105 protein-coding genes and 3 pseudogenes (2 of these 108 running past the window's edge) are annotated in these 112,386 nt (G+C 66.8%); 49 read left to right on the top strand and 59 right to left on the bottom strand.

Features of this window, described 5'->3' with window-relative positions; all coding sequences use genetic code 11:
• The 17 genes in view from fliD to ACFSCW_RS16455 are tightly spaced (at most 50 nt apart) and all read right to left on the bottom strand, a layout consistent with a single transcriptional unit that may run on beyond the window.
• A protein-coding gene (fliD, locus tag ACFSCW_RS16535) for a flagellar filament capping protein FliD (RefSeq protein WP_380891493.1) crosses the window boundary here: on the bottom strand, positions 1-1,221 show its 5' portion. 198 nt of this gene lie to the left of the window's left edge; only the first 1,221 of its 1,419 coding nucleotides appear in the window; it begins with the start codon at positions 1,219-1,221; its stop codon lies off the left edge, out of view.
• A gap of 50 nt (positions 1,222-1,271) precedes the next feature.
• Positions 1,272-2,399 carry a flagellar type III secretion system protein FlhB gene (gene flhB / locus ACFSCW_RS16530; RefSeq protein WP_380891490.1) on the bottom strand — a complete coding sequence of 376 codons (1,128 nt, stop codon included), beginning with the start codon at positions 2,397-2,399 and terminating at the stop codon, positions 1,272-1,274.
• Positions 2,399-3,175, bottom strand: a complete 777-nt coding sequence (gene fliR, locus ACFSCW_RS16525; RefSeq protein ID WP_380891487.1) for a flagellar biosynthetic protein FliR — start codon at positions 3,173-3,175, stop codon at positions 2,399-2,401. Before fliR ends, flhB begins: the two co-directional genes overlap by 1 nt.
• 2 nt (positions 3,176-3,177) lie before the next feature.
• Complete coding sequence (locus ACFSCW_RS16520) at positions 3,178-3,447, bottom strand: flagellar biosynthetic protein FliQ (protein ID WP_380891485.1); 270 nt, start codon at positions 3,445-3,447, stop codon at positions 3,178-3,180.
• A 7-nt stretch (positions 3,448-3,454) separates the two neighbouring features.
• On the bottom strand, positions 3,455-4,393 hold the full coding sequence (fliP, locus tag ACFSCW_RS16515; RefSeq protein ID WP_380891482.1) for a flagellar type III secretion system pore protein FliP: 939 nt from the start codon (positions 4,391-4,393) through the stop codon (positions 3,455-3,457).
• Positions 4,386-4,649, bottom strand: coding sequence for a flagellar biosynthetic protein FliO (locus ACFSCW_RS16510; protein ID WP_380891480.1), 264 nt, complete (start codon positions 4,647-4,649; stop codon positions 4,386-4,388). Before ACFSCW_RS16510 ends, fliP begins: the two co-directional genes overlap by 8 nt.
• Positions 4,646-4,951, bottom strand: a complete 306-nt coding sequence (fliN, locus tag ACFSCW_RS16505) for a flagellar motor switch protein FliN (RefSeq protein WP_380891479.1) — start codon at positions 4,949-4,951, stop codon at positions 4,646-4,648. Before fliN ends, ACFSCW_RS16510 begins: the two co-directional genes overlap by 4 nt.
• Positions 4,952-5,896: a flagellar motor switch protein FliM gene (locus ACFSCW_RS16500; RefSeq protein WP_380891477.1), complete on the bottom strand. Its 945-nt coding sequence runs from the start codon at positions 5,894-5,896 to the stop codon at positions 4,952-4,954.
• A gap of 6 nt (positions 5,897-5,902) precedes the next feature.
• On the bottom strand, positions 5,903-6,487 hold the full coding sequence (locus tag ACFSCW_RS16495) for a flagellar basal body-associated FliL family protein (protein WP_380891474.1): 585 nt from the start codon (positions 6,485-6,487) through the stop codon (positions 5,903-5,905).
• A gap of 31 nt (positions 6,488-6,518) precedes the next feature.
• Positions 6,519-7,928 (bottom strand): flagellar hook-length control protein FliK, encoded by a 1,410-nt coding sequence (locus tag ACFSCW_RS16490; protein ID WP_380891472.1) that lies wholly within the window; start codon positions 7,926-7,928, stop codon positions 6,519-6,521.
• A complete protein-coding gene (locus ACFSCW_RS16485; protein ID WP_380891470.1) occupies positions 7,928-8,368 on the bottom strand; it encodes a hypothetical protein in 441 nt (146 codons plus the stop codon). Before ACFSCW_RS16485 ends, ACFSCW_RS16490 begins: the two co-directional genes overlap by 1 nt.
• A complete protein-coding gene (locus ACFSCW_RS16480; protein WP_380891469.1) occupies positions 8,368-9,693 on the bottom strand; it encodes a FliI/YscN family ATPase in 1,326 nt (441 codons plus the stop codon). The genes ACFSCW_RS16485 and ACFSCW_RS16480 overlap by 1 nt, the downstream gene beginning before the upstream one ends.
• The gene (locus ACFSCW_RS16475; RefSeq protein WP_380891466.1) at positions 9,693-10,391 is read right to left on the bottom strand and encodes a FliH/SctL family protein; all 699 of its coding nucleotides are present in this window, start codon (positions 10,389-10,391) and stop codon (positions 9,693-9,695) included. The genes ACFSCW_RS16480 and ACFSCW_RS16475 overlap by 1 nt, the downstream gene beginning before the upstream one ends.
• Complete coding sequence (gene fliG / locus ACFSCW_RS16470) at positions 10,384-11,391, bottom strand: flagellar motor switch protein FliG (RefSeq protein ID WP_465270207.1); 1,008 nt, start codon at positions 11,389-11,391, stop codon at positions 10,384-10,386. Before fliG ends, ACFSCW_RS16475 begins: the two co-directional genes overlap by 8 nt.
• Positions 11,391-13,064, bottom strand: a complete 1,674-nt coding sequence (gene fliF, locus ACFSCW_RS16465; RefSeq protein WP_380891462.1) for a flagellar basal-body MS-ring/collar protein FliF — start codon at positions 13,062-13,064, stop codon at positions 11,391-11,393. The genes fliG and fliF overlap by 1 nt, the downstream gene beginning before the upstream one ends.
• Before the next feature lie 6 nt (positions 13,065-13,070).
• Complete coding sequence (gene fliE / locus ACFSCW_RS16460; RefSeq protein ID WP_380891460.1) at positions 13,071-13,427, bottom strand: flagellar hook-basal body complex protein FliE; 357 nt, start codon at positions 13,425-13,427, stop codon at positions 13,071-13,073.
• Entirely contained in the window at positions 13,424-14,683 is a 1,260-nt protein-coding gene (locus ACFSCW_RS16455; RefSeq protein WP_380891457.1) for a sigma-54 interaction domain-containing protein, read from the bottom strand. The genes fliE and ACFSCW_RS16455 overlap by 4 nt, the downstream gene beginning before the upstream one ends.
• Positions 14,684-14,930: 247 nt before the next feature.
• Between ACFSCW_RS16455 and ACFSCW_RS16450 the strand changes: the two genes are divergently transcribed.
• Both ACFSCW_RS16450 and ACFSCW_RS16445 read left to right on the top strand, forming a co-directional pair.
• The gene (locus ACFSCW_RS16450; RefSeq protein WP_380891456.1) at positions 14,931-15,764 is read left to right on the top strand and encodes a flagellin N-terminal helical domain-containing protein; all 834 of its coding nucleotides are present in this window, start codon (positions 14,931-14,933) and stop codon (positions 15,762-15,764) included.
• A gap of 217 nt (positions 15,765-15,981) precedes the next feature.
• The gene (locus ACFSCW_RS16445; protein WP_380891453.1) at positions 15,982-16,863 is read left to right on the top strand and encodes an OmpA family protein; all 882 of its coding nucleotides are present in this window, start codon (positions 15,982-15,984) and stop codon (positions 16,861-16,863) included.
• A 37-nt stretch (positions 16,864-16,900) separates the two neighbouring features.
• On the opposite strand, the gene ACFSCW_RS16440 is transcribed toward ACFSCW_RS16445, so the two are convergent.
• Genes ACFSCW_RS16440 through ACFSCW_RS16430 form a run of 3 tightly spaced genes read right to left on the bottom strand, consistent with a single transcriptional unit; the run spans position 16,901 to position 22,153 of the window.
• Positions 16,901-19,255 (bottom strand): hydrolase, encoded by a 2,355-nt coding sequence (locus ACFSCW_RS16440; RefSeq protein ID WP_380891451.1) that lies wholly within the window; start codon positions 19,253-19,255, stop codon positions 16,901-16,903.
• 55 nt (positions 19,256-19,310) lie between these two features.
• A complete protein-coding gene (locus ACFSCW_RS16435; protein ID WP_380891449.1) occupies positions 19,311-20,348 on the bottom strand; it encodes a DUF2332 domain-containing protein in 1,038 nt (345 codons plus the stop codon).
• Positions 20,345-22,153 carry an ABCB family ABC transporter ATP-binding protein/permease gene (locus ACFSCW_RS16430; protein WP_380891446.1) on the bottom strand — a complete coding sequence of 603 codons (1,809 nt, stop codon included), beginning with the start codon at positions 22,151-22,153 and terminating at the stop codon, positions 20,345-20,347. Before ACFSCW_RS16430 ends, ACFSCW_RS16435 begins: the two co-directional genes overlap by 4 nt.
• Positions 22,154-22,239: 86 nt before the next feature.
• Between ACFSCW_RS16430 and ACFSCW_RS16425 the strand changes: the two genes are divergently transcribed.
• Genes ACFSCW_RS16425 through nusB form a run of 4 tightly spaced genes read left to right on the top strand, consistent with a single transcriptional unit; the run spans position 22,240 to position 24,894 of the window.
• Positions 22,240-22,470 (top strand): hypothetical protein, encoded by a 231-nt coding sequence (locus ACFSCW_RS16425; protein WP_380891445.1) that lies wholly within the window; start codon positions 22,240-22,242, stop codon positions 22,468-22,470.
• 38 nt (positions 22,471-22,508) lie between these two features.
• On the top strand, positions 22,509-23,159 hold the full coding sequence (hisG, locus tag ACFSCW_RS16420; RefSeq protein ID WP_380891443.1) for an ATP phosphoribosyltransferase: 651 nt from the start codon (positions 22,509-22,511) through the stop codon (positions 23,157-23,159).
• Positions 23,156-24,445, top strand: coding sequence for a histidinol dehydrogenase (gene hisD, locus ACFSCW_RS16415; protein ID WP_380891440.1), 1,290 nt, complete (start codon positions 23,156-23,158; stop codon positions 24,443-24,445). The genes hisG and hisD overlap by 4 nt, the downstream gene beginning before the upstream one ends.
• Positions 24,442-24,894 (top strand): transcription antitermination factor NusB, encoded by a 453-nt coding sequence (nusB, locus tag ACFSCW_RS16410; protein ID WP_380891437.1) that lies wholly within the window; start codon positions 24,442-24,444, stop codon positions 24,892-24,894. Before hisD ends, nusB begins: the two co-directional genes overlap by 4 nt.
• Positions 24,895-24,927: 33 nt before the next feature.
• Here nusB and pgmG read toward each other — a convergent pair whose 3' ends face one another.
• The 3 genes from pgmG to ACFSCW_RS16395 form a co-directional block, all read right to left on the bottom strand.
• Positions 24,928-26,316: a phosphoglucomutase/phosphomannomutase PgmG gene (pgmG, locus tag ACFSCW_RS16405; protein ID WP_380891435.1), complete on the bottom strand. Its 1,389-nt coding sequence runs from the start codon at positions 26,314-26,316 to the stop codon at positions 24,928-24,930.
• Positions 26,317-26,443: 127 nt separating this feature from the next.
• The gene (locus ACFSCW_RS16400) at positions 26,444-26,719 is read right to left on the bottom strand and encodes a J domain-containing protein (RefSeq protein WP_380891432.1); all 276 of its coding nucleotides are present in this window, start codon (positions 26,717-26,719) and stop codon (positions 26,444-26,446) included.
• Positions 26,719-27,507: a division plane positioning ATPase MipZ gene (locus tag ACFSCW_RS16395; protein ID WP_380891430.1), complete on the bottom strand. Its 789-nt coding sequence runs from the start codon at positions 27,505-27,507 to the stop codon at positions 26,719-26,721. Before ACFSCW_RS16395 ends, ACFSCW_RS16400 begins: the two co-directional genes overlap by 1 nt.
• An 84-nt stretch (positions 27,508-27,591) precedes the next feature.
• Between ACFSCW_RS16395 and panC the strand changes: the two genes are divergently transcribed.
• Together panC and ACFSCW_RS16385 are read left to right on the top strand one after the other, a co-directional pair.
• On the top strand, positions 27,592-28,437 hold the full coding sequence (gene panC, locus ACFSCW_RS16390; RefSeq protein ID WP_380891428.1) for a pantoate--beta-alanine ligase: 846 nt from the start codon (positions 27,592-27,594) through the stop codon (positions 28,435-28,437).
• Between the two features lie 79 nt (positions 28,438-28,516).
• Positions 28,517-28,813 carry a hypothetical protein gene (locus ACFSCW_RS16385; protein ID WP_380891425.1) on the top strand — a complete coding sequence of 99 codons (297 nt, stop codon included), beginning with the start codon at positions 28,517-28,519 and terminating at the stop codon, positions 28,811-28,813.
• 94 nt (positions 28,814-28,907) lie between these two features.
• Here ACFSCW_RS16385 and ACFSCW_RS16380 read toward each other — a convergent pair whose 3' ends face one another.
• The 3 genes from ACFSCW_RS16380 to ACFSCW_RS16370 all read right to left on the bottom strand — a co-directional run bounded on the left by ACFSCW_RS16380 (position 28,908) and on the right by ACFSCW_RS16370 (position 30,409).
• Entirely contained in the window at positions 28,908-29,777 is an 870-nt protein-coding gene (locus tag ACFSCW_RS16380; protein ID WP_380891423.1) for a hypothetical protein, read from the bottom strand.
• 188 nt (positions 29,778-29,965) lie between these two features.
• A complete protein-coding gene (locus tag ACFSCW_RS16375; protein WP_380891420.1) occupies positions 29,966-30,268 on the bottom strand; it encodes a hypothetical protein in 303 nt (100 codons plus the stop codon).
• A 15-nt stretch (positions 30,269-30,283) separates the two neighbouring features.
• Entirely contained in the window at positions 30,284-30,409 is a 126-nt protein-coding gene (locus ACFSCW_RS16370) for a hypothetical protein (protein WP_380891418.1), read from the bottom strand.
• A 142-nt stretch (positions 30,410-30,551) separates the two neighbouring features.
• Here ACFSCW_RS16370 and ACFSCW_RS16365 point away from each other — a divergent pair, with 142 nt between their 5' ends.
• A complete protein-coding gene (locus ACFSCW_RS16365) occupies positions 30,552-31,418 on the top strand; it encodes a LysR family transcriptional regulator (protein WP_380891416.1) in 867 nt (288 codons plus the stop codon).
• A 218-nt stretch (positions 31,419-31,636) separates the two neighbouring features.
• Here the strand turns inward: ACFSCW_RS16365 and ligD are convergent, their stop codons facing one another.
• Positions 31,637-34,174, bottom strand: a complete 2,538-nt coding sequence (gene ligD / locus ACFSCW_RS16360) for a DNA ligase D (RefSeq protein ID WP_380891414.1) — start codon at positions 34,172-34,174, stop codon at positions 31,637-31,639.
• 9 nt (positions 34,175-34,183) lie between these two features.
• Positions 34,184-35,080 (bottom strand): non-homologous end joining protein Ku, encoded by an 897-nt coding sequence (ku, locus tag ACFSCW_RS16355; RefSeq protein WP_380891412.1) that lies wholly within the window; start codon positions 35,078-35,080, stop codon positions 34,184-34,186.
• Positions 35,081-35,164: 84 nt separating this feature from the next.
• Here ku and pdxH point away from each other — a divergent pair, with 84 nt between their 5' ends.
• From pdxH to ACFSCW_RS16340, 3 genes are read left to right on the top strand one after another with little or no spacing between them, the layout of a single operon-like run.
• Entirely contained in the window at positions 35,165-35,740 is a 576-nt protein-coding gene (gene pdxH / locus ACFSCW_RS16350) for a pyridoxamine 5'-phosphate oxidase (protein WP_380891410.1), read from the top strand.
• Positions 35,713-36,672: a cation diffusion facilitator family transporter gene (locus ACFSCW_RS16345; RefSeq protein WP_380891409.1), complete on the top strand. Its 960-nt coding sequence runs from the start codon at positions 35,713-35,715 to the stop codon at positions 36,670-36,672. Before pdxH ends, ACFSCW_RS16345 begins: the two co-directional genes overlap by 28 nt.
• A gap of 12 nt (positions 36,673-36,684) precedes the next feature.
• Complete coding sequence (locus ACFSCW_RS16340; protein WP_380891407.1) at positions 36,685-37,071, top strand: VOC family protein; 387 nt, start codon at positions 36,685-36,687, stop codon at positions 37,069-37,071.
• Positions 37,072-37,179: 108 nt separating this feature from the next.
• Here the strand turns inward: ACFSCW_RS16340 and rpoZ are convergent, their stop codons facing one another.
• The gene (rpoZ, locus tag ACFSCW_RS16335; RefSeq protein ID WP_380891405.1) at positions 37,180-37,521 is read right to left on the bottom strand and encodes a DNA-directed RNA polymerase subunit omega; all 342 of its coding nucleotides are present in this window, start codon (positions 37,519-37,521) and stop codon (positions 37,180-37,182) included.
• 103 nt (positions 37,522-37,624) lie between these two features.
• Between rpoZ and ACFSCW_RS16330 the strand changes: the two genes are divergently transcribed.
• On the top strand, positions 37,625-38,770 hold the full coding sequence (locus ACFSCW_RS16330; protein ID WP_380891403.1) for a phospholipase D-like domain-containing protein: 1,146 nt from the start codon (positions 37,625-37,627) through the stop codon (positions 38,768-38,770).
• Positions 38,771-38,823: 53 nt separating this feature from the next.
• Complete coding sequence (locus tag ACFSCW_RS16325; RefSeq protein WP_380891584.1) at positions 38,824-39,297, top strand: GNAT family N-acetyltransferase; 474 nt, start codon at positions 38,824-38,826, stop codon at positions 39,295-39,297.
• 10 nt (positions 39,298-39,307) lie between these two features.
• Here ACFSCW_RS16325 and ACFSCW_RS16320 read toward each other — a convergent pair whose 3' ends face one another.
• A complete protein-coding gene (locus ACFSCW_RS16320; RefSeq protein ID WP_380891401.1) occupies positions 39,308-39,922 on the bottom strand; it encodes a class I SAM-dependent methyltransferase in 615 nt (204 codons plus the stop codon).
• A 116-nt stretch (positions 39,923-40,038) separates the two neighbouring features.
• On the opposite strand from ACFSCW_RS16320, the gene ACFSCW_RS16315 reads away from it, so the two are divergent.
• The 4 genes from ACFSCW_RS16315 (at position 40,039) to ACFSCW_RS16300 (ending at position 43,427) form a co-directional block, all read left to right on the top strand.
• Complete coding sequence (locus ACFSCW_RS16315) at positions 40,039-41,334, top strand: MFS transporter (protein WP_380891581.1); 1,296 nt, start codon at positions 40,039-40,041, stop codon at positions 41,332-41,334.
• Positions 41,335-41,425: 91 nt separating this feature from the next.
• Entirely contained in the window at positions 41,426-43,039 is a 1,614-nt protein-coding gene (locus ACFSCW_RS16310; protein ID WP_380891399.1) for a S10 family peptidase, read from the top strand.
• On the top strand, positions 43,039-43,203 hold the full coding sequence (locus tag ACFSCW_RS16305; protein WP_380891397.1) for a type II toxin-antitoxin system CcdA family antitoxin: 165 nt from the start codon (positions 43,039-43,041) through the stop codon (positions 43,201-43,203). Before ACFSCW_RS16310 ends, ACFSCW_RS16305 begins: the two co-directional genes overlap by 1 nt.
• 77 nt (positions 43,204-43,280) lie before the next feature.
• The gene (locus ACFSCW_RS16300) at positions 43,281-43,427 is read left to right on the top strand and encodes a lmo0937 family membrane protein (protein ID WP_380891395.1); all 147 of its coding nucleotides are present in this window, start codon (positions 43,281-43,283) and stop codon (positions 43,425-43,427) included.
• Positions 43,428-43,449: 22 nt separating this feature from the next.
• On the opposite strand, the gene ACFSCW_RS16295 is transcribed toward ACFSCW_RS16300, so the two are convergent.
• The gene (locus ACFSCW_RS16295) at positions 43,450-45,747 is read right to left on the bottom strand and encodes a CDC48 family AAA ATPase (RefSeq protein ID WP_380891393.1); all 2,298 of its coding nucleotides are present in this window, start codon (positions 45,745-45,747) and stop codon (positions 43,450-43,452) included.
• A 283-nt stretch (positions 45,748-46,030) separates the two neighbouring features.
• Here ACFSCW_RS16295 and ACFSCW_RS16290 point away from each other — a divergent pair, with 283 nt between their 5' ends.
• The 4 genes and pseudogenes from ACFSCW_RS16290 to ACFSCW_RS16275 all read left to right on the top strand — a co-directional run.
• Complete coding sequence (locus tag ACFSCW_RS16290) at positions 46,031-46,933, top strand: LysR substrate-binding domain-containing protein (protein ID WP_380891391.1); 903 nt, start codon at positions 46,031-46,033, stop codon at positions 46,931-46,933.
• A gap of 1,785 nt (positions 46,934-48,718) precedes the next feature.
• Positions 48,719-48,826: pseudogene (locus ACFSCW_RS16285) on the top strand (PEPxxWA-CTERM sorting domain-containing protein); the annotation flags it as partial.
• Positions 48,827-50,638: 1,812 nt separating this feature from the next.
• Positions 50,639-50,746 (top strand): annotated as a pseudogene (locus ACFSCW_RS16280) (PEPxxWA-CTERM sorting domain-containing protein); the annotation flags it as partial.
• 1,814 nt (positions 50,747-52,560) lie between these two features.
• Positions 52,561-52,677, top strand: a pseudogene (locus tag ACFSCW_RS16275) (PEPxxWA-CTERM sorting domain-containing protein); the annotation flags it as partial.
• Between the two features lie 51 nt (positions 52,678-52,728).
• Here the strand turns inward: ACFSCW_RS16275 and ACFSCW_RS16270 are convergent.
• On the bottom strand, positions 52,729-53,121 hold the full coding sequence (locus ACFSCW_RS16270; RefSeq protein ID WP_380891389.1) for a hypothetical protein: 393 nt from the start codon (positions 53,119-53,121) through the stop codon (positions 52,729-52,731).
• Positions 53,122-53,265: 144 nt separating this feature from the next.
• Between ACFSCW_RS16270 and ACFSCW_RS16265 the strand changes: the two genes are divergently transcribed.
• Genes ACFSCW_RS16265 through ACFSCW_RS16245 form a run of 5 tightly spaced genes read left to right on the top strand, consistent with a single transcriptional unit; the run spans position 53,266 to position 57,363 of the window.
• Positions 53,266-54,198: a DnaJ C-terminal domain-containing protein gene (locus ACFSCW_RS16265; RefSeq protein WP_380891387.1), complete on the top strand. Its 933-nt coding sequence runs from the start codon at positions 53,266-53,268 to the stop codon at positions 54,196-54,198.
• A 5-nt stretch (positions 54,199-54,203) separates the two neighbouring features.
• Positions 54,204-55,196, top strand: a complete 993-nt coding sequence (locus ACFSCW_RS16260) for a YihY/virulence factor BrkB family protein (RefSeq protein WP_380891385.1) — start codon at positions 54,204-54,206, stop codon at positions 55,194-55,196.
• Positions 55,193-55,996 carry an enoyl-ACP reductase FabI gene (fabI, locus tag ACFSCW_RS16255; protein WP_380891382.1) on the top strand — a complete coding sequence of 268 codons (804 nt, stop codon included), beginning with the start codon at positions 55,193-55,195 and terminating at the stop codon, positions 55,994-55,996. Before ACFSCW_RS16260 ends, fabI begins: the two co-directional genes overlap by 4 nt.
• Complete coding sequence (gene aroC, locus ACFSCW_RS16250) at positions 55,996-57,057, top strand: chorismate synthase (RefSeq protein ID WP_380891380.1); 1,062 nt, start codon at positions 55,996-55,998, stop codon at positions 57,055-57,057. The genes fabI and aroC overlap by 1 nt, the downstream gene beginning before the upstream one ends.
• A 51-nt stretch (positions 57,058-57,108) precedes the next feature.
• Positions 57,109-57,363, top strand: a complete 255-nt coding sequence (locus ACFSCW_RS16245) for a hypothetical protein (protein WP_380891377.1) — start codon at positions 57,109-57,111, stop codon at positions 57,361-57,363.
• Between the two features lie 116 nt (positions 57,364-57,479).
• Here the strand turns inward: ACFSCW_RS16245 and ACFSCW_RS16240 are convergent, their stop codons facing one another.
• From ACFSCW_RS16240 to ACFSCW_RS16225, 4 genes are all read right to left on the bottom strand, one after another.
• Positions 57,480-58,352, bottom strand: a complete 873-nt coding sequence (locus tag ACFSCW_RS16240; RefSeq protein ID WP_380891374.1) for an LOG family protein — start codon at positions 58,350-58,352, stop codon at positions 57,480-57,482.
• A 38-nt stretch (positions 58,353-58,390) separates the two neighbouring features.
• Entirely contained in the window at positions 58,391-59,041 is a 651-nt protein-coding gene (locus ACFSCW_RS16235) for an extensin-like domain-containing protein (RefSeq protein ID WP_380891371.1), read from the bottom strand.
• 131 nt (positions 59,042-59,172) lie between these two features.
• Positions 59,173-59,877, bottom strand: coding sequence for a cistern family PEP-CTERM protein (locus ACFSCW_RS16230; protein WP_380891370.1), 705 nt, complete (start codon positions 59,875-59,877; stop codon positions 59,173-59,175).
• 212 nt (positions 59,878-60,089) lie between these two features.
• Positions 60,090-60,749 (bottom strand): PEPxxWA-CTERM sorting domain-containing protein, encoded by a 660-nt coding sequence (locus ACFSCW_RS16225; RefSeq protein ID WP_380891367.1) that lies wholly within the window; start codon positions 60,747-60,749, stop codon positions 60,090-60,092.
• 243 nt (positions 60,750-60,992) lie between these two features.
• On the opposite strand from ACFSCW_RS16225, the gene ACFSCW_RS16220 reads away from it, so the two are divergent.
• From ACFSCW_RS16220 to ACFSCW_RS16210, 3 genes are all read left to right on the top strand, one after another.
• The gene (locus ACFSCW_RS16220) at positions 60,993-62,177 is read left to right on the top strand and encodes a phosphoserine transaminase (RefSeq protein WP_380891365.1); all 1,185 of its coding nucleotides are present in this window, start codon (positions 60,993-60,995) and stop codon (positions 62,175-62,177) included.
• Between the two features lie 149 nt (positions 62,178-62,326).
• Positions 62,327-63,907: a phosphoglycerate dehydrogenase gene (gene serA / locus ACFSCW_RS16215; protein ID WP_380891363.1), complete on the top strand. Its 1,581-nt coding sequence runs from the start codon at positions 62,327-62,329 to the stop codon at positions 63,905-63,907.
• 111 nt (positions 63,908-64,018) lie between these two features.
• Positions 64,019-65,122 (top strand): ATP phosphoribosyltransferase regulatory subunit, encoded by a 1,104-nt coding sequence (locus tag ACFSCW_RS16210; RefSeq protein WP_380891361.1) that lies wholly within the window; start codon positions 64,019-64,021, stop codon positions 65,120-65,122.
• A 1-nt stretch (position 65,123) separates the two neighbouring features.
• Here the strand turns inward: ACFSCW_RS16210 and ACFSCW_RS16205 are convergent, their stop codons facing one another.
• The 3 genes from ACFSCW_RS16205 to ACFSCW_RS16195 form a co-directional block, all read right to left on the bottom strand.
• Positions 65,124-66,008 (bottom strand): alpha/beta hydrolase, encoded by an 885-nt coding sequence (locus tag ACFSCW_RS16205; protein ID WP_380891359.1) that lies wholly within the window; start codon positions 66,006-66,008, stop codon positions 65,124-65,126.
• Positions 66,009-66,047: 39 nt separating this feature from the next.
• Positions 66,048-68,048 (bottom strand): threonine--tRNA ligase, encoded by a 2,001-nt coding sequence (gene thrS, locus ACFSCW_RS16200; RefSeq protein WP_380891358.1) that lies wholly within the window; start codon positions 68,046-68,048, stop codon positions 66,048-66,050.
• A gap of 105 nt (positions 68,049-68,153) precedes the next feature.
• A complete protein-coding gene (locus ACFSCW_RS16195) occupies positions 68,154-68,678 on the bottom strand; it encodes a hypothetical protein (RefSeq protein ID WP_380891357.1) in 525 nt (174 codons plus the stop codon).
• A gap of 196 nt (positions 68,679-68,874) precedes the next feature.
• On the opposite strand from ACFSCW_RS16195, the gene ACFSCW_RS16190 reads away from it, so the two are divergent.
• The gene (locus tag ACFSCW_RS16190; RefSeq protein ID WP_380891355.1) at positions 68,875-69,129 is read left to right on the top strand and encodes a DUF6356 family protein; all 255 of its coding nucleotides are present in this window, start codon (positions 68,875-68,877) and stop codon (positions 69,127-69,129) included.
• Positions 69,130-69,147: 18 nt separating this feature from the next.
• Here ACFSCW_RS16190 and ACFSCW_RS16185 read toward each other — a convergent pair whose 3' ends face one another.
• The 3 genes from ACFSCW_RS16185 to ACFSCW_RS16175 are packed head-to-tail and all read right to left on the bottom strand — an operon-like array spanning position 69,148 to position 70,947.
• The gene (locus tag ACFSCW_RS16185; protein ID WP_380891354.1) at positions 69,148-69,693 is read right to left on the bottom strand and encodes an LptA/OstA family protein; all 546 of its coding nucleotides are present in this window, start codon (positions 69,691-69,693) and stop codon (positions 69,148-69,150) included.
• Positions 69,690-70,337 carry an LPS export ABC transporter periplasmic protein LptC gene (gene lptC, locus ACFSCW_RS16180; RefSeq protein ID WP_380891353.1) on the bottom strand — a complete coding sequence of 216 codons (648 nt, stop codon included), beginning with the start codon at positions 70,335-70,337 and terminating at the stop codon, positions 69,690-69,692. Before lptC ends, ACFSCW_RS16185 begins: the two co-directional genes overlap by 4 nt.
• The gene (locus ACFSCW_RS16175; protein WP_380891352.1) at positions 70,330-70,947 is read right to left on the bottom strand and encodes a ribonuclease D; all 618 of its coding nucleotides are present in this window, start codon (positions 70,945-70,947) and stop codon (positions 70,330-70,332) included. Before ACFSCW_RS16175 ends, lptC begins: the two co-directional genes overlap by 8 nt.
• Positions 70,948-71,157: 210 nt before the next feature.
• Here ACFSCW_RS16175 and ACFSCW_RS16170 point away from each other — a divergent pair, with 210 nt between their 5' ends.
• The gene (locus tag ACFSCW_RS16170) at positions 71,158-71,919 is read left to right on the top strand and encodes a cold-shock protein (RefSeq protein ID WP_380891351.1); all 762 of its coding nucleotides are present in this window, start codon (positions 71,158-71,160) and stop codon (positions 71,917-71,919) included.
• Positions 71,920-71,936: 17 nt separating this feature from the next.
• Here ACFSCW_RS16170 and ACFSCW_RS16165 read toward each other — a convergent pair whose 3' ends face one another.
• The 5 genes from ACFSCW_RS16165 to ACFSCW_RS16145 all read right to left on the bottom strand — a co-directional run bounded on the left by ACFSCW_RS16165 (position 71,937) and on the right by ACFSCW_RS16145 (position 78,313).
• Positions 71,937-72,629 carry a DJ-1/PfpI family protein gene (locus tag ACFSCW_RS16165; RefSeq protein WP_380891349.1) on the bottom strand — a complete coding sequence of 231 codons (693 nt, stop codon included), beginning with the start codon at positions 72,627-72,629 and terminating at the stop codon, positions 71,937-71,939.
• A gap of 114 nt (positions 72,630-72,743) precedes the next feature.
• Positions 72,744-76,121: a chromosome segregation SMC family protein gene (locus ACFSCW_RS16160; RefSeq protein ID WP_380891348.1), complete on the bottom strand. Its 3,378-nt coding sequence runs from the start codon at positions 76,119-76,121 to the stop codon at positions 72,744-72,746.
• 264 nt (positions 76,122-76,385) lie between these two features.
• The gene (locus tag ACFSCW_RS16155; protein WP_380891346.1) at positions 76,386-77,129 is read right to left on the bottom strand and encodes a thioredoxin domain-containing protein; all 744 of its coding nucleotides are present in this window, start codon (positions 77,127-77,129) and stop codon (positions 76,386-76,388) included.
• 12 nt (positions 77,130-77,141) lie between these two features.
• Positions 77,142-77,795 (bottom strand): thioredoxin domain-containing protein, encoded by a 654-nt coding sequence (locus ACFSCW_RS16150; RefSeq protein ID WP_380891344.1) that lies wholly within the window; start codon positions 77,793-77,795, stop codon positions 77,142-77,144.
• Positions 77,795-78,313 carry a DUF721 domain-containing protein gene (locus ACFSCW_RS16145; RefSeq protein WP_380891342.1) on the bottom strand — a complete coding sequence of 173 codons (519 nt, stop codon included), beginning with the start codon at positions 78,311-78,313 and terminating at the stop codon, positions 77,795-77,797. Before ACFSCW_RS16145 ends, ACFSCW_RS16150 begins: the two co-directional genes overlap by 1 nt.
• A gap of 49 nt (positions 78,314-78,362) precedes the next feature.
• Between ACFSCW_RS16145 and mutY the strand changes: the two genes are divergently transcribed.
• Both mutY and nudC read left to right on the top strand, forming a co-directional pair.
• Positions 78,363-79,385, top strand: coding sequence for an A/G-specific adenine glycosylase (mutY, locus tag ACFSCW_RS16140; protein WP_380891340.1), 1,023 nt, complete (start codon positions 78,363-78,365; stop codon positions 79,383-79,385).
• Positions 79,379-80,254: an NAD(+) diphosphatase gene (gene nudC / locus ACFSCW_RS16135; protein WP_380891338.1), complete on the top strand. Its 876-nt coding sequence runs from the start codon at positions 79,379-79,381 to the stop codon at positions 80,252-80,254. The genes mutY and nudC overlap by 7 nt, the downstream gene beginning before the upstream one ends.
• A 122-nt stretch (positions 80,255-80,376) precedes the next feature.
• On the opposite strand, the gene ACFSCW_RS16130 is transcribed toward nudC, so the two are convergent.
• A complete protein-coding gene (locus ACFSCW_RS16130) occupies positions 80,377-81,261 on the bottom strand; it encodes a prephenate dehydratase (RefSeq protein WP_380891336.1) in 885 nt (294 codons plus the stop codon).
• A gap of 135 nt (positions 81,262-81,396) precedes the next feature.
• Here ACFSCW_RS16130 and ACFSCW_RS16125 point away from each other — a divergent pair, with 135 nt between their 5' ends.
• Positions 81,397-82,077: a c-type cytochrome gene (locus tag ACFSCW_RS16125; protein ID WP_380891334.1), complete on the top strand. Its 681-nt coding sequence runs from the start codon at positions 81,397-81,399 to the stop codon at positions 82,075-82,077.
• Positions 82,078-82,190: 113 nt separating this feature from the next.
• Here ACFSCW_RS16125 and ACFSCW_RS16120 read toward each other — a convergent pair whose 3' ends face one another.
• Positions 82,191-83,480, bottom strand: coding sequence for an adenylosuccinate synthase (locus ACFSCW_RS16120; protein WP_380891332.1), 1,290 nt, complete (start codon positions 83,478-83,480; stop codon positions 82,191-82,193).
• A gap of 205 nt (positions 83,481-83,685) precedes the next feature.
• Between ACFSCW_RS16120 and infC the strand changes: the two genes are divergently transcribed.
• From infC to ACFSCW_RS16105, 3 genes are all read left to right on the top strand, one after another.
• Positions 83,686-84,219 (top strand): translation initiation factor IF-3, encoded by a 534-nt coding sequence (gene infC / locus ACFSCW_RS16115; RefSeq protein ID WP_380891329.1) that lies wholly within the window; start codon positions 83,686-83,688, stop codon positions 84,217-84,219.
• 188 nt (positions 84,220-84,407) lie between these two features.
• A complete protein-coding gene (locus tag ACFSCW_RS16110) occupies positions 84,408-87,176 on the top strand; it encodes a TonB-dependent receptor (RefSeq protein ID WP_380891328.1) in 2,769 nt (922 codons plus the stop codon).
• Positions 87,177-87,282: 106 nt separating this feature from the next.
• Positions 87,283-87,756 (top strand): hypothetical protein, encoded by a 474-nt coding sequence (locus ACFSCW_RS16105; RefSeq protein WP_380891326.1) that lies wholly within the window; start codon positions 87,283-87,285, stop codon positions 87,754-87,756.
• On the opposite strand, the gene ACFSCW_RS16100 is transcribed toward ACFSCW_RS16105, so the two are convergent.
• Positions 87,707-88,543: an SMP-30/gluconolactonase/LRE family protein gene (locus tag ACFSCW_RS16100; RefSeq protein ID WP_380891325.1), complete on the bottom strand. Its 837-nt coding sequence runs from the start codon at positions 88,541-88,543 to the stop codon at positions 87,707-87,709. The two genes, ACFSCW_RS16105 and ACFSCW_RS16100, sit on opposite strands and share 50 nt — an antisense overlap.
• A gap of 173 nt (positions 88,544-88,716) precedes the next feature.
• Here ACFSCW_RS16100 and ACFSCW_RS16095 point away from each other — a divergent pair, with 173 nt between their 5' ends.
• A complete protein-coding gene (locus ACFSCW_RS16095) occupies positions 88,717-89,865 on the top strand; it encodes an acyl-CoA dehydrogenase family protein (protein ID WP_380891322.1) in 1,149 nt (382 codons plus the stop codon).
• 109 nt (positions 89,866-89,974) lie between these two features.
• On the opposite strand, the gene ACFSCW_RS16090 is transcribed toward ACFSCW_RS16095, so the two are convergent.
• From ACFSCW_RS16090 to ACFSCW_RS16070, 5 genes are all read right to left on the bottom strand, one after another.
• Positions 89,975-90,523, bottom strand: a complete 549-nt coding sequence (locus ACFSCW_RS16090) for a GNAT family N-acetyltransferase (RefSeq protein WP_380891321.1) — start codon at positions 90,521-90,523, stop codon at positions 89,975-89,977.
• Complete coding sequence (locus ACFSCW_RS16085) at positions 90,520-91,944, bottom strand: DNA-packaging protein (protein WP_380891320.1); 1,425 nt, start codon at positions 91,942-91,944, stop codon at positions 90,520-90,522. Before ACFSCW_RS16085 ends, ACFSCW_RS16090 begins: the two co-directional genes overlap by 4 nt.
• Positions 91,941-92,480 carry a hypothetical protein gene (locus ACFSCW_RS16080; protein ID WP_380891319.1) on the bottom strand — a complete coding sequence of 180 codons (540 nt, stop codon included), beginning with the start codon at positions 92,478-92,480 and terminating at the stop codon, positions 91,941-91,943. Before ACFSCW_RS16080 ends, ACFSCW_RS16085 begins: the two co-directional genes overlap by 4 nt.
• A gap of 112 nt (positions 92,481-92,592) precedes the next feature.
• Entirely contained in the window at positions 92,593-92,775 is a 183-nt protein-coding gene (locus tag ACFSCW_RS16075; protein ID WP_380891317.1) for a hypothetical protein, read from the bottom strand.
• 127 nt (positions 92,776-92,902) lie between these two features.
• Positions 92,903-93,571: a nitroreductase gene (locus tag ACFSCW_RS16070; protein ID WP_380891579.1), complete on the bottom strand. Its 669-nt coding sequence runs from the start codon at positions 93,569-93,571 to the stop codon at positions 92,903-92,905.
• A gap of 223 nt (positions 93,572-93,794) precedes the next feature.
• On the opposite strand from ACFSCW_RS16070, the gene ACFSCW_RS16065 reads away from it, so the two are divergent.
• Both ACFSCW_RS16065 and ACFSCW_RS16060 read left to right on the top strand, forming a co-directional pair.
• On the top strand, positions 93,795-97,316 hold the full coding sequence (locus ACFSCW_RS16065) for an HsdM family class I SAM-dependent methyltransferase (protein WP_380891315.1): 3,522 nt from the start codon (positions 93,795-93,797) through the stop codon (positions 97,314-97,316).
• Between the two features lie 177 nt (positions 97,317-97,493).
• Complete coding sequence (locus tag ACFSCW_RS16060) at positions 97,494-100,439, top strand: TonB-dependent receptor (RefSeq protein WP_380891313.1); 2,946 nt, start codon at positions 97,494-97,496, stop codon at positions 100,437-100,439.
• 39 nt (positions 100,440-100,478) lie between these two features.
• Here ACFSCW_RS16060 and ACFSCW_RS16055 read toward each other — a convergent pair whose 3' ends face one another.
• Positions 100,479-101,372: a LysR family transcriptional regulator gene (locus ACFSCW_RS16055; protein ID WP_380891312.1), complete on the bottom strand. Its 894-nt coding sequence runs from the start codon at positions 101,370-101,372 to the stop codon at positions 100,479-100,481.
• A gap of 98 nt (positions 101,373-101,470) precedes the next feature.
• Here ACFSCW_RS16055 and ACFSCW_RS16050 point away from each other — a divergent pair, with 98 nt between their 5' ends.
• From ACFSCW_RS16050 to ACFSCW_RS16035, 4 genes are all read left to right on the top strand, one after another.
• A complete protein-coding gene (locus ACFSCW_RS16050; RefSeq protein ID WP_380891310.1) occupies positions 101,471-102,460 on the top strand; it encodes an aldo/keto reductase in 990 nt (329 codons plus the stop codon).
• Positions 102,461-102,508: 48 nt separating this feature from the next.
• Positions 102,509-103,561, top strand: coding sequence for an NAD(P)-dependent alcohol dehydrogenase (locus ACFSCW_RS16045; RefSeq protein ID WP_380891307.1), 1,053 nt, complete (start codon positions 102,509-102,511; stop codon positions 103,559-103,561).
• A 98-nt stretch (positions 103,562-103,659) separates the two neighbouring features.
• Positions 103,660-104,832, top strand: coding sequence for an acetyl-CoA C-acetyltransferase (locus tag ACFSCW_RS16040; protein ID WP_380891304.1), 1,173 nt, complete (start codon positions 103,660-103,662; stop codon positions 104,830-104,832).
• Positions 104,829-105,611: an SDR family NAD(P)-dependent oxidoreductase gene (locus tag ACFSCW_RS16035; protein WP_380891303.1), complete on the top strand. Its 783-nt coding sequence runs from the start codon at positions 104,829-104,831 to the stop codon at positions 105,609-105,611. Before ACFSCW_RS16040 ends, ACFSCW_RS16035 begins: the two co-directional genes overlap by 4 nt.
• Before the next feature lie 4 nt (positions 105,612-105,615).
• Here the strand turns inward: ACFSCW_RS16035 and ppa are convergent, their stop codons facing one another.
• Genes ppa through ACFSCW_RS16020 form a run of 3 tightly spaced genes read right to left on the bottom strand, consistent with a single transcriptional unit; the run spans position 105,616 to position 108,737 of the window.
• Complete coding sequence (gene ppa / locus ACFSCW_RS16030) at positions 105,616-106,158, bottom strand: inorganic diphosphatase (protein ID WP_380891300.1); 543 nt, start codon at positions 106,156-106,158, stop codon at positions 105,616-105,618.
• A gap of 27 nt (positions 106,159-106,185) precedes the next feature.
• On the bottom strand, positions 106,186-108,057 hold the full coding sequence (locus ACFSCW_RS16025) for a M61 family metallopeptidase (RefSeq protein WP_380891299.1): 1,872 nt from the start codon (positions 108,055-108,057) through the stop codon (positions 106,186-106,188).
• Positions 108,058-108,089: 32 nt separating this feature from the next.
• Entirely contained in the window at positions 108,090-108,737 is a 648-nt protein-coding gene (locus tag ACFSCW_RS16020) for a DUF1345 domain-containing protein (protein ID WP_380891298.1), read from the bottom strand.
• A 52-nt stretch (positions 108,738-108,789) separates the two neighbouring features.
• On the opposite strand from ACFSCW_RS16020, the gene hisS reads away from it, so the two are divergent.
• The 4 genes from hisS to ACFSCW_RS16000 form a co-directional block, all read left to right on the top strand.
• Positions 108,790-110,049 (top strand): histidine--tRNA ligase, encoded by a 1,260-nt coding sequence (gene hisS, locus ACFSCW_RS16015; RefSeq protein WP_380891296.1) that lies wholly within the window; start codon positions 108,790-108,792, stop codon positions 110,047-110,049.
• Entirely contained in the window at positions 110,046-111,119 is a 1,074-nt protein-coding gene (gene prfA / locus ACFSCW_RS16010) for a peptide chain release factor 1 (protein ID WP_380891293.1), read from the top strand. Before hisS ends, prfA begins: the two co-directional genes overlap by 4 nt.
• 1 nt (position 111,120) lies before the next feature.
• Positions 111,121-111,933 carry a peptide chain release factor N(5)-glutamine methyltransferase gene (gene prmC, locus ACFSCW_RS16005; protein ID WP_380891292.1) on the top strand — a complete coding sequence of 271 codons (813 nt, stop codon included), beginning with the start codon at positions 111,121-111,123 and terminating at the stop codon, positions 111,931-111,933.
• Positions 111,934-112,198: 265 nt separating this feature from the next.
• Positions 112,199-112,386 carry the beginning of a DUF4167 domain-containing protein gene (locus ACFSCW_RS16000; RefSeq protein ID WP_380891290.1) on the top strand. 493 nt of this gene lie beyond the right edge of the window, so only the first 188 of its 681 coding nucleotides appear in the window; its start codon is at positions 112,199-112,201; the stop codon falls past the right edge of the window.

Below are 112,386 nucleotides of genomic sequence, written 5' to 3'. Positions count from 1 at the left end.
CGATCCGCCCGGCCCGGTCAGGTTCAGCGAAATCTGGCGGAGCGCAGTGCCGAGGCCGACATTGATCATCTTCTCGACCGCGGCGCCGGACTTGGAGAGCGCATTCTGCAACGTAGTGGTATCGAGCGTCAGCGTGCCGTCGCGATTGGTTTTCACGCCCAACTCGGCGAGCGTGTGCGGCTCCGTCGTGCCGGCGCCCGGGTTGAGGTCGGCGCCCGTCAGCTCGCGGAGCATCCGCATCATGTCCTTCACGCCGCTATCCGCGCGCAGCACGCCGGACTTTGCATCGGTGTCGGTCTGCGCCACGGCGATAAGCTGATTGTAGGTGTCGACGATGTCGGTCACGGCCTGGCTGAGCGCCGCGGTGGGCGGCGTCGTGTTGATCGCGATCGTCTGGCCCGGCGCTTCCTTGGCGAGATCGAGTTTCACGCCGGGGATCAGGTCGCTGATGCTGTTGTTCGGCCGTTTCACGTCGACGCCGTCGAGCGCGACCAGCGCGTCATTGGCCTTGCGCGTCAGCCCCAGCGTCTGCGCGCCGACATTATAGGCAAGCGAGGATAAGCCGGGCGCGGTGGGGTCTTCCGCCACGTCGATCGTGAAGGCTTGGTCGGCGCCGGTCGCGCCCTTGATCGAGAGACGCGAGCCGGTCGAATCGGTGATGACGGTCGCAGTGACTCCCGCTTTCGCCGCGTTGATCGCGGCGGCAATGCCGGCGAGGCTGTTCTGGCCGTCCCCGATCGTCACCTGAATGCCCGCCGGTGCGCTGGCCTTGGCCGTGAAGCCGGTCATGACATTGTTCGCGTCGTAGGTCGCGGTGCCGAGCTTGATCGTCAGCGTGCCCTTGCCCACCGCTGCCGTCTTGTCGACCGGAGTGCCGGTGGTGACCACTTGCGCCTGGGCGAGCGACTTGACCTCCACATTCGCGGACAGGCCGGAAATGCTGGCGCCCGGAAGCAGGCTGACGCCCAGCACGGAGCTGTCCGACGTCGTCGGCTGCGTCGAGGTGGTGCCGCCCGAAACCAGGCTGGTCAGCGCGCTCGAAAAGCCGGTCAGGCTGGAGCGCAGCTGCGACAACGCGGAAATCTGGGCGGTGAGATTGTCCTTCTTCGCCGTCAGCGCCTGCGTCTTGGGCCCGAACTGCGCGTTGACGAGCGAGGAGACCAAGGATTTGGTGTCGATGCCGGAGCCAGCGCCCAGCGTTACTGCAATCGAGTCGGCCATCACTGTCTCCTCAATGCATAATCGGCCGAAACCCGCCGATCTTTAGGGGCTTATGCCGTGCGGATGCCGTTCTCGTCGAAGCGGGCGGTGTCCGGCACGATCACGTTCGGCTGCTGGCCGCCTGCGCGCTGGTTCACGCCGAAGACGAAGGCGAGCACGGTCGCGATCGCGACGTACAGGTCGTCGCGGATCTGCTGGCCTTCCTTGCTGGTGTAATAGACGGCGCGGGCGAGCGACGGATATTCGAGCACCGGCTTTTCGAGTTCGCCCGCGAGCTCGCGGATCGCCAGCGCCTTGGCGCCGCGGCCCTTGGCGACGACCACCGGCACTTCGTCCTTGCCCCGTTCGTAGCGGAGCGCGACCGCGAAATGGGTCGGGTTGGTGAGCACGACATGGGCTTCCAGCACCGACTTTTTCACGCTGCGCTTGAACACCTCGTGCATGCGGCGGCGCTGCGCCGACTTGGATTCGGGCGAGCCCTCGGCTTCCTTGTGCTCGTCCTTGATTTCCTGCTTCGACATTTTCAGCCGGTTGAGCAGGCGGATGAGCTGGATCGGCACGTCGATGCCGGCGATCAGCAGCAGGCCGCCCGACATCACCAGCATCAGCAGGATCAGCTTCCAGCCGAGCGCCGCGACGCTGCCTTCCAGATCGCCGGCGACAAGGCCGATCGCGTCGCGCCGCATCGACCACAGCATCCAGGCACCGATCGCGCCGAGCAGCGCGACTTTGGTCAGCCCCTTGCCCAGCTCGATCCAGCCTCCGAAGCCGAAGATGCGCTTCAGGCCTGCGCCCGGGTTGATGCGCGAGGCCTTGAACCCGATCAGCTTCGATTGGAAGCTGACGCCGCCCAGCCCTGCCTGGCTCAGTACCGACACGCCGATCGAAACAGCGAACAGCATCGCCATCGACGGCGCGAGGGTGAGGCCGACCGAGAGGATCGGGCGCAGCGGCTGGAAATCCTCGACATCGGCGCGGCCGAACTGGAGGCTTTCGCGCATCACCGTCTTCAGCGCGCCCATCAGCGCCGGGCCGGACAGCGCCAGCCAGAGCACGCCGGCGAGCACGACGGCGGCGGCGGTCAATTCCTTCGAGCGAAGGACCTGGCCTTCTTCCGCGGCCTTTTGCCTGCGCTTTGGCGTTGGCGCTTCTGTCTTTTCGGCGAACTCCTCAGCCATCAGCCGAGCACCAGATTGGACGTGGCGGCCAAGGCTTCACGAATGATCGCGCCCATTGCGTCGCCCATCGCCGGGAAAGCGATCGCCAGCGCGACAAGGCCGGTAGCAAGGCTCGCCGGCAGGCCGACCGCGAACAGGTTGAGCGCGGGCGCCGAGCGCGACAGCATGCCGACGATCAGGTTCAGGCAAAGAATGATGAAGCCGACCGGCAGCGCGAGCAGCAGGCCGGAGGCAAAGGCATAGCCGCCGAAGAAGACTATGGCTTTCAGCTTCTCGGTGGAGAGCCACGCGTCGCCCGGCGGCAGCACCTTGTAGCTGCGCACCAGCAGGTCGACGAGGATCAAATGGCCGTCGAGCGCCAGGAACAGCAAGGTCATCACTATCGACAGGAACTGGCCGAGCGCCGGAGTGGGCGCGCCGCGCTGCGGATCGACAGTCGAGGCGAAGCCCAGGCCCATCGTGTTGCCGATCGCTTCGCTGGCGACCAGCGGCCCGGCGAACGCGATCTGCAGGATGAAGCCGAGCGCGAGGCCGACCAGAGCTTCCTGCGCGACCTGCAGAAACGTCACGAACGAGAACACGGCGGTCGGCGTCGCGACCGGCGCGTTGTTGACGACGAGAATGCCGATCGCCGCGGCCAGCACGATGCGGATCTGCACCGGCACCGACACCGCGCCGAACACCGGCGCCGCGACGAAAGCCGCGCCGATCCGGACCATCACGAAAATGAGCCCGAACAGCGCCGGTTCGACCGACGGCAGGCCGAGGCCGAGCATCGCTATTTCACCAGATCCGGAATGCGCTCGAAGATCGAGATGGTGAAGTCGCTGAGCAGGCCCAGAATCATGCTGCCGAAGATCACCAGCGAAACGCCGACCACGGCGAGCTTGGGCACGAAGGTCAGCGTCGCCTCGTTGATCGAGGTTGCCGCCTGCACCATGCCGAGCAGCAGGCCCGCGAGCAAAGCCGGGATCAGCACCGGCAAAGTCGCCAGCGCCAGCACCCAGAGCGCCTCGCGCCCGACGCCGATGAAATAGGTCGCGTCCATTTGGCGATCAGCTTACGAAGGAGTTGGCGAGCGAGCCCATCGTCAGCGCCCAGCCGTCGACAAGGACGAACAGCAGCAGCTTGAAGGGCAAGGAGATGATCGTCGGCGACAGCATCATCATGCCGAGCGCCATCAGCACGCTGGCCACGACAAGATCGATGACGAGGAACGGCAGGAAGATCAGGAAGCCGATCTGAAACGCGGTCTTCAGCTCCGACGTCACGAAAGCCGGCAGGGCGATCGAGAACGGCACGTCGTTGGGGCTCGCGAACGGACCCTGCTTGGCGATGCCGGCAAACATCTGCACGTCCTTCACCCGCGTCTGCTTCATCATGAAGCCATGCAGCGCATTGCCGCTGCGCGTGATCAGCTCGCCCGCCTGAATCTGGCCGGCGGCATAGGGCTTGATCGCGTCGGTGTTCACCTTGTTCAGCACCGGCGCCATCACAAACAAGGTGAGGAAGAGCGACAGGCCGACCAGCACCTGGTTGGGCGGCGTCTGGTTGAGGCCGAGCGCCTGACGGAGGATCGACATCACGATGATAATGCGCGTGAAGCTGGTCATCATTAGCAGCAGCGACGGCAGCACCGTCAGCAGCGACATGATGATGAGCACTTGCAGGCTGAGCGACAGTGGCGCCCCGCCGGCCGACGTAGCGCCGACCTGGCTCAGCGCGCGATCGAGCGCTTCGGGCGCGCCGGGCGTGGCCGGAGCGGCAGGCGCGGCTTGGGCGAATGCGGGGACGGCGAAGAACAAAGCGGCGAGAATGACAGCCAGAACGGCGGCCCAAACCCATTTGCGTCGCGCGATCTTCTGAATCGTCCATCCCGAGCGAAGTCGAGGGACGCACTGACCCTGCGCCACGTCCAGAAAAGTGCGTGCCTCGACTTCGCTCGGCATGGACGGGTCGGAGGTAACCGGATAGGTGAGGAAGGCGTTAGACACGCGGCGCGTCTCCACGATCGACGAGGGACACGCCGCCGCGGCCGACCGAAACCAGCAGCTTGCGGCCTTCGAATTCGATCACCGCCAAGCGCAGGCCCGGCGAGATCATCATGCTTTCCTTGATCGCGATCATGCGCGTACCCTGGTTGCCGGGCAGCTTTTGCTCCAGCTTGCGCCAGAGCCAGAGGCAGCCGACCAGCAGGCCGCAGACGAGCGGCAGCAGCAGCGCGAGCTTCAGAAGATAGGTTCCGATCACAGCGGCGTCGCACCCGGCGGGGTCTGGTCGGCCAGTTCCGTGATGCGGATGCCGAAGCGTTCGCCCACGGTCACGACTTCGCCGCGGCCGATCAGCGTGCCGTTGACCAGCACGTCGAGCAGCTCGTTGGCGTAGCGGTCGAGCTCGATGACGCTCGATTCGCCGAGCGCCAGCAGCTCGCGCAGCTTCATGTTGGTGCCGCCCACTTCGACCGACAGGCGGACATCGACGTCCTGCAGCAGGCGGAAGTTGGCGGCGACGCCCACATCCTTGGGCAGGCCGGCATGGCTCATGTCACTCATTCAGGCGTCCTCGTCTTCGAGCGGTTCGATGCTGTGCACGCGGATGGCGGCCCGGCCGTTGGAGGCCCCCACCGCGCCGCGCGCGAAGCGGTTGTTGGCGACCAGCAGCGGGATTTCAGGGCCGAAGCTGATCGGAATGATGTCGCCGGGCTTGAGCTGCATGAGCTGGCGGAGCGGGATCACCGGCTCGGCGAGCACCGAGCGGACCGGCAGCTTCACGTTCATCACCGTGCGGGCGAGATTGTTCATCCAGGTCGGGTCCTCCGCCTGGCGGCGCGACTGAACCTTGGACGAAAGGATGCCGGCGATCGGCTTCAGCGCCGCCGCGGGATAAAGCAGGTCGATTTCGATCGGCCGCGCTTCGCCGACAGTCAGCACGAAGCGGCTGCGGACCACCCGGTCCTCGCCGTCGATGTGCGACAGCATCGCCGGATTGGCCTCGGTTCGGCCAATCTGGAACGCGATCTCGGCGAGGTCGGCCCAGGCGCCGGACAGGCGCTCGGCAAAGCCAGCGGCGATGCGGCCGATCATGGCGTCGGCAGTGGGCGTGAACTCGGTGGGCACCGGATTGGGCGCCAGGCCGGGGCCGCCGAAATAGATATCGACCAGCCGGAAGGTCAGCGCGCCGTCCAGCACCAGCATCGCCTGGCCCGAAAGCGGCGCCATCGACATCAGCGTCGCGCTGGCGAGTGCGGCCCCGCGCGATTCGACATAGGCGTCCCAGCGCTCCACCACGACCGCTTCCGCCGAGACCTTCACGGCCCGGCGGAGCATCGGCTCGAACAAGGTGCGCAGCGTGCGCGCGAGATTCTGGTTTACGGCGCCGAGCGCTTGCAGGTCGCCCAGAGGATTGGCCGACGCGCTTCCCAGCACCGGCGCGTGCTGCGCCGTCGCTCGCCCGGAGGCGGCGCCCTGAACGGGTGCGGTGGAAGCGGCCTTAACCATCTCCGTTCACTGAACAATGAAATTGGTAAAGTAGACGTTAGCGACGCCGCCAAAACCTTCCTTTTCTTTCAGCACGCCGTTGATCGCGTTCACCAGGCGGCGCTGCAGATCCTTCTTGCCGTCGGCCGTGAAGATCTGTTCCTCGTCGGTATCCGACAGCGTCATCAGCACGGCGGAGCGCACCGCGAGCTCATGCGCCTTCAGGTGGTCGATGACCTTTTCGTCATAGGGCGTCGAGACGGCGAGGCCGACCTGGATCAGGTGCACGCTGTCCTTCAGGTTCGAGGTGAAGTCCTTCTCGATCTGGAAATAGCTCGATTCGTACTTCGGCCCCTCCGCCGAGCTGCCGCCGCCATGGCCGCCCTCGCCTTCGGCCGCCTTGGGCTTGGAGCCCTTGGGCAGAAGCTTGGGCAGATCCTTGTGCGGCTCCTCGGCCTTCTTGCCGCCGAGCATGCCCGACGAGGCAATGAAGATGCCGCCGCCCACGCCGGCGCCGGCGAGGATCAGGGCTAGGAGAATCATGACGAGCCCGCGCTTGCCCTTTTTTTTCTTCGGGGCGCCTTCGGCGGCGGGAACGGCTGCAGTGGCCATGAGGATCGGCTTTCTTTCTGGCTGGAATGGATCAGGCGATCAGGTCGCCATCGGTTTCTGATTCGGGCTCCGTTTCGGCCGAGACCGGACGCGGGCGGAGCGGGGTTGCGGATTGCTGCTGGTCGGCTTGCTGACGGCGGTCCTGCGCGTCGGCGCCGCCGAACGCGGCCTGGGCGAAGCGGATGCCCCGCGCCTCGGCGAGTTCCTGGAGCTTGGGCGCGGCGTCGCTCAGCAACTGGCGCGCTTCCGGCGTCTGGGCGTTCATCGTGACATGCAGGCGCTGGTCGCGCTGCTCGATTTTCACATCGACCGGGCCAAGCGCGTCGGGGACGAGGCGAATCTGCGCCTCGCGCTTGTTGTCGACGCTCGGCATCTCGGCGATGCGCTCGATCATATTCTGCATCCACTCGGCGCGGCCGGTGTCGATGACGGGCCGGTGCGCGGGGACGAAGGAGGTGTGCAGCGAACTCGAAGGCTGGGCGATCGACTGGGGCAGCGGCGGCAGGCTGAGCGGATCGAGCGCGGCGCCCGGTTCCGGCGCGCGCTCGTCCGAATCGGCGGTTGCGGCATGCACGAACTGCGCGATGTCGCGTGCGATTTCGGGCGGCAGAGTGAAGCCGTGCGGGGGCATGGCGGTCTGTTGCTGCGCGACTGGTTGCGCGGCGGCCTGAACGATGGGCGCTTGCGGCTGCGCGGGCTGGCTGGCGATCGGCGCGGGAGCCGGTTGCGCGCCGGCTGGGGCGTTATCCGAGTCCGCTTCCGCTTTCGGAGCGGGCGCAGGCACGGGCGGCGGAGCCCAGACGATCGGTGCGAAAGGCGGCGGCGCCTGAGGCGCGGCGGCGACAGGCTGCGCAGGCTCGGCCTTCGGTGTCTCGGCCTTGTCTGCGGGTAGCGCCACGACCTCGGCCGGAGCATCCTCTTCCACCTGCTGGGGCGGCAAGGGCGGCGTGACGGGAAGCGGCTTTGCGAGCGCACGGGCAAGCGTCAGCCTGGACGCACTCCCCAGCCGCCAATCCTGCAAGCCACAGGCGACGAGGCCGGGAGTGGGTGCCGGAGCGGCATCGGCCTGCGCCGTTTCCGTCGTCTCGTCATCCGGAACGGGCGCTGGCGGCGTCGAGCCGATCATCACGTCCTCGACCGCGACCGGCGGCAGAGGATCGGGCGATCCGGCAAGATCCGGCCGCTCAGGCGGCAAATCGCTGCCGGCCACAGGGGGCATGGGCGGGGTGACGAAGCCATCGGGCTCGACCTGCGCTGCGGGCAGCGGCACGGCGAACGATGGCTTGATCGTCGGGGCGGCGGAGGTCGCATCGCCTCCGATTGCCGAGATCATCGCGGCAAAGCCGGGATCGCCGAGCGCAGGCGCAGCAGGGCCGATCGCCGGCGTAGCGCCGGGCGGCAGCGTAGGCCCATTGGGCAGCGAGAGAGAGATCGACGGCATCAGCCGTCCTTCAGCAAGGACCGTGCCAGCGTTCGTGCGGTCTGCGGCGCATCCTCGAGCGCCTTCAGCGCGGCGCGGGCCTTGGCCTGCAATTCGCGCTCGATCAGTTTTTCGACGACTCCATGATCGCGCTTGGCGGCGGTAGCGGCGTCGCGCGCCTGATCGAGCTGCTGGTGCGTGAGCTGGACGCGGCGCTGTGCCTCGAGCCCGCTTCGCGCGAGCCGGTCGCGATAGTGCGCGGCGGCGAACAGGCTCAGGCCCTGGTCCGATCCTTCGCGCGGTGCGACGTCCTGCCTGAGCGCCTCGATGCGCGCGGCAAGCGCCGTCGCGCTGGATGCGCGATCCGCCGCGGCGGCCTGCTCGGCGCGGGCCAGATCGAGCTGGAGCGACCGGACGCGCAGCATCCGCCCCAGCCGCTGCGTATCTCTGCGCGCGGACATCAGCCGTCGCCGAAGATGCCGACCAGCTCGGTCACGGCATCGTCGATCGAAACGGCGCTGTCGGCGTCCTGCCGGATATAGTCGAGGATCGCGGGATGATAGGCGAGCGCCGCGTCGATCTGCGGGTCGGCGCCGCCGCGGTACGCGCCCATCAGGATCAGGTCGCGATTTTCCTCATAGGTGGCGAGGTGGCGGCGCAGCACGCGCGCGGCGGCGACATGCTCCTTGGACGCGATGTCGGTCATCACGCGGCTGACCGAGGGGCCGAGGTCGATCGCCGGATAGACGGCGCGCTCGGCCAGGCTGCGCGACAGCACGATGTGACCGTCAAGGATCGAGCGGGCGCTATCCACGACCGGATCGCTGCCGTCATCGCCATCGGCGAGCACGGTGTAGATGGCGGTGATCGAACCGCCGCCCTTCGCGTCTGCGCCGGCGCGCTCGATCAGGTTCGGCAGCATCGCGATCGCGGACGGCGGATAGCCGCGCGCCGACGCCGGCTCGCCCAATGCCAGGCCGATCTCGCGGCCGGCATGGGCGACGCGGGTGAGCGAATCCATGATGAGCAGCACGCGCTTGCCTTCGGCGCGGAACGCCTCGGCGATCGCGGTCGCGCGCATGGCGCCGCGGATGCGCAGCACCGGCGAATGGTTGGCGGGCACGGCGACGATCACCGAGCGCTTGCGGGCGTCGCCGGCGACCTTGGTTTCAAGGAAGTCGGTGACTTCGCGGCTGCGCTCGCCGATCAGGCCGACCACGACGACGTCCGCCTTCACCTGGCGCACGATCATGCCGAGCAGCACCGATTTGCCGACGCCAGAGCCCGCCATGATGCCGACGCGCTGGCCCTGGCCAATTGTCAGCAAGCCATTGATCGCGCGCACGCCGACATCGAGCGGCTGCGTGACGCGCGCTCGGTCGAGCGGATTCTGCGGCTTGCCGGCGAGCGGCCAGCTCTTGGCGCCACGGATCGGACCGAGACCATCGATCGGATTGCCGGCGCCGTCGACGACGCGGCCGAGCAGGGCCGAGCCGACCTGTGCTTCGCCGGGTTTCCCGATCGGCCGCACCGGCGAGTCCGGCAGCAAGGCGGCGGGGCCGCCCAGGTTCATCAGCAAGGTCTTGCCCGCGCGAAAGCCGATCACTTCGGCCTCGACGGCATGGCCGCCGCTGCCGATCCGGCACACGGTGCCAACCGGCACGGTGATGCCGACAGCCTCCATCAGCAGCCCGTCGAACGACGCCAGCCGTCCGATCACTTCCGGCTGCGCGACAAAATCGAGCTGGAGGCGCGAGAGATAGTCTTCGGCAAACCGCTTCAGCATCAATGCGCGTCCGGCAAAGCGGCGCGGTCGAGCGCGGCGGCAAGCTGGTCGAGCCAGGCGGCGGGGCCGTCCTCGATCGCAGTCGTCCGCGTCTCGATGCGGAAGCCGCCGCGGCCGATCGTATCGTCGGGGACCAACGACAAATGCGCAGGCGCATGCCCTTCCACGAGCGCAAGATCGGCCGGGTTCAGGCGCAACTGGGCAGCTTCCGAAACATCCGCCAACAGAGCCACGGCGGCGTCGATGCGCTGGTTGAGCAGGTCGGCCGATACGCCGGTCTCGCCGACCAAGCGGGTCACGAGAAACAAGACCGTCTGCCTTAGACGCGTCGCCAGCACGTCGCGATCGAACGCGCTCATCATTTCGAGCAGCCCGGCCAATTGGGCCAACGCCTGCGCATCGGCCTCGCCGCGCTCTGCCGCCATCCGTTCGGCCGCGGCCATGCCTTCGGCAAAACCTTCGGCACGCGCAGCCTCCGCCGCATCTTGCGACGCCTGGGGCTGGGCGCCGGCCTTGCCCTTGTCGCCCATCGGGTCGAACGGGTCCCAGCCGGCGGTCGGGTTGGCGCCTGGCGTCGCCGGACGGAAATGCTGCGGCTGCGGCGAGAAGCCGACCGGCCCGCGCTCGGCGAAACCGCCGCGCATGCCGGACATCGCGGCGCCCAGCGCGCCGAAATCGATCGTCCGCGGCTCAGACATAGTCGTCGTCTCCGCCGGCAAGCCGGATCGTGCCATCCTTCGCCATCTGGCGCGCGATGCCGAGGATCGTCTTCTGCGCTTCCAGCACTTCGGCCAGCTTGACCGGGCCGCGCGCTTCCATCTCGTCGCGGATGCCGTCCGCCGCACGGCTGGACATGCAGCCCAGGAACTTGCCCCGCGCCGCTTCGTCGACGCCCTTGAGCGCCAGCACCAGCACGTCCGATTCGACGCCGCGCAGCAGCGTGCCCATGCTCTTTTCGTCGAGCGCGAGCAGATGGTCGAAGACGAACATCTCCTCCTCGATCGCCTTGGCGGTTTCCTTGCTGATCTTGGCGACCTTCGGCATCACCCGCTGCTCGGTGGCCTTGCGGGCGTTGTTCATGATCGCCGCCGCTTCCTTCGCGCCGCCCAGAGGCACCGACGCGGCAGCCTGCGAGGTGGTCGCGCGCCGCGACAGCACGTCGCGCAGCATGTCGAGCGCATCGGGCGGAATCGGGCCGAGCGTCGCGATCCGGTGCAGCACGTCGGGCTGAACGGCGTCCGGAAGCTGCTCGATCACCTGCGCGGCGACGGCGGGTTCCAGGTTCACGAGCAGCACCGCGATGATCTGCGGATGCTCGTCCTTCACCAGTCCCGCGATCTCGTTCGGGTCGAGCCAGTCGAGCAGCGGGATCGCGCAGGCCTCTTCGCGCGGCAGGATGCGGGCAAGCACGTTCTCCGCCTTGTCCGCGCCCAGCGCCTTGGTCATCATCGTCTCGATCTGCGGGCGGCGATCGAAGCCGATCGTGTTCTTGTCGCGCGCCTTGGCGACGAACTCGTCCAGTGCTTCGGCGACCTGCGGCTCGGCGACGTCGGCAACCGCGAACATCGCCTTGCCCAGCATCCGCACTTCTTCCGGATCGAGATTCTGGAGGATGGCGGCGGCTTCGTCGTCGCCGACCAGCATCATCAGCACGGCGGCCTTTTCGACCCCGGTGAACGCCCGGGCGGGTTCCTGCATCATGCCGCGGCCTTCCCGTCCGAACGGATCATGTCCTTGACGGCGAGTGCCGCGCGGGCGGGATTGTCGCGTGTGAAATCACGCACCAGTTTCACCTTGTCCTCATAGCCTTGCGCGTTTTCGAGCGCCTCGACGCTGACCGGCGGGCGGGCGATCACCTGCTCGCCCTCCGCGCTCGCCTCGCGCCTTTTGCCGAGCATCTTCAGCACCGGCTTCAGCCCGACGAAGATCACCAGCAGCGCGATCACCAGCGCGGTCAGATTGCGGGCGAGCACCGGGAACCAGCCGGCATCGTACCAGGGCGACTTGGCCTCGTCGGCCGAGGCGCCGGCGAACTTGCGCGAGATCACCGTCACCTGATCGTTGCGCGACGCGTCATAGCCGACCGCGGCGCGGACCAGATCGTTGAGCTGCGCGATTTCCTGCGGATTGCGCGGCTTGCCGCCTTCGGGCTCACGCAGCACCACCGCGACCGACAGCCGCTTGAGGCTGCCCGGCACCGCACGGGTGACGGAGACTTCCTTGTCGAGCTCATAAGCGCGCGAGAACTGGTCGGACTGCTTGGCCGGGTCCGCCTTGCCGCCCGGCACCGGCGTCGGCGGCCCAGCAGGGGCGGCAGCCGTCCCCGCCTTCACCTGCGCGGCGGGCGGCGGCGTGTTGGAGAGCGTGCCCGGAATACCGCCGGCGGGCGCATCGCCGTTCTTGTCGGCGACCCAATTGCCCTGCTCGGCGCGGAGCGCGCCTTCCTTGCCATAGGCTTCGCGCGTCGCCTGGGTCTCGTCGAGATTGACCTCGGCCTGCACCTCGGCGCTGAAATTCCCCGCGCCGACCAAAGGCGTCAGCAACTGCGTGAGCTGCTCGCGATACTTGGCCTCGACGCGGCGCTGGAAATCGATGCGCTCGTCGCCCGCGCCCGCCGCACCGGCGGAGCCGCCCGGCTTGGTGAGCAGCGATCCCGCGCCGTCGACGATCGTCACCGCGTCGGGCTTCATTCCCGGCACCGACGAAGCGACCAGATTGATGATCGAGCGCACCTGCGCGTCGGAAAGCGACTGGTTGGCGGCAAGCCGCACGATCACGGACGCGGACGGCGCGGCATTGTCGCGCACGAACACGGTGTTCTCGGGCATCGCGAGGTGCACGCGCGCTTCGATCACGCCTTCGATTTCCTGGATCGACTTGGCGAGCTCGGTCTCGCGCGCCTGGCGGAGCCGCTCGCCCTCGACGGCGCGGCTGACGCCCATCGGAAGCTGGTCGAGGATCGCATAGCCGCCCGGCGTCGCCTTGGGCAGGTTCTGCGCGGCGAGCAGCATGCGCGCCTTGTAATAATCGTCCTCGGCCACGGTCAGCGTGCCGGTCGCATTGTCGATATGGCTGTCGATCTTGGCCTGGGAGAGCGCTTCGGTCGCAGCGGCCTTGTCGGCATCGGACATCGCCGAGAACAGGATCTTCTGCGACGGCGTCGCGACCATCGTCCAGGCAAGCGCGGCCGCGCCGAGCAAGCCCATCAGCCCGATCAGCGGCGCGCTTTTCTTGACCGCGGGCTGCGACCAGAGACGCGTCAACGCGCCCCTGGGATCGCGGCCGATATCGGCGAAGGGCGATGCCGGCGAGCCGGAGGCGGGAGCGGCGGGCAGAACCTCGCCTTGGGTGGGGGTGAGAGCGTTGGCCATTTGCGATTACACCGGCATGCTCATGATGTCCTTGTAGGCGGACAGGAGTTTGTTGCGGGCCTGCAGCGTCGCTTCGAAGGCAAGCGAAGCCTTCTGGCGGGCAAGCATGACCTGGGCGACGTCGACGGTCTCGCCGCGCTCATAGGCCTCGCTGGCCTTGTTTGCGGCGTTCTGGCTGTCGTTGACCGACTTGAGCGCGGCTTCCATCGTTGCGCCGAAGCTGTTCCCGGCGCCCGACGTCTGTGTGGGCGTCGCGCCGGCATTGCCGACCTGCGACGCTTTCTGCAGCGCGGCGTTGCGCTCGAGGATCTGGGCGCGGATCGCCATCACACGATCGGCCCCCGAAATGCTGTTGATGCTCATGCCCAGGCACTCCGGCTAGGGGCGATGCTGCCGCCGGCCTCGCGGATGCGGGCAAGGCGATAGCGCAAGGTGCGCTCTGAAATGCCGAGGCGCTTCGCGGTTTCGGTGCGGTTGCCGCCGCACGCCGCCAGCGCGTCCTGGATCGCCTGCACTTCGTGAAGGCGGACGATGTTGCCGAGCGTCGGTTCCGGCGCCGGCTGGTTCGCAGCGATCGGCCGCGAGGTCGCGTCGAATACGATATTGCTCGCGTCGATACGGTCGCCCGGCGCCAGCAGCAGCGCGCGCTGGATCACGTTTTCCAGTTCGCGGACATTGCCCGGCCAGTCATGGGTTTGCAGCGCATCCAGCGCATCCTGGGTCGGCCAGGGAATGGACGGGCGATTGCCGGCGTGACGCAGGATCATCGTCGCGGCGAGCGCGGCGACATCCTGGCGGCGGTGCGCCAACGGTGTCGTCGAAAGCGGGAAGACGCTCAGCCGATAGTAAAGGTCGGCGCGGAACCGGCCGGCTTCGACTTCGGCAGGCAGATCGCGGTTTGCACAAGCGATGACGCGAACGTCGATCGGCTCCGGCGTGGTCGCGCCCAGCGGCACGACTTCCTTTTCCTGCAGCGCGCGCAGCAGCTTGGCCTGCAGACCGATCGGCATCTCGGCGATTTCGTCGAGCAGCAGCGTGCCGCCGTTCGCGGCGCGGAAGAAACCCTCGGCCGCGGCCGCCGCGCCGGTGAAGGCGCCCTTGGTGTGGCCGAACAGCAGCGCTTCCAGCATCGTTTCGGGGAGCGCGGCGCAGTTGACCGCGATGAACGGGCCATTCGCACGCGGCGAATTCTGGTGGATGTGACGGGCAAGCACTTCCTTGCCGGTGCCGGTCGGGCCGTTCACCAGCACGGTGATGTCGCTTTGCGCAACCCGCTCCGACAGCGCGAAGAGGGCAAGCGCGGTGGGATCGGCAGCGGCGGGCGCCGCGCCGCGCAGCAGGGCCGCGGCAAAGGCGTGGCCGAAAACGAGATCGGAGGCGTCGTAGCTCAGCCGCGCCGGGCTCGCGTCGCCGGCCGGAACCAGCTTGCGCTCGCCGGTGCCCAGCACCAGCGTGGAGCGCGGCGCCGGCAGTGGCTCGCCTTCGGTCACGATGAAAATGTCGCCCGGGCGGACCTTGCCGTGCGCGAACGGCCGGACGTCCCAGCCGAGCCCGCGCAACCAGGACAGCAGCACGGCCTGCGTCTGTCCCGCGGCGTCGCTGTAGAAAATGGACTGCATGTTCTGTTCTGTCCCCCGAAGCATTCCGGCCAAGCGGCCTTCGGCGGCAGATATCGGCGAACAGGGTAAAGTGCTGGTTAACGCTGCTTCCTTTGCCGCACGCACGCGCGAGGGGGGGGCAAAAAATCATTCGTTTCGTCCCTAAAGTCCCGCAACCGGATGCCGTTCTGTGCAGTGGCGGCTCTGGCTTCGATCCGGCTTTTCCGGGGGCAAAGGAGCGGCAGCCGGACTGAAACGGAGACTGAACATGACTGTTATTTCCACCAACTCCGCCGCCCTGCGTGCTCAGAATGGTTCGCGCATGGCTCAGGCTGATCTGCAGACCGCGATGGAGCGTCTGTCGACCGGCAAGCGCATCAACAGCGCGAAGGACGACGCCGCCGGCCTCGCCATCGCGTCGACCATGACGGCCACGATCCGCGGCATGGGCCAGGCGATCCGCAATGCGAACGACGGCATTTCGTTCGCGCAGACCGCTGAAGGCGCGCTCGGCGAAGTGTCGAACATGCTGCAGCGTATCCGCGAACTGGCGGTCCAGTCGGCGTCGGGCACCTATTCGGATACCGACCGCACGAACCTGAACACCGAAGTCACGCAGCTCAAGTCGCAGATCACCTCGATCCTCGCGACGACCGAGTTCAACGGCACGCGCATCTTCAACTCGGGCTCGACCGGCACGACCTACACCGCCCAGGCGGGCTCGGTCTCGGTCCAGATCGGCGCCAACAACGGCGACTCGATCAGCCTGACCTTCACCTCGCTGTCGGACCTGGCGTCGGGCACGGCGGTGGACACCGCGACCAACGCCAACACGGCGCTGGACAATGTCGACACGACCCTGAAGGCCGTGAACACGACCCGCGCGTCGCTCGGCGCCGGCCAGAGCCGTCTGCAGTCGGTGGTCAACAACCTGACCCAGAACGTCGCCAACCTGTCGGATGCGCGCAGCCGCATCGAGGACGCGGACTTCTCGGCGGAAACGACCAACCTCGCCAAGGCTCAGATCCTGTCGCAGGCCGCGACCGCGATGCTCGCCCAGGCGAACCAGAGCCAGCAGAACGTGCTGAGCCTGCTGCGCTAAGAAACCAGACGCGTAACAGTAGCGTAAGCTTCCTCACCCCCGGCGGGAAACCGCCGGGGGTTTTTGTTTGCTTGGTGGACGCCGCCGAATCCGTTCGTCGCACCGCCCGCTCGGATTGCCCGCTCTCCTGAGGCTCTCGCCGAGCACGTTCATCTGGCGGACAGGTTGATCTGAACACGCCCCGGGAAAGGGGGACCAGATTCAGAGGAGTCGCTCCATGCGCGTCATTTTCAAAAGGTCAGAAGCTCATTTCCTGCTCGCCATGCTGGCCCTGCCTGCTTCGGCCAGCTTCGCTGCTCAGCAGCAGAATGCTCCCGATCCCAATATCGTCGTGAATGGCGTGGTGCCCGCCGCGCCCGCGGCGGCTGCGATGACGGCGGGGCCGGAGATCAAGGGCGTGATCACCGCGCGCAGCGGCGACAAGATGAAAGTCACGGCTGCCGACGGAACGAGCACCGTTGTCGCCATCAACGATGCGACGCGGATCAAGGCGGCAAGCGGCCTGTTCGGCGGCAACCGTGGCAAGCTTGGCGCGGAGTCGCTGCTCAACGGGCTGCCGGTGACCGTGAAGACGCTGCAAGGCGGCGGCGAACTGGTCGCCAGCCAGATCGCTTTCCGGAACACCGACCTCAAGACCGCGACGATGATCCGCAACGGAACGTCGCAGCGCTTCGAGGAGCAGACGGCGGCCACCGAGGCGCTGCGCGGCCGTATGGGCGACATCGACAAGTATAATGTGAAGGCCACGACGAACGTGCACTTCGATACGGGCCGGACCGAGTTGTCGGAGCAAGACAAGGCTGCCTTGTGTTCGACGGCCACGACGGCCCAGGCGACGGACAACGCGCTGCTGCTGGTCGTCGGCTATACCGATTCGGTCGGAAGCGACGATTTCAACCAGACGCTCAGCGAAAAGCGCGCCAATCGCGTCATCAATTACCTTCAGCAGGTTTGCGGCTGGAAGCCCTATCGCATGCTGACGCCCACCGGCATGGCCAAGGCCGATCCCGCTGCGCCCAACGACACCGAAGAAGGCAAGGCGCAGAACCGCCGCGTCGCCGTGAACGTGCTGGTCAGCAAGGCCGTCGACGGCATGTGAGTCCCTCGGGGCGTCTTTTGGACGCCCCGGGAACCCCTCAAGCCGCGGCTTTCACCTCGTTAGCAACCGCGCGGCGCACGACCGGGCGGAAGACGATGTGCAGCAGGATGTCGGCCTCGCGCTGGAGCTGCGGGGCCGGCGCCATCGTCAGCGCGGCGGGACCGGTGCAGCGGAACAGGCCGTCGGCGATCGTCTCCATGCCGTCATGGATCACCGGCGCCGCGACCGACTGTGCGTCGTTCACCATGCCGAAGCTCTCGGCGACGAAGAAGCGCGCGGATTCGATCTGCACGCATTCGAACGCCGCGCCCCATTGCACGCCGGCAGTGAAGCGCCCGGCGCCGATCGGCACCGCCACTGCGTAGAAGCCGTCGTGCGTCGGGTGCGCGTCGATGTCGACGACCGTCTGCCCTTCGGCATCGACCAGGACCACCGGCACCTGCAGCGGCGTGCCGGTCATGTCGCCGGTGGTGACTTCCAGGCCGAAACGGCGCCAGGCCAGCATCGACAGGTTGAGCGCCAGCCCCTGCTCGCGGATTTCGCCGGGGATATAGAGGCGGTTGGCGTGCATCAGATAGGGCAGGCCGCGCGACTTGAGGCCAGCCAGCGCCGCCTCAGCATCGAGCAGCGGCACCACGTCCTCGGTGCCCAGATTCACGTCGTGGTCGAAGCAGCGGAGCACTTCCAGCTCCTCGGGCATCGGCATGAACAGCAGCCGCGCGAGCGCCGCCGTCGCCGCCTGCCGCCAGGCATCGGCGTCACCGGGGAGCGCAAAACGGGCGCTCTCGGCCGCGAAGGCGATGGCACCAGCCTGGGCGCGGTCGCGCGTCGCGCTCTGCTGTGACTTGATGCCGGCGGCCTTGCGGACCGGCGAGCCGTCCCATTTGTAATCGATCACCGACCCTTGCGCGATCGTGCAGAGCTGCTCGACGACCGCGATCGGGTCGCACAGCATGTCGATGGTGCGGAAATCATAGCTGCGGGCGTCGATCAGGCCCTGCTTGTCGAGGCCGGTCGGCTGCTCTTCACGCAGCAGCAGATAGCGGCCGGCGACGTGCAGCCCCATCCGCGCCTCCAGCATCGGCGCGACCTTGTCCTGCACCGATCCGTGATAGCCGAGATCGGCAAGGATCACCGCGTCGCCCGGATTGACGCCGGCGCGCTTCAGATGCGCGATCAGCCGGTCGGCGAACTGGCCCGAGCGATAGACGATCTGCCCGATCGTTTTCGCGTCGAGCACCGTCTCGACGAAATCGGCATCGTCGGCCCGCGCATCGAGCTTCAACTTGGAAAGCTCGCCCTGCTTGAACAGGAATTGCCGCGCAAGCACTTCGACCGTGCTGCGCTTGCCTTCCTGGAGCAGGCGGGCGCGGACGGCGGCCTCATCGATCAGGCCCGATCGCGCCGCGGTCTGACGGCTGATCTCGACCCGCTGCTTGGTTTCGCCGGGGAACACCGCCTCGAACACTTCCGCCGGCAGGAAGCCGTCGCGGAGCAGGAACAGCAAATGCGTCTTGCGGCCGGTCCTCTCGGCGATCGCGACCTGCTCGGCGCGCAGCCATTCGGCGTAGGAACGGAGTAGCGGCCCCAGCACGTCATGGCCCAGCGCATAGGCCGGCTCTTCGTCAGCGCGCAGCGACACGAGCGGGCGGTGCGGCTGGAAGGCCGGGCGTGTGACGCGCACATCCGGATGCACCAGCGCGCTCGCCGCTGCCTCGAGCCGCAGCCGCGCCTTGGCCTGCTCGTCGAACTGGACGAGATGGCAGGTATTGATGCCGAGTTCGGCCGGCGCGACCTGGTCGGCAATGCGGTTGTCGCCCAGGTGGAGGATGGCGTCGGGCTTGCAGCCGAGCGCTTCGAGGACGGGCCCGAACAGGCCGTCGGCCTTGTTCATGCCATAGGCGCTCGACGGGAAAATGCGGCCGATCAGCGACGCGATGTCCTCGCCCGCCGCGCTCGCGATCAGCGCGCGGAGCTGGGTTTCGCTCAGATAGGTGTCGGACACGATGATGACGCCGAGGCCCTTGGCCTTGGCGGCGCGGATCAGGTCCTGAACGGGCGCGAACCCGTAGCAATGGCGCGCTTCGGCGGCCAGCTCCTCCGCGACCGACGCGGCAACGTCGCCGCCGGGGCGGAGCCGGTCATGGATTTCCTCGATGCCCACTTCGAAACTGTCGCGGAACAGTTTGGCCGCATGGCGCGCCGCGCCTTCCGCCCGCCGCCGCGGCTCGATCGCGCCGCCGGTGAAGCCCAGGTCCGCAAACACGTCCGACGGCGTCGCGGTGTCGCGCCACACGAGCGTGTCGAAACAGTCGAGCGAAAGCCAGCGGACGCTGTCCGGCGCCTGATCGAGCAGGCCGGTCAGTTCATGCGAGCGAAGCTGGATTTTCATGAGCACCCTTCGAAAGTTCGGGCGCCCTTGTTGGCGAAAGATGGTTGAGAAGTTTTTAACCGTGCCAGACGACCTTGCTGCCGTGCGGATGGCCCGTCGCGAGATGGCGCTCGCTGCCGCCCGGCCATTGCTGCAGCCGCAGCTCGGCGACGCCGCCCTGCCCGTTCAGCTCGTAGCGCAACCAGGCGAGCGGGCGCTCCCGCGTCGCCCGTTCGCCAGCCCGCACAAGCGCGTCGCGAATGCGGGCCTGCTTGTCCGGCGCCAGATAGGTCCAGAAGATTGTGTGGAAGACGACGCGGCAGGCGCCTTCCGCCTGCGGCTCAGTGAGCACGCGATCGACGAAATCCGCGGCGTCGGCCTTCTCGATCTGCGGCAGATGCTCGGCGGCAATCGCGAGCGCCGCCTCCAGCCGCTGCATCCGCTCCGCCTGATCGGCCCAGCAATAGGCGACCAGCCGCTCGCGCTGGGCGGGATCGGAGACCGGCACCGGAGCCTGGTCGGCCGCGCGTCGCGCCACGATCCGGACCTCGGCAGCAGGCGGCGACACTCCGTCCCAGGCCGGCGCGATCTGCAGCGGCGAGGCCGGATCGCCGGCTGTCGTCTCACCCAGCCGATAGCCGAACCGATCGAGATTCTGGTTGAGCCCGGCGCTTGCCCCAAGCTCGATCAGCTCGAACGGCAGGCCATAATCCGCGGCAAGCACGAGCACGCCCGCCATGATCGGCCCGGCGCGCCCTGTCTCATTTGTCTGCGGCGGCGAACCGAGCCACGGAGAAAGCTGCGCGTCGAACCGCTGCAGCACATCGCGCACCACTGCATCGGCATCGTCGAGCTGCCCGGCATACAGCGCAGTCAGCCGCTCATCGACATCCGCGCGTGCCAGCGCATGGAAGCCCCCGGCCAGCCGCAACGGCACCGAATCACCGCTCCCGCGCGGGTCGCCGGCCCAATCGAGCGCTCGCCGGCCCGTCTCGGTCGAGCGATCCAGCGCCGCCTCGATCCCCCGGATCACCGCCGCCGTGACCGGCGTCCCCGACCGCTCGCAATAGATCGCCTGATTGCGAAACGCCTCGCGGACATCGGCTTCACTCACGCTTCCTCCATCTCCGCTTCGGCTGCCTGGCGCGCCCACATTTCGGCATAGAGGCCGTTCTGGCGGAGCAGGCTGGCGTGATTGCCGCGCTCCGCCACCCGGCCGTCGTTCAGCACCACGATCTCGTCCGCATCAACGATCGTCGACAGACGGTGCGCGATCACGATCACGGTGCGCTGGGCCGAGACGTCGCGGAGCGTGCGCTGGATTTCGGCCTCGGTGCGGCTGTCCAATGCGCTGGTCGCTTCGTCGAGGATCAGGATCGGCGGGTCCTTGAGCAAGGTCCGCGCGATCGCGACGCGCTGCTTCTCGCCGCCCGAAAGCTTCAGCCCGCGCTCGCCGACCTGCGTCTTGTAGTCGTCCGGCTGGGCCGCGACGAAATCGTGGATCGCTGCGCCGCGCGCAGCCGCCTCGACCTCCTCCGGCGTCGCGCCTTCGCGGCCATAGGCGATGTTGTAGCCGATAGTGTCGTTGAACAGCACCGTGTCCTGGGGCACGATGCCGATATTCTCGCGCAGAGTCCGCTGCTGGACGCGGCCGATATCCTGCCCGTCGATCGAAATGCTGCCGCCGGTCACGTCGTAGAAGCGGAACAGCAGCCGCGCTATCGTCGACTTGCCCGCGCCCGACGGGCCCACGATCGCCAGCGTCTTGCCGCCCGGCACAAGGAAGCTCACGCCCTTCAGGATCGGCCGGTTCGCTTCATAGCCGAAACGCACATTGTCGAACTTCACCCGGCCTTCGCTGACGATCAGCGGCTGGGCGCTCGGCACGTCCACCACTTCGGCTTTCTGGTCGACCAGCTCGAACATCGCGGCCATGTCGATCAGGCCCTGGCGGATCGTGCGATAGACCATGCCGAGCATGTCGAGCGGCCGGAAAAGCTGGGCGAGCAAGGTGTTCACCAGCACCACGTCGCCTGGCGTGAAGCGGCCTTTCGACCAGCCCCAGACGGTATAGCCCATCGCCCCCGCCATCATCAGATTAGTGATGAAGGACTGGCCGATGTTCAGCCAGGCGAGCGAGTTCTCCGACCGCACCGCGGCATCGGCATAGGCGCGCGCCGCCTTTTCGTAGCGCGCCGCTTCGCGGTCCTCGGCGCTGAAATATTTGACGGTCTCGTAGTTCAGCAGCGAATCGACCGCTTTCGCGACCGCGCCGGTGTCGAGGTCGTTCATCCGCTCGCGCAGATGGTTGCGCCAGTCGGTCACCTTGCGTGTGAAGACGATATAGGTCGCGACCATCAGGAAAGTCGCCGCGACCATGCCGAAGCCGAATTTCACCCAGAAGATCACCGCGACGGCGGTCAGCTCGATCACCGTCGGGCCGATGTTGAACAGCAGGAAATAGAGCATCACGTCGATGCTCTTGGTGCCGCGCTCGATCACCTTGGTGACCGCGCCCGTCCGCCGCTCGAGATGGAAGCGCAGCGATAAGTCGTGGAGGTGGCGAAAGACGTGCGTCGCCAGACGCTGCGTGGCGTCCTGCCCGACGCGCTCGAACACGGTGTTGCGCACATTGTCGAACAGCACGCCGCCGAACCGCGCCGCCGCATAGGCAACGACGAGCGCGACGGCGAGCGACACGCCCGGCTGCAGGCCCGGGGCCATCCGGTCGATCGCGGCCTTGTAGGCGAACGGCATCAGCAGCGTGGTCGCCTTGGCGACCAGCACCAGCGCCAGCGCCAGCACGACGCGCCGGCGGATTGCCGGCTCATGCTCCGGCCACAGATAGGGAACGAAGCGCCGGAACACGCCCCAGCTTAGGGACTGTTCCTTAGTGCCCCCGGTCACAGATTTCGCCATCTTCGTCGATGTAGGGAGGAACGCGCGCGAAACCAATGCAACCTATGCTAGGGTGCGATGGTTGAGTCGCTCCGAGGAGAGTGGCGATGGGCCCGTTCATTTACGTAATGGCGATCATGGGTTGCGGCGACGGCGGCTATCAATGCACCGAAGCGCGGCTCGTGCAGACCCGATACGAGACGCTTGGCGCCTGCCAGCAAGCGGCCCAGGCCCAGCTCATCGCGAACGGCGACCTCGATTATCCTGAAATCATGGCCAATTGCCGCTCCATCACCAGCCAGATGGCGATGGCAGATACGAAGCCCGCCAAGCGGTAGTTGCTCCTCTCGGGCGGCGACACTAAAGCCGCCCGGCCATGGCCGATCCCGTTATCATCGCGGTGCCGAAGGGGCGCATCCTCGAGGAAGCGCTGCCCTTGCTCGCGCGCGCCGGAATCGAGCCGGAGCCGGCCTTTGCCGACGAGGGCAGCCGGGCGCTCCGCTTTGCGACCAATCGCCCCGACATTTCGCTGATCCGCGTGCGCGCGTTCGACGTCGCGACCTTCGTCGCCCACGGCGCCGCCCAGCTCGGCATCGTCGGCTCCGACGTGCTGGAAGAGTTCGACTATTCGGAGCTGTACGCGCCGGTCGATCTCGGCATCGGCCATTGCCGGATTTCGGTTGCCGAGCCGGCCGAGCTCGCCGCCTCGGATGATCCGCGCGAATGGAGCCATGTCCGCGTCGCAACTAAATATCCCGGCCTGACCCGGCGGCACTTCGAAGCGCGCGGCGTGCAGGCCGAATGCGTGAAGCTCAATGGCGCGATGGAGCTGGCGCCGACGCTGGGCCTTGCCAGCCGCATCGTCGATCTCGTGTCGTCGGGGCGCACGCTCAAGGAAAACGGGCTGGTCGAGGTCGAGGTGATCGCCGAGGTCAGCGCGCGCCTGATCGTCAACCGCGCCGCCTTCAAGATGCGCTCCGCCCAGATCGCGCCTTTGGTCGAGGCGTTCCGCGAGGCGGTACGGTGATTCGCCTTTCCGCTTCGGATGCCGATTTTGCCGCCCGTTTCGAAGCGCTGGTCAATGCGCGGCGCGAGGCCCACGCGGATGTGTCGCGCGACGTGACCGCGATCCTTGCCCGGGTGCGTACCGAAGGCGACGCGGCGCTCGCCGACTATACGCGCCGCTTCGACTGCCACGATCTCGATACGAATGGCTGGCGGATCGATCCGGCCGAGTGCCGTACCGCGCTGGATGCCCTTGATCCGGAGCTGCGCAAGGCGCTGCAACTCGCCGCCGACCGGATCACCGCCTATCACGAGAAACAGCGGCCCGAGGATCGCGACGAAACGGACGCCGTCGGCGTCCGCGGCGGCGCGCGCTGGAGCGCGGTCGAAGCGGCGGGCTTGTACGTGCCCGGCGGACGCGCCGCCTACCCCAGTTCCCTCCTGATGAACGCGATCCCCGCCAAGGTCGCCGGAGTCGGACGGCTGGCAATGGTGACGCCCACGCCTGACGGCGCGGTCAACCCACTGGTGCTGGCGGCGGCGGCGCTGGCCGGCGTCGACGAAATCTGGCGCGTCGGCGGCGCGCAGGCGATCGCGGCTTTGGCCTATGGCACCGATCGCATCGCGCCGGTCGACGTGATCGTCGGCCCCGGCAATGCCTGGGTGGCGGAGGCGAAGCGCCAGCTCTACGGCGTGGTCGGCATCGACATGGTGGCGGGCCCCTCCGAAATCCTGGTCGTCGCCGACGCGCAGAACGACCCGGAATGGATCGCCGCCGACCTGCTCAGCCAGGCCGAGCACGATCCGACCAGCCAGTCGATCCTGTTCACCGACGATGGCGGTTTCGCCGACGCGGTCGCCGCTGCCGTCGACCGACAGATCGCCACGCTCGCAACCGGGGCGACGGCGCGCACGAGCTGGGATGCGAACGGCGCGATCATCCTCGTGCCGCACCTGATCGACGCCGCGCCCTTGATCGACAGGCTCGCCCCCGAGCATCTCGAACTGGCAGTCGAAGACCCCGAGCCGCTGTTTCGCGCCGTGCGCCACGCCGGCTCGATCTTCCTCGGCCGCCACACGCCCGAAGCGATCGGCGATTATTTGGGGGGCCCGAACCATGTGCTGCCCACCGGCCGCCGCGCGCGCTTCTCCTCGGGCCTTTCGGTGCTCGATTTCATGAAGCGGACGAGCTTTCTGGGTTGCAACGCGGCTTCGCTCGCCACACTTGGGCCGGCAGCCATCGCCCTTGCCGATGCGGAAGGGCTCCCCGCCCACGCCCGATCGGTTGCGCTCAGACTAGGACAATGACCCAGACCGCCCGCTCAAAATCCCGCTCCGCCGCCCGCCTCGCGGCCGTGCAGGCGCTGTACCAGCAAGAGATGGAGAAGACCTCCGTCCCCGTGCTACTGCACGAATTCCACCATCACCGGCTCGGCGCCACGATTGAGGACGTCGAATATGCCGATGCCGAGGTCGAGTTCTTCGACGATCTCGTGAAGGGCGTCGACGCGCGACGCGTGGAAATCGACCGGCTGATTGCCGCCAAGCTCGCCCAGGGCTGGAGCCTCGAACGGCTCGACCGCCCAATGCGCCAGATCCTGCGCGCCGGCACCTACGAATTGCTCGCCCGCGTCGATGTGTCGGTCGCGAGCGTGATCAGCGAATATGTCGACGTCGCCCACGCCTTCTACGACAAACGCGAGACATCGTTCGTGAACGGCTTGCTGGACGCGGTCGCGAAGGAAGCGCGGAGCTAGGCTCCAGCCCTCCGCAAAGGGGAGAGGGTTAGTTCAATGCCCCGCCTGCGGCCCGCGCTCGATCCCTGCAAGCGCAAGCTGCTCGTCGATCTGCGCGACCAGGCGGTCCAACCCGGCCTGATCCTTTGCCTCGGCGCGCGCCACGAGCACGTCCTGCGTGTTCGACGCGCGCAGCAGCCACCAGCCGTCCGGCGTGTTCACCCGCGCCCCGTCGGTGCGGTTCACGTCCGCGCCCGCGGTCTCCAGCCGGTCGAGCACTTCCTCCACCACGGCGAACTTCCGGCTCTCGTCGACCTGAAAGCGCATCTCCGGCGTGTTGACGACCAGCGGCATCTCGGACTTCAGCTCGGTCAGCGATTTGCCCGACAGCCGCACCGCGCCCATCAGGCGCACCGCTGCATAGAGCGCGTCGTCGAAGCCGTAATAATCCTGCTTGAAGAAGATGTGGCCGCTCATCTCGCCGGCGAGCGGCGCGTGCACGTCCTTCATCTTGGATTTGATGTGGCTGTGGCCGGTCTTCCACATCAGCGGCTTGCCGCCCAGCTCCGCGATCCGGTCGTAGAGCGCCTGCGACGCCTTGACGTCACCGATGATCGTCGCGCCCGGCTCGACCTTCAGCACCGGCTCGGCGAGAATGCCGAGCAATTGGTCGCCCCAGATGATCCGGCCCTGCCCGTCGATCGCGCCGATACGGTCGCCGTCGCCGTCGAAGGCGATGCCGAAATCGAGCCCCTTTTCACGCACCACGGTGCGCAGGTCCTCAAGGTTCTTTTCCTCGGTCGGGTCCGGGTGGTGGTTGGGGAAGCGCGGGTCGACGTCCGTGAACAGCAGATGATGCTCGCCGGGCAGCAGCTTGACGAGCTTTTCCAGCGCCGGGCCGGCCGCGCCGTTGCCGGCGTCCCAGGCGATGCGGAACTCGCCGCCCTGATAGCCGGCGGTCAGCCGCTGCACATACTGGTCGAGAATGTCGAAATCGGTGACTTGCCCACGCTCTTCGGCTTCCTCCCAATCGCCTTCGGCGGCCAACTTCCCGATCTGCTGGATGTCGGGCCCGAAAAACGGCCGGTGCTGAAACACCATCTTGAAGCCGTTATAGCTCGGCGGATTGTGGCTGCCGGTGATCTGGATGCCGCCGTCCACTTCGAGCACGGCTTCGGCATAATAGAGCATCGGCGTTGGCCCGAGCCCCACACGCACCACGTCGCAGCCGCTCTGCGTCAGGCCCTCGACCAGCGCCTCGGCCAGCATCGGCGAGCTTTCGCGGCCGTCCCAGCCCACCGCCACCCGCGTGCCGCCGGCCCGGCGCAGCAAGGTGGCAAAACCACGGCCGATCGCGCGGGCGTCATCGGCACCGAGTGTTTCGCCGATCACGCCGCGAATGTCATACTCGCGCAGGGACGTGGGGTGGAAATTGTAGGTCATTTGTTCTCCGATGTTCGATCCCAAGCTCCGTTCGGGCTGAGCCTGTCGAAGCCCATTCCTTCTTCTTTCGGAGCCAGACAAGAAGGGAAGGGCTTCGACAAGCTCAGCCCGAACGGCGTTTCAGCGCTTAATGTTGTCGGTTTGCGTTCAGTTCCCTGAGCAGCACATCCCGCGCCAGGTTGGTGCGGCGGGCGAGCTCGGGCGTGCCGCCGGCATCGGGATGAACGCGTGCGATGATGCGGCGATGCGCGGCGCGAATCTCGTCGGCATCCGCACCGCTTCTGAGACCCAGCAGCGAGCGTGCCTCACCTAGCGGCATGGTCAGCGCGCGGCGCTGGCGATTGCCGCTCCACCAGGCGAAGGCGAAGCCGGCCAGCACGAGCAGCGCAAGCAGCTTGCCCATCAGGCGGCGGCCGCGTCGATCCGTTCAGGAAGCGCGAGGCCGGAGACCAGCTCGCGCAGCTCCTGCCGCGCCGCGACATGGCTGATGCCGATGTCCTGGATCTGGCCGATGTCCAGCATGGTCAGGCCGCTCGGGAACAGCTCGCGATAGATGACGCGCTCGCCAAGGCCCGGGATGAGGCGAAAGCCGACGCGCTTCGAAAGCTGCACCAGCGCCTCGCCGACGCGGCGCATGTTGCGCGCCTCAATATGCTGCATGCGGTTGCGGAGCACGACCCAGTCGATCGTCGCGCCGTCGGTCTTCGCCCGCGCCTTGCGCGCGTCCCAGATCAGCTCCGAATAAAAGCTCGGCCGGCTGACCTTGTAGTTTTCCGGGTCGACCTGCCCGATCAGGTCGAAGTCGACGAAGCTGTCGTTCATCGGCGTGACCAGCGTGTTGGCGCGGGTCGCGGCGCGCCGTGCGATCGGATCGTCGCGGCCCGGCGTGTCGATCACGACGAACTCGGCGCCTGCGGCTGCTTCCGCCAGCGCCGCGTCGAACCCTTCCTCGCTCGTTCCGTCGACGACGGAAAAGGCCGGCTGCGGCAGCTCGATGCCCCGTCGCTTCATCGTCGCCGCGCGGTTCTCGAGATAGCGCGCGAGCGTCTTCTGCCGGTGGTCGAGGTCCAGCGCAGCGACCGATCGCCCCTGCGCGGCAAGCGCGACCGCGACATGCACTGCCGTCGTCGACTTTCCCGTCCCGCCCTTTTCGTTTGCGAAAACAATGATGTGCGCGCCGTGAACGGCCATGCCGCTGCTGTCCTTACTCAGATTACTTGATCGGGGACGTTGGCTCCCCCTATTGGGCTCCGCTCATACCAGCCCAGAGTCACCGTGCAAACCATCCGTCAGCTCAAACCGCTTCGGAAAGCGATCGCCGCGCTCAAGGCGCAGGGCGGGAAGGTCGCGTTCGTGCCGACGATGGGCGCGCTTCACGCCGGTCACATGGCGCTGGTCGAGGAAGCAAAGCGGCGCGCCGAGCATGTCGTTGCCTCGATTTTCGTGAACCCGAAGCAATTCGGGCCGAACGAAGACCTGTCCGCCTATCCGCGCCGCGCTGCCAAGGATTCGGCGATGCTGAGCGAAGCCGGCGTGGCGGTGCTCTGGATGCCCGAGGTCGAGGTCATGTACCCGGCGGGCCACGCGACCAACGTCTCCGTTATCGGCGTCAGCGACGGCCTCGACGGCGCCGCGCGTCCGGGCCATTTCGACGGCGTCGCGACCGTGGTCGCCAAGCTGTTCAACCAGGTGCGCCCCGATATCGCGCTTTTCGGCGAAAAGGATTTCCAGCAACTCGCCGTCATCCGCCGCATGGTCGCCGATCTGGATTTCGGCATCGAGATCGTCGGCGTGCCGACCGAGCGCGAGGAAGACGGCCTCGCCCTCTCCTCCCGCAATGTCTATCTGACCGAAGAGGAACGGCTGCAGGCTCGCGCCCTGCCCCGCGCACTTGGCGCAGCCGCAACGGCGATCGAGGGAGGCGGCGATGTCGCCGACGCGCTCGCCAAGGCCGAAGCCTCGCTGCTCGAAAGCGGCTTCCAGTCGGTCGACTATGTCGCGCTCTGCGACGCGGCGACGCTGCAGCCGGTGACGGCGCTGACGCAGCCTTCTCGTTTGCTCGCCGCCGCCCGCATCGGCGCGGCGCGGCTGATCGACAATGTGCCGGTCATGCCTAAATAACGATTCTCAATTCGCGTTAACCATTCTTCAAAACCCTGGGCTCCAGTCTGCACCACGCAGCAGCAGGGGATTTGCTGATATGGGAAGCAGTTACAAAAGCGCCGCGTTCCTGATCGAGAGCCGATTGGCCGATGCCGCGCGCGGCGATGCGGACGCATGTTTCGATCTGGGCATCGCCTATTCGTCGGGCGCCGGCGGCCTCGAGATCGACATGATCGAGGCGCACAAATGGTTCAACCTGTCGGCCCTGTCGGGATCGTCGCGTGCAGCCGAGTGCCGCGCCGAGATCGCCGAAGACATGACAGCGCGCGAAATCGCCGAAGCGCAGCGCCAGGCGCGCGCGTGGCTGAACGCGACGCAGCGCCGCGCGGCTTAACCCACAAAAGAAAGGCGCGGCGGGGACGGACCTTTCCCCACCGCGCCAGCCTTGCTCCCCTCCCAGGACGTGTTCGGGATGACGCGTTAGCGCGTCACTTCACCCCTTCCCCTTCTTCAGTCTCCAGCGCGGCGAGCGCTTCGCGCAGCGCCTTGGCAGCGTCACGGACCGCCTTGACCCGATCGGGCGCTTGCGGCGCGGCCACGACCGGCTTGGGCACATCGGCAACGGCGAGCTGCACCGGCGCCGGCGCGGGTTCGTTCGCTTTTTCCGGCATCGCAACCGGCGGCGGCGGAGCCGCTTCAGTTAAACGACCCTGATTCGGATCGATCGCGCGGGCCGGACCTTCGGGCTCGATCGCGGCGAGATCCGACGATTCGTCGTCCGGACCCTGCGTCTCCACCTGCATTTGCGGGGGCACCGGCGCCGGCTGAACCACCGGCGGAGGCGGCGCAAACTCGGCGCGCCGCTCGGCATAGCGCGGCTCCGCGCCGCAGATCGCGACGTCGTTCTCGTCCGGCACCGACTGGATCATGTCCATCAGCCCGCGCTCGGAGACATAGCCCGCTTCGCGCAGCTCGGCCGCCGCATCGGCGCAGCGGTCGGGGGAATAATCGGCGTTCGAGAATTGATTGCCCAGCGCCGTTTCATAGTCCGTGTAGGCGGTGAGACCGCCCGACGGCCCATGCGTGCGGATGAAATGCTGACGCACGACGCTCTGGTTCTGCGCGATCAGGTCGCGATTGGCGCGGATGAATCGGTTGTAATCCTCGCCGATGCCGGGCTCCTGGTCCCGGCAGTTGAGCATCGAGACCAGCAACATGGTCTTGAAGCGCTGAACCTTCAGCGCATCCAGCTCGCTGCCCTGCCAGCAGTCTCCGTTGAACGACGACACGTTCGCGTGCAGCGGCGCTGACGCGCACGACAATAGGAGCGCTAACGCGCTGATATGGCGGCCAAACATGTGATATTCCCCTTCGCGACGGCGCTCGCCTACCGCTCTTACGGTCGAGGAGAGTCGCCGAAGGAGAAGGTATCACATGACCTTCAACCGGCAACGGTAAGCCGTTCAGAAAAGGGGGCAAAATGGGTTAGTTTCCGTTCAGGAACGACGAGTCGAGTTCCCAACGCGATATTATGACGTCGTAACGATCAGGCGGCGAGCGGCCAGTCGGGTTCCGCGTCCCGCGCTTCGAGCGTGAACAGCTCGAACGCCGCGCCTTCGTCGATCCAGAACTCGACGATTCCCCGGCGGATTTCCTCGGCATGGAAGCCGAGTTCGCAGGCCGTCTCGACGATCGCCTCGACCGACAGCGCGGTCGTGACCGGCAGCATCTGGACGCCGGCGAGGCGCGTCTTGAACGCCGCCGGCGTGAAGCTCACGCGCTCCAGCGTCAGCGCAGCCAGCGCGGTCTTGGCGCGCTCCGGATTATCGACGGCGATGCTCCGCACCATGATCCTGTTCCTTCGTCACGCGAGCTGCGCCAGCGCCACCCAGATAAAAGGCAGCGCCGCGAAGCTCAGGAATAGCCCGGTCAGCACGGCCAGGCTGTCGTCGCGGCGGCGAAGGGCCGGAGAAACAATCATCGTGTTCATGCTCCTCTCAAAGCCCGCCGCAGCCGAAACGGCTATGCTGTCCGGCACAGTCGCGGCCGGACGAGAGAGAAATACCGCCCGCGCCGCTGGACAGTCTATCGACGATGCTGCAGACCCGTTCTGCAGAATTGCAGAGGCGGCGATGCAGTGGGAATGGACCGATGCGCGCTACTTCCTCGCCGTGGCGCGGGACGGAGCAACGCTGCGCGCGGCCAACCGGCTCGGCGTCAACCAGACGACCTGCGCAAGGCGCATCGCCGCGCTTGAGGAGGCGCTGCAGCTCAAGCTCTTCACCCGCTCCGGCAGCGGCTATGAGCTGACCGACGCCGGCCGCGCGCTCGTCCCCGCGGCCGAAGCGCTGGAAGCGGCGGCCGACGGCTTCGCCGCGACGGCCGGCGCGACGTCGCGCGGCCTCAACCGCGCGCTGCGCCTCACCACCGCCGAAGCGTTCGAACGGCGGATCGCCGCGCCAGCGCTGGCCGCCGCACGCCGCCGCCTGCCGGGCCTGCGCTGCGAACTCGAAGTCACCACCGACAAGCGCGACTTGGTGCGCGGCGACGCCGACATTGCGATCCGCGGCGGGCCGCCCCCACAGGACGGCGGGCTCATCTGCCGCCGGCTCGGCGACATCGTCTGGGGCGTCTATCGCCATGTCAGCTACCCGCACCCGGTCTCGATGGACGCGATCGGCGACCATGCGTTCGCGAGCGTCGAGGGGCAGGCGCTGGCCGGGCTCAAGGCGCTGGTGCCGGAGGCGCGCGTGGTCCAGATCACCTCGACCCTGCAGGCCGTGATCGAAACGCTGCGCGCCGGCGACTGCATCGCGGGGCTGCCCACTTTCGTCGGCGACCACGAGGCCGATCTGGTCCGCTGCGGACTGGTCGACGAAGGCGAGACCGACTGGGCAATCTGGCTGCTTTATCCCGAACGGCTGCGCGGATCGCCGGAAGTGCGCGTCATGGCGGACTGCATCGTCGAGCAGATGGCCGCGACCAGGCAGGCGGCCTGAGCCTCCGTCCATCCCGAGCGAAGTCGAGGGACCCAGGCCGCGACCAGGCAGGCGGCCTGAGCCCTCGAATCGTCCATCCCGAGCGAAGTCGAGGGACCCACTGGACTTATCGAAGTGCGTGCCTCGACTTCCTTGCGGAGCAAGGAAGTTCATCCTGAGCGCCTGCCTTGGCAGGCAGTCGAAGGGCTCGGCATGGACGGCTTTGGGCCAGGCCCTACCTAAAAATCCGGCAGCACCTGTTCGGCGATCCCCCAGCCTTTCAGCGCGCGGGCGTTGGCGCGCTCGACCATCTCGGCACCGTCCAGCACCGTCCAGCGCGCGGCCGAATCTAGGTCATTCAGTTCGTCCCAGCTCACCGGCGCCGCGACCGGACCGTGCGGGCGGGCGCGCGCGGCGTAGGGCAGGATCGCCGTCGCGCCGCGCTGGTTGCGCAGATAGTCGACGAAGATGCGGCCGACGCGCTTCGCCTTCGACATGTTGGAGACGAACCGCTCCGGCTCCGACTGTTCCAGGGCGAGGGCGAAGCGGTGGGTGAAGTCCTTCACCTGCGGCCATTCCGCGCGGGGCGTGAGCGGCGCGATCACATGGACGCCCTTGCCGCCGGACAGCATCGCGAAGGTGACGAGCCCCAAGTCCCCCAGATAGCGCTTCAGGTCGAGCGCTGCCTTCTTGACCTGCTCGAAGTCGAGGCCTTCATCCGGATCGAGGTCGAACACCATCCGGTCGGGCTTTTCGACGTCGGGCACGCGGCTGCCCCAGCCGTGCACTTCGATCGTGCCCATCTGCACGCAGGTCAGCAGTCCTTCGGCGCTGTCGACGTACAGATAGTCCTCGGTCGATCCGTTCTTTTCACGGACAGGGACGTGGTGAACATGGGTGCCGAACGTGCCGGCGTCGTGCTTCTGGAAGAAGCATTTCTTGGCGCGCCCCTGCGGGCAGCGGACCAGGCTGATCGGGCGGTTGGCCAGCCACGGCATCATGATCCCCGCCACCTCGGCATAATAGGAAGCGAGCTGGCCCTTGGTGATGCCTGAATCGGGATAGATGACCCGGTCCGGATTGCTGATCTTGATGCCATAGTCGGGGGCGGCGGAGACCTTGGCGGGCTTTTCCGGCTTCACCTCCGCCGGCTTCTTGTCCTCGCGCAAGCCGATGAAGCTGCCGTGGCGGACGACATTGTCGGCCGTGAACTCGGTGAAGGCGATCTCCGCCACCAGCTCCGGCTTGACCCAGCGCGCGCCGCGCGTGGCCGCCCGCGGCGCCGCGACCGGCGGCTTGTCGGTGGCGAGCTTTTCGAGCTTCGCGCTGATCTCCTCGATCAGCCGGGCGTCGAAACCGGTGCCGACCTTGCCGGCATAGCGAAGCGTATCCCCTTCGTTCAGCCCGAGCAGCAGCGAGCGGAAGCCGCGGCCCCGCGCTTCGCTCGGCGTCCAGCCGACGATCACGAATTCCTGCCGGTGCAGGCATTTGATCTTCAGCCAGCTCTGCGTGCGCTTGTGCAGATAGGGGGCGTCGGCGCGCTTCGAGACGATGCCCTCGAAGCCTTCGCGGCACATCGCCTGGAACAGCTTCTCGCCCTGGCCGATCACATGCTCCGCGAAATGGATCGGCCCTTCGTCCGGCATGATCGTGCGCAGCAGCTCCTTGCGCTCCAGATTGGGAAGGCGCGTCAGATCCTCGCCGTCGAGCGAGAGCAGGTCGAAGGCGAAGAAGCTCAAATCCTTGCCGCCGCGCTTCAGCGCATCCTGCAGCGCGGAGAAATTGGGCTTGCCCGCCTGGTCGAGCGCCACCGCCTCGCCGTCGATGAGCGCGGAGCCCAAATCCAGCTTCGCCGCCGCCGCCACGATGCCCGGAAACTTGTCGGACCAGTCGAGCCCGGTGCGGGTGTAGGCCTTCGCCTGCCCGCCGCCGACCGCGAGCAGCAGCCGGTAGCCGTCATATTTCGCCTCGTGCAGCCAGGCGGAGCCGGTGGGGACGGTGTCGACGAGAGTCGCGAGTTGGGGCGCGACGAAGGCGGGCAATTCCAATCCTCCCCGAGCTTTGCTCGGGGAGGGGGACCGCGCGGAGCGCGGTGGAGGGGCGGAGCGGAGCGACGAAGCAGCCCTCCGCTTCGCTCCGGCCCCTCCACCATGCTGCGCATGGTCCCCCTCCCCTGACTGCGTCAGGGGAGGATCTTTTCCGGCCGCAATCTCTTCCATCGTGCGGCCGGTCGATACGCTGGTCAGGCATCGGTCGACCAGATCGCCCGCGCCGCCCGCAAACTCGTCGTCGAGCTTGCGGAGCAGCCAATTCTCCGCCCGATCCTTCGGCCGCGGTTTCAGCCGGATCAGCAGCCACTCGCCTTTCATCCGCTCGCCGAACAGCCGGAAATGGAGATGGCCTTTTTCCAGGTCCTTCTCGCTCTTGCCCTCGACCGGCTCCCAAGTGCCGCGGTCCCACAGCATCACCGTGCCGCCGCCATATTCGCCTTTCGGGATCGTGCCTTCGAAGGTGGCATAGGACAGCGGGTGATCCTCGGTCCTGACCGCCAGGCGCTTGTCCTCGGGATCGAGGCTCGGCCCCCGCGTCACCGCCCAGGATTTGAGCGTGCCGCCCATTTCCAACCGCAAGTCCCAGTGCAGCCGCGTCGCATCGTGCTTCTGCACCATGAATGTATGGCTTCCGGCCTTCGCAGCGGTCCCGGGCGGCTCGGCGGTCTTCGCGAAATCGCGCTTGGCGTTGTAGCGGGCGAGCGGGTCGGCGGTCCTGGTGGCCATGATCGCGCGTCAGCCCGCCGCCCGTTTCTTCGCTGGCGCCGCTTTCTTGGCTGGAGCGGCCTTGGCCACAGGCTTGCGCGCCGGTTTCTTCGGCTCCGCCTCCCCGCTCTGCGCGCCCGGCCGTTCCAGCGATTTTTTCAGCGCGGCCATCAGGTCGACGACATTGCCGCCGCGCTTCGGGCCTTCCTCTTCCGGCTCCGGCGCGACCTTGCCGCCCTTGGCCTTGCGCTTGCGCTCGATCAGACCCTTCAGCGCATCGACATAGCGGTCGTGGAATTGGTCGGGCTTGAACGGCGCCGCCTTCTTCTCGATCAGCGTCTCGGCGAGGTCGAGCAATTCCGCGTCGGGCTCGACATCGGGAATGTCGCGGAAATAGCTCTGCGCGCGGTTCACTTCGTCGGCGTACCGCAGGGTCTCCAGCACGATGCCGCGCCCGCACGGCTTCAGGCTGACGATATATTCGCGGCCGCGCAGCGCGAGCTGGCCGATCGCGACTTTCTTGGTTCGCCTGAGCGCCTCGCGCAGCACCACGAACGCTTCTTCCGCCAGGTCATCGGCCGGCACGACATAATAGGGCTTCTCGAAATACAGCACGTCGATCTCGTGCGCATCGACGAACTGGGTCAGCTCCAGCGTCTTCTTCGATTCGAGCTTCACCGACTCGATCTCATTATCCTCGAGCAGGACGTAATGTCCCTTCTCATACTCGAAGCCGCGCACGATCTCCTCGGGATCGACCGGGCCGATGCCGGGCGCGACCTTTTCGTACTTGATCCGCTTGCCGCTGGGCTCGTGGATCTGGTGGAACTGGATCTGCGGGCCGCTCTTCGTCGCGGAATAAATCTCCACCGGAATCGAGACGAGCGCGAGCCGGATTTGTCCCTGCCAATAGGCGCGTGCGGCCATGAGTCACCTTCGTTGCGAGGCCGATTCAAAGCGCCAGCACAAGAGTCGTTCCCTTGAAGCCTCCTGCCTTCTAAAGCCGGTGCGATGACCGACCCGTTCGAGCTGTTCCGCAACTGGTACGACGAAGCGCGCACGACCGAGCCCAATGATTCGAACGCAATGGCATTGGCGACGGCAGATGCCGAGGCGCGTCCCTCCGTCCGCATGGTGCTGCTGAAGGGTTTCGACCCGCGCGGTTTCGTTTTCTACACCAATCGCGGCAGCCGCAAGGCGGGCGACCTCGCCGCCAACTCCCATGCCGCACTGCTCTTCCACTGGAAATCGCTGCGCCGGCAGATCCGCATCGAAGGGCCGGTGAGCCTCGCTTCGGACGAAGAGTCGGACGCCTATTTCGCCACCCGCAGCCGCGATTCGCAGCTCGGCGCCTGGGCCTCGGACCAGTCGCGCCCGCTCGACGCCCGCTCGACCTTCGAGCGCCGGTTCGAAGAGGTGCAGCAGCGCTTCGACGGGCAGCCGGTCCCCCGCCCGCCTTTCTGGGGCGGCTATCGCGTCGCGCCCGAGCGGATGGAGTTCTGGCAGGACCGCGCGCACCGCCTGCATGAGCGTCGCCTGTTCGTGCGCGACGGCGGCGCATGGCGCGAAGGCCTGCTCTACCCGTGACCGACGCGCGGCTGGAGCAGCATGGATCACTCACCGCGCGCGCGGCGCTTGCCAGCGTGTCGATGGCGCTCTTCCTGCTCGCGCTGAAAAGTTATGCCGCCTGGGCGACCGGATCGGTGGCGATGCTCGGCTCGCTTGCCGACACCGCCTTCGACGTCTGCGCGTCGCTGATCACGCTCTACGGCGTCCGGCTCGCCGCCCAACCCGCCGATCGCGACCATCGCTTCGGCCACGGCAAGGCCGAGGCGCTCGCGGCGCTGGTGCAGGTCGCGCTGATTGCCGTATCCGCAACCGGCATCCTCTGGCGCGCGATCGACCGGCTGCGCCACGGCGGCCAGACCCAGGGCGCCGAGTTCGGCATCGGCGTCTCGATCATTGCGATCCTCTGCACCTTCCTGCTGCTCGCCTATCAGCGCCGCGTGATCGCACGCACCGGCTCGGTCGCGATCCAGGCCGACAACGTCCATTATCAGTCCGACCTGCTGCTGAACGGCAGCGTCATCGTCGCGCTGCTGCTCGACCAGTTCACCGGTTTGCGCGGCGCGGACCCGATCTTCGGCATCGGCATCGCGCTCTGGCTCGCCTGGGGCGCGTGGACGGCCTCGTCGCACGCGATCGACCAATTGATGGACCGCGAATGGCCCGAGGAAAAGCGCCAGCGCTTCGTCGACCTCGCCAACGCCCAGCCGGGATTCCGCGGCATCCATGATCTGCGCACCCGCACCAGCGGCGCCCATGATTTCGCCCAGTTCCACGCCTGGGTCGACCCGCGCATGACGATCGCCGAGGCGCATGAAATGGTGGAAGCGGCCGAGCTGGCGCTCGAAACCGCCTTTCCCGGCACCGAAGTGCTGATCCATCTCGATCCCGAAGGCCAGATCGACCGCGCCGGAGAGGCCGACGAAGTGCTAAGGGAAACGCCGGAAACATAAGGGGAGGACAGCATGATCGGCTATACGCTCGTCGGGACCAACGATCTCGATCGCGCCAAGAGCTTCTACGACGCCCTTTTCGGGGAAATCGGCGTCGGGCGCATGATGGAAATGGAGCAGATGTGCGCCTGGGGCGGCTCATGGGATCGCCCGATGTTCGGCGTCACCCGACCCTATGACGGCCAAGCGGCAACGTCGGGCAACGGCACGATGATGGCGGTCGTCGTCGACACGCGCGACAAGGTCGACCGTCTCCACGGCAAGGCGCTCGCCCTGGGCGGCAAGGACGAGGGAGGGCCGGGCGTCCGTGGAGAAGAAGGCGAGCAGGCCTTCTACGCCGGCTATTTTCGCGATCTGGACGGGAACAAGCTCTGCGCGTTTCGGATCGGGCCGGCCTAGGGCTCAAACAACAACGGCGCGGGAGCCAGTCCCGCGCCGTCAGTCGTGCTGGGCACGCCGGCCGGAGTTCGCCGGCTCTTCGCCTAAGCTGCGCTTAGGCTCGGCGGCTCACTCGTAATCCCCACCCATGTTCTGGTTGCGCGGCGGCGCGGCGGCGGTGAGGCGGAGCGCCTCGGCCTGCTGCGCCAGCGAGCCCAGCTCGTCGACGGCGTCGTCGTCGTCCATCTGCACGCGCTGCAGGCTGGTGACGAGCGTGTCGTGCAGATCGTCCGGGCGGACCGTCTCTTCGGCGATCTCGCGCAGCGCCACGACCGGGTTCTTGTCGCGGTCGCGATCGATGGTCAGCTCGGCGCCGCCCGACACTTGCCGGGCGCGCTGGGCCGCCAGCAGCACCAGATCGAACCGGTTCGGGATCTTGTCGACGCAATCCTCGACGGTAACGCGCGCCATCAAACGCTCCAGTTTAGACGGAATTCGGGAAGGCGCGGCACATAGGAAGACCAAGCCTCAGAGTCAACTTGCACACATCGCCGGGGCCCTTCATGGGAGGCGCGTGACAGGGGACAGCGACAGCTTCGACGTCGACGGCAATCGCCTGACCCTGCTGATCGAGCCGCAGGACCGGCTGACCGGCCTGCTCGCGCTCATCGAAGGAGCGCGGGAAAGCTTGCGCCTCCTCTATTATATTTTCGCCGACGACAGGGCCGGCGCGCAGGTGCGCGACGCGCTCGTCGCGGCCTGCGAGCGCGGCGTCCATGTCAGCCTGATCATCGACGGCTTCGGTAGCGCGCCCGAAAACGCGTTTCTGGCCCCCTTGCGCGAAGCCTGCGTCGACATCTGCCGTTTCCTGCCGCGCTATGGCCGCCGCTACTTGCTCCGCAACCACCAGAAGCTCGCCATCGCCGACGAGCGGGTTGCGATCGTCGGCGGCTTCAACATCGAGGATGCCTATTTCGCCGGGCCGGACGCCGACGGCTGGCGCGATCTCGGCCTGATCGTCGAGGGGCCGGCGGCAGGGCGGCTGGTCGGCTATTTCGACGCGCTCTCCGCCTGGACCAAGCGGCCCAAGGCGCGGATGCGCGACCTGCGCCGCGCGCTCCGCCGGTGGAGCGAGCCGAACGGCAAGGTCCGCTGGCTGCTGGGCGGCCCGGCACGGCGGTTGAGCCCCTGGGCGCGCACCATCCGGCGCGACATGATCGCGGCCCGGTCGGTGGCGCTGATCGCCGCTTATTTCGCGCCCAACCCGGCCATGCTGCGCCGCCTCGACCGGATTGGCCGGCGCGGCGACGCCCGTGTCGTCACGGCCGCCAAGTCCGACAACACCACCACCATCGCCGCCGCGCGCTTCACTTATCCGGGCCTGCTCCGCAAAGGGGTGCGCATTTTCGAATATCAGCGATCGAAGCTGCACACGAAGCTCTACATCATCGACGACGCCGTCCATATCGGCTCGGCCAATTTCGACATGCGCAGCCTGTTCCTGAACATGGAGCTGATGCTCAGGATCGAGGACCGCGCTTTCACCGCCCGGATGCGCGCCTATTTCGACCGGGATCTGCGGGACAGCACCGAAATTCGCCTTGCCGATCTGGGCGGCTGGGGCAGTAGCCTCGCCCGCGCCCGCCACGCCGTCGCCTATTTCCTCGTCTCCGTGCTCGATTACGGCGTCACGCGCCGCCTCAACATCGACGCCGAGTGACTTTCGATCTCCGCCTCGCCGTCGAGGATGACCTGCCCGCATTGAAGGCACTGATGGACCGCGCCATCGACACGCTCATGTCGCCCTGGCTGAATCCCGATCAGGTCCGCGCAAGCCATGCGATCATGGGGCTGGACACCCAGTTGATCGCCGACCGCACCTATTTCGCCGTCACGTCGGATGGCGCATTTGCCGGCTGCGGCGGCTGGAGCCGGCGGGCGACGCTCTATGGCGGCGACCACAGCACCGATCTGCGCGAGCCGCGGCTACTCGATCCCGCGACCGAGCCGGCGCGCATCCGCGCGATGTACACCGATCCGGCTTTCGTGCGGCGCGGCGTCGGCCGCATGATCCTCGAAGCGTGCGAGGCGGCAGCGCGTGCGGAAGGCTTTCGTGCCGCCGAAATGATGGCGACGCTGGCCGGCGAGCCGCTCTATGCCGCCGCGGGCTATCAGGCGGTCGAACGAGTCACCGACGCGTCGGGCGGCGTTCCGGTCCCACTCGTCAGGATGCGAAAGCCGCTTTAGGGTTTAGACCCTAGCCCTTGCGCGCCCAGAACAAGCGCATCGGCGGGATGTTCAGCCATTCGAAGCCGCGCTCGACGTGAGCGAAGTGCGGGCCGATATAGTCGGTGACCTTGGCCGAGAGCTGGTAGACGAGGAATGCGCCGTCGGTCTTCACCACCGCCGCCGTCTCGCTCGCGATCCGCTCGCCGATACCGGCGGGCAGCGTCGAGAAAGGCAGGCCCGACAGCACGTAATCGGCCTGCTCGTGGCCGAACTCGGCGACGATCCGCCGCACGTCCGCCGCCGATCCGCGCACGACATGCAGGCGCGGGTCGACCACTTCCTTCTTCAGGAAGCTCACGAAATCCGGATTGGTGTCGATCGCGATCAGCTCGGCGTCGGGGCCGAGCCGGTCGAGAATCGGCAGAGTGAAGGTGCCGACGCCCGGCCCGTATTCGACGAACAGCTTGACGCGGCCCCAGTCGACCGGAGCCAGCATCTTGTCGATCAGCGCTCGCGAAGAGGGGATGACCGATCCCACCATCGCCGGATGCGTCAGGAAGCCCTTGAAGAACAGCGCAAGCGGATGACTCGGCCGGCGGCGGGGATAAGCCCCGGCCTTCTGGCCGGCGGAGGATACGGGCATTGACGGACCTCTTCGTTCGTTTCGACGCCGTCGCAAATCCTTCAAAGACTTGCAACCGCGCTTCCGGTCATCCCCGCTCTGCACTATCGCGCCTGTTGATGGTGGCGGACAGCTATATGAGTGGCGACCGGAGTTTCGGCACAACGCCGGGCGAGGCCGTTGGTGCCCCGCCCCCGTTCGCTCTTCTGTTCCTGGTCATGCTGACGATCGCCGCCGGCAATACGGCGCTGCAGTCGGTGCTGCCGGCGCTCGGCCGGTCGCTGAAGGTGCCGGACAATGCCGTCGCCGCCGCCTTCTCCGTCTCGGCCTTGGTCTGGGTGATTTCGGCGCCTTATTGGGCGCGGCGGTCGGACCGGCACGGCCGAAGGCGCATGGTGCTGCTCGGCCTGTTCGGCTTCTGCTCGTCGGTTTTCCTGTGCGGCGCGTTCCTGGCCGCCGGCATCCTGGGGTGGCTGGCGCCGCTCCCTGCCTTTGGCTGCTTCATCGTCGCGCGGATGCTCTACGGCACGTTCGGCGCGGCGGCGCCGCCGGCCGCGCAAGCGATCGTCGCTGCAGGCACCTCGCGGGCGGAGCGGACACGGGCGCTGACCTTGCTCGCGTCTGCTTTCGGTCTCGGCACGATCCTCGGCCCTGCCCTCGCGCCATTCTTCGTCCTGCCGATCGTCGGTCTGTCGGGGCCGGCATTCGTCTTCTCGATCTTCGGCATGGGCATGCTGATCGTGACCGCGCGTCTGCTGCCCGACGATACGAACGGCCATGCCCACGGCGCGGCCACCAGCTATCCCTCGATCGGCGGCGAGCCGACCGGCGCGAGCGTGCGCGCCGCGACTGCCGACGACCGCGGCAAGCCGATGAGGCTGACCGATTCCCGCATCTGGCCCTGGATGCTGGTCGGGCTCGTCGGCGGCCATGCCCAAGCGATGACCGGCCAGACGATCGGCTTTCTCATTATCGACCAGCTTCATCTTTCCGCCGCCCAGGCCGCGGCGGAAACCGGCATGGTGCTGATGGTCGGCGCGGGCTCGGCGCTGCTCGCCCAATGGGGCCTGATCCCGAACCTGAATCTTGCACCCCGCCAGCTCGCCATTTGCGGAGCGGTCGTCGCCGCGATCGGCTGCGTGCTCACCGGCTTCTCGCACTCGCTGCACATGCTGGCGGTGTCCTACGGCCTCGCCTCGCTCGGCTTCGGCTTTCTTCGCCCGGGCTTCACGGCCGGCGCGTCGCTCGCCGTCGGCCATGACGAGCAAGGCGCGGTCGCCGGGCGAACGACCTCGGTCAACGGCGCGGTGTTCGTGCTCGGCCCTTCGATCGGCGTCGGCCTGTACCAATTCTGGGGGCCGCTGCCCTACATCGTCGCCGGCGCCGCGCTGATCCTGATGCTGCCCTGGCTCTGGACGCGGCTAAGAGCCTGATTGACCGACAGCTTTCGCCGGCGCATGGGCCGCTCCGGGGTGGCGGAGAGAGGCTCGACGAATGCGCGCGACGATTGCTTTGATGATGCTTATGACAGCGGTGGCAGCCCCGGCCCAGGAACGCGGCGCCAGCCCTGAAAAAAGCCCCGCCGCCGCCAAACAGGCGAACACCCACCAGGAAGCGATGATCGCCGAAGCGGAGACCGCATGGGTCAAGCCGCCGGTCGACGAAGCCGCCGCGGTCAGCCACGGCGCGGTCACCGTCGCCGGCCAGCGCATCCCCTACACCGCGACCGCCGGCACGCTCACCATCCGCGACAATGACGGCAAGCCGACCGGCTCGATCTTCTACACGGCCTACACGAAGGACGGCTCGGCGACATCCTCGCGGCCGGTGACCTTTTTCTACAATGGCGGTCCGGGCTCGGCGACGGTCTGGCTGCACATGGGCAGCTTCGGCCCGATGCGCGTCACCACCGCCAATCCCGAATATATCCGCCCCGCCCCCTATGGCTTCGGCCCCAACCCGCACTCGCTGATCGACAAGTCGGACCTCGTCTTCATCGATGCGATGGGCGCGGGCTGGTCGAGGCCGCTAGGCACCAAGACCGGCAAGGATTTCTGGGGCGTCGACCAGGACGCCGACGCCTTCGCCCGCGCGGTCGAGCGCTACGTCACCCGCAACGCCCGCTGGTCCTCGCCCAAATTCCTGTTCGGCGAGAGCTACGGCACGCTGCGCAACGGCGCGGTCGCGGCCTTGCTTGAGGAGCGCGGCCTCAGCCTCAACGGCATTGTCTATCTGTCGTCGATCATGAACTATGGCGTCCGCCAGCCGGGCTATGACGCCAATTACCTCGCGCTTTTCCCCGGTTATGCCGCGACCGCCTGGTATCACAACCATCTCCAGAACCGGCCGGCCGACCTCGAAGCGTTCCTGCACGACGTCCGCGCCTTCACCGCCGGCCCCTACGCCGCAGCGCTCGCCAAGGGCTCGGCGATCAGCCCGGAGGAGAAGCAGGCGATCGCACAGCAGATGTCGAACTATATCGGCATCAGCCCTGAATATATCATGCGGGCCAATCTCCGCATCGATCTCGGCCATTTCCAGACCGAGCTGCTGCGCGACCGGCGGCTCGCCGTCGGCCGGCTTGATTCCCGCTACACGCTGATGCCGGGCGACGCGAATGCCGACCGCCCTGAGGACGATCCCGCCTCGACTGCAGTCTCGGGCGCGTTCGTCGCCAACTTCATGGATTATGCGCGGAAGACGCTCGGCTATCAGACCGAGATGCCCTACAAGATTTCGGCGCGCGAGCCCGGCTTCGACTGGGACTGGAAGCATCGCGCGCCGAACAGCAACGGCGCGCAGAACAATCCGAACACTGCCGTCGACCTCGCCGCAACGATGCGCACCAATCCGTATCTGAAAGTGCTGTTCCTGAACGGCTATTTCGATCTCGCCACGCCGTTCTTCGGCACCGAGTTCGACGTCAGCCACATGCTGCTGGAGCCGTCGCTGCAGCGGAACGTCGGCTTCCGCTACTACCAGGCCGGGCACATGGTCTATCTGAACCCCGACGAGCTGGCGAAAATGCACGCCGATCTCGCGGCCTGGTACGACGAGACGCTCGCCACCGCCCGTTCCCCCAACCCGCCCGCCCGGCCCGGCGCGCGCACCGGCGAAGCAGGCCGGGGCCCGAACTGATGGAAAAGGAGCGAAAGTCGGCGAAGGAGCCGGAGCATTCCGGCTCCTTCGCTCTTTCGCCCGAAGCTCAGGCTTGGATCAGGGAGAACTGGGCAGCGATACAGTCCTCGAATGCCTGGGTTGATGAGCACGGCTTGCCGCTCGCCAAGTTCCGTCTCTTCTGAACACGGAACGCGTATCGTTTCGCGCGCGTTCTCTTGTCCGACGGCCGCGCTGATGCGGCCGCTTGAGGAGATGTCAGATGCTCTGGACGATTGCCGTCATTCTGCTGGTGCTGTGGCTGCTCGGCTTCTTTGCCTTCCACGTTGCCGGCGGGCTCATTCATATCCTGCTGGTGCTCGCCCTGATCGTCGGGCTGGTCCAGCTCTTCTCCGGCCGGAGAGTCTAGCAGGCCCGAACGGGCGGGGAGATTACTCCCCGCCCTTCGTGCCCCTTGGCGTCAGCATGCCGGGGCCGATGAAGCCGATGGGCTGCATCGCCATTGCGTCCTGCTTGATGTGGGCGGCGATCTGCTCGTATTCCGCCTCCATCTCCGGCGTCACCGACGGCCGCGTATCCCCAAGCGCCGTTTCGAAATGGGCCATCGTCACGCGCTCGTTGCCGAGCGACTCGCGCAACGCCGACAGGCCGGCCCGCCGCACCAGATCCTCCAGATCCGCCCCGGTGAACCGGTCCGTCCGCCGGGCAAGCGACCCCAGGTCGACATCGTCCCCTAGTGGCATCTTCGCGGTATGCACTTCCAGGATGCGCTTGCGCCCGGCTTCGTCCGGCACCGAGACATAGACCAATTCGTCGAACCGGCCCGGCCGCAGCAGCGCCGGGTCGATCAGGTTCGGCCGATTGGTCGCGCCGATCACCACCACCGATTGCAGCTCTTCCAGCCCGTCCATTTCGGAAAGGATCGTGTTCACGACCCGCTCGGTCACTTGCGGCTCGCCCATGCCGCCGCCGCGTGCCGGCACCAGGCTGTCGAGTTCGTCGATGAAGATCACGGTCGGCGCAACCTGCCGGGCGCGGGCGAACAGCCGCGCGATCTGCTGCTCGCTCTCGCCATACCATTTGGAGAGGAGGTCGCTCGATTTGGTCGCGATGAAATTCGCTTCCGCCTCGCGGGCCACCGCCTTGGCGAGCAAAGTCTTGCCGGTGCCCGGCGGGCCATAAAGCAGGAAGCCCTTGGCCGGCCGGATGCCCAGCCGACGGAACGCGTCGGGGTTCTTCAGCGGCAGTTCGACGCCTTCGCGCAACCGCTCACGGGCGTCGTCCAGCCCGCCGACATCGTCCCACCGCACGTTCGGCTTCTGCACCATCACTTCGCGCATCGCCGACGGCTGGACGCGCTTCAGAGCCTCCAGGAAGTCGTCGCGCGTGACCGATAGCGTGTCGAGAACCTCCGGCGGGATCGTCCGCTCCTCGAGGTTCAGCTTCGGCATGATCCGCCGCACCGCCTCGATTGCCGCCTCGCGGGCAAGCGCGCCGAGGTCTGCGCCGACGAAGCCGTAAGTGGTCCGCGCCAGCTCCTCCAGATCGACCGCCGGGTCGAGCGGCATGCCGCGGGTGTGGATGGCAAGGATCTCTCGTCGCCCACGCTCGTCCGGCACGCCGATCACGATCTCGCGGTCGAAGCGGCCCGGCCGGCGCAGCGCCTCGTCGATCGCCTCGGGCCGGTTGGTCGCGGCGATCACGACGAGATTCGCGCGCGGCTCCAGCCCGTCCATCAGCGTTAGCAGTTGCGCAACGAGGCGTTTTTCGGCCTCGCCGGTCACTTGCCCGCGCTTCGGCGCAATCGAATCGATCTCGTCGATGAAGATGATCGAAGGCGCGTTCTGCGTTGCCTGCTCGAACACTTCCCGCAGCGCTTTCTCGCTCTCGCCATAGGCGGAGCCCATGATCTCGGGGCCGTTGATCAGGAAGAACTCGGCGTCGCTCTCGTTCGCGACAGCGCGGGCGAGCCGGGTCTTGCCGGTGCCGGGCGGGCCGTGCAGCAGCACGCCCTTGGGCGGATCGACGCCGAGGCGCTGGAACAGCTCGGGATAGCGAAGCGGCAGCTCGACCATCTCGCGGAGCTGGTCGATCGCGCCGGCAAGCCCGCCGATATCGTCATAGGTAACGTCGGCGCGCCGATTCTGCGGCTCCTCATATTCCGGGCGCAGCTCGACGTCGGTGTTCTCGTCAATATGCACGATACCCTTGGGCGTCGACGAAACCACCACGAGGCGGATTTCCTGCAGCGCATAGGCGGGAGCGGCGAGCATCTGGCGGAGCTGGGGCGGCATGCCATCCTGCTCGACGCGCTGCTGCCCGGCAGTCGCGACCACATCGCCGGCGGTGAGCGGCCGGCCGTAGAAGGTCCGCTTCAGCGCCTGGGTCGATCCCTGCAGCCGCAGATTCTGCTGGGCCGGCGCGAACACGACTCGCGTGGCCGGACGTGACTCCACCTTGCGCAGCTCGATGAAGTCACCCGAGCCGACCCCGGCATTGGCGCGCTGCAAACCGTCCAGCCGGATGATCTCCAGCCCTTCGTCTTCCTGATAGGGGAGCACGGCGCGTGCCGGCGTCGACCGCTTGCCGACCAGCTCGACGACATCGCCTTCCTGCAGCCCCAGCGCGGTCATGATCGCGCGCGGAATACGGGCGAGCCCGCGGCCGCTGTCTTCGGGTCGCGCATTGGCGACCTGCACCCGCCGGTTCGGGACTTCACTATCGGCCATCGCTCACCTCCATCTGGCGAGCTTAACTAGGGGGCCGGTCCGATCGTTGCGAGGTCGCAAACAAAAAAATAGGCCGGCCCCGAGAGGCCGGCCTTGGAAAGTTTTTAGGAGAGGATGCCTGAAAGGCCTGCTCTATGTGCAGTGCAGCGAATTATGTTGCAAGTGCGAACAACAAAAAGGCAGTTGCACGAAACGCAATCAACCTGCACTTGTGTAAGTAGGAAGTTGCACTGTCAGGCCGTCCATGAGAGGCTGCTGCAGCGCACAAGAGGAGCTTAGAGTCTTGCGTCGCTTGCCTCCGTTGACGGCTGTGGAAGCCTTTGTACAGGTCGCCCGACTGGGTTCGATCAAGGCCGCCGCTGAGGAACTTGCGCTTTCCTCCCCGGCGCTCAGCCGGCGCGTCCAAGCGCTCGAGCGCTTCCTTGGCCTTCCGCTCTTCGACCGCGCCCCGGGCGCGATGCGACTGAACGGCGACGGCGAGCGGCTGCTGGCGGCGGTAGCGCCGCACTTGACCGGCCTCTCGAACGCGATCGAGGCAGTCACGACCGAAGGCAATGTCCTGCGGCTCCGCCTCGGCGTGTTGCCGCTCTTCGCCTCGCAGCAAATCTTCCCGCACATCGGCGCATTGCGCGCGCTGCATCCGGAGCTGCATCTCGATATCGACACCGGCGGCCATGCGCTGGCCCGGCTCGGCGACGGGCTCGACGCGGCGATCGTGCTGGCGCGCGACATCGATCCGGCGCTCTCCGCCTGGCGGCTCGACCGCAACCGGGTGCTTGCAATCGCCTCCAAGGCGTTGACGCGCGGCCCGGGCGCAATCCGGGACCCGGCAGATCTCGCGCGCACCACGGTGCTCCTGCATCGGGACATGCCTGACACGTTCGACGCCTTTCGCCACGCGCTCGGCGTCCACGGGCTCGAGCCACTGGCGGTCGACCATTTCGATTCGGGGCAGTTGATGCTCGACGCGGCCGCGCAGGGGCTCGGCGTCGCCTTCCTGCACGAAAGCCATTTCGAAAACGCGCGGGACGATCGGCTCGTGCCGCTGTTCGATGCGGCGGTGGACAGTCCCTACAGCTACTGGTTCGCCTGCCGCCCCCGCGCGCTCGACAATCGCGCCGTTCGCCTGTTCCGCGACTGGCTGCTCGACCTGTTCGGCGAAGCGGAAGAGCGGGCCGCTGCCTGACGCGAAATGAGTCGGCTGTCCCGTTCTGGATCAGCCAAGCGCGCTCATGTGGTGAATAAGTCGTTAACGCGCATTGACAATTTGGTAACGGCGGCAACTATTGCCCCCGGCTCAGGGGTTGAGTCGAAATACCGGGGGGTGAGGGGGTGCGGCTTTGTTTGGCCGTCGGTTTCGCCTCCCGATTGGGAAGGGGAAGCTATGCGTAAAGTGGGTGTAGCCGCCTTTGGCGCGACCGTTGTCGCGCTGATGTGCGGGACCGCTGCCTCGGCGCAGCAGATCAAGCATGCCTGGTGGGAAACCAAGGGCGTTCTGGGCGCGACGGTCCAGGTTCCGAACGACATCACCGATGCCGGCACGCGTCTCGCGCCGCAGCTCAATGCGTTCGGCGCGGGCTCGCCCGTGTTCATCGGCTTCGAGGGCAGCTCGCAGTACGACAACGCGCTGCTTGCGCGTAACTTCATCCCGCCCGACACGATCGGCGCGGTCGGCGCGACGCAATATGTCGTGACCACCAACGGCTCCTACAGCGTCTATGACAAGAACACCGGTCAGCGCCTCCAGCTGATCCAGGACAATGCGTTCTGGGCAGCCGCCGGCCAGGTCGGCAGCAACGGCGACACCCGCATCATGTACAATGCGGATGCCAACCGGTTCATCATGGTTGCGTTCGGTGCCAACACCAAGGACCTGCAGATCGCCGTGTCCGACACGTCGGACGCACTCGGCACCTGGCACTCGACCAAGTTCGAAGGCTATGCCGGCTTCGGCTTCGGCGCCACCGCCGACTATCCGACGCTCGCGCTCGACAAGAACGCGGTCTATATCGGCACGAACAACTTCGCGCCGCTGACGCAGGGCGGATCGAACAGCTTCCGCGGCACGACGCTCAACGTCATTCCGCTCGACAGCCTGTTCAACGCGGGCGCGCCGACCACGGCGAACATGAAGCAGTTCGTGACGCCGTATGTGGCGGGGAGCTCGACCAACCAGGACCGCGGCTTCGCGATCCAAGGCGTGAACAGCAGCTCGGCCGGCTCGACCGGCAAGGCCGTGACCGCCTCGCTGTTCTACTATGACTCGATGACCTACAACATCAACGGTCTGAGCTCGAGCAGCGCGACGGGGGCGACCGAAGGTCCGGTTCAGTACATCGGCGAGAATCCGTTCCAGACCCAGGGTCCGGCGCGGCAGCCCGCCGACATCGCTGCCAACCGCCGCATCATCGACTCGCTCGATGAGCGGATCAGCAGCAGCGTCTATGAAGCCAATGGCCGTATCTACATGCTGCACACCGTCGACTCGCTGGTCGACAATCGTGACGAGTCGGTCCTGCGCCTCGTGGTGCTCGATGCCGCGACCAACGCGATCATCGATCAGCAGGACATCGGTCAGGCCGGGTACGATTACTACCAGGGCTCGATCGCGGTGAACGCGTCCGGCGAAGTCGTGGTCGGCTACAACCGTTCGGGCCTCGATCCGACGACCGGCAAGATCGGCTTCTATGCCCGCGTCTTCCGGACCGCGCCGGACGGCACGCTCTACGGCAGCAGCGAGTTCCTGCTGAAGGAAAGCCTCACCAACGACTATCACAACGGCAGCCTGAAGGGTCAGGCCGCTGCCGGCCGTCAGCGTTGGGGCGATTATTCGCAGGTCTCGGTGGATCCCACCGATCCGCATAAATTCTACCTGATCGGTGAGTTCGCTCGCGAGTACAACACGCCGGCGGACGGCCATCCGGGCGGCACCGGCGGTTCGCGCTGGAGCACCTGGGTCGCGGGCATCGACGCCGCGGCGGTTCCGGAACCGGCGACCTGGGCGATGATGATCGCCGGCTTCGGCATGGTCGGTTTCGCGATGCGCCGTTCGCGCAAGGTGAACCTCAGCTTCGCCTGACGCCTGAGACCTCACGACGATCGGGGCGGGTGGAGCTTGGGCTCCGCCCGCCCTTTTCGTATCGGAACGGCACAAAACGAGTCACGCACCCTGGGCGCGATTGACATTCATGACGTCAAGGTATCGACTGCCCTTCGGCTCAGTTTGAGTCGCAGTGGGATAGCTTGCGGATCGGGGCGCCTTTCCGTTCACAATGCCCCCGGACCGATGCTCTCCCTTCGATAGGGGGTAGTCATGAAGCTGAGAATCGCGGCTCTCGCCGCCACTTCGCTTGCGTTGAGTCTCGCCGCACCGGCCGCCGCGCAAGCGCTCAAGAATCCGTTCTGGATGCAAAAGGGCCTGCAGGGCTCGCTGATTCAGGTCCCGAACGACATTTCGACAGACCAGAACAACAAGCCCGCGCCGGTCTTCAATGCCGGCTCCGTCGTGATCGGTTTCGAGGGCATCAGCCAATACGACAACGCCGCGTTCGCGCGGAACTTCATCCCGCCCGACACCAACGGCGCCGTCGGCGGCACCCAATATCTGGAATCGTCGAACGGCGCATTCGCGGTCTTCGACAAGGCAACCGGCACGCGCACCCAGCTCGTATCGGACCTCGCCTTCTGGGCGGCGGCCGGTCAGACGGGTGCGAACGGCGACAACCGCGTGATGTACAATGCCGATGCGAAGCGCTGGATCGTGGTCGGCTTCGGGGCAAACACCAAGGATCTCCAGATCGCCATTTCGGACACCGACAATGCGCTGGGCCCCTGGAAGTCGGTGAAGTACGAGGGCTATGCCGGCCTCGGCTTCGGCGCCACTGCCGACTATCCGACGCTCGCGCTCGACAAGAACGCGGTGTATATCGGCACCAACAATTTCGCGCCGGCCTCGGCGGGGGGATCGAACAGCTTCCGCGGCACGACGCTCAACGTCATTCCGCTGGACAGCCTGTTCAACGCGGGCGCGCCGACGGTCGCAAACATGAAGCAGTTCGTGACGCCCTATAACGGCACCACGCAGGTGGAGGATCGCGGCTTCGCGATCCAGGGCGTCAACAGCACCAATGCCGGCAGCACCGGCAAGGCCGTCGCGGTGTCGTTGTTCCAGTTCGATTCGCTCGCCTATACGATCAACGGCCTGTCGACGAGCGACGCCACCGGCGCGACCCGGGGCGCGGTCGATTTCTTCGGCGAGGCCGGGTACACGACCGCAGGGCCGGCGCGTCAACCGTCGGTCGCCATTCCGGCCAACCGGCGCGTCATCGACTCCCTCGACGACCGGATCAGCAGCAGCGTCTATGAGGTCAATGGCCGCATCTACATGCTGCACACGGTGAACTCGCTGCTCGACCCGCAGGACGAAGCGCGGGTCCGCATACTGGTGCTGGATTCGACCACCCACGACATTCTCGACGACCTCGAGATCGGCACTGCGGGTTATGATTACTACCAGGGCTCGATCGCGGTGAATTCGAACGGTCAGGTGGTGGTCGGCTACAACCGTTCGGGCCTGGACCCGGCGACCGGCAAGATCGGCTTCTATGCCCGCGCCTATCGCACGCTGGCCGACGGCTCCCTGATGGAGACGATGGGCGAGACGCTGCTCAAGGAAAGCCTGACCGACGACTATCATAACGGGTCGCTGTTCGGGCAGGCCGCGGCGGGCCGCCAGCGTTGGGGCGATTACGCGCAGGTCTCGATCGATCCGACCGTCTATGACGGCTTCTGGCTGATCGGCGAATATGCCCGCGAGTATAACCTGCCGCAGTTCGGCCATCCGGGCGGCACCGGCGGCTCGCGCTGGAGCACCTGGATCGCCAACATCCGCGCCGGCGCGGTCCCCGAACCGGCGACCTGGGCAATGATGATCGCGGGCTTCGGCATGGTCGGTTCCGCCATGCGCCGCTCGCGCAAAGTCAGCGTCAGCTTCGGCTGACCACGAGCGACGGCAACTTGGGGGCGGGGCCTCGGCACCGCCCCGCTTTTTGTGCCGCAATGAAACGGATCGCCGCGCTTGCGCGTGAGCGATTGACAAACCCTGCCTAGAGGTTCGGACTGTCGTTTCGACTTGATCCGAGTCGAAGCGAGTCTGCGTAACGGAGGGGGCTGCTCCTCGGTTGTTCGATCGCGCCCCTTGCCGCCGCAGCTTATCGCCTGTGGGGAAGGGGGATTGCCATGAAACTGTACGCAGCCGCGCTCGCGGCATCCGCGCTTGTGGGGATTACCTCTGTGCCGGCATCGGCGCAGGTGAAAGACGCGTATCTCGAGCTTGAGGACGACAACGACACCTTCATCGACAGCAATCTGAGCCCGGGCGCCGCCTCGGCGCCGATCTTTTCGCCCGGCGCGCCGGTGCTGCTCAGCTATGAAGGCCTCAGCGATTACGACGTGCGCCAGTTCGGGATCGGACTGATCCCGCCCGACACGATGGGATCGGTCGGCAGCACCCAGTTCGTCGAGCTGATCAACGGCGGCTTCGCGGTTTACGACAAGGCGACCGGCACCAAGCTGCAGTCCATGTCCGACAGCAATTTCTGGACCACCAAGACCGGCGGGCAAGCCACCGGCGGCGACCCGCGCATCCGCTTCAATGCCGACGCTGGGCGCTGGATCGCGATCGGCTTCGGCGCCAACGGCAAGGACATCCAGATCGGCGTGTCCGACACCGCCGACGCGACGGGCACGTGGAAGTCCACCGTGTTCGAAGGCTATAGCCAGGCCGGCCTGTTCCGGCCGGTGGCCGACTATCCGACGCTCGCGTTCGACAAGAACGCGGTTTACATCGGCACCAACAATTTCGCCGCTTCGACCGCAGCCGGCCCGCAGACGTTCCGCGGGACAACGCTCAACGTGATTCCGCTGTCCGACGTCTTCTCGGCCACGGGACCGGATGCGACCAATCGGAAGAAGTTCCAGGACTTCTTCAACACCGCAGGTCAGCCGGATTCGTTCGCGGGCTTCGCGATCCAGGGCGTCAACAGCCATGAGAACTCGACGACCGGCAACATCTTTACCGTGTCGGCGACCGATTATGGCGTGCAGCGCTACGACATATTGAACGCGGGAACGGCGGGTGCGACGCGGACGGCGATCACCGATCTGGCGACCGGCAGCTACACCGGCCTTTGCGGCGGCAATATCTGCGCGGCGCATCAGCCGAGCGGCTTGCGCAACATCGATGCGCTCGACGATCGGGTGAGCAGCAGCGTCTATGAAGTGAACGGCAAGATCTATGCGCTGCAAGAAGTGATGACGGCGGGCACGGACCTCGACAAGGTCCGCTATTACGTCATCGATTCCACGACCAACGCGATCCTCGACCAGGGCGAGATCACCGGCGGCGGCTATGATTACTTCCAGGGCTCGCTGGCCGTGAACGACCAGGGTCAGGTGCTGATCAGCTACAACCGCTCCGGCGGCCCCGCTACCGACGGCAGCGGCAAGATCAGTGTGATGGCGCGCACCTTCTACACGGACGCCAGCGGCCATCTGGTCCAGGTCGGCGGCGAACTGTTGCTGAAGCAAAGCCTCACCGATCGCTATCTAAACGGCAATCCGGAAGCTTCGGGCGTGCCGGCCGGCCGGCAGCGTTGGGGCGACTATAGTCAGGTCACGCTCGACCCGACCGATTCCGACAAATTCTGGCTGATCGGGGAGTTTGCCCGCGAAGCCAACACGCCGGAAAACGGACATCCGGGCGGCACCGGCTTCTCGCGCTGGGGCACATGGATTGCCGAAGTGAGCTGGACGAACAATGCGCTGGCGGCGGTGCCCGAGCCCGCCACCTGGGCGATGATGATCGCCGGCTTCGGCATGGTCGGCTTCGCGATGCGCCGCTCGCGCAAGCTCGCCGTGGCTTACGCCTGAGTTTTTCGCTCACCCCTTGCGGGCGGGGCTTCGGCTTCGCCCGCTTTTTTGTCAGTAGCAGCGGATCAGCTTGATCCTTTTGCCCTTCGCCAGCGTCCAGCTCTGCGGCTGGCCGCCGTGCGGATGCACGGTCAGGCGCAGCGTGTCGCCCTCGACCGCACCTTCAAAGCGCGCCGGAGCGCCGGCATCGTCGTCGGCGCGCTGCGGGCCGGGCTGATAGGTTTCGAAGCGGCCGGTCGTCTGGAACCGGCCATGCGCGTCGGCCTTCACCGGGCCGAAGCTGCCCATCGCGCAATCCTGCTCCAGCCTGCCGCTCCCGCCTTCGTCGACAGTCAGGATCGCGCCCGGCGTGCTCCAGACACCCGCGAGCGAAGCTTTCGGCGCGGCGTTGCCGGTCATGGCTGCGGCGAGCCCGAACAGAGCGGCGATGCGGATCGGCTGCACATGGTTTCTCCTTGGATACAGCCTAATGCATATTGCACCATGAGCGAAGCGGCATCGTCTTGCACTTCGCCGGGCGCTCCCCAAATCGTGTGTTGCAGAAATGCAACATCAAGCTATGCAGGTGCAATGAGGGCAGATCGTTAGATGGCCGCCGATCCGTATTCCGTGCTGGGCGTCGCGCGCGGGGCAAGCGAGGCCGACATCAAAAAGGCCTATCGCAAGCTCGCCAAGGAGCTGCACCCGGACCGCAATCAGGACAATCCCAAGGCTGCGGAGCGTTTCTCGCAGGTCACCTCCGCCTATGACCTGCTGACCGACAAGGACAAGCGCGCCCAATTCGACCGCGGCGAGATCGATGCCGACGGCAACCCGACCGCGCCGTTCGGCTTCGGCGCCGGCCGCGGCGCGGGCGGCACCTACCGCACGGCGGGCGGTGCGCAGGGCTTCGATTTCGGCACCGACTCGTCCGATTTCGGCGACATATTCGAAGGGCTGTTCGGCCGCGCCGGCGGCGGATTCACCTCGGGCTTCGGCCGCCGTTCGGCGCCGCCGCCCAAGGGCGCCGATGTCGGCTATCGCCTGCGCGTGCCGTTCGAGGACGCAGCGGCGCTGAAGCCGCAGCGGATTACTTTGTCCGACGGCAAGACGATCGACCTGAAGCTCAAGCCCGGCACCGAATCGGGCACCCAGATGCGCCTGGCCGGAAAGGGCGAGCAGGGCCCTGGCGGCGCCGGCGACGCGATCGTCACGATCGACATCCAGCCGCACCGTTTCTTCAAGCGCGACGGCGACAATGTGCTGCTCGACCTGCCGGTCACGCTCAGGGAAGCGGTCGAGGGCGGCAAGGTGAAAGTGCCGACCGTCGACGGCGCAGTGATGCTAAACGTTCCCGCCGGCTCGAATTCCGGGCGCACCTTGCGGCTGAAAGGTAAGGGCTTCCACCGGCGCGATGGGGAGCGCGGCGACCAGCTTGTCACGCTGATGATCGACGTGCCGACCGAAGACGCCGCGCTCCGCGCCTTTGTCGAGAGCTGGGAGGCGGGCACGCGCAACCCGCGCGCCGCGCTGGGCGTCTAGCCCTCGTGGTCACCGCCGAACGCGAAATCGAGGCCGAGGGGCCCGCCCCGCAAACCCCCGAAGCGCGCCGCCGGCGGCTGCTCAAGGCGCATATCAAGGTCGATGAGACGCTCGCGCACCTGAAGCCGGGCTCGCGCTTCCGCGTCATCCTCGGCCGCTCCTTCGCCGGCGTCTGGAACGACGGCTTCATCCATGCCGGCAACATCGCCTATCTGACCCTGCTCTCGATCTTCCCGTTCTTCATCGCCGTCGCCGCCCTCGCCCACGCCTTCGGCCAGGGCGAAACCACCGCCCGCGCGGTCAGCGAGTTTCTCGCCCAGGTCCCCCGCAACGTGTCCGACGTGCTGCAAAAGCCGATCGACGACGTGCTACTCGCCCGCTCCGGCACGCTGCTCTGGCTCGGCGCGCTCGGCGGGCTGTGGAGCGGCGGGGGCTTCATCGCCACCATCAAGGACATCATCTACCGCGCCTATGGCGTGCGCAGCGAAGCGCCGTTCTGGCGCGCCCGCCTCCGCTACACCGCGACCGTGATCGGATCGGTCGTGCTGGTGCTCTTCTCGTTCGTGCTGCAGGCCGTGCTGACCGCGATCCAGGAAGCCATCTCCCGCTTCTTCCCCTTTGTCGACGAAACCCTGTTGCTCACGATCAATGCGATCAAGCTGATCCCCGGCCTGTTCATCTTCGGCGCATTCTACTTGCTGTTTCTGGTCATCACCCCCCGCCGCTACCGCGGCCGCCATTGCCGCAAATGGCCGGGTCCGTTGTTCGTCGCGGCCTGGTGGCTGCTGGTGACGGCACTGCTGCCCGTCGTGCTTGGCCTGTTCAGCAATTACGACCTGACCTATGGGGGGCTCGCGGGCGTGACGATCACGCTGATCTACTTCTTCACCATCGGCCTGGGGCTCGTCTTCGGCGCGCACTTGAACGCCGCACTAGCGGTTGTTCCGCGGAGCGCGCTAAGGGAGCCCCAGGCACAACCGGAGGAACCGGCCGAGTGAATGAATTGATGAAGGGCAAGCGCGGCCTGATCATGGGCCTGGCGAACGAGCGCTCCCTCGCCTGGGGCATTTCCAAGAAACTGCGCGAAGCGGGCGCCGAGCTCGCTTTCAGCTATCAGGGCGAAGCGCTGGAAAAGCGTGTGCGCCCGCTCGCAGCCGAGCTCGGCTCCGACTTCCTGCTGGATTGCGACGTGTCGGACATGGCCGCGCTCGACCGCACCTTCGAGGAGCTCGCCGCACGCTGGCCGACGATCGACTTCGTCGTCCACGCGATCGGCTACACCAACAAGGAAGCGCTGCGCGGCCGCTATTACGACATCGGCCTCGACGATTTCCTGATGACGATGAACATCAGCGTTTACAGCTTCACTGCCGTCGCCCAACGCGCAGCGAAGATGATGGCGCCGGGCGGATCGCTGCTGACGCTCTCCTATTACGGCGCCGAGAAAGTCGTGCCGCACTATAACGTCATGGGCGTCGCCAAGTCCGCGTTGGAAACCAGCGTCAAATATCTGGCAAACGATCTTGGCCCCGACGGCATCCGCGTGAACGCGATCTCGGCCGGACCGATCAAGACGCTTGCCGCCTCCGGCATCGGCGATTTCCGCTACATCCTCAAATGGAACGAGCTGAACGCGCCGCTCCGCCGCAATGTCAGCATCGAGGATGTCGGCGGCGCCGGCCTCTATCTGCTCAGCGACCTCGCCGCGGGCGTCACCGGCGAGACCCATCATGTCGACGCCGGCTACCACGTCGTCGGCATGAAACAGGTCGACGCCCCGGACATCGCGCTCGCCTGATGAGCTTCAACAGCTTCGGCCGCGTTTTCCGGTTCACGACCTGGGGCGAGAGCCACGGGCCAGCGATCGGCGTCGTGGTCGATGGCTGTCCGCCGGGGCTCTCGCTCTCCGAAGCCGACATCCAGCCCTGGCTCGACAAGCGCCGGCCGGGCCAGTCGCGCTTCACCACGCAGCGGCAGGAGCCGGACCAGGTCCGCATCCTCTCCGGCGTCTTCGAAGGGCGGACCACCGGCACGCCGATCAGCCTGATGATCGACAATGTCGACCAGCGCTCCAAGGACTATTCGGACGTGGCGCAAGCCTATCGCCCCGGCCACGCCGACTATGCCTATGACGCCAAATACGGCTTTCGCGACTATCGCGGCGGCGGCCGCTCCTCGGCGCGCGAGACGGCATCGCGCGTTGCGGCCAGCGCCGTCGCGCGGCTGGTGATCCCTGAAGTGACGATCCGCGCCTGGGTCAGCGAAGTCGGCGGCGACGCCATCGCGAACTTCGACGCCGACCAGATCGCCGCCAATCCCTTCTTCTGCCCCGATCCCGAAGCCGCGGCGCGCTGGGAAGCCTCGATCGACGCCGCGCGCAAGGCCGGCTCGTCCTTGGGCGCGGTGGTCGAATGCGAGGCGACCGGCGTCCCTGCCGGCTGGGGCGCGCCGCTTTACGCCAAGCTGGATTCCGAGCTCGCCGCCGCTGCGATGTCGATCAACGCGGTCAAAGGCGTCGAGATCGGCGACGGCTTCGCCGCGGCACGCCTGCGCGGTGAAGAGAATGCCGACCGCATGCGGCCCGGCACCGGCGCCCCCGATTTCGACAGCAACCATGCCGGCGGCATCGCCGGCGGTATCTCGACCGGTCAGCCGGTGCGCCTGCGCGTCGCCTTCAAGCCGACCAGCTCGATCCTGACTCCGGTCGAAACCGTCACTCGGTCGGGCGAAGCCGCCGAGATCGCCACCAAAGGCCGCCACGACCCCTGCGTCGGCATCCGCGGCGTGCCGGTGGTCGAGGCGATGATGGCGCTGGTCCTCGCCGACCAGAAATTGCTCCACCGCGCCCAGTGCGGGTGAACGCGGAACCGTCGCGCCTGCCGAAAGCTTGATGCTCCGAGGAGAAGCATCATGCGCATCCTGATCGCCGCCGCCGCCCTGCTGCTCGCCGCGTTCCAGGCCCCGAGCCCGTCGCCGACGCCCACGCCAAGCCCGACCGCGACCCCGTCCCCCAGCGCCAGCCCGACCCCCTCGGCGCATCCGCCCGCGCCCGATCCGGCGACGCTCGCCAATACCGAGCACGGCAGCCGCCAGCCCGACCGCAACCCGGACAACAGCGCCGCTGACACCCGCGACGACCAGCCCCCGCCGCATGCCCAGGATTAGCTTAGCAACAGGATCGTCCATCCCGAAGTCGAGAGACGCACTGAATAACCTACGTGTTCTTAGAGAGTGCGTGCCTCGACTTCGCTCGGCATGGACGGTTTGAGGTGCCCTAGCCCTCAAGCCGCCAAGGGCCGGTCGCGCCACCATTTGCGGACGTATTCCCAACCCTCTTCCGCCGTCTCGACGAAGTGGAACAGGTCGAGGTCTTTCCGTGAGATCACGCCTTCCTCGGCCAGCGCCTCGAAATCGACGACGCGCTCCCAGAATTCGCGGCCGTACATCAGCACCGGGATCGGCGAGACCTTGCCCGTCTGGATCAGCGTCAGCAGCTCGAACGTCTCGTCGAACGTGCCGAAGCCGCCGGGGAACACCGCCACCGCCCGCGCGCGCAGCAGGAAGTGCATCTTGCGCAGCGCGAAATAGTGGAACTGGAAACTGAGCGACGGTGTCACATAGGGGTTGGGCGTCTGCTCGTGCGGCAGCATGATGTTGAGGCCGATCGATTCCGCCCCGACCTCTTCCGCGCCGCGATTGGCCGCTTCCATGATTGAGGGCCCGCCGCCCGAGCAGACGACGAAGTGCCTTTTGCCCTCCAGGTCGCGCGGGCAATGGCTGGCGAGCTGCGCCAGCTCGCGCGCCACATCGTAATATTTCGCCTTGGCGATCAGCCGCTCGGCGACGCGCTTGCCGAATTCGTCGGTCGCCGCTTCGCGCAGCACTTCCGCCTTGGACGGCTCGGGGATTCGCGCAGAGCCGTAGAACACGAAGGTCGAGGCGATCCGCGCTTCGTCGAGCAGCAGCTCCGGCTTCAGCAGCTCGAGCTGGAAGCGGACGGGCCGCAGATCCTCGCGCAGCAGGAAGTCGGTGTCCTGGAACGCCAGCCGATAGGCCGGGTGCGTGGTCTGGGGGGTCTGGGTGAGGTTCTTGGCGGCTTCCGCCTCGTCTTGCGCGTTCGGAAAGACGCGCGCCGGTACTCTTGTGTCAGTCATAAGCGGCCGGGCTTAGGCCCATCATAGTTAACGGGCAATCACCGGCAGAACGGGCCGCGCCCCATGTCGAGGTGAAAATGGTCGGCGTGGAGCGCGTTGTAATCCGGGCTGAGCACCGTCTTGAACCGCCGGCAGGCGGATGTGTGGATCGCGACGAGAAAGCTTTTCACGCCCGGATCCGGCGAGGCCCAGTCTTGCCGGATCGTCACGCGCCGTCCGTCCTTCAGCAGAAAGCCGCTGACGTCCACGGCATTGGCGGTCGCATGCTCGGAGCGGTTGCCGCTCTGCCGGCTGTTGATGTTGCGGCACGAATAGCTGCCGAACGTCTCCACGCGCGCCAGGTCGCTGCCCAGATACAGCCGCGCCGCCGGCATCACGCCGTTGCGCACCCACGCCGTAAACGTCGCCGCCAGCGGACAGCTCATCGCGCCCAGATTGCCGATCGGCACGCCGGCTTCGGTCAGCCTGACGCTCGCAAAGGTGAAACAGCCGCCGCCATAATCGCGGTCGGGCAGCGGCTCGAACCGGGCGAGCTGGCCCAGATTGGCGAGGCAGACGCGTGTCTGCGGCGAATCGATCGTCAGCCGGTTGGGCGGCTGCGGCGCCGGCGCACGGCGTTCGTCGACGCCGCCCGTGCACGACGCCAGCAACAGCCCTGCCACAAGGATCGCCCGATCGCGCCGCCCCATGCCACGGATCGTGTCACGCCGGCCGCGGCATGGGAATCGCCCGCGCGGTCAGCCGTGCGGCGCCTGAGTCGAAGCGCAACAAAAAAGGGGCGGCCGAAGCCGCCCCTTCCGCTGTACGAGAGACCAAGGTCTCAGGCGTAGGTAACCGCGGTGCGCTGACGGCGGCGCGCGGCGGCGCCGATCAGGCCGAAACCGCCGATCATCATCGCCCAGGTCGCCGGTTCGGGCACCGCCGCGATGGTGCCGAGGCCCGAGGCCGAACCGCCGCTGATGCCGAGCTGCGTCGAGTTCAGCGCCTGGTAGCGAACCGAGAAGTCCGACAGGGTGACCTTGTCGATCACGCTGTTGAAGACCAGCGAGAAGGTGCCGTTCGCGAACGCGCCCTTGGCAAGGCCGCTATTGCCCTGCGCCCCGGTGCAATTGTTCGTCTGGCCGGCGTCCTTGAAGCAAAGATCGATCGAGGCGAGCCCGTTCGGCTGGTTGCCCGACGCCGTGATGTTGAACTGGTCGTTCGCGCCCGTCGACACACTCGAAACGTTCGGATCGGTGTTGAAGCCGAAGATGACGAGCTGGGTCGAATCGATCGGCGCCGACGACGTGTTCGTCAGCTTGTAGCTGAAATTATACGCATTGCCGACGCGGCCGAGAAAGCTGAAATCGATCTTCGCGGTCAGGCCAGGCAGCGGCGCTTGCGCCGCGCTGGTGAAGCCGTTGAAGTTCATCGTAAAGGTCTTCGGCGAGCCGGCGTTGAGAACGACGGTCGCCGCCGACGCCGGTGCGGTAAGACCGATCGCCGCGGCACCAGCCGCAGCGAGGAACGCTGTTCTGAAATTCATAAAACCCCCGATTACAAAAAGTTAAGCGACAAGCGCCCGTTTTCATCTTTTGTTTGGATCGGTTCTACAGGTTTTACCGGACGGCCGATAGTAAAAGAATCGTTAATTCCGGTCACGCACGAGGCCGTTCCACATCGGGACAGTCGCCAAAGCTGAGAATACTGCAAAAAAAGGGCGCCCGGAGGCGCCCTTTTCTGTCGTAGCCCGATGTTTCAGGCAAAGGTGACAGTCGTGCGGTGACGCCGCCGCGCCGCTGCGCCGAGCAGACCGAAGCCGCCCAGCATCATCGCCCAGGTCGCCGGTTCCGGCACGGCCGCCGCAACGCCGCCCAACCGGACCTGCTTCATCGACTCGGTGACCGCGTCTTGCGGGCTCAGCGTCACGCGGAAGCCGGTGAACACTTCGCCGGCATTGCCGACGATCCGGATGCGGTTCTCGCCATTGCCGTCGAGCGCCAGGGTTGCGGTGCCGATCACGCCCCCACCAAGGCCGAAAGCCTCGACGAACACGCTGTTCGCTTCAGGCGGCGGCGGGTTGCCCGGGTTGCCGGGAAGCTGGAACTCGGCTGCGGTGAAAGTGAAGCCGCTCGCGATGTTGACGCTGGTCGTGCCCCGCAGGGTGCCGCCGGCATTGGTCGTGGACGATTGGCCGCTCGCATCCTTCAGCAGACCGAGGATGTTCGCGAACGTCACATCGACATGCGTCTGGTTCGTCTGGCCGGTCACGGTCGGCGACGCCACGGACGTCGACGAGGAGAACAGCACATTCTCGGCCGTCTGCACATTGTTGAAGTCGATGATGACCGCGGCAGCGGAAGGAGTAGCGCTGACGAGGGCAGAGGCAGTAGCTAACAGGAAGAGTGTCGTTTTCATAAGAAAACCCCCCAGATCAACAAGTTTGCGCGCCGACCCAGTGATTTTTGCTCTTCGTTAACCATCCTATAGCTTATCCGCCCGAGTCGCGGAAACGAAAATACTGCAGCCTATATTAGCGTCTGGCGCCGTCCCGGATCGGGACGAAATCGGCCCCTCGTTGACATCGCGCGATCCGCCGCTAAGGCCGTCGGCGGGCCACGCCGTCCCAACGCGGCGCGCGCTCTCTGCGAGGAGAGATACATGACTGATGTTGTTGCCGAACCGACGCCCGAAGTGCGTCCGGACCGCCCCACCGAAAAGCCGAATCGCCCGTATTTCTCGTCGGGCCCGTGCGCCAAGCCGCCGGGCTGGGCGCTCGAAAGATTGCCGCACGGATCGCTCGGCCGCTCCCACCGCTCGAAGCTCGGCAAGAGCCGGCTCCAATACGCGATCGACCTCACCCGCGAAGTGCTGCAGGTGCCCGACACGCACCGCATCGGGATCGTCCCCGCGTCGGATACCGGCGCCGTCGAAATGGCGATGTGGTCGATGCTCGGCGCGCGGCCGGTCACGCTTCTCGCCTGGGAAAGCTTCGGTGAAGGTTGGGTCACCGACGCGGTCAAGCAGCTTAAGCTCGATCCCAAGGTGCTGAAGGCGCCCTATGGCGCGATCCCCGACCTCGCCGCGGTCGATTTCACCAACGATGTGATTTTCACCTGGAACGGCACCACCTCCGGCGCCCGCGTGCCCGACGGCGACTGGATTCCGGCCGGCCGCGAGGGCCTGACCTTCGCCGACGCGACCAGCGCCGCCTTCGCGACGCCGCTTCCCTGGGACAAGCTCGACGTCACCACTTTCAGCTTCCAGAAAGTGCTGGGCGGCGAGGGCGGCCACGGCGTCCTGATCCTCGGCCCCCGCGCGGTCGAGCGGCTGGAAAGCTACACGCCGGCCTGGCCGCTCCCGAAGATCTTCCGCATGACCAAAGGCGGCAAGCTGATCGAAGGCATTTTCCAGGGCGAGACGATCAACACGCCCTCGATGCTGGTGATCGAGGATTATATCTTCGCGCTGGAATGGGCGAAGGGGCTCGGCGGCCTCGAAGCACTCGTCGCTCGCGCCGACGCCAACGCCGCCGCGGTCGACGCGATCGTGGAAGCCTATGACTGGCTCGACCATCTCGTCGCCGATCCGGCGATCCGCTCGAACACCAGCGTCTGCCTGAAGTTCGCGGATTCGGCCGTCGCCGGCGCGGACGAAGCGGCGCAGCTCGCGCTCGTCAAGAAGCTGGCCGCCCTGCTCGAAGCCGAAGACGCCGCCTACGACGTCGCCGGCTATCGCGACGCCCCTCCCGGCCTGCGCATCTGGTGCGGCGCCACCGTGGACACCGCCGACATCGAAGCCCTCGGCCCTTGGCTCGACTGGGCGTGGCATTCGATCCGCGCGTGACAATCAGCCCCTCTCCCGCTTGCGGGAGAGGGTGGCGAGCGAAGCGAGACGGGTGAGGGCAGTCCTCACCCTTACCCTCACCCTCCCAGCGCCAAAGCGCTGGGCCCCTCCCTCTCCCGCAAGCGGGAGAGGGGCATAAGGAACCCCAAATGCCCAAAGTCCTCATTTCCGACAAAATGGACCCCCGCGCCGCCGCCGTCTTCAAGGAGCGCGGCCTCGAGGTCCACGAAAAGCCCGGCCTCTCCAAGGAAGAGCTAATCGCGATCATCGGCGACTATGACGGCCTCGCCATCCGCTCCGCGACCAAGGTCGGCCGCGACATCCTCAATGCCGCGACCAACCTCAAGGTCGTCGGCCGCGCCGGTATCGGCGTCGACAATGTCGACATCCCCGCCGCCTCGGCGAAGGGCGTGGTCGTGATGAACACCCCGTTCGGCAACTCGATCACCACTGCCGAGCACGCGATCGCGCTGATGTTCGCGCTCGCCCGCGACATCCCGGAGGCCGACCGCTCCACCCAGGCCGGCAAGTGGGAAAAGAACCGCTTCATGGGCGTCGAGGTCACGGGCAAGACTTTGGGCCTGGTCGGCGCCGGCAATATCGGCTCGATCGTCGCCGAGCGCGCGATCGGCCTGCGCATGAAGGTCATCGCCTACGATCCCTTCCTCTCCGCCGAGCGCGCCCGCGATCTGGGCGTCGAGAAAGTGACGCTTGAGGAATTGCTCCCCCGCGCCGACTTCATCACGCTTCACACCCCGCTCACCGACCAGACCCGCAACATCCTCAGCCGCGAGAATCTGGCAAAGACCAAGAAAGGCGTCCGCATTATCAACTGCGCGCGCGGCGGGCTGATCGACGAAGCGGCGCTGAAGGACGCGCTTGATTCCGGCCATGTCGCCGGCGCCGCATTGGACGTGTTCGTCGAGGAGCCGGCCAAGGAATCGCCTTTGTTCGGCACGCCCGGCTTCATCTCGACCCCGCACCTCGGCGCCTCCACCAGCGAAGCCCAGGTCAACGTCGCCATCCAGGTCGCCGAGCAGATGTCGGACTTCCTGCTGACCGGCGCCGTCGTCAATGCGCTCAACATGCCGTCGGTCTCGGCCGAGGATGCGCCGCGTCTGCGCCCCTATATGGCGCTCGCCGAAAAGCTGGGCAGCCTTGTCGGCCAGCTCGCGCATGGCGGCCTGACCAAGATCAATATCGAGGCCGAAGGCGCCGCCGCCGAGCTCAACCAGAAGCCGATCACCGGCGCGGTGCTCGCCGGGCTGATGCGCGTCTATTCGGACACGGTGAACATGGTGAACGCGCCCTTCCTCGCGAAGGAACGCGGTCTCGACGTCCGCGAAGTGCGTCACGACCGCGAAGGCGATTACCACACCCTCGTCCGCGTCTCGGTCGCGACCGAGGACGGCGAGCGCTCGGTCGCCGGCACCCTGTTCGGCGACCAGAACCCTCGCCTCGTCGAGCTGTTCGGCATCAAGGTCGAGGCCGACCTCGCCGGCCCGATGCTCTATGTCGTGAACGAGGACGCCCCTGGCTTCATCGGCCGCATCGGCACCGCCTTGGGCGACGCCGGCGTCAACATCGGCACCTTCCACCTCGGCCGCCGCGCCGCAGGCGGCGAAGCCGTGCTGCTGCTCTCGGTCGACACGCCGGTCCCGCAGACGACGCTTGACCAATTGGCGAAACTGCCCGGCGTGAAGCGGGTGAAAGCGCTGCAATTCGATTGATCTCCAAACACGGTTTGGCCTGAGCCTGTCGAAGGCCTCCCTTTCTTTATGCCGAAGAAGAAGGGAGGGCTTCGACAAGCTCAGCCCAAACCGGCTAGGAGCGCATGCGAAATGACCACCGCCCTCCTCCCCGAAGGCCTGCGCGACCGGCTGCCGCCGCAGGCCGAGGCCGCCGCCGCGATCCTGCGCGCCGCGCTCGATGCGATCCGCGCGCACGGCTATGAACGCGTCGCGCCGCCGCTCGCCGAATATGAGGAATCGCTGGTCGGCCGCCTTAAATCCGGCACCGCGCGCGACCTGCTGCGCGTCGTCGACCCTCTTTCCCAGCGCACCCTCGCGCTCCGCCCCGACATCACGACGCAAGTCGGCCGCATCGCCGCGACGCGCCTCGCCCACCGCCCGCGCCCGCTGCGGCTCAGCTATGGCGGGCCGGTCGTGAAGCTGCGCGCCTCGCAGCTCCGCCCGGAGCGCGAAATGACCCAGATCGGCGCCGAGCTGATCGGCAGCGACAGCGCCGCCGCCGCCGCCGAGATCGTCGCGCTCGCGGTCGAGGCGCTCGCGGCGGCCGGAGCAAAGAGCATCACCGTCGACCTGACGCTTCCCGATCTGGTCGACACGCTCGCCGCCGGTCCGCTGCCGCTTGGCGCAGCCGAGGCGCAGCGCATCCGCGAGCTGCTGGACGCCAAAGACGCCGGCGCCCTCGCCGCGGCGGGCGCAACCGCCTATCTCCCGCTGGTCGAAGCGGCCGGACCGTTCCCGCAGGCAATCGAACGCCTCCGCGCTTTCGACAGCACCGGCGCGCTCGCCTCGCGCCTTAGCGCGCTCGAAGCCGTCGCCGCCCGGCTCGACGGCATCGCCACGGTCACGCTCGATCCGACCGAGCGCCACGGCTTCGAATATCAAAGCTGGCTCGGCTTCTCGCTGTTCGCAGAAGGCCTGACCGGCGAAGTCGGCCGCGGCGGCGCCTACACGATCCTGCACGAAGACGGCCGCGAGGAACCCGCAATCGGCTTCTCGATCTACCCCGACCCCCTGCTCGACCTGATCGCCGACGATCAGCCCGCGCGCCGCCTCTTCCTCCCCCTCGGCCACGACCGCGAAGCCGCCGCCGCTTTGCGCGCCCAGGGCTGGATCACCGTCGCGGCACTCGACGAGTCCAGCCAACCTGCCGGGTGCACGCATGTGCTGGCGGGACGGGAACCGCGCGTGATTTGAGTTACCGCCGCCGCACGCGCTGCATCTGCGGAAACACGCGCCCCAGGAACGCGTCGATTTCCGCCGTCGCCTTGTCCAGCCGGCGGCCGATCTCGTCGTTGAGGCGCAGGTGGGTGGTGCCGGGGATGGTCGCCGTTTCCACCTGAGCGCCGGCGCCAATCAGCCCTGCCGCAAGCTCGCTGCCTTGCGCCTGCGCGAAGCCGTTATTGACGTCGGCGAGGATCAGCCACGCCGGTGCGTTCGGCGGCTCGGTCTGCGTCACCGGCGACAGCGCCGATTGCCGCGCCGGATTGTCGCCGAAGGTCGGGCGGAAATAATGCTCGACGGTCGGGTCGCCCCGGCTGGCGAGCAACGGCGGCAGGTCGAGCCCGCTCGGATCGAGCAGCACCGCCGCCCTGACCGTCTCGAACGGCACGCCCGCATCTTTAAGCCAATGCGGATCGGTCGCGAGCAGCGCCGCCATCTGCGCGCCGGAGCTATGGCCGATCAGCACGATCCGCCCCGGGTCCACGCCTTTCGCACGGCGCAGCGCGGCGACCGCCTGCGCCAGATCCTGCATCTGCTGCTCGGCAGTCGCGCCGGGCGCCAGCCGGTAGCCGGCGGTCGCATAGGCATAGCCGAGCCCGGTCCAATGCTCGGCCTGCATGCCGCCCGCTCCCGCCTTCGGCGTCCCGGCGATCCAGCCCCCGCCATGCACATAGACGATCAGCGGTGCGCGGCCCGCCTTCTCGCGCACGAACAGGGTCGCAGCCTGCCGCTCCGCCGCCCCGTAGCGCACCTCGTGCGCCACGACCGGCCCCGCCACCAGCACATGCAGCCCCCGTTCGGCGACCACCGCCGGGGTGGCGAGGCCAAGAAGGGCTGCGGCGATCGCGGCTGCAAACATCTCGCTCGCCCTCATTCCCTTCCCCGCTCGGGCCGAGTGTCAGCTCCGCGCCAGGTCCGGCGGGACGGCTTCGGCCTTGAGACGCGCGATCACCTCGTCGAGCGGCAGCACTTCCTGCCGCGCGTCGGCGCCGAGCGGCCGGAGCGCGACGGTGCGTTCGTCCGCCTCGCGCTTGCCGACGACCAGCAGGTACGGGACCTTGGCCAGCGAATGCTCGCGCACCTTGTAGTTGATCTTCTCGTTGCGAAGATCGGCTTCGGCGCGCAGGCCCGCGGCTTCCAGCGCGGCCTGGACTTCGCGGGCATAATCGTCGGCGTCGGAGACGATCGTCGCCACCACCGCCTGGGTCGGCGCCAGCCAGAGCGGGAATTTGCCGGCATGGTGCTCGATCAGGATGCCGATGAAGCGCTCGAACGTGCCGAGGATCGCGCGGTGCAGCATGATCGGGCGGTGGCGATTGCCGTCCTCGCCGACGTACGACGCGTCGAGCCGGTCGGGGATCACCGTGTCGGTCTGCAGCGTGCCGACCTGCCAGGTGCGGCCGATCGCGTCCTTCAGATGGAACTCCAGCTTCGGCGCATAGAAAGCACCTTCGCCGGGCAGCTCCTCCCAGCCGAATTCGGGCGTCGCGCGGCCGGTCGCGGCCACGGCGTCGCGTAAAGATTGCTCGGCCCAGTCCCACATCTCGTCCGATCCGAAGCGCTTGTCGGGACGCAGCGCCAGCTTGATCGCGTAACTGGGAAAGCCCAAGTCCTTGTACACGCTGTCGAGCAGGTCGCAGAACATGCGGACTTCCTCGACCAATTGGTCGGCGCGGACGAAGATATGGGCGTCGTCCTGGGTGAACTGGCGCACCCGCATGATGCCGTGCAGCGCGCCGTGCGGTTCGTTCCGGTGACAGCAGCCGAACTCGGCCATGCGGATCGGCAAGTCGCGATAGGATTTGATGCCCTGCTTGAAGATCAGCACGTGCGCGGGGCAGTTCATCGGCTTCAGCGCCATCAGGTCCGCGTCGCCGGAGAGGATCGGCGCGTCGTCTTCGGTGGACGGAATCTCGTCCGGCACGACGAACATGTTCTCGCGGTACTTGCCCCAGTGGCCGGACTGCTCCCATTGGCGCGCGTCCATCAGCTGGGGCGTCTTCACCTCGGCATAGCCGGCCGCGTCGAGCCGGCGGCGCATATAGGCCTCGAGCTGGCGCCACAGGATGAAGCCCTTGGGGTGCCAGAAAACCGAGCCCTGCGCTTCGCTCTGCAGGTGGAACAGGTCCATTTCCGCGCCGATCTTGCGATGGTCGCGCTTGGCCGCTTCCTCCAGCCGCGTCAGATGCTCCTGGAGCTGCTTTTTGTTGAGCCAGCCAGTGCCGTAGATGCGGCTGAGCATCGCGTTGTTCTGGTCGCCGCGCCAATAGGCGCCGCTGACGCGCGTGAGCTTGAACGCCTGCGGGTCGAGCTTGCCGGTGGAGGGCAGATGCGGCCCCCGGCACATGTCGAGCCAATCGCCGGCGCGATAGATCGTCAGCTCCTCGCCCGCGGGCAGCTCGCCGGCCCATTCGGCCTTGAACGTCTCGCCATGCTCCTTGAAATAGGCGATGAGCTGGTCGCGCGTCCAAACCTCGCGAACAAGGCGTTCGTCGCGCGCGATGACGCGGCGCATCTCTTCCTCGATCGCGGGCAGGTCTTCCTCGGTGAACGGCCGGTCCTTCGGCGCGAAATCGTAATAGAAGCCGTCCTCGGTCGCCGGGCCGAAGGTGATCTGGGTGCCGGGAAAGAGGTTCTGCACCGCCTCCGCGAGCACGTGCGCATAGTCGTGGCGGACGAGCTCCAGCGCATCGGCCTCGTCGCGAGAAGTGATCAGCGCCAGCTCTGCGTCATAGTCGATCGGCCGCCCGAGATCGCGCACCTCGCCATTCACCTTGGCGGCCAGCGCCGCCTTGGCGAGCCCCGGCCCGATCGCCGCGGCGATGTCGGCCGCGGTCGTGCCCGGCGCAACCTCGCGCGCGGAGCCGTCGGGAAGGGTGATGCGGATCATCTCTGACATGGCCGGGGCATGTAGCGAGGGGCGGCGCGCGTCTCAACCTCGGCGTGGGTGATGCTCGATTCCAAAGAGAACGCCGCGAGTGTCAGCGCAGCCGGCCCAAGCGGTTCAGCAATCCCTTTTGCGTGTTGAACCTAAACCTCTCTTGCCGAACAGCACACCTTCCGCATTCTTGGTCCAACCCGATGACGAGTGCCAGATCGCGGATTGCCCCATGAGGAAGGAGAATTTGTCATGGCTGATTTGGCGCATGGTGCCGACTCGAAACTGCGCGCCCAAGAGGCGCATACCTTCGAGCCAATCGGGAAACACGGCAATGGCAGGTAACTGCATATCCTTGTAAGCGGGCAACCGCGGATCGATAATCCGCGACAGTCGATAATTAACGGCCTGCCGCATGGCGTCCGCGAACTCGCTCTTGAACAGGTGCGACTTCTTGAACTCCCAACCGAACGTCCAATTGGTCAGGCGGCAGCGCGATACCGCGTCAATCCGCATGAGGTTGCCGTCAGCATTCATTGCTTCGACCTCCTGGATGAAGTCGAAATAGCAAGAGAGGCCGTCGACAATTGCGGCGCGAGCGAAAGGTTCAGCGACGTAGCGGCGACGGCTGTCGTCCTTCGACTTGGGCATTGCTCAACCCGCTCCACCCGGCGAAGCGCAACAGCGCTCGATGCGACGTGCCAGCGTTGCTCGCATCCGGCTCTCTGCACAACACGGTAATCGAACGCTACGAGCGGTACGGCGATCAGGAGCGAACGTAAGTTGGCCTGTCCTAAAGCGCCCCGCTCGTGCTAGGCGGCGGCATCATTCAACGACGAGCGGGCCAATGTTCAACAAACTGTTCCGGGACCATCCGAGCGAAGTCGGCGAGAGCTACGGCGAGCATTTCGCGGCGGCGGGCGGCTTTGGGGTGAAGATGATCGTGGGCGGCATCGCCTGCGTCGTCCATGCGGTCGTGCCGGGCGTTTTCATCACCACCGGCAGCGGGACGGTCAAAAAGCTCTACGACCAGATGGTCGCGAAGCGCGCCGCCAAGCGGGAAGCCAATATCGAGATGCGCTCGATCGAATGGGTGATCTGAGCGCCTAAAGCGCGGGCGTCAGCCGCCCTTGCGCTGCGGCACGCTAAAGCGGCCGGTCACGCGGCCGCCACTGCCGCCCGAGACGGTGCCGGGAGCGCCGCCGACCGCCGATCCGTCGACCACCGCGCGGCCGCTGTCGAGATCGATCACCAGCCGGCCGCCGCGCACCGTATTCGCGCCCTGCTCCAGCGTGACGCCGCCCGTCATCGTGATCAGGCGGCGGTTGAGATCATAGACGGCGAAGGCGCCGCGCGCGGTTTCCGACGGACTGCGCACGGTGACGCCGCCGGCTGCATCGAGCCGCTGGATCTGCACGCCGCCGGGACCGCTGCGATTGGCATAGGCGACGGTCAGCCGCGCCGCGTTCAGGGTCAGCTCGGCCTGCACGGCGCGGACATTGCCGGCGAAGATCGCGCGATCGGCGCGGTCCTGCACCTCGATCCGGTCCGCCTCGACATCGACCGGCGCGTTGGTGTTGTGGCCTTTGAGCGCCTGCGCGACCAAAGGCGCTGCGAACGCCAGCGCGGCACCGAATGCGCTTCCCAAGATCAGCCTGCGGATCATCGTGACCCTCTGGCCGCTCCCTGGACGATGTGCAAGCGGGTGCGGCCGCTAAGCTGCACGACGCGCTCGCCCAGATTGGCGGCGATGCGGCCGCCGCTGAACGTGCCCAGCGGCATCTTGCCGTCGACGGCGCCGTTGCTCGCCATGGTGCGGGACTTCAGGTCGACATCGACGTCGCGCGTCAGCAGGCGATAGCCGTCGGCGGACTGGTAGACGACCGGCCCTTCGACGCGCACCTGTTCCTTGTCCATGTCGTAGCGGGCGCGGTTGGCGCGGAGCATGCCCGGGCCGTCGCGCATGGCGAGGCTGGCCGACAGGTCCTGCAGATGGACGATCGGCTCTTTCGAAGTCATCTGCACCGCCGAGCCGGCGCGCAGCGCAAAGGCTTGGCCTTTCGAATCCTCGCCGCGATAGAGCGCCTCGGTCACGCGCAGCCGCTCCTTGGCGACCTGCACCTTGTTCTTGTCGAGCACGAAGCTCATGTCGCCGGCGATCGTCAGCGGCGCGATTGACAGGAAAGCGACCAGCGCGCCGATCCCCATCGGCAAGGTCATCCGCAGCCAGCGAATCACCTTGTCGTGCGCGCTGCCGGGAATCGCCCAGCGCCGGCGCTCGTCCTGCGACCGGATCGCGGCTTCAGACATGGGCGAAGATGTCCACCTCCGGCCAGCCGGCGAGATCGAGCTGCGCGCGGGCGGGCAGGAAATCGAAACAGGCCTGGGCAAGCGCGGTGCGGCCTTCCCGGGCGAGGCGGCGGTCGAGTTCGTTCCGGAGGCCGTGCAAATAGCGCACGTCGGACGCGGCATATTCCTTCTGCGCGTCGCTGAGCACCGGGCCGCCCCAGTCCGAGCTTTGCTGCTGCTTCGAGATTTCGCTTCCGAGCAATTCCTTGACCAGATCCTTCAGCCCGTGCCGGTCGGTATAGGTGCGGACCAGCCGCGACGCCGTCTTGGTGCAATAAACGGGCGCGGCGGTGATGCCCAGGTAGAGCTGGATCGCCGCCAGGTCGAAGCGCGCGAAGTGATAGAGCTTCAGCCGATTCGTGTCGGCGAGCACGGCCTTCAGGTTCGGCGCGGCATAGTCGCTGCCGGGGGAGAAGCGCACGAGATGCTCGTCGCCGCGCCCGTCCGAAATCTGCACCACGCAGAGCCGGTCGCGGTGCGAATGGAGCCCCATGGTTTCGGTGTCGACGGCCACCGGCCCGTCCGCCAACGTGCCCGCGGGCAGGTCTTCTTCATGAAAATGCACGGCCATATCCGCCCAAGGCATAGGCGGTGGCGGCTGAACGCTCAATGGCGAAGCGCGTCTTCACCATGGCTGTGGATTATTTCGTTCGCCGGATGAACGAATCTTCGCTATGGAGATTCGTGGGCGTGTCTATGGGGTATGCGTCTCAAGGACTTGGCGTGCGCGCCCGGCGCGTGGGGTTCTGACGGATTTTAGTTGGGCGACCGGAAGGTAAGAATGGGTTTCGACAGAGGTAAACGGGGTCCGCGCGGCGGCAAGGACAAGCGCGACGGTTTCGGTGACGAGAACTACGGCGGTTACAGCGAATCGGGCGGCAGCCGTTATGGCGGCGGCGGTTTCGGCGGCGGTGGCGGCGGCTTTGGCGGCCCGCGCGGCGGCGGTTTCGGCGGCGGCGGCGGTGGCGGCGGCTTTGGTGGCGGTGGCTTCGGCGGCGGCCGTGGCGGCGGCATGCCCCAGCAAGTGATCGGCGAAGGCACGGGCGTCGTCAAATTCTTCAACGCGCAGAAGGGCTTCGGCTTCGTCGTGCGCGATGATGGCGGCGAAGACGTGTTCGTCCACATTTCCGCGGTCGAGCGCGCCGGCCTCACCGGCCTGGCCGAAGGTCAGCCGCTCGGCTTCACGCTCGTCGATCGCGGCGGCCGTGTCTCGGCGACCGACCTGAAGATCGAGGGCGAGCCGCTCCCGGTCACCGGCGGTGGCGGCGGCGGTCGCGAGGATCGCGGCAGCGCCGGCGGCGGTGGCCCGCAGCGTCAGCTCACCGGCGAAAAGGCCAGCGGCACGGTCAAGTTCTTCAACGCGATGAAAGGCTTCGGCTTCATCCAGCGCGACGACGGACAGCCGGACGCTTTCGTCCACATCTCCGCCGTCGAGCGGGCCGGCATGCCGAGCCTGAACGAAGGCGACCGGCTCGAGTTCGAGCTGGAAGTGGACCGCCGCGGCAAATACGCCGCGGTGAACCTGGTCCCGCTTCAGTCCTGATCCGATAAGGCCCCGCCCTAACCGGCGGGGCCTTTTTCGTTCAGGCGATCGGCCGCCGCCTGATAGCGCGCAGGCCGGTCGGCGGCGTGCTTCGCGACCAGCGCATTATATTTCGCGAGCGTCTGCGCATCCGCTTTCTCCGGCGACCCTGAATCGAAGGGCGGCGCCGGATCATATTCCAGGCTGAGCTGCACGAAGCGGGCATGATCCTCGCCACAGAGGCGGCCGACCAGCGCCAGCCCGAAATCGATGCCCGCGGTGACGCCGCCGCCGGTGACGCGGTTGCGATCGAACACCACGCGCTCCTTCACCGGAATCGCGCCGAACGCGGCGAGCCATTCGTGGCTGCCCCAATGCGTCGTCGCGCGGTAGCCGCGGAGCAGCCCCGCCGCGCCCAGCACCAGCGCGCCGGTGCACACGCTCGTCACCCACTGCGCCCCGTCCGCTGCCTCGCGGAGCCAGGCGAGCGTGGCTTGGTCCTCCATCGCGCCGGTAATTCCGAAACCGCCGGGCACGCACAGGACGTCCGGCTGCGCAGCGGTGTCGAACGTCGCGGTCGGGAGGAGCGGGAAACCGGCATCGGTCGGCACGGGATCGAGGGTCTTGGCGACGAGTTCGATAGTCGCTCCCGGCATACGCGACAGGACCTGCGCGGGACCGGTCAGGTCGAGCTGCGTCACGTTGGGGAAAAGGAGGAAGGAGATGTGCATGGCGTTCTCCTCCCCTCCCGCTTGCGGGAGGGGCCGGGGGTGGGAATGTTCGTCACATTGCTGCGCGTTTGAGGCTTTTCCCACCCCTAACCCCTCCCGCAAGCGGGAGGGGGACTACTCCGCCGCCAGCAATTCCTCCGCGCCGCCCAGATCCACCGAGACCAGCCGGCTCACCCCGCGCTCGACCATCGTCACGCCGAACAGGCGGTGCATGCGGCTCATGGTGACCGCGTTGTGGGTGACGATCAGGTAGCGTGTGTCGGTCTCGGTGACCATCGTGTCGAGCAGGTCGCAGAAGCGCTCGATATTGGCGTCGTCGAGCGGCGCGTCGACTTCGTCGAGCACGCAGATCGGCGCGGGGTTGGTGAGGAACAGGCCGAAGATCAAAGCCACCGCGGTCAACGCCTGCTCGCCGCCGGAAAGGAGCGTGAGCGAGCCGAGCTTCTTGCCCGGCGGCTGCGCCATGATCTCCAGCCCGGCTTCGAGCGGATCGTCCGAATCGACGAGCTGCAGATAGGCCTCGCCGCCGTTGAACAGCCGCGCGAACAGGCGGCGGAAATGGCGGTCGACTTCCTCAAACGCCGCCAGCAGCCGCGCGCGGCCTTCGCGATTGAGGCTGCCGATCGAACCCCTCAAACGATTCACGGCCTGCGTCAGCTCGTCGCGTTCCGCGACCGAGCGCTCGTATTCGGTCTCGAGTTCGCGCAGTTCCTGCTCGGCGATCAGGTTGACCGGGCCCAATCGCTCGCGGTCGAGATTGAGGCGGTCGTGGCGGGCGGATTCCTCTGCGGGATCGCGAACGTCGGCGGAGGCGAAGCCGATCCGTTCCGGCAGCACCGGCGGCGGGCATTCGAAGCGCTCGCCCGAGACACGGCCCATTTCGACGCGGCGCAGATCGGCGGCTTCGGCGCGGGCGACGGCGCCCGCACGCACTTCGCGCGCCTGGGCGAGCGCTTCGCCGGCCTGGGCCAGCGTTGCCTCGCCCTCGCGGACGCGGGCTTCGGCGGCGCGTTCCTCGGCGGCGAGAGCCTCGGATTCGGTGCGGGCTTCGGACTGGCGCGTGTCGAGCGCGGCGATCTCGGTGCGGAGCGCGTCCGGCGTGTCGGCGAGTGCTGCCAGTTCGGCCTCGGCGGCGCGTTCGCGGCGGGCCATTTCCTCGATGCGCCTGGCGGCCTCGCCGGCGCGGGCGCGCCAGGATTTGACTTCGGCCTGGGCGGCAGACTGGCGCTCGCGATCGGCGGCGACGGCGCGGTCGAGCGTGGCGGCAAGCGCGCGCTTTTCGGAGACAGCGGCGCGGGCCGCCTCGCTTTGCGCGGACAGCGATGCCACGAGTTGGGCGGTGGCCTGGCCGTCGGGCAGCGCGGCGAGCTTTTCGTTCGCGGTCTCGGCCTCGCGCGCGGCCTCGTCGCGTTCGGCGGCGGCGCGTTCGCGGCGGGATTGCAGCTCCGACCGGCGCGCGGCGAAACGCTCGATCGCGGCTTCGGCAGCGTCTTCCTCGCGAGCAGCGGTGCGCGCCTCAGCCTCGGCCTGGGCGAGCGCCCGGCGGGCTTCGTCAGCCGCGGCCTTGGCCGTGGCGAGGCGCGCGGCGACGCTGTCCATCGCGATCTGCGCCCCGGCGACCGCCTCGCGCGCTTTCGGAAGCGCAGCGCGGAGAGCGTCGAGGCGGTTGGCGCGGATCAGGCGTTCGGCGGCGGCCGCGCCCGAGTCCGTGGCGGCGAAACCGTCCCAGCGGCGCATGGCACCGTCACGCGTGACGAGCTGCTGGCCCGGCGCGAGGGCGCGGCCATGGTCCACGTCAGCGACCGCGATCTGGGCGAGGCGGCGGGCAAGGGCGGGCGGGGCGGTAACGTGCTGCGCTAGACTGTCGGCGATGGGCGCATCCGCCGTGAGCGGCGTCCAGTTGGCGAGCGCGGTTTCCAGCTCGTCGCCGAACGCGGCGGCAAGCGCGCGTTCATAGCCGGGCGCGGCGCGGACATGATCGATCAGCCGGTCGCCGGACGCCCGCTGCAGCGCCTTGTCGAGCGCGGCGGCTTCGCTTTCGAGCGCGGCGAGCGCGGCGCGCGCAGAGGCGAGTTCGGCCTCGGCGCGCTCGCGATCGGCCGCAGCGGCGGCACGCTCGGCTTCGCTGCATTCGATGCGTTTCGCGGCTTCGGCACTGGCCGCTTCGGCGGCGGTGCGGCGGGCGGCGGCAGCGTCGCGTGCTTCGGCGAATTCCGCACCGGTGCCGAGCTGGCCAATCTCGGCCTCGACCCGCGCAAGTTCGGCCTGAGCACGAGCGAGACGCGTCTGCGCCGATGCGACCGCCGAGCGCGCGATCTGCGCCTCGGCTTGCTCGCGCGCCTGAGCGGAGACAGCCTGAGCGAGCGCGACTTCCGCGTCGCGGGCAGAGCTTTCGGCAGCCGCGACTTCGGCAGCACGCGCGGGGCGGCTCGCTTCGGCCTCCGCGATGCGCGTGTCGAGCGCCTTGGCCTCGGCGGACAGGCGGGCAATCGCTTCGGCGGCGTCGTTGGCGAGCGAGCCTTCGCGCTCGCGGTCGCCGGCGAGCCGCTCGCGCGCCTGCGCCAGTTCGGCGAGGCGGCGTTCGGCCGACGCCAGCTCAGCGCGGGCCGTGGCGAGCTTGTGGCCAATCTCGTTCGCGCGGTCGCGCGCGGCCTGGGCTGCGGCGCGGGCATCGCCGAGCTTGCGAGTCGCCTCGGCGTTCCACGCGGCGGCGGCGCGCTGGGCCTCGGCGAGCTGGGCGACCCGTTCCTCGGCGGCGGCGGCGTCTTTCTTCGCGGCTTCGGCCGCCTGGGCCGCTTCGCGCCAGCGCGCGAAGATCAGCCTCGCCTCGGCGATCTTGATCTCGGCAGAGACGGCCCGGTAGCGCTCGGCCGCGCGCGCCTGCCGCTTCAGCTGGCCGGCACGCGTTTCCATGTCGGCGATCAGCTCGCCCAGCCGCGTGAGGTTGGTCTCGGTCGCGCGGAGTTTCTGCTCGGCGTCCTTGCGGCGGACGTGCAGGCCCGCGATTCCCGCCGCTTCCTCCAGCATCGCGCGACGCTCGGTCGGCTTGGCGGCGATGACGGCACTGATCCTGCCCTGGCTGACGAGCGCCGGCGAATGGGCGCCGGTGGCGGCGTCGGCGAACAGCAGCGCCACGTCCTTGGCGCGGACGTCGCGGCCGTTCAGGCGATAGGCGGAGCCGGCGCCGCGCTCGATCCGGCGGACGACTTCGAGCTCGCCATCGTCATTGTCGGCCTTTTCGGCAAAAAGCTGGACTTCGGCGAAGTCGCGCGCCGGGCGCGTCGCGGTGCCGGCAAAGATCACGTCCTCCATGCCGCCGCCGCGCAGGGACTTGGCTGAGCCTTCGCCCATCACCCAGCGCAGCGCTTCCAGCAGGTTCGACTTGCCGCAGCCATTGGGGCCGACGACGCCCGTCAGGCCGGCCTCGATCCGCAATTCGGTCGGATCGACGAAGCTTTTGAAGCCGCTGAGTTTCAGCCGCTTGAACCGCAAAGACCTGCCCCTACTGACCGGCCCCGAGCTTATCGCGCCCGCGCGCGCGGGAAAGGGCGGGGACGGGGTTTATCCCCGGAAAAGAGTCCAAACGGGCCGGAAACGAGTCGGGTGGAGGCGGAGAACATCCTCCCCTTCGAGGGGAGGTGGCGCGCGCAGCGCGACGGAGGGGTGTCGGCGGTGGAGAATATTCTCGAACGGGGACACCCCTCCACCAGCCTTCGGCTGGTCCCCCTCCCCTTGCAGGGGAGGATGTCAGGGAATTTACGCCCCCGCTTCTTTCAGCTTTGGCTCCAGCTGTTCCCAGGTGCCGACATTCTCGAGCATCTTGCCGTTGATGATGAAGGTGGGCGTGCCCGGGATCGGCAGGGCGTTCGCCTTTTGCTGCATGTCGACGAGCTTATCGACCGACGCCTTGTCGGAGAGACATGCGTCGAGCTTGGCCTGCGGGATGCCGCGCTGCTTGGCGAACTGATCGATGCCGGTCAGCGCCGCGACGGCCTTGAACTGCTCGGCGGGGCTCAGGCCCTGCAGGCGCTGCTGTTCGGCGGGCGGAACGGCCTGAAGCTTGTCGAAGATCTGCGACTGCTGGGTGAAGGCCTGCTCGGTCATCGCGAAATACGGGTCGGGGCCGCCGCAGCGCGAGACGAGCGTCGCGGTCATGTCGACGAAGTCGCGGACATAGTTGCGCGCTTCCAGACTGACGGTGCCTTTCTTCACGTACTCGCGGAGCTTGGGAAAGCCCTTTTCCTCGAACTCCTTGCAGTGCGGGCAAGTGAGCGAGAGATATTCGACGACCTTCACCGGCGCGTTCGGGTTGCCCATCACGAAGCCGCCTTCGGGCGTGGCCGACACCACCTCGGTCCAGTCCTTGCCGGCCGGCGGCGGCACGGCGGCGGCGCTGCCGCCCGCCGCGGCCGGGGCGGCGCTGTTGTTGCCCGCGCCCTTGTCGCACCCGGCGAGCGCCAGCGCGGCGGCGCCCAGCGCCAGCAGGTAGGTCTTGGTCATTCGTCTCTCCGTCTAGTTCTTGAGGTGCGGCTGCAGCGCCGCCCAGCTTGCGGTGTTGTCGATGCCCTGGCCGTTGACCAAGAAATAGGGCGTGCCGGCGATCTTGCGCTGCTCCCATGCTTCGGTCGTCATCGCGAGCACCGGCTTCTGCGCCGCTGCGTTCGCGATGCAGGCGTTGGCCTGGGCTTCGCTGAGGCCCACCACGGCGGGGAGGCCGGCGCCCTTGGCGAGCATCTGGAGCTGCTGGCCCTGCGGCAGCTTGTTCAGCGCTTCGCGATTGTCGTCGATGTACTTGGCGCCCGCTTCGAACCAGCTTTCCTGCGTCGCGAACAGCTTTTCATGGACCGCGAAGAAGCGGGTCGGGCCGGTGCAGCGCGCGAGCAGCGTGGCGGCGAAGTCGATCGGGTCGCGGACGGCATGGCGCACTTCGATCGCGGTCGAGCCGTTCGCGACATATTTCTGGCGAAGCGTCGCGGCGGCTTCGTTGGTGAAGTGGGCGCAATGCGGGCAGGTATAGCTCACATATTCGACGAGCCGCTGCTTCGCTGCCGGATTGCCGAGCACGAACGCGCCCTGCGGGGTCTGCGTGACGCGATGGGTCCAGTCGGTCGCGGGCGCGGCGGCGACCAAAGCCAGCGCGGCGGCGATAGCGCCAAGCAATCTCACTATTTCACTCTTCCGATCACGGGGATGGTTTCCGAAGTGGCGATGCCGCGGGCGAGCGATTCGAGCACCGCGCGCAGCTCCGGGTCGCCGACGGCGCGCAGCGAATCGCCGAGCTCGACCGGGACCGGCTGCAGCTCCGGCCGGGCAGGCTTGGGCGTGGCCTTAATGACGACGCCCTGGCGGATCGCGACCTTCTCGACCGCAGGATAGCCGAAGAAGCGGTTCACCCGCTCGACGATCTCCGGCAGCACATGCTGCATCATCGGCGCATGGGCGCCGGCGACCGTCAGGGTCAGCGTGCCGTTGGCGCGCTTGCCTTGCGGGAAGCGGATCGATTCGGGCGCTGAGACGCCGGCATAGCGGACGCCGACGATCTCGGCCCAGCGGCTGACGATCGCGTGCTGGACGAAGCCGAATTTGCGGAAACTGGCGCGGCCGGCATCGGGCAGCAGCTCGGACACGCGGCGGGCGCGGCCGGTGCGGGGGGCTTCACTGTCCTTTTGCTTGCGACCGCTCATTCGGTTGAGGTCATTGCCACAGCTCCCCCGAACCGTCCATTGGGTCGATGTGATCGCCGACAAGCTTCTCCACTGGTACGATCGGCATGCGCGGGTGTTGCCGTGGCGGAGCCCGCCGGGCGGGGCGGCGCCGGACCCCTATGCGGTGTGGCTGTCCGAAGTGATGCTGCAGCAGACGACCGTGGCGGCGGTGAAGCCCTATTACGAGCGCTTCCTCGCGCGCTGGCCGACGGTGGAGGCGCTTGCCGCCACGGAAGACGCCGAGCTGATGGCTGCCTGGGCGGGGCTTGGCTATTACAGCCGGGCGCGGAATCTGCTCGCCTGCGCGCGGGCGGTTGTGACGGAGCATGGCGGGCGGTTTCCGGCGAGCGCGGCGGCGCTGAAGCGGCTGCCGGGGATCGGCGACTATACCGCCGGCGCGATCGCGGCGATCGCGTTCGGCGAGAGCGCGGCGGTGGTCGACGGCAATGTCGAGCGGGTCGTCGCCCGGCTGTTCGCGCTCGAATCGAAAGCGGCGGTGCGGGAGCAGGCTGCCGCGATCACGCCCGCCGCGCGGCCCGGCGACTATGCGCAGGCGATGATGGACCTGGGCGCGACCATCTGCACGCCGAAGCGCCCGGCCTGCGGCATCTGCCCGTTGCGCGAGGACTGCCGCGCCTTCGCCCGCGGCACGCCCGAGGCCTTTCCGGTGCGCGCACCCAGGGCGGAGAAGCCGCACCGGCGGGGCATCGTGTTCTGGGCGGAGGCGGAGGGCGACGTGCTGCTGGTCACGCGGCCGGCCAAGGGGCTGCTCGGCGGCATGCGGGCGCTGCCGACCGGCTCCTGGGGCGATGCGCCAAGCCTCGGTGAAGCCCCGTTCGCTGCCGACTGGCAGATGCTGAAGGGCAATGTGCGCCATGTGTTCACCCATTTCTCGCTCGACCTGTCGGTCGCGGTCGCATCCGTCGGGCGCGTCAATGCCGAAGGTGAATGGTGGCCGATCGCGCGGCTGGGCGAGGCGGGGCTGCCGACCGTGTTTGACAAGGCCGCGCGGCTCGCCTTGGAGAGCCGGATGAGCTTGATTGCATGCTGAGGCCCGGTTTCACCGGCTCGCCGCTCGACCGCGCCGACGCGCTCCGCAACGATCCCGACGCGTTCGGCGCGGCACTGTCCGACTGGCGCGCGCGGCTGCTGCGGCTCGACGGCATCGACCCGGTGCTGGACGAGCAAGGCCGGCTGAGCTGGGGCAGCCTTGCCGAAGCGCCGGAGGACGCGCCGCTCTTGCTGCTCGGCCTGATCGACGGCCGGCCGCATTTCGCCGCGCTGGATTACGACATGCCGCTGGGCGCGACCCGCTCGCCCGCGATCTTTCGCGCGCTGGGCGAAATGCCGCCCGAGGAAGCCTCTACCTATGCCGGCGCACGGAGCCTGATCGACTGGCATTTGCGGCACCGCTTCTGCGCGCGCTGCGGCAGCGGCGACACCGCGATCCACCGCGCCGGCTGGGGCCGGAAATGCGGGAATTGCGGCACCGAGCATTTTCCGCGCGTCGACCCGGTCGTCATCATGCTCGCCGAGCATGACGGACGCGTCCTGGTCGGCCGCCAGCCGCAATATCCGCCCGGCCGCTATTCGGCGCTGGCCGGGTTCGTGGAGCCGGGCGAATCGGTCGAGGAAGCCGTCGCGCGCGAGCTGTTCGAGGAAGCGGGTCTGAAAGTCCGCGACGTGCGCTATGTCGTCAGCCAGCCCTGGCCGTTCCCGTCGCAACTGATGATGGCGTGCGTGGCGGCGGCGGACGACCCAACGCTGACCATCGACACGACCGAGCTGGAGGATGCGATCTGGGTCGATCGCGCCGGCGTCGAAGCGTCGATGGCGGGCGAACCCGGCGCGCCGTTCCTTCCCCCGCCCCCGTTCGCCATTGCGCATACCCTGTTCCGGTGGTGGCTGGAGCGGGAGTGAAGCCCCTCCCCTGAAGGGGAGGGGTTGGGGTGGGGCAGTCCACTTCCTCATACCTCGGCGTTTTGCTCGGCCTATCGGCCGAACCCCACCCCTTACCCCTCCCCTGAAGGGGAGGGGCTGGATTAGCCCCGTTTCCTTGCCTGCGGGTACACGCCGAGTACATCCACCCGCTTGGCGTGGAATCTCAACTCCTCCAGCGCCCGATCCACCGCCGGGTCACCGGGTGCACCCTCTATATCCGTATAGAACTCCGTCGCCGCGAAGCTGGCGCCGCGCTGGTAGCTTTCCAGCTTGGTCATGTTGATGCCGTTGGTCGCGAAGCAGCCGAGCGCCTTGTAGAGCGCGGCGGGGATGTTGTTGACCTGGAAGATGAACGTCGTCATCAGGTCGCCGCTCTCCGGCCGGCGCGGCTCGCGGGCGAGGATCAGGAAGCGGGTGGTGTTGTCCGACGCGTCGGCGATCGCGTTCTCGATCACGTCGAGGCCGTAGAGCTGCGCGGCGAATGCGGGCGCGATCGCGGCGATGCTCCAGTCCTGCATTTCCGCGACCTTGGCGACGGCGGCGGCGGTGTCGGCATAGTCGATCGGGCGAATGCCGCGGGCGCGCAGCCACTTCCGGCTCTGGCCCAGCGCCTGGGGGTGGCTCATCACTTCGCGAATGTCATGGCCGGCCTTGCCGATCAGCGCCGGGACGATCGCGAGAAAATGCTCGCCGGTGATCGCGAGCCCGGATTCGGGCAGCAGGAAGTGGATGTCGGCGACGCGGCCGTGCACCGAATTCTCGATCGGGATGATCGCCCGTCCGGCGCGGCCTTCCTTCACCGCCTCCAGCGCATCCTCGAAGCTGAAGCAGGGATAGGGCAGGCCGTCGGGAAAATGCTCGATCAGCGCGCGGTGCGAATTGGCGCCCGGCGCGCCCTGAAACGCGACGGCGCGCGCCGGGTCGCGCTCGGCAGCAGCGATCATTTCGGCGACCAGACGCCGCGCCGGTTCGGGATAATTCTCCATGACCGCGCGCGCCTAGAGTCTTTCCGCGGCCAAGGGAACCCGTGCGACTTGCGAGGCGCGCAGCCTCTTTCTAAAGGGAGCGCGCGTTTTCAAGGGGCGAGCCCGTCCCACGGGCTTCTGACGTAGGGATTTGCAATGAACGACCGCAACAACACGATCGCCGGCTGGGTGCTGGGCGCCGGTATCGTGGCGCTGGGCGCCGGCATCGTGTCCGGCGAATTCTTTCACGGCGAGCGGCCGGAGAAGATGGGCTATCCGATCGCCGGCGTCGTCGAGGGCGGCGAAGGCGGAGCGGCAGTGGCCGAAGTGCCGATCGCGCAGCGCATGGCGACGGCCGATCCGGCCAACGGCGCCAAGATCTTCCAGAAGTGCGCGGCCTGCCACACCGACACAAAGGGCGGCGCGAACGGCGTCGGCCCGAATCTGTGGGGCGTGGTCGGCGAGGCGATCGGCCAGGGCGCCGGCGGCTTCGCTTTCTCGGACGCGCTGAAGTCCAAGGGCGGCGCCTGGGATTTCGATTCGCTCGACAAATGGCTGACCAGCCCGCGCAAGTTCGCTGACGGCACCAAGATGACCTTCGCCGGCCTGTCGGCGGGCAAGGACCGCGCCGACGTGATCGCGTACCTCAACCAGCAGAGCGACGCGCCTAAGCCGCTGCCCAAGGCGGAAGCGCTGCCGGCCGACAATCCCGGCGGCCCGGCAGCGAAGTCGGCCGACACCGGCGCAGGGCCTGATACGGTCGCACCCGGCGCGCCGTCGGTCGACCCCGCCGCAAAGGGCGGATCGAAAATCGACCTGCCCGAAAAGAAGAAGTGATTCTTCTCCCCTCCCGCTCGCGGGAGGGGCCGGGGGTGGGAAGACGCCTGATTCCGGTGCTGAGTCGAACGCGGTCCCTCCCCTAACCCCTCCCGCAAGCGGGAGGGGAATCGTTAATCCGCGAACGGGTCCCGCACCAAAATCGTATCCTCCCGCTCCGGGCTGGTCGAAACCAGCGCGACCGGGCAGCGGATCAGCTCCTCGATGCGGCGGATATATTTGATTGCCTGCGCCGGAAGCTGCGCCCAGCTGCGCGCACCGGCGGTCGATTCGCTCCAGCCGGGAATGTCCTCGTAGACCGGCTCGACCGCGGCCTGGTCGGCAGCATGCGCCGGGAAGTGGTTCAACGTGCGGCCGTTCAGCCGATAGCCGGTGCAGATGCGGATCGTCTCGAGCCCATCGAGCACGTCCAGCTTGGTCAGCGCGACGCCGGTGACGCCGGAGACAGCGACCGACTGGCGCACCAGCACGGCGTCGAACCAGCCGCAGCGGCGCTTGCGGCCGGTGACGGTGCCGAACTCATGCCCGCGCTCGCCGAGCCGCTGGCCGATTTCGTCCTCAAGCTCGGTCGGGAACGGGCCGGAGCCGACGCGGGTGGTGTAGGCCTTGACGATGCCGAGCACGAAGCCGACCGCGCCCGGCCCCAGCCCCGATCCGCCCGCCGCAGTGCCGGCAATGGTGTTCGAGCTGGTGACGAACGGATAGGTGCCGTGGTCGACGTCGAGCAGCACGCCCTGCGCGCCTTCGAACAGGATGCGGCGGCCGCGCGCGCGCGCTTCGTTGAGGTCGAGCCAGACGGGCTTGGCGAATTGCAGCACGAAGTCGGCAATCTCGCGCAGCTCGGTCAGCAGGCGCTCGCGGTCGATCGGCGGCTCGCCGAAGCCGGCGCGCAGCGCATCGTGATGCGCGGTCAGGCGGTCGAGCTGCGGCCCGAGATCGCCCAGATGCGCGAGGTCGCACACCCGGATCGCCCGCCTGCCGACCTTGTCCTCATAGGCGGGGCCGATGCCGCGGCGGGTGGTGCCGATCTTGCCGGCGCCCGACGCATCCTCGCGCAGCGCGTCGAGATCGCGGTGAAAGGGCAGGATCAGCGCGCAATTGTCGGCGATGGAGAGCGTGCGCGGCGAGACTTCGACGCCCTGGCCCTGCAGCTTTTCGACTTCCGACTTCAGCGCCCAGGGATCGAGCACGACGCCGTTGCCGATCACCGACGGCGTGCCGCGCACGATGCCGGAGGGCAGCAGCGACAGCTTGTACACCTGGTTGCCGATGACGAGCGTGTGGCCGGCATTGTGGCCGCCCTGGAACCGCACGACCAGATCGGCGCGCTCGGCGAGCCAGTCCACGATCTTGCCTTTGCCTTCGTCGCCCCATTGTGCGCCGATCACCGCTACGTTCGCCAACCCGACCTCCTTTGTGCGGGGATCGCCTAGTGGAGCTTGGGCGAAGGGTCCAGTTTTCGCCTCAAGATTGCGCGCTCGGCCCGAATCCGGGACCGATGCCAATCATCCCGCGACGGAACCGCGCTCGCCCGCTTCCGTTGGCGGCGCGGTGCGCTTATATAGCGCGTTCCACCAACCCACAGGAGCTTACCCTATCCGTCCTCCCATGATGCGGCGCCCGCTGGCGCCCCCGGCCCTTTCCGGCCCGCGCTTCAACGAATTCATCCAGAGCCCCAAGGTTCGGGTGATCGATCATGAAGGCGAAAATCTTGGCGTGATGTACACGCGCGAAGCGATGGAGCAGGCGCGCGAATTGGGGCTCGACCTTGTCGAAGTGTCGCCCAATGCCGATCCGCCCGTCGCCAAATTCCTCGACGTCGGCAAATTCAAATACGAGGCCCAGAAAAAGGCGAACCTCGCCCGCAAGTCGCAGAAGACGCAGGAGATCAAGGAGATCAAGATGCGTCCGAACATCGACGATCACGACTATGACACCAAGATGAAGAAGGTGGTCGAGTTCATCGAGGAAGGCGACAAGGTGAAGGTCACCATGCGCTTCCGCGGCCGCGAGCTCAGCCACGGCCAGCTTGGCATGGCGGTGCTGCAGCGAGTCGCCGAACAGACGGCCGAGATCGCCAAAGTCGAGGCGCATCCGCGCATGGAAGGCCGTCAGATGCTGATGGTGCTCGCGCCCAAGTAAAATCGGACTTCGACGCTGCGGCCATTCCGTAGCGTCAATGTCACAGCGTCCAGCAACTGTTGCAAAAACGCCGCAACGCGCCGGGAATTCTTCCGGCGCGGCGCTGTGCTGTGGATGTTACAGAGCCGCGACTCTAAACTCCTCTCGATAACAAAAGACGAGTCCGTGGGGGACTTGGGGAGAGGACCATGAGCAAATCATGCTGGCTGCTGTCGGCAGCCTTATTCGTATTCGTCGCGCCCGTTCACGCCCAGGATACGCAAAGCGCGTCGTCGACGCCGGGGCCGGCCGCGGCCGACGCCTCGGATCAGACGCCCAACGCCGGCGACATCATCGTCACCGCCACCCGCCGCGCCGAGGCGCTGTCGGACGTGCCGATCGCAGTGTCGGCGGTCTCCGCCGAATCGCTGCAGAATTCCGGCGCCAACGACATTCGCCAGCTGAACCAGCTCGCGCCGTCGCTGCTGGTCTCCTCGACCGGCTCCGAAGCGAACGGCTCCGCCCGCATCCGCGGCATCGGCACGGTCGGCGACAATCCCGGCCTCGAAAGCTCGGTCGCGGTGTTCGTCGACGGCGTCTATCGCTCGCGCTCCGGCATCGGCCTGAACGAGCTCGGCGAAGTCGACCGCATCGAGGTGCTGCGTGGGCCCCAGGGCACGCTGTTCGGCCGCAACGCGTCGGCCGGTCTCATTCACATCATCACCAAGAAGCCGAGCTTCGATTTCGGCGGCTATGGCGAGTTCAACTACGGCAATTATAACTACATCCGCGCCGCCGGTGCGGTGACCGGGCCGATCACCGATCAGCTCGCCGCGCGTCTCGACGCCGTCTATGTGAAGCGCGACGGCTTCTATCACGACCTCACCAACAAGACCGACGTCAATGACCGCAACCGCTACTTCATCCGCGGCCAATTGCTGTACGAGCCGAGCGACGACATCTCGGTACGGCTGATCGGCGACTACACGCACCGCGACGAGAAATGCTGCGGCGCCGTATACATCGACCAGACGGTGAACCCGGCCAACGCGAACCTGCTGGATCCCACGCAGAACACGATCATCCAGACCTTGCTCGCGCTCGGCGAGCCGGCGGCCGCGTTCAGCAATCCGTTCAGCCGCAACATCTACCCGTCGCCGGGCCGCACCTACAAAGGCATCACCAAGGATTGGGGCGTCTCGGGCGAGGTCAATTGGAACCTCGGCGGCGCGAACCTGACCTCGATCACCGCCTATCGCGACTATAAGTCGAACCAGGGGTCGGATACCGATTATTCCTTCGTCGACATCCTGTACCGCGCGCCGGGCAGCAGCGCCTATCAGCGTGAGTTCCGCACCTTCAGCCAGGAGCTGCGGCTGCAGGGCTCGGCCTTCGACAACAAGCTGGACTGGCTGGTTGGCGGCTATTTCGCCCACGAAAAGCTGAACCTCACCGACAATCTGAAGTTCGGCACGCAATATGGCCGCTTCGCGACCTGCCGTCTGGTCGGCGCATTCGGCCTGCCCGGCAGCTTTTTCGGACCCGGCAGCGCAGGCTGTCTGACGCCGACCGGCCGCGCCGTGCTGAACGGTCAGGTTCCCGGAGTCGCTTCGCCGTTCGGCGCCGCCGGCCCGCTGATCGTCGCCGGCTTCGACCGCCTCGACAGCGTGAACAATGTCGGCGACAACAACGCGAATTACCGCCAGACCGATACCAATTTCGCGTTCTTCACGCACAACATCATCCACCTGACCGACACGTTCGACGTGACTTTGGGCGCGCGCTACACGCACGACCGCAAGAAGTTCGCGGCGGCGTTCAACAACACCAACACGGTCTGCCCGGCGCAACAAACGGCGCTGACGCCGCTGCTCACCGGCCCGCTCGCGGCGGTCGCGGGCGGCCTGATCAACCTCGCCTGCCAGGGCAATTCCACGTCCGAGCTCAACGGCGTGAACATCAACGACCATCGCGGCGAAAGCGAGTTCACCGGCACGGTGGTCGCCTCGTGGAAGCCGTCGACGGCGTGGCTGCTCTACGCCAGCTATTCGCGCGGCTATAAGGCGGGCGGCTTCAACCTCGATCGCTCGGCGCTCAAGGCCCCGATCTTCGTCGTGAACGGCGTGCCGACGACGACGTTCGCGGCGGCCGGGGGTGCGCAGGCGCTGGTCCACAACCTGCAGTTCGCGCAGGAAGTGAACGACGCCTATGAAGTCGGCTTCAAATATTCCAGCCGGATGTTCTCGCTGAACGTCGCCGCCTTCCACCAGCGTTTCTCGGACTTCCAGCTCAACACGTTCAACGGCTCGGTCTTCCTCGTCCAGAACGTCAATGGCTGCTCGAACGACCTGGCCGGGGCCGACCGCGACACCAGCGCCGCGACCGGCTCCTGTCCGAAGGACAAGGTCGGACCGGGCGTGCTGTCGAGCGGCGTCGAGATCGAAAGCTCGATCCGCCCGACGCGAGACCTGTCGATCGGCTTGGGGTTGACCGTCGCCAACACCCGTTATCGCCACGATCTGGTCGGCAACTCCAGCGGCGTGCCGCTCGATCCGGCGCTGCGGCTGCTGCCGGGCTCCAAGCTGTCGAACGCGCCGGCGGCGGTCGCGACCGGCTCCTTAACCTGGACGCCGCCGATCGGCGACACCGGACTCACCGGCCTGCTTTACATCGATGGCCGCGTGACCAGCGACTACAACACCGGCTCCGATCTGTTCCCGCAGAAGAAGCAGGACGGCTATGCGATCGTCAACGGCCGCATCGGCATCCGCGGGCCGAAGGAGCTCTGGGCGATCGAGGTGTTCGCGCAGAATATGTTCAACCAGAAATATGCGCAGGTCGCGTTCAACTCGCCGTTCCAGGCGGGCCGGACGATCGCCCCGTTCACCGGGGCGACCTATCCGGGCGGTTCGCAGATCTTCTCGGCCTTCTTGGCCGAGCCGCGCACCTATGGCGTGACGGTCAGAACCCGCTTCTGACGAGCGCGTTTTCGGCTCAAATCGGGGCGGCGGGGCAACCTGCCGCCCTTTTTTTGCTGCGCTGCAACCGGGCGCTATGATCTTGCGTTGTAATGTTATGTTCAGGTTGAGCACACCCGAAACGACCTCCGCCGTCCCGGCTTCGGCCACGCCCAAACCCGCTCCTTCGACGCCGCGCGACCTGGTCGCGGTCATGCTGCGCGCCGCCGAAAAGCTGCAGTCCCAACCGCAGCTCAACAGCGCGCGGGCGTTGCTGGAACGGGGCGGCGACCAGCTCGTCCAGCTGCTCGATCCCGAGCGCCGGCCCGACTGGGCCTGGTTCGAAATCCTGTTCGAGGAAGACGCATGCCGCCTGCCCGAAGCGCTGCTGCGCGCCGGCCGCATGCTTCACCGCGAGGACTTCACTGCCTGCGGCATCGAAACGCTCGACTGGATGCTGCGCGGCCGCGTCCTCGCCAAGTGCATCGACACCATGGCCGACGCCTGCGAAGCCGCCTTCGCCGCGACCGGCGACCTCAAATGGCTGATGATCAGCCGAACGGCCATTCTGGCACGCCGGGCACATCCACGGGAAAGCTGAAAATCCCGCCCGACCCGCGCTCGCCCGCGACCCGCGCACTCGTCACATAGGCCGTGCGCCGGTCGTCGCCCCCGAACACGATCATCGTCGGCCGGCTGACCGGCAGCGCCACCTCCTCGACCACTTCGCCCTCGCTCGACAGCCGCGCCACGCGCCCGCCGTCGAACAACGCCGTCCAGTAAAATCCCGCCTCGTCGAACGACCCGCCGTCCGGCCGCCCCTCGCCGATCGGCCATTGGTGGAACACCCGCCGGTTGGTGAGCCTGCGCCCGACCACATCGTACATGCGCAACGCATGGCTCGGCGTATTGGCATGCGCGAACCGCCCGCCGTCCGCCGAGAACGCCGCCCCGTTGCATGTCAACATCTCGCCCTCGATCCAGGTCACGCGCCCGTCCGGATCGAGCCGGTACAGCGCCGCCTCGCCCGTCTCCTTCTTCAGATCGACGCTTCCCACCCAGAACCGCCCCCAGGGGTCTGTGCGCCCGTCGTTGAACCGGTAGTCGCGTTTGCCGGCCAGCACCGCCTCGCCGAAAATCATCGCATCGGCGTCCCAATCGTCGATCGTCGCGAACCCGTCCTTCATCGCGAGCAGCAGCCCGCCTTTCTTCCGGAACGCAAAGCACCCTACAGGCTGCGGAAACACCCGCTTCTCGTCCGCGCCGGTCGCCGGATCGAACCGATGCAGCTCCGACCGCGCGATATCGACCCAATAAAGCCGCCGCTCGGCAGCATGCCACCGCGGCCCCTCGCCCAGTTCGGCCTTCGCGTTCAGGACAAGTTCCATGAGTCTCCCACACCCGTTCGGGCTGAGCTTGTCGAAGCCCTCCCTTCTTCTTTCGATGACACAGGAAAGGAAAGAAAGGGCTTCGACAGGCTCAGCCCGAACGGAGCAGGAGAGTCCTTCACCTTGACGAAAACGTAAACTCCGTCTCTCCTGCCCCAAACAGGAGAGACAGGATGCTGAACACCGCCGGGCGCACGCCCTACACCCCCGATCACGAGGCGTTCCGCCAGACCGTCCGCTCCTGGCTCCAGAAGGAAGCCGTCCCCCACATCGCGCGCTGGGACGAGCAAGGCATCGTCGACAAGGATATCTGGGTGAAGGGCGGCGCGGTCGGCATGCTCTGCCCGACGGTGCCCGAGGAATATGGCGGGCTCGGCCTTGATTTCGGCTACAACGCCGTGATCGACGAAGAAGTCGCCTATGCCGGAACGCCGCTCGGCTTCAGCCTCCAGTCCGATATCGTCGTCAATTACCTGATCTCCTACGGCTCCGAAGAGCAGAAGCGCGAATGGCTGCCGAAGATGGTCTCGGGCGAGGTCGTCACCGCGATCGCGATGACCGAGCCCGGCACCGGCTCGGACCTGCAGGGCATCCGCACGACCGCCAAAAAGGACGGCAACCACTACGTCATCAACGGCTCCAAGACCTACATCACCAACGGCCAGAACGCCGACCTCGTGCTGGTCTGCGCCAAGACGGACACCGAGGTGCAGCCGGCCTGGAAAGGCGTGTCGATCATTCTGGTCGAGGCGAACCGCGAAGGCTTCAAGCGCGGCCGCAACCTCGACAAGATCGGCCAGGACGCCGCCGACACCTCCGAGCTGTTCTTCGAAGACGTGCGCGTGCCGATGACCAATTGCCTCGGCGAAGAAGGCAAGGGCTTCCTCTACCTGATGTCCGAACTCCCGCAGGAGCGGCTGTCGATCGCGGTCGGCACCCAGGCCTCGGCCCAGCGCGCGTTCGACGACACCGTCGCGTTCGTGAAGGAACGCAAGGCGTTCGGCAAAACCGTGTTCGATTTCCAGAACACGCGCTTCACCCTCGCGGACCTGAAGTCCAAGCTCCAGATCGGCTGGGCCCATATCGACTGGGCGCTCGCCCGCCACCTTCGCCGCGAGCTGACGCCCGAGGAAGGCGCCGCCGCCAAGCTCTGGCACACCGAGATGCAATGGGAGGTCATGGACAAATGCCTCCAGCTCCACGGCGGCGCCGGATACATGAACGAATACCCCATCGCCCGCGCCTGGCGCGGCGCGAGGGTGTCGCGGATTTACGGCGGCACCAATGAGATCATGAAAGAACTGATCGGGCGCAAACTCTAACTTCTCCCCTCCCGCTTGCGGGAGGGGCCGGGGGTGGGAACTGCCTCAACCCGGCGCGGACTTGAACGCTCTTCCCACCCCTAACCCCTCCCGCAAGCGGGAGGGGAAATCAGGAAAGCGGCCCCCTCTCAAACCCCTCCCGATCGATCGCATACACCACATGCGTCACCGGCACGCCCGCCATCTCGGCATGGTCCAACCGCGGCGTCAGCACGCCGCCGATCTTCTCCATCGCCCGCCGCGACCGGCCATTGGTCTCCCCGACCAGGAAAATCACCCGGTCGAAATGCTGCAGCGCATGCGCGATCATCAGCCGCTTCATCGACCGGTTCACCGCCCCGCCCCAATAGGCCCTCGCGACGAACGTCCAGCCGATCTCGATCTCGCCTTCGCCCGCGCGGCGCACATCGAAGCGAGACGACCCGATAATCTCCCCCGTCGCCGGATCGATCGCCGCCAGCGCCCCGCCGCTCGCCAGCGCATCGTCGAAGAATCGCCGAAACACCGGCTCCTGCCAGCGATCGTGCGCCGGGTGCACTTCCCAGATCAGCGGATCGGAGGCGACGGCGAACAGCGCGTCCCAATCGTCCGCCTTGAGCGGCCGCAGCCGCACACGGTCGTCGGCAAGCTCGGGCTGGGCATCGAAAGCGTCGGTCATAGCGCCATTATGCGCGGTTCGGGGCGATGCGCCAGCATCAGCTCGGTCAGCGCCCAGACCAGCGCATCGGCCCGATCCGGCGACCGCCCCGGCCCTTCATAGCCGCCGCCGACCGTGATCCCGCACATCTGGTCCTCCAGCTCGGGGAACGCGCCGGCATGCTTCACCCGCCCCTGCGCGTAGAGCAGCGACACCGGCTCCGCCCGCGCAGCCTTGCCCCGCGACGCATGCACCAAAGTCACCGGCAGCGAAGGATCGAAGGCCCGCAGCGTGCTCAGCACCATGTCCCCGCCCTGGTTGGCCTCGGCGACGATCCGGTCCGCCCCCCACCGCGCGCTCGCCGCGCCCACCGCAAGGGCCCACCGCTCCGGCGACGGATTCGCCACACTCGCGTCCTCCAGCACGAAGCCAATGCCGTCCCGCGCAAGCCCGCACACAACAATCCCGCAAGCATCCCCCCGCTCCGAGGCGGGAGGATCAACGCCGATCACGATGCGCACCAGATCCTCCCCGGAACGGGGAGGGGGACCGCCGGCGCAGCCGGTGGTGGAGGGGGCCCCCGCGTCGGACAGTGCTCTAGCTCGGGCCCCCTCCGTCAGGCCTGCGGCCTGCCACCTCCCCGTTCCGGGGAGGATTGGGTCTGCCCCACACCCCTCCACTACCGCCCGCGTCCACAGCGCTCCCTCGACATCCTCGATCAACTCCCCGTCCAGTTCCTGCCGCCCCAGCCGCGTGCCCGCGTACATCGCTTGCACCGCCGCCAGGAACGCCTTGGGCAGATACAGATTGTCCGCCGACCGGCCGCCGGTCTGCACCGTCGCAGATTCGCGCATGATCGCCTTCAGCACCCTGGTCGGCCTGGGCGTGGTCGTCACCACCACGCGCTGGTCCTTGCCCTGGCGCAGGCCGAGCATCAGGTTCGCCCAGCTTTCCTCCCCGCGCGCCCATTTCGCCAGCTCGTCGCACCAGGCATATTGATGCTCCGGCCCGCGCAGCCCGTCCGGGTGCTCGCCGGAGAAAATCTCCGCGACCGCGCCGCTCTTGTAGGTGAGCACCCCGCGCGACGGCTCCCATTTCGGCGGCCGCCGCGGGTCGGCGCAGGCGATCAGGCCGCTCGGCCCTTCGATCATGATGCTGCGCGCTTCGTCGATCGTCGCGCCGACGATCGCGATCCGCCTTTTGCCGGTCCGCCGCGCGAGCTTCGTCACCCATTCGGCACCGGCGCGCGTCTTGCCATATCCGCGCCCGGCGAGGATCAGCCACACCCGCCAGTCGCCCGGCGGCGGCATCTGGCCAAGCTGCGCCCATTCGTCGAACGCGGCGCGAAGATCCTTGCGCTCCTCGGGCGTCATCCGCGCATAGAGCCGCTCGCATTCGTCCGCGTCCTTGCGGGCGAGGATGTCGCCGACCTGCCGCTTCATGGCCGTTCCCCCGCCAGCAGCCGTTCGCGCAACTTGTCGACCCGCTCGCGGATTTCGGCGAGCGCCTGTTCGCCGTCCGGATCGTCGTCCGCCGCACCATCATGCTCAAGCGCGGTCTGCCGGTGCGCGCGGTACAGCAGCTCGGCGACGCGCTGCGGATGCTTCGACAGCATGTCGAGCGCCTCGCGGTCGGTCGCCGCATCGGCCAGCGCGCCGCGCACGCGCTCCTCGGCGATCAGCGCGCGTTCCAGCATCTCGATTTCCAGCCGCGCATAGCCTTCGGCGATCGCCGCACGCCAGTCGCGGCGGAACGTCGCGTCCCGCCGGCGCAGCGCATAGGCGCCGGAATCGGTCATGCCGACCTCACGGCACGCCGCCTGGACATTGCAGGTCGCGGCCAGCGTCTCGAGAAACCGCTGCCGCTTCTTTTCGGTCCACAATTTCCGGCGCGTCGTTCGTCCGGTCATCACCGACAAGAGCGCGGCCCGCGAGGGGCTATCCTCATCGTCCGCCGCCGTGTTCGTCCGCTGCGCCATGCCCGCTCTCCCCAAAAGAAAAAGGCCGGCGCGCCACAACGGCGCACCAGCCCAATCCTGGGTTCGCTTACCCGATCAGCGTGACGATGTCAAGATGAATGTGCCAATATGGTTAGTTCTGCGTTTCGGCACGCACCCTGTCGGCACGTTCCTCGGCCTGGTCGATCGCGGCCAGCAGGTCGTCGAAGCACGGCGTGTCGTCCACCCGGAACGCGCGCCGAAAGCCGCTCCCGAGCAGGCTCAAATCCTGCTCGGTCAGCAAACCGATCGCAACGATACCGTCCCTGTTGTCCAAGCCCAGCTTTCCACCCAGCGAACATCGACAACGCACGACGGCACGGCTTGTGTCCTCGGCTCGCCGCCTCCCCGCATTTCTACCGCATGATGGGGACCGCGTGTCGCTTCGCTGAAAGCAATTTCCCTCAATCGAACCGGAACGTCGCCCAATCCTCGAGAGGCGCCCGTTCGCTCCGCAGCGCATTGGCCGGCTCGGACGTATCCTCGTACCCGATCGCCATCCCGCAAAACAGCATCCGCTCCGCCGGCGTGCCCAGGAAGCGCGTGACGGTCTCGGGATAGATCGCCCAGCATTCCTGCGGGCAAGCGGCGAGCCCCGCCTCCACGATGAGCAGCATCAGCGTCTGCAGGTACATGCCGAGGTCCGACCATTGCGGCGGCCCCATGCCGCGCTCGACCGTGCAGAACAGCCCCACGGGAGCCCCAAAAAAGGCGAAGTTCCGCGCGAACCACGCCCGCCGCCCCGCCCGATCCTCGCGCGGGATGCCGATATGGCCGTACATCGCCTCGCCGATCGCCCGCCGCCGCGCCTCGTACGGATCGTCCAGCGCCAGCGGATAGATCGCATAGGCCGGCGTCTCCTTGTGCCCCGCCGCCAGCGCCGCCGCCAGCTCCGCCTTGAACCCGTCCAGCGCCGCCCCGCCCACCACATCGATATGCCAGGGCTGCAGATTCCCCCCCGAAGGCGCCCGCGCCGCCCGCTCCACCAGCGCCCGGATCAACGCAGGATCGACGGGCGTATCGAGAAACCCCCGAACGGAACGACGCGCCTCAACGGCTTCGGTAACGGTCATGCCCCATCCATGCCGTCCGTTTCGGGCGAAGTCGAGAAGATGCGCGGCCATCTCGAGCCCGTCGCAAGGTCAGCGTATTGAGCAACGAAAACCGAAAGCGTTGCTTGCCCGGCGATGAGCCTCGTGCAACGAGGCGTTATGGCACTTCGCGCTCGGAATAACGCCTAACCATATGGTCCAGCTAGAGACGGAATGGACCATTGTCGGTGATGCAAAGTCGTGGATGGACGCGCTGCTGGATCGGCACGGCGCATCGGCCCCGCTTTCCAAGGTAAAGCTGGAGACGAGAACCGCCGGCAGCCTCAAGCGGCGCGACCTGACTGTGCTCGACCGGCAGGGCAATGTTGCTCTGACGGGCGAAGTGAAGGTTCCCTATGCACATGACGGAGCATCTCCCTTTGTAGAGACGACGGTCGTCGACGCTCGCAGGAAGGCGCTGGCGGCCGGAGCACCGTGGTTCTTCACCTGGAACCTCAACGAGCTCGTTCTCTGGAGAACTGACAGTGTCGCGGAATTGCGCGGCGAACGCGGATTCAAGACTTACAAGGTTACGGACATTCGTCGTCAGGCGGATCTGGATAGCCCCCACGTTCAGCGCGCGCTGCGCGACGGCATCGAGCGCTTCCTGCTCGATTTTATTCGAATCTTCTCTGGCGTCGTCGAGCTGCAGCGCCGCCCGCCGGACGAATATTTCGTTCACGCGTTCGACAGTTTTCTAGTGCTTCCGATCCTGAACGCGTCGCGCGCCTTGATCGAGCACGACCGCTCGCCCGCTACGCGCGAAGCGCTCAATCGCTGGATGCGCGACGAGCAGGGCTGGACACTCGTCGGCGATCGTGCCGAGCTTCTGGCCCGCGCCGCCAAGTTCGCGGTCTACGGTGTCGCAAACAAGCTCGTCTTTTATGATGCGCTGCGAAAGCGCTTTTCCGGCCTTCCACCGCTCGTCGTAGACCCAAGCGTCGATACCGGGGAAGCGCTGATCGACAAGCTCGCGACCTTCTTCGACACGGCGCGCGAGGAAACTGGCGATTACGAAACGATCTTTGGCGAAGCGGGCGGCGGCATTGGCACGCGCATCCCGTTCTACGATTCCGTCGTCGTTCCCGGCTGGCGGCAATTTGCGGAACAGATTGACCGTTTCGACCTGTCCCGGTTGGACTACGACGTCATCGGCCGCATTTTCGAACGGCTGATCGATCCGTCCGAACGGCACAAATACGGCCAATATTACACGCGCCCCGAGGTCGTCGACTTGATCAACGCCTTCGCTATCCGCCGGGGCGAAGATGTCGTGCTCGATCCGGGCTGCGGAGGCGGCACGTTTCTCGTTCGGGCTTACGCGCGCAAGCGGCGGCTTGCGCCGCGCCTCGGCCACGCGGCGCTGCTGGAGACGATCTACGGTACAGACGTCTCGCCCTTCGCCGCCAATCTCAGCACGATCAATCTCGCGACGCGCGACCTGATCGAGGACGCCAATTATCCTCGGATCGCCCGCACCGACTTCTTCGACACCGCCGCAGGCGCGACGCTCATGCAGTTGCCAGCCCCATCCGGCAGGCGCCCTGTACCGATGCCGTACTTCGATGCGGTGGTTGGCAACCCGCCCTATGTTCGTCAGGAGGATGTGGCTGGCGATCTCAAGACCAAATACCAGAAAGTCAGCCGCGCGGGTGGCCTTCACCCGAACGGGCGGTCCGATCTGCACGTCTATTTCTGGGGGCACGCGCTCTCCCTAATGAAACCGGACGGGCGCTTGGGCTTCCTGGCGTCCAGCCAGTGGTTGGACGCAGAATATGGCTTCGCGCTCCAGGCGTTTCTGCTGGAGAATTTCCGCATCGAAGCGATCGTCGAAAGTCGCAACGAGCCCTGGTTCGTCGGCGCGCGCGTCGCGACGGTCGCGACCATGGCGACATGCGAGGCCGATCCCGCGGCACGCGACGACAACCTCGTCCGCTTTGTCGAGCTAGACAGACCGATCGCCGACCTCCTTGCCCATGACGGCACGTCCGGCGGCGCGCTGGAGGCGGCAGAGCGGTTCCGCGACCTCATTCTTGCCCAGGATATGGATGCAGATTTCGAGGGTTGGCGCATTCGCATCCAGCGGCAGGGCGACATCCGCGCGCGCGGCGTCCGGCTCGGCGAGCGCACCAAGGGGCGCCCCGTTTACGCCGGCGACAAATGGGGCATCCCGCTCCGGGCGCCCGATATCTGGCACGAGCTCGTCGGCGCCGGTGGTGACCGCTGGCGGCCGCTGGCTGAACTTGCCGAGGTGCGTTTCGGCGTAAAATCAGGCGCTGACGACTTCTTCTATCTGGAGGATTGGACGGAAAAGAGCCTGTCCGAATTTCCGGAAGCGGACCTGTTCAACGAACATTACGGCGTCAGCCGTCCCGAAGTGGCGAGCGGCAATGTGGCGCTCGTGAGGACCGGAACGGGGGAAGTGCATCCCATCGAACGGGAGTTCCTGAAGCCCATCGTCCACAGCATCATGTCGATCGATTCCTACAAGGTGGAAAGACGGCATTGCGCCAATCTCGCGCTCATGGCGCCAAGCGCTGCGACGGCGCCGTATCTCGATCGCTACATCGATTGGGGCGAACATCAGGATTACGACAAAGGAGCGACCTGCCAACAGCGTGTATCCGGCACCCGACATTGGTACGACCTCACGGAGGAAGCAAAAGCGGCCGACGTATTGTGGGTCAAGGAGCGGCAGTACCGGTTCGCGGCTCTCTACAATCCAGATCACTACACGGCGAACTGCCGCCTCTATACCGTCGCATTCAGGGCCGGGGTTGATAGCGCTGTCCAGGCTGCCATCCTCAATTCCTCGATAACCGTGCTTTCGACGCTTATGTATGGTCGGCCGGTCGGAGTGGAAGCGAACTGGAGCACGATGGTGCTCGACGCCAACATGTTGTTGGTGCCTTCTTCATCCCCGATCGACGCAAAGCTGCGCAAACGACTATTGGATGCCCACGACCGGATGACGGCGCGGGGCATAATGGGTTTCCTTTCCGAGCGCCGGCTGCGCCGCAAGGCGCTGGTTGAACGTGGACGCGCTGATCGCCTCGACGATTTCTCCGACGAAACCGAGCTCGATCAGGCTGACCGTCAGGCGCTTGACGACGCCGTTCTCGAGTTGCTGGGCTTTGCCGATCGTGTGCAGCGGCGCGCGGTTCGGGACCGGCTCTACGATCACCTCAGTCGCTATTTCGAGGACAAGCGCCTCCAGGAAGAAGAAGCGATTGACAACAAGCGGCGAACCGCAGCGGCTAGGACGCTCGGACCCAATCAGGTCGCCGCCGACGTGTTCGCTGAAATCGAACGGGACCATCCTTCGCTCCGTCGAACCTATATCGATCTGACGCGGGGCAGCTCGGAAGGGGACGGCATCCGGATTCCGGCGAACGGTGATCCCGAGTTGCTGGATGATCTTGTTACCACCGGCGTCCTCTTCGGAGGGCGTGGGGGAGAGCTCGTCACGACCCGCACGAAGGAGCAGGCGCAGCTTGTCGCGGCGATTTCCGCTGTCGGGCCGAGGGGCCGCAGCGTTTTTGTGCCACGCGATGCATCGCGCGCGCGGCAATTATCCGACGACCTTCGGTCTATTCTTCAGGCGCGCGCACGCACGGTGCGAGAACTGGTGACAGCTCGGACCATTGACGATGCCATCGTCGAGCCCGCGATAGGGCTCGTCATGCGCAGGTTGCTCGTACCTGTCTCCAGAACTCGCGCATCTTAGCGGTTCGCCACCTAACGCTACGTCACGCGCCGCGACTGTGACACCGCTGCCACAACCGACCGGAAAACGGGGGAATCCCGGTATTTTCCAGCATTGACCTCTGAGCGCCTCTCAGACATCGGCGCGGGTCCGAAGCGCGGCTTCCCCGACCGCGCGGTTCAGGGTTCGAGGTATCAGATGCGTAAGCTTGATCTGCTCTGCGGCGCCGCGGTCGCGCTGCTCGCCGCCACTCCCGTGTTCGCCCAGGATGCCGCGCCGGCGCCGGCCGCGGCCGCTGCGGCCGAAGATGCCGGGCTCGGCGACATCGTCGTCACCGCCCAGCGCAAGGGCGAGCGGCTGCAGGACGTGCCGATCTCGGTTTCCGCCTTCACCGGCGACGCGCTGAAATCGCAGCAGATCAACAACGCGACGCAACTCCAGCTTTCGCTGCCGAACGTCACGTTCACCAAGACGAACTTCACCTCGTCCAGCTTCACCATCCGCGGCATCGGCGATCTCTGCGTCGGATTCGCCTGCGACACCGCGACCGGCATCCATGTCAACGACATGCCGCTGCTCTCCACCCGCCTGTTCGAGACCGAATATTTCGACCTCGAGCGGGTCGAGGTGCTGCGCGGGCCGCAGGGCACGCTCTTCGGCCGCAACGCGACTTCGGGCGTGGTCAATTTCATCACCGCCCGCCCCGACCTGTCGGGCTTCTCCGCCTCGGGCTCGGCCGAGTATGGCAACTACAATTCGATCCGTGGCGAGGGCATGGTCAACCTGCCCGTCACCGAGACGCTGGGCGTCCGCCTCGCCGGCTATTATCTGAACCGCGACGGTTTCACGAAGAACATCAACCCCGCCGCCAAGAGCCGGGTCGACGATCGCGATCTCTATGCGCTCCGCGGCACCGTCCGCTGGGAGCCGACCGAAAACACCACGCTCGACGTGATCGGCTATTATTTCCACGAAAAGGACAATCGCAGCCGCATTCAAAAGCAGCTCTGCCACCGCGATCCAACCGGCATTCTCGGCTGCCAGCCGGACCGCCTGGGCTTCGAGCTCGCCAACGGCAACGCGACTCTCGCGACGGTCCTGTCCTCGACCGAATTCTTCCGCCTGAACTCCCCCACGCTTGCCCCCTTCGCACTCGGCAGCGTCTACGGCCCGGACCAGAGCTTCGGCGGCCTGTCGATGCCGCGCGATTTGCGCACCGTCGATATCGACTTCACGCCGACCTATTACGCCCGGGAATATCACGTCATGGGTCGCCTCGAGCAGCGGCTCGGCGACCAGTTCAAGCTGACGCTGACCGGCGGCTATGCCGACAACAGGGTCGACAGCCGCACCGACTACAACCTCGCCGCGACCAACCCGCTGACCAACAATCCGGGCCTGCTCGCGCTCGCCTTCGCCTCGCAGGCGCCGGGCTCGCCCTTCGCGAACGTCGCCAAGGCGCTGATCCCGAACGGGCCAGCCGGTCCGGTCTGCACTTCGAACATCGATTCGAGCCTGACCGGCGTCTATGGCGGCCACCCGATCTCGTGCTCGCCCACCAGCGCCGATTACGATCGATCGCAGAGCCACGCGCGGCAGTACTCGATCGAGGGCCATGTCGATTCGAGCCTCGACGGCCCGTTCAACTTCCTCTTGGGCGGCATCTATGTCGACCAGAAGACGACGCAGGGTAATTACGGCGTCGCCTCGTTCGGCCTCGATTATGCCGCGGGCATTCTCGGCGCCGCGCAGACGCTACAGCAGAAGGCCGCAAACCCGGCCTTCCCCGCCTCGTTCCTCGCCCCGCCCTATTATTTCAACAACACCGACCTCTTCACGATCAAAAGCTACGGCCTGTTCGGCGAGGCCTATTTCGAGGCGTCGGACCGGCTGAAGCTCACCGCGGGCCTGCGCTATTCGCACGACAAGAAGTTCGTCCGCGCGCGCAGCCCGATCGCGAGCTTCCTCGTGCCCTATGGCGTGACCGACGCGAACGATTCGCCGTTCATCGGCCTCTACGACGCCGATCCGGGCCGCCCGGGCGTCCAGCCCTTCGCCGAGCGACAGGTCAGCTTCGGCCGGCTGACCGGCCGCGCCGTGATGGACTTCAAGGTGACGCCGGACAATCTGCTCTACGCCAGCTATTCGCGCGGCTATAAGTCGGGCGGCATCAACCCGCCGATCCCGACCGAGTTCAACGTCTCTGAGACCTTCGCGCCGGAAGCGGTCAACGCGTTCGAGATCGGCACCAAGAACACCTTCGCGAACGGCACGATCCGCCTCAACGCCTCGGCGTTCTACTATCAATACAAGAACCTGCAGCTCAGCCGCATCGTCGCCCGCACCTCGGTCAACGACAACACCGACGCCGACATCTGGGGCGTTGAGGTGGAAACCATCCTGAAGCCCGATCCGCGCTGGCTGATCAACCTTTCGGCCAGCTATCTGAGCACGTCGATCAAATCGAAATTCCTGGTCGATGCCCGCGACGTCTCCGGCGGCCGCTCCGATGCCGTCATCATCAAGGACATCACCAACGCCTCGAACTGCGTCGTCACCGGCCCCAGCGCCGCCGCCACCAACGCCTATGTCAACGCCTTCAATTCGGGCATTGGCCTGCGTCCCACCGTTCCAGTGCCCGGCACCAACACCACCGGCGCCTATTCGGTCTGCACCGTGCTCGCCTCGACCGCGGCGAACCCGCCGGCAGCGCTCCGCACCGCCTTCGGCGTCGCTTCGGGCCCGCTGCCCTTCACCGTGTCGGACGGCGTGCCGGTGAACATCGAGGGCAATCATTTGCCCAACGCACCGGCGTTCAAGGCCTCGGCCGGCATCCAGTACACTGCCGACCTGCCCGGCGGCCTGACGCTGATCCCCCGCGCCGACCTCACCTTCACCGGCGAGCAGTACAGCCGCAGCTTCAACGATCCGATCGACCGCATCCCCAGCTTCACTCAAGCCAATGCCCAGGTGCAGCTCAACGGTCCGAACGATCGCTGGTTCGTCCGCAGTTTCGTGTCGAACCTGTTCAACTCAAACGCGATCACGGGCCAGTATGTGACCGACCAGAGCTCCGGCCTGTTCACCAACATCTTCACGCTGGAACCGCGCCGCTACGGCGTGGCGGCAGGCTTCAAGTTCTGATGCCGTCTTAGCCCCTCCCCTTTAGGGGAGGGGCAATCATCACTCACGATATCGCAGCGCCTCCACCAGTAATGCAAAGGCGGGCGTTTGCTGCCGCCGGCTGGGATAATAAAGGTGGTAGCCCGAGAATGGGGCGCACCAGTCTTCGAGTACCCGCACGAGGCTGCCGTTGGCCACGCTGGGCATCACCTGATCTTCGAGCACGCAAGCCAATCCCGTGCCGCCGCGCGCTGCCTCCAGAATCAGCGGAACGTCGTTGGAGGTGAACTGGCCGTCGACACGCACACGCAGCTCGCGGCCATCCTTTTCGAACTCCCAGGCATAGAGTCCGCCAAAGCTTTCCAGCCGCAGATTGATGCAGAGATGATGCGCCAGGTCCTGCGGGGTGCGCGGACGCGGGTGGCGGTCGAAATAGGCAGGCGATCCGACAACGGCGAGGCGAAGGTCGGGTCCGATCCGCACCGCGATCATGTCTTTGGCGAGATGCTCTCCCAGGCGCACTCCCGCATCGAACCGCTCCGCAACGATGTCGGTCAGCCCGGCATCCACATTGATCTCGACTTTAAGGTCCGGATAGCGGGGGAGGACGTCGGCCAGCTTGGGCCAAAGCAGACCCCGAGCCGCATTCTCCGAAGCGACGATGCGCAAGCTGCCCGCCGGCCGGTCGCGCAGCTCGCTCAATCCGGCAAGCCCGGCATCGATGTCGTCGAAAGCCGGACGGAGCGTCTGCAATAGCCGCTCGCCCGCCTCGGTCGGCGACACCCGCCGAGTGGTGCGCGTCAGCAGCCTGACGCCCAGCCGCGCTTCGACGCGATTGAGCGTGTGGCTCAGCGCGGATTGCGACGTGCCGAGCCTCGCGGCGGCGCGCGTGAAGCTCTGCTCCTCGGCAACCGCGAGGAAGGCACTGAGATCGCTCAGGTCTTCCCGCCGCACTCATGAATCTCCCGCATGACTACATGCCGATCATAGCGGCTAATCGAGAGAATGGCTTGCCACTAAATAGTCGCTCGAACCAGCGGAAGGACGGACGGATGGACAAGCGCAGACTGGGCGCCAGCGGCCTTGAGGTCTCGGCAATCGGGTATGGCTGTATGGGCCTCGATTCCGGCTACTCCAGCGATATCAGTCGCGCGGAAGGCGTGGCGCTGATCCGCGCCGCGTTCGAGCGGGGCGTCACATTCTTCGATACCGCTGAAGTCTATGGTCCCTTCACGAACGAGGAGATTGTCGGCGAAGCGGTGAAGCCATTCCGCGAGCAGGTCGTGATCGCCACCAAATTCGGCTTCAGGATCGTCGACGGCAAGCAGGCGGGCACGAACAGCCGCCCGGAGAATATTCGCGCCGTGTGCGACGCATCGCTGCAGCGCCTGGGCGTCGACACGATCGACCTCTTCTATCAGCATCGCGTCGATCCGCAGGTGCCGATCGAGGACGTCGCCGGCACGGTCGCGGAGCTGATCCGGGCCGGCAAGGTGCGGCATTTCGGCCTGTCCGAAGCCGGCGCCCAGACCGTCCGCCGAGCGCACGCCGTGCAGCCCGTCACCGCCGTGCAGAGCGAATATTCGCTCTGGACGCGCGATCTGGAGTCGAACGGTGTGCTCGATACATGCGAGGAGCTTGGCATCGGCCTGGTTCCGTTCAGCCCGCTCGGCCGCGGCTTCCTGACCGGCGAAATGAACGGCGGCACCGCCTTCGGCAAAGGCGATCTGCGGAATATCCTTCCCCGCTTCACGCCAGAAGCGATGGAGAAGAACCAGGCGCTGATTGAGCTGCTGAAGCTGATCGCGACCGAAAAGCAGGCGACGCCTGCTCAGGTCGCGCTTGCCTGGCTGTTGGCGCAGCGGCCGTGGATCGTGCCCATTCCGGGCACCACCAAGCTGCACCGGCTCGAAGAAAATCTCGGCGCCGCCAAGGTCGTACTGACTGCTGACGATCTGACTCAAATCCGCGCGGCACTGGCCGGGATCGACGTCGCGGGTGAGCGCTATCCGGCGCAGCTCATGGCGACCGTCGGACGTTGAGCCGCCCAACGGCCTTCCATTCCATTCCCCAAGGCAAGAGAACCACAGATGCACACGCACGCCTATGGCAACCACGCCGCCGACCGTCCGCTGGAAGCACTAACCATCGAGCGGCGCGAGGTGGGCCCAACCGATGTCGCGATCGACATTCTGTTTTGCGGTGTCTGCCATTCCGACCTTCATACTGCGCTCGGCGAATGGGGCAGGACGAAATATCCTTGTGTGCCGGGGCATGAGATCGTCGGCCGCGTGACCGCAGTCGGAGGCGAAGTCGAACAGTTCCACGAAGGAGATATCGTCGGGGTCGGCTGCATGGTCGATAGCTGCGGCGTCTGCCCTTCGTGCCGTGAGAGCGAGGAGCAGTACTGCACAGGCACCGGCTTTGTCGGTACCTACAACGGCGACGACCGGCATCTGGGCGGGCACACATTCGGCGGCTATTCGAAGCACGTCGTCGTCGATCAGGCTTTCGTGCTGCGCATCCGTCACGACGAAAAGAATCTGGCGGCCGTTGCGCCTTTGCTGTGCGCAGGGATCACCACCTACTCGCCGCTGCGCCACTGGAAGGTGGGGCCGGGCCAGGACGTGGGAATCGTCGGGCTGGGCGGACTCGGCCATATGGGCGTAAAGATCGCCGCCGCCATGGGCGCGCGCGTGACCGTCTTCACCCCCTCTCCCGACAAACGCGAGGATGCGCTGAAGCTAGGCGCAAACGACGTGATCATTTCGCGCGACGCGGAGGCAATGAAGGCCGCTGAAGGCAAGTTCGACTTTATCCTGAACACGGTCGCCGCCCCGCTTGATCTCGATCCCTATCTCCGCGCATTGAAGCGGGACGGGACGATGGTGCTGGTCGGCGTCCCCGCCGATCCGCATAAGTCGCCGGATGTCGGCAATTTGATCTTCCGCCGCCGCTCGCTCGCCGGATCGCTGATCGGGGGCGTCAAGGAGACACAGGAAATGCTCGATTTCTGCCATGAGCACGGTCTCACCGCCGATATCGAGATCATCCGAATGGATGAGATCAACACCGCCTACGATCGAATGGCCAAAAGCGACGTCAAGTATCGCTTCGTGATCGACATGGCCTCGCTCGCGTAAGGCGGCAGCCGTGCCTCTCCCTAACGTAAACGTCAATTCTGCTTGCGGCCTTTGCGGCGATGCGCAATGCAAGGGCGTAACGGAACTGGAGAGGTGCGATGGCCGAAGCCTATATCGTCGACGCAATGCGGACCGCGGGTGGAAAGCGCGGAGGCAAGCTTGCCGGCTGGCATCCGGTCGACATGGCCGCGGCGGTGCTCGACGGGATCGTCGCGCGCAGCGGAATCGACGGGGCCGTGGTCGACGACGTGATCATGGGCTGCGTCTCTCAGGGCGGGCAGCAGGCGGGTCAGGTCGGCCGCAATGCGGTGCTTGCCAGCAAACTGGTCGGCGAGCGCACGCCTGCCGTCACCATCGACCGCCAGTGCGGCTCCTCTCAACAGGCGATGCAGTTCGCGGCACAGGCTGTGATGTCGGGCACGCAGGACGTGGTGATCGCGGCCGGCGTCGAATCGATGACACGCGTGCCGATGGGCTCGACCGCCGCTTTCCATGCCAAGGAAGGGCTCGGCACCTACAAGTCGCCAGGGCTGGAAGCGAAATATCCGGGCGTCCAATGGTCGCAGTTCATGGGCGCCGAGATGATCGTGAAGAAACACGGCTTCACCAAGGATCAGCTCGACCGCTTTGCGCTCTCCAGCCACCAGAAAGGCGCGGCGGCAGCCCAGGCCGGCCGCTTCGACAATGAAATCCTGCCGCTGGAGATCGAAACGCCCGAAGGCAATCAACTCCACCGCTCCGACGAAGGCATCCGCTTCGACGCGACGCTGGAAGGTATCGCCGGCGTCAAATTGCTGCAGGAAGGTGGGGCAATTACCGCGGCCTCGGCCAGCCAGATCTGCGACGGCGCCTCGGCGGTGCTGATCGTCTCGGAGCGCGCGCTGAAGGATCATGGCCTGACGCCGATCGGCCGGATCCATAATCTGACCGTCACTGCCGGCGACCCCGTCATCATGCTTGAGGAGCCGCTGTTCGCAACCGACAAGGCGCTCAAGCGCGCCGGCATGCGGATCGAGGATATCGACCTTTATGAAGTGAACGAGGCCTTCGCGCCCGTTCCCCTTGCCTGGCTGAAGCACACGGGCGCCGATCCCGAGAAGCTCAACGTGCATGGCGGCGCGATCGCGCTGGGCCATCCGCTCGGCGCCTCGGGGACGAAGCTGATGGCGACGTTGATCAATGCGCTCAAAGCCCGCGGCGGCCGCTATGGCCTCCAGACTATGTGCGAAGGCGGCGGCGTCGCCAACGTGACCATCGTGGAGAGACTATGAGACTTGGAAATGATGTAGCGGCCGTCGTCACCGGCGCGTCCTCCGGCCTCGGCGCGGCAACCGCGCGGGCACTCGCAGCGAAAGGCGTCAAGGTGGCGATCTTCGACCTGCAGGTCGAAAAAGGCGAAGCGCTCGCGCGCGAGATCGGCGGCGTGTTCTGCGAAGTGAACGTCACGTCCGACGAGAGCGTGGACGCCGGCTTCGCCAAGGCCCGAGCAGCGCACGGCCAGGAGCGCATCCTGGTCAACTGCGCCGGCACCGGCAACGCGATCAAGACCGCAAGCCGCTCAAAGGAAGACGGCTCGATCAAGCATTTCCCCCTGGATGCGTTCAACTGGCTGATCCAGATCAATCTGGTCGGCACGTTCCGCTGCATCGCCAAATCGGCGGCGGGCATGTTGACGCTCGATCCGATGGAAGACGGCGAGCGCGGCGCGATCGTCAACACCGCCTCGGTCGCGGCCGAGGACGGGCAGATCGGCCAGGCCGCCTATTCGGCGTCGAAGGGCGGCGTGGTCGGCATGACCTTGCCGATCGCCCGCGACCTGATGGGCGAGGGCATCCGGGTCAACACGATCCTGCCCGGCATCTTCGAGACCCCGTTGCTCGCCGGCCTTCCGGACAATGTCCGAGACGCACTCTCCGCCTCGGTGCCGTTTCCGAAGCGGCTCGGGCGGCCCGACGAATATGCCCAACTCGCCCTCACCATGATCGAGTGCGGCTATTTCAACGGCGAGGACGTCCGCCTCGACGGCGCCATTCGCATGGCGCCGCGCTAAGGGCTCAAGCGGCGGTCTTCGCTGCCCTCGCGCGCTCGATCGCTTCGACGACGATCCGGCGCGCGTCGTCGGCGCCGCCCCATTGACCGACGCGCACCCACTTCTCTTTTTCGAGATCCTTATAGTGGGTGAAGAAGTGTTCGATCTGCTGCAGCACGATCGAAGGGAGGTCCTCGCGCTCGCCGACGTCGCTGTAATAGGGGAAGGTCGAATCGACCGGCACGCAGACGAGCTTCTCGTCGCCGCCATGTTCATCTTCGAGGTTCAGCACCGCGATCGGGCGCACCCGCACCACGCAGCCAGGGATGAAAGGCGAGCGCGCGATCACTAGCGCGTCGAGCGGGTCGCCATCGGGTGAGAGCGTGTGCGGCACGAAGCCGTAATTGGCCGGATAACGCATCGGCGTGTGCAGTATGCGGTCGACGAACAGCGCGCCCGACACCTTGTCGAACTCGTACTTCACCGGCTCGCCGCCCACCGGCACTTCGATGATGACGTTCAGATTGTGCGGCGGCTCGTCGCCGCAAGCGATCAGGTCGATGTTCATGTCTTACTCGAAAACTGGAGGATCAGCTCACTTGGGAGCGAGCAGCCGGTCGAGCGCACCCTCTCCGGTGCCGATTTTTTCGAGGCGCGGGTAGCGCAGTCCGCCGCGATAGTCGATGCTGACCTGCCGATAACGATCGTCGCCCTTGATCGTGAGCCGAACGGGCGCTTTGCCGCCCTTCGCATCGGTGATTGCGCGGCCCATCGTCTCGGCGTCGTATTTGGCGTCGTTGACGGCCACCACCGTCTCGGTCGGGCGGACACCAGCACGGAAGGCGGGCCCGTCCCAGCGCACGTCCTTGATCTCGCCCTGCTTCGACAGGCTGAACCCGAGTGAATAGGTGAAATCGTCGGTCTTGGCCTTGGCGAACAGCGCCTTGGACGAGGCCGTCGGCTTGTCGCCGAAGGCTAGCCGATAGCCGGCGGCCTCGACCATCCTCAGGTTCAGCGCCGGATCGGTTGCGTCGAGGCGCGTGCGCAGGAAGCCGGTCCAGTCATAAGGGACGACCTGGTTCAGCGCCGCGGCGACATCCTCGAAGCGGTAGGTCAGCTCGTGATCCCACTGGCCGGGCTCCGCGCCGAAGAAGAGCCGCGCGAAATCGTCCATGCTCTTCTTGCCCTTGGACAGCCGGCGGATCGTCGCGTCGGCCTCGATCCAGATCAGCTCCGAGTTGCGATAATAGTCGGCGCCGCGGAACCAGCTCGACCAAGCGCCGCCCGACCCGTGGCCGGTCACGATCGGCTGGTTGGTCGTGTCCTGAACGTTGCGCCAGGTCACGCCCGGCATGCCTTCGCTGTAGCGCGCAACCACGTTCGCCAGGAAATCGAGATAGGCCTGCTTGGACCAGAGGCCGGAGCGCGCCGAGAGCACGTCGCCCCAGAACTGCGTCTGCCCTTCATAGACCCAGAGCAAGCTGTTCTGCATCGGCTGGTTGTAATCGGGCGTCCACAGGTCCGCCGGGCGGCGGAATTTGCCGTTCCAGCTATGCGTGTATTCGTGGGCGACAACGTAGTGATCGTAGAGGTTTGCGTCCCAATCGGTCAGCAGGTCGGCGTCGAGCGTGTTCTCGGAACTGCGGTGATGCTCGAGCCCGTCGCCCGACTGATAGTCGGAAAGCGCGACCAGGAAATCGTAATGGTCGTAGTGCCGTGTGCCGAACAATTTGTCGGCCTGCACGATCAGGTTCTTGTGCAGCGCGATCTGCTCCGGCGTGATCGCAGTCTGCCAGGGCGAATCCGCGACGATGTCGAACGTCACCTGCGGGTCGAGCTGCACCTGCTTCGCGTGCGCCCCGGCGTAGACGGGCGAATCGACGAGGATGTCGTAGGGGACTTCGCCATAGGTGACCGTCCCGCCCTGCTGCGTCCCCCGAAGCGCGGTCCAGCCGGTCCAGCCCGCCGGGTAGGTCGCGCTCGCCCGGACAGGGATATTGTGGACGTAATAGCCGGCCGGATAGAGCGAAACCGACTCCCACTGCAGGTTCGCCATCGTCGGCCCGAACACGCGGCGGTCCGATCCGTCCTTTTGCGGCGAGAGATACTGGAACTCCGCCTCGATCTCGGTCGCGCCCGCCGGCACGTCGACATGGAAAGCGAACATCTCGACCGGATCGCGGCGCCACGCTAGCGGCTTGCCGTTCGCGCTGAGCTTCAGCCCGGCAAGATTCTCGATCTGCCCCGAAGGTGCGTGGTTGCCCGGCTTCCACTTGGGATAGAGCAGCACCACCGGTCCGGGGCCAGTGACCGGAATGGTCTGGCGGACGCGGAAGATACCCTGCGTCACGTCCCGAAGATCAACGGCAAGCGTCATCGTGCCCCGGAACGGCACGTCGCGCGCCGCGGGGACATCGGCAAGGGCAGGAGCGGCGAGGAGAAAGGCGAGCGGGAACAGCAGCTTCATGCCGCTTCGCTAACGATGTTTCGCGGGCCGCGCTAGGACCCGCCGCTGCCGAGCACGTTGATCGTGAAGGCGAGGACGCCGATGTTGAACACGAAGGCCGCAAAGCAGTGCAGGATGACGACGCGCCGCACTGCGCGGCTGCTGATTGCGGTGTCCGACGTTTGGAACGTCATGCCGAGCGTGAAAGCGAAATAAACGAAGTCGGAATAGTCGGGCTCGCGCTTCCCCGGAAAGTCGATGCCCGCCCGGTCGCGGCCGCTCGTGATTTCGGGCAGATAGTAGATGTGCGCGTAGTGGAGCGCATAGACGCTGTTCGAGAAGAGCCAGGCGAGCGCGAGCGTGGCGATCACCAGCGCCTTGGCCCACACGTCCATCTGGTCGCGCTCGGTCACTTCGGCGCCGACCGCCACCAGGATCGCAACGATCACCGCGCCGGAGACGAACAGCAGCAGCACGCGGTTGGCGTCATTGCGCCGCGCAAGCGTGCGCATGTCGGCCACGTCGTGGCGGCGAAGCAAGGTCGAGATCGAGGCGAGGAACACCAGCGCCGCGATATCGAAACCGATCATCGCCGCGCGGTTCCAGGCGAAATGATACATGGCCAGCCAGGTCGCGAGCCCCAGCACGACGATGAAGGCCAGGAAGCGCTCTGGCGCAATGTAGGAACCCACGGGCCGCATGCGCGGCAAGTGCTAGCGAAAAGACGCGACTCCGCCTAGAGAGCGCGGCTTTATGGCAAAGATCGAAACTCCCCGGCCGATCCGCGGCACGCAGGACATGCTCGGCGAGCAGGCGCTGCGCTTTCAGCACGTCGTCGACACGTTCGAGCGCGTGCGCAAGCTCTATGCATTCCAGCGTGTCGAAGTGCCCGTATTCGAGGCAACCGCGGTGTTCGCGCGCTCGTTGGGTGAAACCACTGACGTCGTCTCGAAGGAGATGTACACGTTCGAGGATCGCGGCGGGGATTCGCTGACGCTACGCCCCGAATTCACCGCCGGCATTGCGCGCGCCTATCTGACCGAGGGTTGGCAGCAATATGCGCCGCTGAAGGTGGCGACGCACGGGCCGCTGTTCCGCTACGAGCGGCCGCAAAAGGGGCGGTTTCGCCAGTTCCACCAGCTCGACGCCGAAGTGATCGGCGCGGCCGAGCCGGCGGCGGACGTGGAGCTGCTTGTGATGGCCGACCAATTGCTGCGCGAGCTAGGTGTGAGTGAGGGCGTGACGCTGCAACTCAACACGCTAGGGGATGCCGAGACACGCAACGCCTGGCGCGATGCGCTGGTTCGGCACTTCACGGCGCATCGCGGCGAGCTTTCCGAAGACAGTCTCGACCGGCTGGAGCGCAACCCGATGCGCATCCTCGATAGCAAGGACCCGCGCGACCGCCCGATCGCCGATGAAGCCCCCGCGATCGACGATGTGCTGACCAGCGAAGCCGGCGCGTTCTTCGAGGCCGTCACGAAAGGGCTGGACGCTGCGGGCGTCGCCTGGACGCGCAATCCGCGGCTGGTGCGCGGGCTCGATTATTACCGGCACACCGCCTTCGAGTTCGTCACCGATCGCCTCGGCGCGCAAGGCACGGTGCTGGGCGGCGGCCGCTATGACGGGCTGATCGAGACGCTGGGAGGCTCGCACACCCCGGCGGTCGGCTGGGCGGCGGGGATCGAGCGGTTGGCGATGCTGATCGAAGCGCCCGAAGGCGATGCGCCTTCAGTTGCCGTGATTCCCGACAAGCCCGAGCTCGAATCTGAAGCCATCAAGATCGCGGCGCGTCTTCGTTCTTGTGGCGTGGCGACAGAGCTTCCATTCCGCGGAAATGCCAAGCGGCGCGCTGAGCTGGCGCGTAAGCGAGGTGCGAAGGGACTCTTATACGTCCGAGAGGATCAGCTTTTTCTCAGCACGTCGGAACGTGAGTCTGCTGAAAGCATGCAGCTATCCCAGAAGATCATGGATGCCTTGGGTCAGAGCTATCTAGTCGGCGGAGTAGAATGACCACCATCTCTGCTGAACGGATCGCGCAGATCGAGGCGCGGCGGGACGAGTTGCAGGCGCTGATGGCGTCGGGCGAGCTGGCGGCCGAGCGCTTCGTGTCAGTTTCCAAGGAATATGCCGAGCTGGAACCGGTCGCGGCGGCGGCGGGCGAAGTGCGGCGGCTGCGCGCCGAGCTCGATGTGCTCGCCGACATGGCGAACGACAATGATCCCGACATCCGCGACATGGCTGCCGAGGAAGCCGCGTCGATCCGCGAACGGCTGCCCGAGGCGGAGCGCGACTTGGCCGTCAAGCTCCTCCCCCGCGATGCCGCCGACGAACGCCCGGCGATGCTTGAGATCCGGGCAGGCACCGGCGGCGACGAGGCGGCTTTGTTCGCCGGCGACCTGTTCCGCATGTACCAGCGCTATGCCGAGGAGCGCGGCTGGCGCGTCGAGCTGATCTCCGCCAGCGCGTCGGAGCTGGGCGGCTTCAAGGAAGTCGTGGCGAGCGTCGCCGGCCAAGGCGTGTTCGCGCGGCTCAAATACGAAAGCGGCGTCCACCGCGTGCAGCGCGTGCCGGCGACCGAGAGCGGCGGGCGCATCCACACCTCCGCCGCCACCGTCGCCGTGCTGCCCGAGGCCGAGGATGTCGACGTCCATATCGACGAGAAGGATCTGCGCGTCGACATCTATCGCTCGTCGGGGCCCGGCGGGCAGGGTGTCAACACGACCGATTCCGCGGTGCGGATCACGCACTTGCCGACCGGCATCGTCGTCATCCAGCAGGACGAGCGTTCGCAGCACAAGAACCGCGCCAAGGCGATGAAGGTTCTCCGCACTCGTCTGTACGAGCTGGAGCGCGAGCGGCTGGCCAGTGAGCGCGCGGGGGCGCGCAAGTCGATGGTGGGATCGGGTGATCGGTCGGAGCGCATTCGCACCTACAACTTCCCGCAGGGGAGGGTGACCGATCACCGCATCAACCTGACGCTGCACCGCCTGCCCGAAATCCTCGAAGGGCATATGGACGAGCTGATCGATGCGCTGATCGCCGAGGATCAGGCCGCTCGGCTGGCGAATCTGGATGGGTGAAATGCGTGCGGCCCTGGCCGACGCTGCCAAACGGCTGGAACGCACCAGCGAAACGCCCCGCCTCGACGCCGAACTCCTCCTCGCCCATGCGCTCGGCATTTCGCGCGAGGCGCTGCTGCTCGGGCCGGAGCGCAGCATTCCCGCCGCGTTCGACACCCTGCTTCGTCGCCGCCTCGCGCACGAGCCGGTCGCCTACATCACCGGCACCAAGCATTTCTGGACACTGGAACTCGCCGTCACGCCCGACGTGCTGATTCCGCGGCCGGACAGCGAGACGCTGATCGAGGCGGCGATCGCCCATTTCGGCAAGCGCATCCCCGAAAGCGTTCTCGATCTCGGCACCGGATCTGGCGCTCTGTTGATCGCAGCTTTGGATCATTGGCCCGACGCACGGGGCTGGGGCGTCGATCGTTCCTCTGCGGCCTTGGCGGTCGCAAGCGGCAATGCGAGGCGGCTTGGCTTTGCCGAACGCGCTCGTTTTCTGCGGGGCGATTGGGGCGACGCGCTCGATGCGCAGTTCGATCTGATCCTGTGCAATCCGCCCTACATCGAAGCAAACGCCGCCCTTCCGCCCGACGTTGCGGACCACGAGCCAGCCTCGGCGCTCTATGCCGGCCCGGACGGGCTGGACGACTATCGCCGGATCGCGCCCGAGCTTTCGCGGCTGCTGGCGCCGGGTGGATTCGGGGCGATCGAGATCGGCTCAAATCAAGCCAAAGCTGTCTCTGCGCTGTTTCGAGCACAGGGATTGCAGGTCAGTGTTCACAAGGACTTGGCAGGACTCGACCGCTGCCTTGGCGTCACTTTGGTCTGACACAGATCAGCAAGATTTCTTCCCTAAATAGAGCTTGGATTTTCGGCGCGCAGCCACTAGATAGGGGCCTAGAGGGGAAGGCAGTTTTCGAAAGCTAACCGCCGCGGCGGCTCGAAACCCGGCCTTCCATCCCCACAGGCTAAGACGCGGTAGGATACGGCCGCGCTGGCGATTGGCGGAAGCGCGCGACTGCACGCAGCGCTCCCCGGGCCGCGCATCCGACAAGCGGGACAGGCAAGTTTTTGGGTGAAGTAGAGGACATCCGTTGATCAATAATCGTCAGAACGGCCGCCGTCGCGGTCGTGGCGGCCCCCGGCCGCAGGGAAATCCGGGCCAGCCCGGCGGCGGCAACCGGATCGACAACCGGGCCCGCGGCAACGCCCAGCAGCTTCACGAGAAGTACAAGAATCTCGCGCGCGACGCGCAGATGGCCGGCGACCGCGTCACCACCGA

The sequence above is a fragment of the Sphingomonas tabacisoli genome (genome assembly GCF_042678385.1).
GTDB classification, from domain to species: domain Bacteria; phylum Pseudomonadota; class Alphaproteobacteria; order Sphingomonadales; family Sphingomonadaceae; genus Sphingomonas_B; species Sphingomonas_B tabacisoli.
Note: the sequence above shows the minus strand (reverse complement) of the source record. Positions and strands in the feature narration are given on the sequence as shown.

Coding starts and splice junctions, on each gene's coding strand:
- ACFSCW_RS16315 (WP_380891581.1), top strand. CDS start 40,039: ATGAGTGGCGACCGGAGTTTCGGCACAACGCCGGGCGAGGCCGTTGGT.
- ACFSCW_RS16520 (WP_380891485.1), bottom strand. CDS start 3,447: ATGGACGCGACCTATTTCATCGGCGTCGGGCGCGAGGCGCTCTGGGTG.
- ACFSCW_RS16305 (WP_380891397.1), top strand. CDS start 43,039: ATGGAAAAGGAGCGAAAGTCGGCGAAGGAGCCGGAGCATTCCGGCTCC.
- ligD (WP_380891414.1), bottom strand. CDS start 34,174: ATGGCCACCAGGACCGCCGACCCGCTCGCCCGCTACAACGCCAAGCGC.
- pdxH (WP_380891410.1), top strand. CDS start 35,165: ATGACCGACCCGTTCGAGCTGTTCCGCAACTGGTACGACGAAGCGCGC.
- ACFSCW_RS16240 (WP_380891374.1), bottom strand. CDS start 58,352: ATGACTGACACAAGAGTACCGGCGCGCGTCTTTCCGAACGCGCAAGAC.
- nusB (WP_380891437.1), top strand. CDS start 24,442: ATGACCCAGACCGCCCGCTCAAAATCCCGCTCCGCCGCCCGCCTCGCG.
- thrS (WP_380891358.1), bottom strand. CDS start 68,048: ATGTCAGAGATGATCCGCATCACCCTTCCCGACGGCTCCGCGCGCGAG.
- fliR (WP_380891487.1), bottom strand. CDS start 3,175: ATGCTCGGCCTCGGCCTGCCGTCGGTCGAACCGGCGCTGTTCGGGCTC.
- fliN (WP_380891479.1), bottom strand. CDS start 4,951: ATGAGTGACATGAGCCATGCCGGCCTGCCCAAGGATGTGGGCGTCGCC.
- infC (WP_380891329.1), top strand. CDS start 83,686: ATGATGCGGCGCCCGCTGGCGCCCCCGGCCCTTTCCGGCCCGCGCTTC.
- ACFSCW_RS16170 (WP_380891351.1), top strand. CDS start 71,158: ATGGGTTTCGACAGAGGTAAACGGGGTCCGCGCGGCGGCAAGGACAAG.
- ACFSCW_RS16060 (WP_380891313.1), top strand. CDS start 97,494: ATGCGTAAGCTTGATCTGCTCTGCGGCGCCGCGGTCGCGCTGCTCGCC.
- ACFSCW_RS16440 (WP_380891451.1), bottom strand. CDS start 19,255: ATGAAAATCCAGCTTCGCTCGCATGAACTGACCGGCCTGCTCGATCAG.
- ACFSCW_RS16225 (WP_380891367.1), bottom strand. CDS start 60,749: ATGAAAACGACACTCTTCCTGTTAGCTACTGCCTCTGCCCTCGTCAGC.
- ACFSCW_RS16430 (WP_380891446.1), bottom strand. CDS start 22,153: ATGGCGAAATCTGTGACCGGGGGCACTAAGGAACAGTCCCTAAGCTGG.
- ACFSCW_RS16495 (WP_380891474.1), bottom strand. CDS start 6,487: ATGGCCACTGCAGCCGTTCCCGCCGCCGAAGGCGCCCCGAAGAAAAAA.
- ACFSCW_RS16400 (WP_380891432.1), bottom strand. CDS start 26,719: ATGGGCAAGCTGCTTGCGCTGCTCGTGCTGGCCGGCTTCGCCTTCGCC.
- ACFSCW_RS16220 (WP_380891365.1), top strand. CDS start 60,993: ATGACTGATGTTGTTGCCGAACCGACGCCCGAAGTGCGTCCGGACCGC.
- ACFSCW_RS16040 (WP_380891304.1), top strand. CDS start 103,660: ATGGCCGAAGCCTATATCGTCGACGCAATGCGGACCGCGGGTGGAAAG.
- flhB (WP_380891490.1), bottom strand. CDS start 2,399: ATGGCTGAGGAGTTCGCCGAAAAGACAGAAGCGCCAACGCCAAAGCGC.
- hisG (WP_380891443.1), top strand. CDS start 22,509: ATGGCCGATCCCGTTATCATCGCGGTGCCGAAGGGGCGCATCCTCGAG.
- ACFSCW_RS16480 (WP_380891469.1), bottom strand. CDS start 9,693: ATGCTGAAGCGGTTTGCCGAAGACTATCTCTCGCGCCTCCAGCTCGAT.
- ACFSCW_RS16490 (WP_380891472.1), bottom strand. CDS start 7,928: ATGCCGTCGATCTCTCTCTCGCTGCCCAATGGGCCTACGCTGCCGCCC.
- ACFSCW_RS16085 (WP_380891320.1), bottom strand. CDS start 91,944: ATGAAGCGGCAGGTCGGCGACATCCTCGCCCGCAAGGACGCGGACGAA.
- ACFSCW_RS16320 (WP_380891401.1), bottom strand. CDS start 39,922: ATGCCCGTATCCTCCGCCGGCCAGAAGGCCGGGGCTTATCCCCGCCGC.
- ACFSCW_RS16050 (WP_380891310.1), top strand. CDS start 101,471: ATGGACAAGCGCAGACTGGGCGCCAGCGGCCTTGAGGTCTCGGCAATC.
- ACFSCW_RS16130 (WP_380891336.1), bottom strand. CDS start 81,261: ATGGAGAATTATCCCGAACCGGCGCGGCGTCTGGTCGCCGAAATGATC.
- ACFSCW_RS16295 (WP_380891393.1), bottom strand. CDS start 45,747: ATGGCCGATAGTGAAGTCCCGAACCGGCGGGTGCAGGTCGCCAATGCG.
- ACFSCW_RS16035 (WP_380891303.1), top strand. CDS start 104,829: ATGAGACTTGGAAATGATGTAGCGGCCGTCGTCACCGGCGCGTCCTCC.
- lptC (WP_380891353.1), bottom strand. CDS start 70,337: ATGTCTGAAGCCGCGATCCGGTCGCAGGACGAGCGCCGGCGCTGGGCG.
- fliF (WP_380891462.1), bottom strand. CDS start 13,064: ATGGCCAACGCTCTCACCCCCACCCAAGGCGAGGTTCTGCCCGCCGCT.
- aroC (WP_380891380.1), top strand. CDS start 55,996: ATGAGCTTCAACAGCTTCGGCCGCGTTTTCCGGTTCACGACCTGGGGC.
- ACFSCW_RS16100 (WP_380891325.1), bottom strand. CDS start 88,543: ATGGAACTTGTCCTGAACGCGAAGGCCGAACTGGGCGAGGGGCCGCGG.
- ACFSCW_RS16095 (WP_380891322.1), top strand. CDS start 88,717: ATGCTGAACACCGCCGGGCGCACGCCCTACACCCCCGATCACGAGGCG.
- ACFSCW_RS16025 (WP_380891299.1), bottom strand. CDS start 108,057: ATGAAGCTGCTGTTCCCGCTCGCCTTTCTCCTCGCCGCTCCTGCCCTT.
- ACFSCW_RS16155 (WP_380891346.1), bottom strand. CDS start 77,129: ATGACCAAGACCTACCTGCTGGCGCTGGGCGCCGCCGCGCTGGCGCTC.
- ACFSCW_RS16070 (WP_380891579.1), bottom strand. CDS start 93,571: ATGACCGTTACCGAAGCCGTTGAGGCGCGTCGTTCCGTTCGGGGGTTT.
- ACFSCW_RS16455 (WP_380891457.1), bottom strand. CDS start 14,683: ATGCAGTCCATTTTCTACAGCGACGCCGCGGGACAGACGCAGGCCGTG.
- prmC (WP_380891292.1), top strand. CDS start 111,121: ATGCGTGCGGCCCTGGCCGACGCTGCCAAACGGCTGGAACGCACCAGC.
- ACFSCW_RS16065 (WP_380891315.1), top strand. CDS start 93,795: ATGGACGCGCTGCTGGATCGGCACGGCGCATCGGCCCCGCTTTCCAAG.
- ACFSCW_RS16450 (WP_380891456.1), top strand. CDS start 14,931: ATGACTGTTATTTCCACCAACTCCGCCGCCCTGCGTGCTCAGAATGGT.
- ACFSCW_RS16145 (WP_380891342.1), bottom strand. CDS start 78,313: ATGAGCGGTCGCAAGCAAAAGGACAGTGAAGCCCCCCGCACCGGCCGC.
- ACFSCW_RS16125 (WP_380891334.1), top strand. CDS start 81,397: ATGAACGACCGCAACAACACGATCGCCGGCTGGGTGCTGGGCGCCGGT.
- ACFSCW_RS16500 (WP_380891477.1), bottom strand. CDS start 5,896: ATGGTTAAGGCCGCTTCCACCGCACCCGTTCAGGGCGCCGCCTCCGGG.
- ACFSCW_RS16210 (WP_380891361.1), top strand. CDS start 64,019: ATGACCACCGCCCTCCTCCCCGAAGGCCTGCGCGACCGGCTGCCGCCG.
- ACFSCW_RS16165 (WP_380891349.1), bottom strand. CDS start 72,629: ATGCACATCTCCTTCCTCCTTTTCCCCAACGTGACGCAGCTCGACCTG.
- ACFSCW_RS16300 (WP_380891395.1), top strand. CDS start 43,281: ATGCTCTGGACGATTGCCGTCATTCTGCTGGTGCTGTGGCTGCTCGGC.
- prfA (WP_380891293.1), top strand. CDS start 110,046: ATGACCACCATCTCTGCTGAACGGATCGCGCAGATCGAGGCGCGGCGG.
- ACFSCW_RS16365 (WP_380891416.1), top strand. CDS start 30,552: ATGCAGTGGGAATGGACCGATGCGCGCTACTTCCTCGCCGTGGCGCGG.
- ACFSCW_RS16110 (WP_380891328.1), top strand. CDS start 84,408: ATGAGCAAATCATGCTGGCTGCTGTCGGCAGCCTTATTCGTATTCGTC.
- ACFSCW_RS16090 (WP_380891321.1), bottom strand. CDS start 90,523: ATGACCGACGCTTTCGATGCCCAGCCCGAGCTTGCCGACGACCGTGTG.
- ACFSCW_RS16370 (WP_380891418.1), bottom strand. CDS start 30,409: ATGAACACGATGATTGTTTCTCCGGCCCTTCGCCGCCGCGACGACAGC.
- ACFSCW_RS16445 (WP_380891453.1), top strand. CDS start 15,982: ATGCGCGTCATTTTCAAAAGGTCAGAAGCTCATTTCCTGCTCGCCATG.
- ACFSCW_RS16340 (WP_380891407.1), top strand. CDS start 36,685: ATGATCGGCTATACGCTCGTCGGGACCAACGATCTCGATCGCGCCAAG.
- ACFSCW_RS16230 (WP_380891370.1), bottom strand. CDS start 59,877: ATGAATTTCAGAACAGCGTTCCTCGCTGCGGCTGGTGCCGCGGCGATC.
- ACFSCW_RS16325 (WP_380891584.1), top strand. CDS start 38,824: ATGGACCGCGCCATCGACACGCTCATGTCGCCCTGGCTGAATCCCGAT.
- ACFSCW_RS16345 (WP_380891409.1), top strand. CDS start 35,713: ATGGCGCGAAGGCCTGCTCTACCCGTGACCGACGCGCGGCTGGAGCAG.
- ACFSCW_RS16475 (WP_380891466.1), bottom strand. CDS start 10,391: ATGTCTGAGCCGCGGACGATCGATTTCGGCGCGCTGGGCGCCGCGATG.
- hisS (WP_380891296.1), top strand. CDS start 108,790: ATGGCAAAGATCGAAACTCCCCGGCCGATCCGCGGCACGCAGGACATG.
- nudC (WP_380891338.1), top strand. CDS start 79,379: ATGCTGAGGCCCGGTTTCACCGGCTCGCCGCTCGACCGCGCCGACGCG.
- ACFSCW_RS16185 (WP_380891354.1), bottom strand. CDS start 69,693: ATGATCCGCAGGCTGATCTTGGGAAGCGCATTCGGTGCCGCGCTGGCG.
- ACFSCW_RS16190 (WP_380891355.1), top strand. CDS start 68,875: ATGTTCAACAAACTGTTCCGGGACCATCCGAGCGAAGTCGGCGAGAGC.
- ku (WP_380891412.1), bottom strand. CDS start 35,080: ATGGCCGCACGCGCCTATTGGCAGGGACAAATCCGGCTCGCGCTCGTC.
- ACFSCW_RS16245 (WP_380891377.1), top strand. CDS start 57,109: ATGCGCATCCTGATCGCCGCCGCCGCCCTGCTGCTCGCCGCGTTCCAG.
- ACFSCW_RS16265 (WP_380891387.1), top strand. CDS start 53,266: ATGGCCGCCGATCCGTATTCCGTGCTGGGCGTCGCGCGCGGGGCAAGC.
- ACFSCW_RS16080 (WP_380891319.1), bottom strand. CDS start 92,480: ATGGCGCAGCGGACGAACACGGCGGCGGACGATGAGGATAGCCCCTCG.
- ACFSCW_RS16425 (WP_380891445.1), top strand. CDS start 22,240: ATGGGCCCGTTCATTTACGTAATGGCGATCATGGGTTGCGGCGACGGC.
- ACFSCW_RS16045 (WP_380891307.1), top strand. CDS start 102,509: ATGCACACGCACGCCTATGGCAACCACGCCGCCGACCGTCCGCTGGAA.
- ACFSCW_RS16310 (WP_380891399.1), top strand. CDS start 41,426: ATGACAGCGGTGGCAGCCCCGGCCCAGGAACGCGGCGCCAGCCCTGAA.
- fliG (WP_465270207.1), bottom strand. CDS start 11,391: ATGCAGGAACCCGCCCGGGCGTTCACCGGGGTCGAAAAGGCCGCCGTG.
- ACFSCW_RS16395 (WP_380891430.1), bottom strand. CDS start 27,507: ATGGCCGTTCACGGCGCGCACATCATTGTTTTCGCAAACGAAAAGGGC.
- ACFSCW_RS16195 (WP_380891357.1), bottom strand. CDS start 68,678: ATGCCCAAGTCGAAGGACGACAGCCGTCGCCGCTACGTCGCTGAACCT.
- ppa (WP_380891300.1), bottom strand. CDS start 106,158: ATGAACATCGACCTGATCGCTTGCGGCGACGAGCCGCCGCACAATCTG.
- ACFSCW_RS16385 (WP_380891425.1), top strand. CDS start 28,517: ATGGGAAGCAGTTACAAAAGCGCCGCGTTCCTGATCGAGAGCCGATTG.
- rpoZ (WP_380891405.1), bottom strand. CDS start 37,521: ATGGCGCGCGTTACCGTCGAGGATTGCGTCGACAAGATCCCGAACCGG.
- ACFSCW_RS16175 (WP_380891352.1), bottom strand. CDS start 70,947: ATGGCCGTGCATTTTCATGAAGAAGACCTGCCCGCGGGCACGTTGGCG.
- ACFSCW_RS16485 (WP_380891470.1), bottom strand. CDS start 8,368: ATGTCCGCGCGCAGAGATACGCAGCGGCTGGGGCGGATGCTGCGCGTC.
- ACFSCW_RS16205 (WP_380891359.1), bottom strand. CDS start 66,008: ATGTTTGCAGCCGCGATCGCCGCAGCCCTTCTTGGCCTCGCCACCCCG.
- ACFSCW_RS16235 (WP_380891371.1), bottom strand. CDS start 59,041: ATGGGGCGGCGCGATCGGGCGATCCTTGTGGCAGGGCTGTTGCTGGCG.
- ACFSCW_RS16380 (WP_380891423.1), bottom strand. CDS start 29,777: ATGTTTGGCCGCCATATCAGCGCGTTAGCGCTCCTATTGTCGTGCGCG.
- ACFSCW_RS16020 (WP_380891298.1), bottom strand. CDS start 108,737: ATGCGGCCCGTGGGTTCCTACATTGCGCCAGAGCGCTTCCTGGCCTTC.
- serA (WP_380891363.1), top strand. CDS start 62,327: ATGCCCAAAGTCCTCATTTCCGACAAAATGGACCCCCGCGCCGCCGCC.
- fliE (WP_380891460.1), bottom strand. CDS start 13,427: ATGAGCATCAACAGCATTTCGGGGGCCGATCGTGTGATGGCGATCCGC.
- ACFSCW_RS16375 (WP_380891420.1), bottom strand. CDS start 30,268: ATGGTGCGGAGCATCGCCGTCGATAATCCGGAGCGCGCCAAGACCGCG.
- pgmG (WP_380891435.1), bottom strand. CDS start 26,316: ATGACCTACAATTTCCACCCCACGTCCCTGCGCGAGTATGACATTCGC.